A 112,999-nucleotide genomic window follows, 5' to 3' on the forward strand; every position below is an offset into this window, starting at 1 on the left:
GACACCGAGCTGCCGCCCCGCGCCAGGTCGGTGATGGCGCTCATGGCTCCGGCGCTGCTCGCCGGCTTCGTCATGGTCGACCTGGCGGGGCCCGGCTGGTCCGCGCTCGACCTCACGATGGCCGGCGGCGTCGCCGCCGGCATCGCCTTGCGGCTGTGCAAGGCCCCGCTCCCGGTGGTGATGGTGGGCGCGACGGTGGTGACGGCGCTGCTGCGCTGGGCGCACTGAGCGGACCCAGGCGGCGCCCAGCCGAGCTGGGCGAGTCCGTAACGCAGGCCCTGCGCGCGGACCGTGTCCCATCGCGCCTGCTGCTGCCTGTGGTAGATCCAGCCGCCGCCGGCCAGTACCGCGAGCACGCCGACGACGGCGAGGATCCACCAGTGGACGAGCAGCCAGTTGACGACGGTCACCACCAGGGCGACGGCGAAGACGGCGGCCACGCCGATCAGCCGTCGTCGGCGCGCTGCCGCCGCCGGCCTGGCCTGCGGGAGCGCCGCCGGGCCGGTGGGTGCCTGGTAGTCACCGCCCGGCCTTTGCGTGTATGGGGGCTCACCGGCTGGCCTGCGTGACGCTGCTCGCGAGCTCCTCGAGGACGTTGAGGATGCCCAGCGCCAGGGCGATGACGACGGTCATCTTCTCGTCGTTCTGTTGTAGGTGTCGACGGTGTTGTCCGGGGTGATCTCGGCGGCGACCGCGCCGGCCAGGTCCTCGGCCTCGGCCAGGCGCCGGGCGGCGTCGACGCCGTGCCGCTCTGCCCACCGCTCGATGAGCGTCTGCCGCTCGCTGGGCGTGGCCGGAATCGGCGGGACCGGTGTGCCGTCCGGCCCGGCGACGTCGGCGGTGGCCGTCTCCGTCACGGTGCTCACCATGCCTCCTCCTCGCTTCCGGGGTGGCCGAAGCTCCAGCCGACCTCGAAGCCGGTGCCCGGAGCGTGCTGGGAGGACCACATCTGCTGTTCGCGTATGTCGAAGACGCCGTCCGGGACGAGGTCGTCGCCGTTCCAGTACCAACGGGCCAGGCGGTCGGCGGCCCCGGCGAACCTGGTGCTCACCCCGCTCACGCTGAAGCTCAGGCTGTGAACGCCCGGCAGGGCGCCGACCTCCGCCTGCAGGGCCTCCAACTGGGCCCGCGCCGACCGCACCCGCTCCTGCAGGTCGGCCACCACCTCCGTCGGCTCAGCGGCCCACGGCGGCGGCATCCACCCCGGGATACCGACGATGACACCGACGACGAGGTCACGGGTGACGGGCAGTTCCGGGGTCTCCCCATCTTCGAAGCACAGCCGCCACTCCCGCTCGTGCAGCCAGTCCGAGGAGCCCGGGTCGTAGCGCACCCGCCGGTTGCGGATGCGCCTCGGCAAATGCCGCGTCTCAGTCATCTCCTCACTGGAGAGGTAGAGGACGGGCCGGGTGCCGACCCGTATGAGCTTCTGCCGGTCGAGCACCACGCCCCAGGGCGCGTACGGTCCGCGGCCGCCCACTCCGTCGCGGAGCATGGCGCGGCGGGCGGCCTCGGTGACCTCGCTGAAGCAGAGCACCGGGGCGTCGGCCCAGAAGTCCGGCGCCCCGCGCAGCACGCCGCTGTGCAGGATGCTTACCAAGCGCTCCTCGGCGGTGCCGCGGGCGAAGTCCGGCGGTACGTCGTGCTGCCCACGAGGCCGGCCCGTGAAGTGGACCAGCGTGTCGGGCAGATCGGGGTGTGCGCTCACGACTGGGTTCCCTCCCCTTCCGGCGCCCGGACTGGCCGGCCGCCATGTCCGTTTTGTCGCATCGGATAAGGAAAGATTATCCGACGCGACACCCCTCGTCCGCAGATCGCGGACACCCGCCAACGCACCTTTCGTAGGTCCACAAATTTGTTTCGTGATTTGGCGGGGGATGACTTCGCCGTTTTTTCACTAGGGGGTGCACTACAACCCATCCAGTACGAGACGGAGCACTGCTTGTGTCCACCGAAGCCGACATGGCATCCCTCACGCCCGCGATAGCCCCGCCGCCGGACCGGGCCGACGAACAGCGGGCGGCCGACCGAGAACTGTTCGCGCGCATCAAGGCCGGCTCTTTCGAGGAGGGACCGCACCTCGGCATGCTCCGGGACCGAGTCTGGACGTACGGGTGGAAGGTGCTTCGAGCGTGGATGAAGGACGGCACGATCATCGCCCGGTGCCGTGAGCACCGGGTCTACTTCGCCGCGCCGTACACAGAAGTCGAGGAGATCATGCGCCGGGCGGACGTCCGCGAGGACATCGCAATCGACTGCCTGGCCAAGGCCATCCCCTTCTACCTCTCCACCTGCCTACCGCAGTGGGAGCCCCAGGGCGGCCGGAACCTGACCAGCTTCTTCATCCCCATCGCTCTGCGCTTCTTCAGGGACGCCTACCGCAAGTGGGCCACGGGGCACCGGCGGCGCATGCGCGAGGTCCTGGGCGAGTTGATCCCGGTGTACGACCCCGAATGGGAGATCTGGGATCTGGCTACGCCGCCCCCCTGCCCCGAGCAGCAGACCGTGCTGCGGGAGACGCTGGGCCTCATCCTGGCGAAGGCGTCGATGGAGGAGCGGGCGGTCTGCGAGGCGATGCTGGCCACCGGTGCAACCCAGGAGCAGATCGCGCAGCAACTGGGGACCACGCGGAAGACGGTCGAGCGGCGACTGGCCCGAGTCCGTCGGCGTGCCCGCAAACTCGCGGCGGCCGGCCTCATCGTGGTCCCCTCGGTCAGCTCGGCGGTGCCCCGGTGAACGGTCCGCTCGATCTGCGCATCCTCGTCCTTCTCCTCGCCGGGGCGTTCGTCGGATACATCGCTTACCGCCACCCCGCCATCGGCACTGCCCTGGTGGTCAGCGCGGGGGTGATGACGCTGCTCTACCTCCTGCTGGGGCCGGGCGGAGACGGCGGACCACCCTCTCGCTGACCAGAGAAACCCGTCTCCCCCTTCCTGCCGCCAAGTCCTCCGCCGCCTCAAGGGCCGAAGGGCAGCGCGCCCTTCGCGGGCACGCTGCCCGGAGGCCGAGGGGAGACGGTGATGGATTATCCGACGTGATCACCACGATTCACGGACACCGGCTGGACGGCCAAGTTCAACGAAAACCGGGACACGCAGTCGCCGCGGCCGGAAAGATGTGCACCGCACACAGGGAGGATCACCACGCCGAGAGGGAACAAGCCCGACACGGCGTGGCCCAGGGAGATGTCACGGCCGAGGCTCCCGGCCGGCCCGTGCACCGCTGTGCCCGCTCGAGCACGAGAGGAACCGGCGCGCGACGGAGCCCTCGGCGCGCCGTGCCCTTTTCCGTGTCCGACGCCGCCCTCGCCCTGCTGCGAGCGACCTTGCCCGAGTTCCTCGGCAGCCTCTCCGCCACCGTGGTCACCACCGCCGCTGTCGCTGTCTTCCGCACCGCTCGGGCAGCCCGCCGCCGGCGGCGCACCGCGCCTCCGCCCACCCAACTCCCGCCGTCGCAGGAGTAGGCACGAGACTCCCGGGTCGTCCGGCCGACGCACAGATTTCCGAACCAGCCCCCGGAATACTGGGATGACCGGCAGAATCTCTGACGTGGCCCAGGGGTGAGACCCCGAGAGCTCGCGGGGACGCAGCCGTTCGGACAAGGAGTTGGCGTGCGACGAGCTCCTCCGGCATGCCATCACACCTGTGTTCAACTCCTTCTTACACCTCCTGCGGGCTGTCCTGCCCGAGTTCGTCGGCAGCCTCATGGCCGCGATCGTGCTGGCGGCCGCCGGCCGGGCCACGAAGACGGACTACGAGCGACTGCGGGCGCGGCGCCTGCGGGACGACGTGGCGTCCATCGCTCAGCCGGACGAGGAGCCCGACCCCCGTCAGGCCGCCTGAGACCGGCATCCGTCCCTCACCGAGTCATCCGTGGGCCACACGGAGAGCGCCCCGGCCTTGGACCGACCGGCCGGGGCGCGTCTCGTACGGTGGCGGGGTGCCTGCCACCGACCCGCCCCCGCCTCCGGTGCGCGTGGTCCTGCCGGACGGCCAGGAGCTGCTGAGCCGTCTGTACGCGCGTCGGCAGTTCCCGCAGGGCGGATGGCTGTACTGGGTAGGGCTGCCGATGTGGGCCGACGTTCCGGAGATGGAGGCCGTGGAGCCGCGCGAGTACCGGGTCTGGCTGACCGCCGGCCAGGCCCGGGCCATCCGGGGCGTCCCATACGACCAGGTACCGACGCACCCGCTCCAGCCGGAGGTGCCCACGGCGGAGGGTGCCGACCGGTGGGCATGGAAGGTGCAACGGACGGCACCGGGCGGGACGGGCGTCCCCGCCGGTTCGTCGTCCACGTCGCGGACTGCCCGGAGGCTCCGGCCGACGCGAGCGAACTGGACGTGTTCGCAGCTCTGGAGGTGCTGCGGCTCCCGGGCGCCGTGGCGTGCTCGGAGTGCGGTGCCGATGTCGCCCTCGGGCCGCTCGCATAGGCCGCGACCGCTGCACCGCCCGCCCCCACGACCAGCTCCGAAATGCTCTCCGACTCCCTGTTCCCCACCGCCTCGGCACCCGAAGGGCTGGAGGGCGGGGCGCCCTTCGCGGGCGCGCTGCCCGTAGGTCGATGGGAGACGGCGATGGAGTGGATGGACGCGGTGCGGGCGCTGGCCAAGGACCCGCTGGTGCGCCTGGCGGTACGTGAGGGCGTCCGGGAGATCGCCCGGCGTGCGCGGCGCGGCCGCGGCTCGGCGGCCGTGCACAGTGAGGCGAGGCCGGCCACCGCGGTCCCGAGTGCTGGAGGAACGGAGAAGCTGGTGACGACGACGGTCGACGGCAGGACGGGCGAGCAGCTCGCCGAGGACCTGCTGCGGGGCGTGGGCAACGAGTACATGCTGGCGGCGACCCGGTTCCTCGGAGCCCACCGCGACGGATTCTGGCTGCAGCGCTTCGCTGAGGACCAGGAACTCGCGGCGGCCGCCGGCCGCCCGCTGATCGACCGCAGCGCGAAGCACCCCAGCGTCGACTGGGACCCGGTCGGCCATCTGTTGATGCTCACCGGGTCGCCGGTGACCCGCTCGTCATAGAGCGAGGTCTTGGTGCTGCGGTTCGCCGCCTCCCTAGTCGGTGAGTGCCCCATCCAGCTCCGCCCCTTCCTCCAGGTCTTCGACGACGCCGAGTTCACGGCAGCCCTGCAGGCGCTGCGCGCGGCACGTGGCGACGAGGGCTGACACCGCCTGGATACCAGGTGGCAACGGGTGTGAGCTGGGCTTTATCCACCCCGTGGCCGGGCGGCCTGCTGGGCTGTCCGACGGGCCACGGTCGGGTCGATGGCGGTGAACGGCCGCACCTGTCCGCCGGTGCCCGGGTCGAGGCCGCCCGGCGGCAGGAGTTCCAGCTCCTGGGCGACACCGTCGACCCACCGGCCGCCCGGGTCGGGGCCGCCCTGCAGTTGGCGCACGAAGGCTCGGTGGCGAGATAGGCCACCGGGCGCCGGACCTGCTTGTACGCGCACAGGATCGCGCGCAGCGTGGCCGCTGGCTTGGCCGTCAGCTCGACCTCGACGGCGGCGAGCCGACGCCAGGCAGCACCACGACGAGGTCGGGCCAGTGCACCGCGCGGGCCCCGACGGGCACGGCGAGCGTCTCCCCGCGCCGGGCACCGGCCGGGACTGGCACGCCGAGGTCCGCCGGGGACTCCGCCGCGCGGCCGGGCGCGGCTTCGGCGGCGTGCGCCTCCCGCTTGGAGAGCACTGTGTGCCCTCGTGCTCCAGCCGGATGCCGGCGTCGGCGACGGCCAGGCGGTGCAGCAGCCGCTCGCCGAGGGGACAGCTGGCAGCGCACCGAAGAGGACGAGCAGCTGCCCCGACCTCGCCCGCGCCGCGTGTCCGCCGCCGGCGTTCCGCCCGCTCCCGGCTAGACCCACGTCGCCCTCGCGGTAAACGCTGGAGCAGATGGTTCGTCACGTTATCCGGCGGCAGACGGCACTGTGCGGCAGCCCGGTCCAGTGCGCACACAGCGAGGCAACTTCATGGATTGCGCCCCGGTCGGGCCCGGGCGCACCGTACGGTCACTTCTACGGATGGCGACCAGGCGGTGACGCCGGGTCATGTTTGGAAGGGGAAGCCGAGGATGGTCAACGCCCGTACGTACCCGCTGTGGCGGGAGCTCGCGATGAGCGAGGACCTCCCCAAGGAAGCCCTCAAGACGGTGATCGAAGCCCTATGCACTCCGGCGACGACACCGGACGGCTTCGACGCCCAGGCCGACCGGTGGCGGGAGGAAGCCCTCAAGGCCGCGCTGCCCGCCCTGCTGGCCCGGACCCCTGCTAAACGGCTGCGCAGCCGGCTCCTGGTGCACGCCGACGACAAGACGCTGGCCGCCCTGGCGGCCGACGGCACCGTGACCGCCGCCGACGTGCCCGCCATCCTGCGGCACCGCCGGGCCTGGGCCGGGCTGATCTCCGCGCTGGCACGGCACCCCGGCCAGGTCGATGCGGCCATCGCGCTCCTGCCCCGCCTCCCCCAGCACGAGGTAGAGCAGGTCGTCCGGGACTGGGATCCCGACCGGTACACCCGCGCCAAGGACGCAGCGCCAGCCCCACCCGTGCCGCCACAGCTGTTCGACGCCGTCCTGGAAGCCTGCCTCTCCCCGCTCGCCGCGTACCTGCTCCACCCGGAGCCCGAAGAGGGCTGGGAACAGGTGTCCGCGTTCTCGAAGGACTGGTCGCTGGAGCTGGGCGACCGCGCCGGCTGGGCGATGCTGGCCCGCTGCCCCGAACGGTGGGCGCAGCTCACCGCGCACCCCGTGTTCGGGGCGGCTGTCCAGCACCTGCTGCTGGACCAGGCCGAGACACAGGCCCTCGAGGACGCCCGGCTCCGCGCCACCGACCCCGACGGTGAGGAACTGCCCGCCGATCCGGCGCCCGCACTCAGCGAGGAACTGCTGCTCGCCTGCCTTCCGGCCCTGTGCCTGCCCGAACTGGCCGACCTGCCCAACCCGCAGGTGACCGCCCGCCGGACCCTCCACCACATCGCAAACCGCCTCCGCAGCAATCCGCGCCTGGCAGACCTTGCCGCCGACCAGCTGCAAGCGGCCGCCGACGCTCTCGTCACCCGCGGCCAACTGCTCACCTGGTCCGACAAGCAGGAGAGCGACCACGAGTTCGACGGCCGCGTCCTGCGCCTCGCCAAGGACCTGGCCCTCCTCAGCGCCAACCCCGACCACCTTGCCGGGGTCTGCGCCCAGCTCGCCCGACTGGATCAGCCGGCCGTCGTCTCCCCCACGCCGAGCCGAACCCTGATCCGCGTCCTCGACAACGTCGACCCGGACCGCGACCGCCCGGCCCGACTCCTGGAACGCCACTACGAGCACCGCCGGGTCAAGGCCCTGACCGTCCTCATCGACAACCCGAACACCCCGCGCACCGCCGTCGCGGACGTCCTGAACGGGCTGCACCCCGCCGAGCTGGCCTGGATCGCCGAGAAAGCCGGCGGCCCCGACTGGTTCCTGGCCGCGGCGGCCGCCCTCCCGGTGCCCGAAGACGAGGACGACGGTGTGGTGCGGCTGGTGGACGACGACGAACTCGGCAAGTATCCCGACCCGGCGGCCGTCCTGCAGTCCTGGCTCGACTCCCCCGCCACCAGTGCGATCCTCTCCCGCTCCGAGATCTACCGCGCCGTGGTGAAGTCCCGCTACCGCACCCTGGAGCACCTGCGCCAGATCCCCGCCGACGAGGTCCTCGCCAACCACGAACCCGACGTCGCCCTGAAGATCCTTCTGGAGCACTGCAGCCGCAGCACCGACCGGTGGGAGGCACTCGCCGCCGCCATGACCTTCGACTACGACGACGAGAAGATCACCTTCGGCCAGCTCCTCGACTCCCTGGACGGCACGCCCGCCCCGGCACGCGCGTCCTGACCGGCCTGCTTCGCCAGCCACGCGCTCTGAAACAGGCCCGGGTTCACCTGCCTTGGCCCGTGTGCCGCATACGGTGGCTTCGCCGCCCGCAGACACGCCCGGCGCAGCGGGAAGAGGCGGCATGCATCGCAGACACGGCACGGGAGGAAGACCGGGATGACGCAGGCCGCGGTGAACGAGCGGGTGCCGGGGCGCCGTTAGACAGTGCGTCTGGACGCAGCCGGCCGGGGCAGTACGGCCGTGCGCATCTCGTGCAGCCGTCCCGCCTGCGCCGAGCAGTGCCTGGCGTCCGCGGCCGCCGGCCGTGCGGCCGCCATCGCCCACCTCAAGGCCCACCTGCGCGCCGCCCCCGCCCCCGGCCCGGAGCGTACTGCGCATGCAAGCTGCAGGGCTGCCACACCCACCTCCCAGACACCGGCCGGCATACGCGTGCCGAACCTTGGCGATGCGGCGGTCCGGTCGTCCTGGCCGTGGTCACAGACCGGGAAGGGCGCTGGTGGCAGGCCATGGAGTGTTGCTCGAGGTGCGCGGCCGCCACCCCTGGCGCCAAGATCGCAGCCGCTTCCCAGCCGTCCAGCCCTCAGACCACCGTCTGCCCGGCCCGCGCAGCCACGGGCACGGGCGGGCCGCGGTTCTCCGGCCATCAGGCCGCCGCCGGGACGGCAGTTCCGGCTCCCCGGCCGGTACCCGCACGGTGCCCCCGCCGCAGGCGAAGATCGCCCAGCGGGTCATCCCCCACGACCTGCGGCCCGCGGGACGAACTCATCAAGCTCGGAGATCTCGAGCAACCCCCGCACGAGCGGGGATTGCTCGAACCTTGAGCAAATCGAGCTGACGATCTCCTGGCCGTCCCCGCGCCCGCGGGGGTTGCTCGGCCGAGGACGGGCCTGAGTTGGGGGCAGGTCGGCCGTGGACTGGCACTCCGAACGTCACCCGGCGGGCCGAGCTGCGGCTACTGGCAGCTTCGCCGGTGTTCAGGGGGTTCGCTGCGGTAGCCGGCCCGCTGCGGCACGGATGCGCAGTACGCGGAGCTGGCCAAGCCGTTGCTGCAGGAGGTACTGGGCGGTGCGGTGTCGGGCCTGTTCGGCGGCTTCCTCCGCAGCGCGGTGAGCGGTGGGGTGGCGGCGCAGGACCATCTCGTACACCGTCTCCGCCTCCGCGTCGGCTTCCTCGCTGCGCAGCAGCCGCTTGAGGGCGCTGGTGCGGCATTCGGCCAGGATGCGGTCGGCCACTTCCCGTTCGGTGAGGGACTGAAGCTCCGGCTGGCTGTCGTGGTGCCGGCTGGCCTTGGCGAGCAGGGCCTGGGTGTCGGCCTGACACCGGTCGGTGAGCCGGGCAACGCCGTCGGGGTCCACGATCCGCCTGCCTGCGGGGACCAGGACTCGTTCACCGGTCTGCGGATTGCGTGCGCGGCGCGCGGAGGTGTGGACCGCCTGGAGCCTGCCGAACCCGGTCACGGAGACGGCGTCGCCATCCAGGACGCGCCGGACCAGAGTGTCCAGCACCACTTCCAGGGCTTCGGCGGCAGCCGACCCCGTACCTGGCAAAGCCGTTGATCACCTCTTCGGCCGGACCGTAGGTTCCGTCGCATGACGAATCTCCGGATAGGTGTGATGTACGACCGCGACTGGGTGCCCGAGGAGTTGCCCGCCTTCGCGCGGCGGGCCGAGGCGCTCGGCGCGGACGACCTGTGGGTGGTGGAGGACCTGCGCTGGAACGGCGGGGTGTCGGCGGCGGCCGTGGCGCTGGGCGCGACCGAGCGGCTGCGGGTGGGCATCGGGATTGCCCCGGCGCCGTTGCGCAGCCCGGCCCTGCTGGCGATGGAACTGGCCACGCTGGCACGGGTGTTCCCCGGTCGCCTGGTGGCCGGGATCGGTCATGGCGTACGAGAGTGGATGGAGCAGGTCGGGGTGGCGCCGCGCTCTCCGCTGGCCCTGCTGGAGGAGACGATCACCGCGGTGCGGGCGCTGCTGCACGGGGAGCGGGTCACGGTGGACGGGCGGGAGGTGCGGATCGACGGCATCGAGCTGGTACATCCGCCCGCCGAGCCGCCGCCGCTGGTGGCGGGGGTGGTACGGCCGCGCTCGCTGGAGCTGTCCGGGCGGGTCGCGGACGGCACGCTGATCGCCGAGGGCCACGGACCGCGGGACTTGGAGCACATCCGGGCGCTGCTGGCCAAGGGCGGCGCGGGTGACGACCACACGCTGAACGTGTTCGCGTTCGCCTGCGTCGGCGACGACCCCGAGGAGGTCGCGCGGACCCTGCACCCGCACACCGAGGGGCACGGCGCCTGGCTGGGCCGCCCGCAGGAGGAGGTCTTCACCGTCTCCGGCGACGCCGCCGGGGCCGCGGCACGGATCGACGCGCTGCGGGAGTCGGGCGCCGACACCGTCGTCCTCCGGTTCGTCGGCGCCGAGCCGCTGCGGCAGCTGGAAGCGGTCCTGGAGGCCGCCCGGCGCTGACCCGCCCTGCGTCGACACGCAGGTCAGCGGGCTCTCCTCGCTCCGGACCGGCGGCGACCTGGCGGGAACGCCGCCGTGCCCGCCGGGCCGGCTGACCGTAGGCTGCGAAACGCCTGGCCCCCCCCGGCAGCCCCAATGCCGGGGGGCCAGATGCTTGGTACGGGGAGCCGGGCTACAGGTCGAATTCGAGGTGTTCGATGTCCGTGAAGCGCACCTCCTCCAGGGAGCCGGCGCGGCGTCCGCCGTCCTGGGAGTACACCTCCTTGAGTGCTTCGGCCGCAATCTCCTGGAGGCGGGCGTCGGTGGCACCGGCCTCCTGGGCGTCGAAGAGGCGGGCGGCGTACTGCGGGGGCAGGGCGACGGTCAGGTGCCGGATGCGGTCCTGGTCCGTCGACCCGATCGGCGCGGTGTAGCCCATGCGGGCGCGGGTGTCGATGACGATGCCGCCGGTGGTGGCCGCCTTCTGCCGGGCCTTGGCCCGGATTTGTGGCTGCCAGCGCTTCCTCACCTCGCGCTCCAGGCGCGCGGCGAGGTCGGGGTGGGGCTTTTTGATCTGGTCCTTCACGTACCGCTCGACGGTGCGCTGGGAGATCCTCAGCAGCTGGGCGACCGCCTTGGTGCCCTTGAGCTGCCTGACCAGGTAGCGCATCTGCGCGCCGGCCGACTTCGGTGCCGGGCGGGTGGATGCCTTCTGCACCGCGGCCTCCAGGCCGTCCCCGAACAGGCTCATCGCCTACTCCTACTTTCCGTTGTCGACGTCGGTGACGGTGCCGTCCTTGATGTACCGGGCGAGGTTGAGCTCCGGGGCGTTGAACCGCTCCCGGACCTCCTCGCCCCACAGGACGGTCTGGGTGCCCTCCCACTTCACGAGGCCGGGGTTGATGCCGAGCTTGAAGCCGCCGGGCAGCGGCTTGCCGTCCCGGTGGGGCAGGAAGTCCAGCGGGCTGGTGCCGTTGGCGGCGTAGACGACGCAGTCGGACAGGATCGCGACCGGGTACTGCCCGGTGAACGCCGCGTGTTTGACGATCTTGCGGTGGAGGTTGATGCGGGTGCGGGAGATGACCGCCGCACGGATGTCCGGCCGCCACGTCGGCCGTGCGAGAGCGCGCCACGGCTCTCCCGGCCGCCAGCCCTCGCCCCGTGGCCGCTCGCGGAGCTTGCCCAGGCCGCCCTTGACCGTGGCCTTGATCGCCGAGACGACGATCGCCAGCTCCGGGTCACGGTCCTTGTAGCCGTCCATCGCGGCGAGGAAGTCCTCGGGCGACAGGTCCGCGTCGACGCCGAGGTCGGCCATCGTGGCCAGGAAGGCGTCGCGCAGCCGCTGGTACCAGCCGTCCAGGTACCGGCCGTTCTCGTAGCGCACCCATGCCTCGATCGGGCACACCTCGTAGCCCAGTTCCACCGCGTACGCCACGGTCGGCGTCGCGTACCAGGCCGGCCCCTCAGGATGCTCGCCCTTCGGCGTGAAGGGGACGGCAGCAGACTCGCGTCCAGCTCCGCCCACTTGTACTTGCCGACCTTCACACGGGACAGGTCGACGTGAGAGAGGTCGACCAGCCACGAGCCGGGCAGCTTCAGGTCGAACACCGGAGCCTTGACATGCGTCGCCTCACCGAGGCCGACGGTCAAGCCGTTGGCGCCGGCGGCGAAGGCCATGTTGACGTCGATGCCGACCAGGTACCGCAGCGTGCACTCCGCGTCGGTCATCGGACGGGCCCAGTCGTACGCCCCCTCGAACAGCTTCTCGCCGGGGCCGCGCACGTGGAACCGGGGCACGTCCTTCAGGACCGGGTGACCGTCGGGAACCTCGCACGGCGGCCAGTGCATCGGGGCGATGGCGTCCTTGCCCAGAGAGCCGGAGTTGTGCTCGGAATGCCGCTTGCCGTCGGCGTCCGGCTCCGGAGGCGCGCGTCGGCGGATGCAGCGCGGTCATCAGCTCCAGGCCGGTCACAGCCGTGGAACCGCGCGGCGTCATCACCCGCGAGGCGTACACGCCCAGCACACGGGCGAGTTCCGCCGGCGGAAGCTGCCCGGCCTCACCCCAGTGCCGGGTGTCCAGCGCCCCCCACGACGGGATGCACAGCTGCACGCAGGCCCGCTCCGAACCGGTCGCAAGGCGGTAGATCCGCGCCCACGGCCCGAACCCCCGCTTCGTCAGCTGCCAGTCGGCGCGGGTCAGCCGCTTGATGACCTTGTGGTTCTCCGGGATGCGCCCGGCGAGCCGCTCCTCCTCGGTGAGGACGATGGGCAGGCCGTAGCGCTCCAGCGCGGCTTCGGCGAGGACGAGCAGCGGGTCGGCGTCCTTGCCGGGCCCGGACAGCTTCGGCTGCCCGAGCTTGGCCTCGCGCAGCGTCCAGTCGACCAGGGCCGGGATGCTCTTGGCGGGCACGTCCAGGACCAGGCCGCCGGTGCAGAATGCCAGCACCTGACCGTCCTCGACATCGACGACCGCGAGCGGTCCGTTCCCGAACCGCGGGTCGGTGCCGCCCGCCGGGGTGCCGGCCGGGGCAGCCTTCCTCGCACGGGCGGCGCGACATCGAGGTCGTCCTGGTGGTGCGCGCCGGACGGGGGCGCGGTCGCCGGAGCGGCGGCGACAGGGGCAGGGGTCTGGGTGTTCTCGGTTGCAGTCATGTCCGCAGCCTCCGCCGTGTCCTGAACCAGCGCGCCAGCGGCGTCGGCGGGGTAGAGCTCCGCGAGCTTGTCCAGCAGCCGCGCGTAGGCGTCGCGCTCGGGCGGGCGGGGCTCGGTCTTGCCGGCCTCCCAGCCGGACACCGTCGCCCGGCGCACCCGCAGCGCGGCGGCGAGCAGCCCGTCCAGCCAGTGCCGCCCCTCCCCGATGTGATCACTGGAAGTGACACGACCTCACATATGTCCCTCTGAAGTGACCGTTTGGGGCGACGTCCAGGCGGCCACGTTCACGGAGCGGGAGTGCCCGGCCCGTCCGCCCGCCGCAGATCCGACAGGTTGACGCGCTTCAGCACCGGACGCAGCACGGCACGCTCCTGATGGTGGACCTGCCAGCGCCCCTCAAGTGAACTCCACCGCGATGCGCACTCCGCCGGTGTCACCAACCTCCTGCACAGCGTGACCCCTGGCATCGTCGCCTTTGCCCTCCACCACCTTCGCCCCCTGTTGCCCGACCTCACTGATGGGCAGTGGGCACGCATCGATGCGGCAGCGGTCGCTCTGGATCTCCGGGTGTGCGAGGACCTGACCGGCGCCAACGGCACCGATCCCGTCGACAAACAGGTCCCGCCAGCCTGCTGCGACCCGGCCCTCCCCGCAGGCCAGATCGGCCTGTGGGGAGGGGTATGCGAACACCCGGGGGCCGACAGCTCCGGTGCGTGATTACAACGGGCTCCGTCCCCCACGGCACCGGCACCGTCGACGGCAACCTCGCCGGCCTTCCTGTCGGCTCACCCCTCAACCACGACGGCGGCGCCGACCCACTACCGGATCTCCTCAGTACGTGTTTCTGATCCCCGGTTCTGAGTAGCCTTGGGTTCTACGCTGGCGCGGTGTCCAAGGGCGCCAGGCGGGCCGCGGTGAGGACCAGGCGTGGACCAAGGACCGGGGGACCGGGCCGGGACCCCACTGATCAACAGCCTAAGGCACGTCTTTAAACGGATCTTGTCCAGCGCAGGAACGACGCCAGGCTGATCAGGCCCGTTCCCCGCAACAGCTAGACTTGTCGCTTCGAAGAATTGACCATCGGGGGTGTGTACGTGGCGGACGACGAAAGCGAAAACAGCCATGAACCCAGCGAACATCTGGATTCGATCTGGGGCTTCCTAGGATTGGCCGCCGGGCTGGCGACATGTCTGAAGCTCGTGTACGCCTTCGGATTGGACGGCCATGATGAAGTGCCGTCCGGTGCCCTCATCCCGGTAGCGGTCCTGGCATTAGCCCTGACCTTGGGCCCTATGATCATTGCCCGTTCTATCTCCGAGCGGCTACGTGGCGAGGTAAAGCGGGGGAGGATTTCTTATGCGACGTACTGGACAACCTTAATCGGCATCGCCGGAGCTGTATTTTCACTCCTGGGTATCGTGAATATCGATGAGTATATTGAAGTGTGGAAGAATTTTCAGTAGCCAACAGGGGGGCAGCCGTCGGCCGGTGCCGGTTTCCTCGGCCAGCTGGGGGTGGCGCCTTTCCGGGCCAGGCGCCTGGTCATGAGGGTAATGGCAGCCCAGGTGATCAGGGTCTCGGAGTGCTGGATGAGCCGCTCGTAGTCCCTCGCGTGTCGGCGCGCGTGCATCATCCACGCCAGCGACCTCTCGACGCCCCAGCGGCGGGGCAGCACGACGAAGCCGGACGCGTCCTTCGGCCGGCTGACGCGTAGGGCTCCGTCAGCTCGTGCGCGCGCCGGACGGCGTCGTCGAGCAGGCGCTCGGCGGCGGCGTGCGGATCGCCGGTCAGGTAGCCGGCCAGGTCGTGGCCGGCGTCCTCGTGGGGCTCGTAGGCGCCGCCGGAAGCGAGCAGCAGCCAGCCCGCGTGCCCGGCGGCCGCGCGGGCCAGGCGGTGGGCGGCGGTACGGGTTCAGGAGCGGACGGCCGCGGTGTCACCCACGCCGTCGAGCAGGGCGTAGGCGCGGGTGCCGTCCGGCGCTGTGCACACGGCGGTCGCGTCGCACTGGAAGGCCCGGTCACCGGGCCGCTGGGCGGTGGCGTACGACGTCACGGCCGGGTCCTCGTCCATGTCCTCGCGCATGCGGCAAGCCTTCCAGAACGCGGGGTCCGGGCGGAGTGCTTCGCGAGGGCGCCCGCGCCCGGAGGGGTGAAGCTGACCGGCGGGGCCGGGGGGTGTGACGCCCCGTCCCCGGCACCGCCGGGGTCTATGCGGGAGACGTTCCGCCGGTCACCGGGACGTCTCTGACTCGCGGGTGCGGCGACGCGTGATGGCGTCCATGGCTTTCACGCTGGCCTCGCTGTCCTGGATGCGACGGCGGTACTCCTGCCAGTCCTCGGGAGTCCATTGGTCCAGGGCCGCGGGGAACGTCCCGTCGCCGCCGTTCACCGGTCCGCCCCCACGGCCGGGACACCGTACATGGCCGCGCAGCATTCGCAGGCACGCAGGCCGCCCACGGGGTACCGGGGCGATGCCGTCCCCGCGCACCACACGCACGACGTGCCCGCACGCTGCCGGTCCGTCAGAGCGTCCAGGTTGATCGTCGGGGCGTCCACCAGTTGCGGCAGTGGCCAGTCGTGCTGCGCGTCGTCATGAGCAGTCGCCTCGCGCTCGCGGTCGGTTCGGTGTGGTCGTCCCCGACGGGGGGCGGGGACGACCACCGGGCCGCAACCCGCCCCGGGGGCGAGGCGGTTGGGCTGGCACCAGTCAACGATCACTGTCCGCTGTGGGACCATCACCCATGCGGCATGTGCATACGGGTACGCGCTCAGCGGGTACGAGCAGGTACCGAAAGCCGCAGGGACTCGTAGCGTGGGGGGCGTCGTGGACTTCCAGGCAGAGCCGATCCGGGACGCCTCACGAGCTGGGGACTACGGACGCGTGATCGAGCTGGCCCGCAAGGGGCGGCAGATGACGCAGGCGGCGCTGGGACAGGCCCTGGACATGTCCCAGTCGGCCGTCTCCCGTCTGGAGAAACGCGGCCAAGCCTCCTACAGCACCGACGTCCTGGCCGCGGCGGCTGCCCATCTTCAGATCCCGCCGGCGCTGGTGGGTCTGGCGGACGGGCGCACGGCGCAGGTTCAGGTGAGAGACGACGATCCCATGCACCGACGCACCGTCCTTGGCGGCGCCCTCGCCGCGATGACAGCGCCCATCCTGGCCGCCGTGCCGGACACGCACGACACGATCGGCGGGCAGGCCGCCGCCCTCCGGTTGACGACGAGCGCCTACCGCAGACTCGATGGCACCACCCCCTCCCGTGACCTCGCCGACGCGGTGGAAGGCCATATCCGGCTCATCCAGACCATCACCCGCACCGCGACCGGCGATGCGGAGCGGGCGCGGCTGGCGGCCATGGGCAGCGAGGCGGCCTCCTTCGCGGGCTGGCTCGCGTGGGACAAGGGAGACCACGGGTCGGCCCGCTCCTGGTACGGCGGAGCCGTCAAAGCCGCACGCACGGCCCACAACCCGCTCCTGACCGCGTACCAGATAGGCACGCTTGCCCAGTTCGAGGCGCATGCCGGCAACGGTGTGGAAGCGCTGAATCTCGCCCGGCGTGCCCGGCGGGTACTCGGGGAGCAGGGCCCGGCCGTCGCCGACGCCTGGCTGCTGACCGTGGAGGCCCTCGGGTACGCGGTAGCCGGCGACCGGCGCGGGGCGGACCGGGCCCTGGCCGGGTCCCGTACCGCCGCCGAGGCGCTGACCGCCGGGCAGGAACCGCCCCCGTGGCCGTGGGTGTTCTCCTTCACTCCCGACAAGGTGGCCGCCTGCCGCGTCACTTGCGGCGCCCGCCTGGGGCTGCCCGAGTGGGTTCTCGCCGAGGACGTGGAAGCCCTGGCCACCGGGCACGCGAAGCAACGCGCGCTGCTCGTGCTCGACATCGCCGGCGGGCGGGTGGAGGCCGCGTTCGCCTTCGCCTCCCGCGCCCTCGAGGCCGGCCTGCAGTACCGGTCCGGGCGGATCGTGGAACGCGCTCGTGCCCTGCGCCGTAGCCTCACCACCGCCTCACCGCCCAGGGTGGTACGGGACTTCGACGAGCGCCTGCACGGCGTCTACCCGTAGGAAGGGGAACACCGCATGAGGGTGGGAATCAGCGGGCACCGCGGACTGAGCACACAGGTCGAGGAACAGGTGCGGGCCCTCCTGGCCGACCAGGTCAGCCAGTACGTCCCGGCCGGACTCGTCGGTGTCTCGTGCATCGCCGACGGCCCCGACTCCTGGTTCGCCGAAACCGTCCTGGAGCACGGCGGCCGCCTCGAGGTCGTCATCCCGGCCACCGAGTACCGGCAAGGGCTGCCCGACTGGCATCACCCCGTCTACGACCGGCTCCTCTCCCGCGCAGCCGACGTCCACCACACCGGCATCACCGAATCGACCTCCGAAGCCCACCAGGCCGGATCCGAAATCCTCGTCGGCCTGGTGGATGAGCTGATCACCGTATGGGACGGGAAACCGGCACGGGGATACGGAGGCACCGCGGACGTGGTCGCCTACGCCGAACGCACCGGCGTCCCGGTGCGGGTGCTATGGCCCGAGGGCGCCAGCCGGTGAAGCCGTTGAACGCAGTGCCGCCCACGCAGCAACGCCCTGTCCGACGAAGTCGCCACTTTGCGCCAAGGCGGTGGTACTGCACTTCGCCCAGGCCGCCCAGGACCCCGTACAGCGCGATAGCGCTACGTCCTGCCCGCTGCACCCCAGCCCCGTACGAAGGCGGCCAGGGCGCGGCGCTGCTCTTCCTCCCGGTGGCATGGCTGCGGCCCTCAGGCGGCAGCGTGGAATGGACCACCGACCCCGAGGCCCTGGCCAACCCCGCCCCGAGCACCCCGGACACCCGCCCCCGGGCGCGGAAACGATGAGCGGCGACGGCTACGGCGCCCGCCCACGTCTTCTCCGGACGTCCGCGCCATGACCGGCCATCACCGCAGACCTCGGCGTAGCGGCCCGCCCTGGTGGGCCTGGTGGCAGACCTGGTGCTTGTGCGACGCACTCGTGGCCCTGGTCCTCATCACCCTGCGGCCCCTGTAGACACGGGCTGGCCGGGGACGTGTCCCCCGGCTGAAGGTTGATCGCCGGATCAGCGGTCCAAGGTGGCCGGCGGCGGCGCGCTCGGCGGGCGGGAGAGGCGCTCGCGTTGGCCAGAGCGTGTGGGGGCCGAGGACGGCGTCGGGAGATCAGTCCTCTTCCTTGAGTGGGTGTGCCCCATCGGCCGCTCAGGCAACCAGCTGCGTTTGCGGTCTCTGCGGGCGTCGGCGGTGCGCTGACCCGCCGTGGTCGGGGCTGGACGCGGCACGGCGGGAGACGTGGTCGGGCTGGTGGTCGGGGCGACCACGCTGCCGGCCACGCCGGGGCTCCCGGGTTTCGTCGGACGCCCGGACGGGTGACTTTTTGCCTCGCGTACGCGAGCGGATATCTAAACGCATACGCGTAACATGCCTGTTCTTCCTGGCATTTGACACTTATTCATGCGCGATGCCACGTTCCGTTACGGTTGGTCGCCGCTAGGCCGAAGGAGGCAATTCGTGAACGAGGTGTTGACCGCGTCGGCGGGCCAGGAGGACGACGTCGACCCGGACCGGGCGGCCCGGGGCAAGCCGCTGGGGTTCGTGCAGGGAGTGCCGGTGTACGCAAGCGGCGGGGCGCCGGCGTACCTGCGGACGAAGGCCCAGCTGGGCGCGGTGCGGCGCAAGCCCGCTGCGGGACAGCAGCCGGCGGCATATGTCTACGCCCGCTGGTACGGGACCCGGATCGCTCTGTGGGATCCGGAGGAGTCGGTGAAGATGCGGCCCCTGTCGGCTCTGCAGCGCCGTCAGATGCAGCAGAGCCGTACTTGCACAGACTGCGGCGGGGTGTTCCCCGTTCCGGTGTGGGGGATGTGCGGCGTGTGCGAGGACCGGGCGGTCCGGCGCCGGGCCGATCTGCGCCGTCGGACGTGCCAGGACTGCGGCACCGTCTTCCAGACGCCCACGCTGGCCAGGAGCTGGGGCGACGGGATGTGTCTGGCGTGCGACGAACGCCTTGAGCGGGGACGGCGGCTGACGCGGTCTCTGGCGGAGCGCTCGCGCCGGCGGTGTCTGGTGCAGCTGTACCCGCTCACGGTGTGGGCGGCGATGAGCGAGCGCGAGCAGGCGATGGCCGACTGGCACTGCCCCGCATGCGACCGGGAGATCGAGCAGGGGCGCGCGCAGGCGCGGCGGCGGGCGGACCGTGCCCGGTGGGACGACCTCGGGCCGACCATCGCGTGGGCGCAGATGATCCTCGCCGATCCGGAGGCGTACGCGGTCCTGGACACCGAGACGACCGGCCTGACCGGGACCTCACGGATCGTGGAGATCGCCGTCACCACGGTGTCGGGGACGGTGCTGCTCGACACGCCGTCAACCCCGGTGGCGAGCCGATCCCGGCGCAGGCCACGGCGATTCACGGCATCACCGACGCCATGGTCCGGGACGCGCCCGCCTTCTCCGAGATCCTCCCCCGCCTCACCGAGGCCCTCGCCGGGCGCCGGATCGTGATCTACAACCGGGAGTACGACACCGGCCGGCTGCTGTGGGAGCTTCACCTTCACCACCAGGCCCTGGGCACGGTCGACTTCACCAAGCAGCCTCGCTACGGCACCGGGCGGCACGCGGCCGCGCAGGCCTGGCTGGACGCGCAGGAGTGGGAGGAGTGCGCGATGGAGCAGTACGCCGCCTTCCACGGCGACTGGCACGACTACTTCGGCAGCTACACCTGGCAGAAGCTGCGCGGCGGCCACCGGGCCCTGGGCGATACCCGTGCCGTCATCCGCCGACTCGAAGAAATGGCCGCCTACCCCAGCCCCTTCGACCCGGTGGCGGAGCCCGCTGCCGCGTGACGCCGTCAGGGCCGCGCTCGCCCTGGCGGCCCTGGCTCTGACCTCGTCTGTGCCCGTGCCGGTGCCCCGCCCGCACGCCACATCGCTCCCGGCCTCCGCGCCGGACACCGCATCCGAGGCGGACCCGCCGGCCCAGTCCAGCCATCCGTCGGACCGGATCGGCGGGTACACCGACCGCTACGGCACCCGCCCGCGCCTTCCCCGGTCACCCGTGCCATGACCGGCCAGCAACCCAGCGCCTGCGCGGCCGCCGTCCCGCGGCCGCGCCGCACACGCCGGACGATCCCCCGGACGCCCGCGCCCACCGCCAGGCGCACCAGCGGGTCCTCCGCCAGCGACCGCATGGTGTCCATCCACTCCATCGCCGTCTCCCTCGGCCTGCGGGCAGCGCGCCCGTGAAGAGTGCCCTGCCCTCCAGCCCTTGAGGGCGGAAGTCCGACATGGAACAGGAGACGACGGGGAGAATTTCCCGGGACCACATTCCGGCTCGGTGACACGGCATCCCCCGCGAGACTGCTGTCCGGCCCTACCGCTGCTTCCGGCGCGCAGCCGCACGGATCGCGAGGGGGGCCCGTGAGGAAACGTCCGAAACTCGCTGGAACGCCTCCTGGCAGGCGTCAAATGCCTTCATGCCGAGCCGACGCAGTCAGCCATTCCGACGGGCAAGCGAGCGCGTTCTACGGAGACGCCCTTCCCCCACCACGCCCCGAACCGCGTCAGCCGTGCCGCGGCAGCGGAGGACATCAGCGACAGCCCGCCCGACCGGGGGCAGGCAGAGACCAGTCCGCGCGAGCAACGGTTCGCGGCCGGACACGGCACGGCGCTCACGGCTGGACTGGGCACGCCGCATCGAGCTGGTCTCGGTGCTGATCGCCGCTCTCGTCAGCGTGGCTGGCTTGTGGTACTCCAACAACCAGGTCCGCGACCAGCTGAAGGTCAGCCGCCAGGAACTGGGAGTCACGCGGGAAGTGCAGATCACCGACCGGTACACCAAGGCCGTGGAGAACCTCGGCAATGGCGCCATGGACGTCCGTATCGGTGGCGTCTACGCCTTGGAGCGCATCATGCAGGATTCCTCCCGCGACCACCCCACCATCGGCAACGTCCTGGCCGCCTACATTCGCACCCACACCAGCAAACCCCCTCGGAAAGGGGAAGCCGTACCTGCCGACGTGCTGGCCGCGCTCACGGTCCTCGCCTATCGCAGTGCCGATCGCGACAGCTACTTCATCATCGATCTCAGCGGAGCCCATCTGCCAGGCATCACGCTCTCGTACAGAGGGCGGCTCCATGACGGGTTCGTGCCCGGCTCGCTGACCGCGGACCTGTCCGGCGCGAACCTGACCGGCGCATCGCTGTACGGCGCGGATCTGACCCACGTTAACGCGGGCGGCGCGAACCTGGCCGGCGCACATCTGGATGGCGCGAAGGGCGTGGAGGACCTGACTCTAACTGGCGCAAAGGGCGTAGAGGACCCGGGATAAGCCCGTCCCAGCTGACGACCGTTCCAGGGTAATGCCTCCGACACCTGCCGGACCAGCACCGATACCCCGGGCACCAGGACCCGGTGACGGCGGACGAGTTGAGACTCACCCCGGCGATGGGCGCACGCCCCCCGGTGCTTGGGGCGGCCTTCGCGCTCACCGCAGCGACACCCTGGGGCGCAGGAACTACTCCCGCGTCGGCGGGAGCTGGGTGGCCGGTGACTCGGTGCGCCGCCGGCGGCGGTTTGCCCGTGTGCGATCGAGGTCCGTGACATCGGGTGGGCGGGCTGATCACGGAGCGAGCCACAACAGGACGTCGCGGGCCGCCCTGGCGTCAGCGGCGCCGGAGAATCAGGCCCGCCAACGTGCTCAACGCGACAGCCGGGTGGGCTGGGCGGGTGGATGACGGACCCGTAGCGCACCGGGCTTGCCGGGCAGCCGGTTGTAGGTTCAGCGGACCAGTCGGCCCGTGTACGGGGCCACGTCTGCGAGGCACATCATGGGACGTCACAAGCAGCACAAGCCGCGCCGCGCCCACGGGGCGAGAGCGACCAGCCGACCCCGGAGTGGTTCGGCACCGTGTAACACTGCGAGGGAATGCAGCACCTGGACGTTCGCCAGTCCGGCAACGGCATCCTGATCACCTCCTCCCCTGCCGAGATCGACGGGGCCCCGGCCTCGTGGGCGCTGCGTCTGCGCAACGACGACAACGGCCAGGGGCTGAACGAGCTGGGCGCGGCCCTCGCTGCCGGGCGAGGTCACGTCCAGGTCATGTCCGAAGGGCCTGGACACAGGACTGTCCTGGCGTGCCTCCCCGACCGCCCCGAAGAAAGCGTCGGCACGCTGGCCCGGGTCCGCACCAGCGAAGGCCCAAACGGCGACGTCGTCTCCGAGCGGTCCGCGGAACGGCCGATGGGACTGTGGGCCAAGGCCGGGGAGGGCCTCCTGCGGATCGTGCCGCTGCTCGGTCCGGACGCGCCGCCGGCGGACGACCTCGAGGACTGCCGCCTGTGCCCCGGCTGCTACCGGCCCGTCTACGAGAGCTCTTCCTCGCACACCCTGATCGGCGCCGGTCCGATGCCGGTGATCGGGCTGTGCAGGCTGTGCGCCGAAGGCGCCACACTTCGCTCGCTGCGCCAGGCCGACGTACCCATCGACCCTCAACAGCGCGCAGTCCTCGAGACCGTAGCCGCCGCCATGGCGTAGCCGGGCCCCGGGCAAGCCCCTCCCACAAAGGGCTTGCCCAGTGTCGCACGCGGCGTCAGCGGCCGACGGGCTCGGGGTGGCGCCGACGGCGCCGGCCCGGGGTGTCGACGCCGATCGCGTACCAGGACTCGCCCCGCTGGAGCCGGGGCAGGTTGTTCACCCACACCGCGATGGCGATGCCCTTCACGTCGTCGGCGAGCGCCTTCAGGCGGTTGTCGAGCAGGTGCTCCTCCTTGCCCGCCAAGACGACGTGCAGCCGCGGGAAGGTCTGGGAGCGGTCTTCGGTGCCTGTTCCGCCCGCCGGACCGGGTCGATGGACCGCCTGTCAGATCGTGCTTCTGCGGATATCCAGGTATCCAGGGGTGTCTGAGAGAAGTAGTCGGCGTGATTTCCACCCCTTGACTAGCGCCCTGACGTGCAGGTTTCCCCGTATCCGGGACACGCTGGGGGCAAGTTGTAGAGCAACCTCCGTTGCCACCCCTGATTGCCACCCGCGGTGGGCAAGCCTCCCATGCGGGAGGCTTGCCTGGGTCACCTTCGGAAGCGGGAGAACCAGCGGCCCTCGGCCTTCTGCTCGGGCAGAGCCTGCTCCTGCTCCTGGGACCTGCCCGTCCAGCCCAGCTCGATCTGGGACTGCTCGATTCCTTCCCTCTCCTGCTGGTCGCAGTCCCCGCACAGCGTCGGGCGAGCCTCCATGGGAACGGGACCCCAGCCGGTGCGGTTCACCGCCTTGCACTCGGTGCAGCGTGGACGACGGGGGTAACGCAGGAAGTCCGTCTGCTTCGCCCAGTCGGGAAGCGGCTCCGGGCGGTCGGCCTCCTGGGTGGCGGCGACAGCCTGGTGCTTGCACCCGTCGCACAGCTGCGGGTGGGGGTCGACGGGGACTCCCCAGTTCGTCTTCTCGGCGGCCTCCCAGCGTTCGTCGGTGCACCGCGTCCCGCAGCTGGCGCAGGCAGGCCGGCGGGCCTCGCGCTGGGCGGCTTCCCGTGCGGCTTCGGCTGCCTGCTTCGCCGCCTGCTCCTGAGCCGCCCGCCGCACCTGCGCCTGGTATTCCTCCTGCCGTGCCCTGGCCGCTTCGCGGGCGCGGGCCTGGGCCGCCTCACGGCGGGGGTTGCCGATCGCGTCCCGCAGGGGCTGCAGGTGGGTACGGCCCAAGCGCAGGAACGCCGGCCCGGTCGGGCCGTGCTCGCGCAGCTTCTTCAGGCTGGTGGCGATGATGGGGATCTTGCCGTCGTAGTCGTGGAAGCCCTCCGCCCGCTCCCCTTGCCACAGGTGGCGGGTCAGCTCGTGCAGGCGCGCGATGGTGCGGGCGGGGTTGCGCTCGCCGATGGGGTTGAACACCAGCAGGACGGGCGGGTGCGCCCTGTCGCCGGAGAAGGTGGCCGGCGCGCTCCAGCGGGTGCGCCACATCGGGCGTTCGGTGCCGTCGGTGTCCTTCACCGTCCGCCGGAAGAACCGGGCGTACTTCCCCAGCTTGCCGGCGAGCTCCTCACCATAAGGTCGGCAGCGGCTGCCAAGGTGAGCCCTCCACAGATCACCGCGAGCACGGTCAGCGGGTGACGGTTCGGGCTGTCGCCGGGCCCCTGGTGCGCGGCCCACACGGCGAACCCTGCCGTAGCGGCGGCGAACAGGGGCAGGAAGACGGCGGACAACGCCATCCGCAAGCCCAGCGGGCTGCGCGCGCTCGTCGGCTCACTGCCGGTGCGCACCCGCACTCAGCGGCGGCCGGTCGCTCCGGAGCGGACGGGAGGTTCCGACGAGCCCCCCGGAATGACCACTCCTGAATCAAGACGGTGGATCCGGGCTCAGTCTGCCCCGACTCCGGTAGGCCATCGGCACTCAACACCCAGCGCTAACCGATAAGTTGACGTAGCCTCAGGAATGATCGAGCGTGCCTTGAGAAGTCAACTAGTGACCAGCGATCGGTTGTTCCCGATCCGTTGGATATGAGAAACGGGAGGAACTCTTTGTTCCGCCGATTAATCGCCGTAGTGGTGATGATGGCCGGGCTGGCAACGGCACTCGTCGTTCCAGCCTCCGCCACCGATTTCCCTGCGGCCACCACGCCCTTGGTCTCCTGGAACATGCAGGGGGCCAACAACGGCGCACCGACGGGCAGCAAGTGGACCAACACGGTCGGGCAGTTCGCGTTGCAGGTGCCGATCGTGATGGTTCAGGAGGCCGGCCCGGAGCCTCCTCCGGGCAGCACCGCACAGCCCAGCGAGACCTTCACCACGGTCGACAGCCAGGGCAACACGCATCAGCACACCGTGCTGCACCACACCTGGGTCGTCGACTCCAGTTGGCGCAATCCCATCCCGACCCGTGAGGTCTACTTCCTGCAGACCGACGACGACGCGACCAACCCGCGCCGGATCGGCGGCCGGGTCAACATCGCGCTCGTCCTGAGAGAGGCGCCCGACGAGCTGTTAGTCGTCGGCAACCCGGTCGACGCCGGCCGGAACGCGCTCGGGGCGCGGTTCGGCAACGAGTGGTACTTCACCTTCCATGGCCTGTCCGGCGGTGGCGGTGACTCCGTGCCGATGCTGAGAGCCATCAACGACCGGATCGCGGCCCTCGGGACCCAGAATGGCGTCACCTACCACGTGACGATCGGTGGCGACTTCAACGTCGAGCCGGAGGACCTCTCCGCGCGGGCCAACTTCCCGCAGGGCATGCAGATCCGCAGCTCGGGTAGGGCGACCCACCAGGAAGGGCATGAGCTGGATTACTTCGTCACCACCCACCTGAATCTCGATACCGCGGTCGATGTCCGCTCCGAGGGCGACTCCGACCACCGGCCGGTCCAGTTCGGCCGGCTCAACGCGGCCGGGCCCACTCCGTCTCCCGCCGCCAGCCCGGAGATCGACGAGCTCCGGGTGATGCCGGTCGGTGACGGGATCACGGTCGGTGCGAACAGCGCCGACGAGACCGGCTACCGGGACGGACTGAGCACCCAGGCGCAGGGCATGACCATCGCTGCGTTGTTCGGTGGCGCGCTCAGTCTCATCTTCAAGCGCACGGATTTCGTCGGTGAGCAGAAGAACGGCAAGCGCGGCGACCCCGACCACATGGGGTTCGCGGGCAAGGGAATCGACGACATCAAGGCCCAGACGATCCCCGCGCTGACAACACTGCGGCCGAACATGATGACCCTGATCGCGGGCACGGCCGACCTGACCGGCGGTGCCGACGGCGCCGCGACGGCCGGGAAGATGCGGGGCTTCCTGGACGAGATCTACCGAACCTCGCCGACGACGACCGTCCTGCTCGGCACCCTGCCGCCGTCGACGAACCCGACGTACCAGGCCCGGATCGACGCCTACAACAGCGCGCTCCGCACGATGGCCTACGCCAAGATCCAGGGCGGCGCACGGCTGGTGCTGGTCGACATGGGCGCGGTGACCACGGAGGACATCACCAACGAGATCTACCCGACCGACGTCGGCTACAAGAAGATCGCGGACGCCTTCGCCGCAGGCACTCGGATCGCGCTCCTGCAGCACATGATCAGCGGCCGCTCGTACGTCTGGAAGCCGATTGGCAAGATCCGGGACGCCGCCGCGACCGGCTCGAAGATCGCCTTCCCCGACCTGAACGGCGACGGCAAGGCCGACTTCGCGGTGGTCGGTACGGACGGCAAGGTCACCGGCTGGCGCAACGACGACCCGACCAAGGAAGCGGTCTCACTGGGCGACATCAGCCCGGCTGACCGCGGGAACGACCCGGATGAGGTCTACTTCGCCGACCTGGACGGTGACGGCAAGGACGACTACATCCGGATTCTGCCGCCGGCCGACTCGCCGACCGGCATCGTCGCGATGCGGATGTCGCGCAACACCAGCAGCGGCAACAGCATCAGTTGGGGCACCGCGACGATCGTCGCGAACAACCTCGGCTACCCGCCGCAGATGTACTTCACCGACCTCGACGGTGACCACCGCGACGACCTGATCACGGTGGACCGGATGAGCTTCCCGACCGCCTGGCAGAACAAGGGCAAGGAAATGCCGACTCCGGGCGGCTGGAGCAAGATCTCGGGCTTCGGCACTCCGGGTGAGTCGCCCGCCGCGCAGGTCGCCTTCGCCGACATCACCGGTGACGGCAAGGCCGACACGGTCCGGGTCGAGTTCACCACCGGTGACGTCCGGGCCTGGGAGAACACCGGCTCGCCGTGGAGCGTCACCTCCGGCTGGAAGTCGCTGGGCGTGATCCGCGCCGGCGACCCGTTCCAGGGCACCACCGGGACCTTCGCCGACCTGAACGGCGACGGGATCCAGGACTTCACCCTGACCCGCTCCGGGGCTACGACTACGGCTACGACGGCGAAGACCACCCTCAAGGCGGCCAAGGCGGCCCAGGAGGCCGCAGCGAGTGGTGCCGGTGACATCGAGGGCTGGCTGGTGCCGAGCTACGGCGACGGCAGCCGCACCGACGGCGGTGCCGGTGATCTCGGTGTCAACGGCGGTGTCGGCGACCCTATGGAGTCGCACCCCGGTGGCGACGACGGCGGTACGCGGCCGGCCGCGACCGGCGACTGCCGACCGGACGGTCTGGCGACCACTCCGGGTGTGGCGACGCCGTACTGCAAGATCTATCAGAGCGACAGCCGCGAATGGCTCGGCGAGGGCCGCAGCCGCCGGGTCGTGGGCTACTTCAACGGTGGCCGTACGGGCGCCGACGGCACGCCGCACTACCTCGTGAAGAACATCCCATGGTCGAAGGTGACCCACCTCAACTACGCGTTCGCGTCGGTGGAGAACAACAAGATCAAGGTCGACTCGAACGCCACCCAGAAGGAGTGGCCCGGCGAGGCCGGCGCCGAGATGGATCCCTCGCTGCCCTACAAGGGGCACTTCAACCTGCTGACGAAGTACAAGCGCCTGCACCCGCGGGTGAAGACGCTGATCTCGGTCGGTGGCTGGGCCGGTTCCGGTGGCTTCTACACGATGACCACCAACGCCGACGGCTCGGTCAACCAGGGCGGGATCGACACGTTCTCGAGCTCGGTCGTGGACTTCCTGCGGACCTACGGGTTCGACGGTGTCGACATCGACTTCGAGTACCCCACGGTCCTCGAGGACACCGGCAATCCGGCCGACTGGGCGGTGTCGAACCCGCGCCGCAAGGGCCTGCCCACGACATACTCCGCGCTGATGAAGGCGCTGCGGGACTCGCTGAACCGGGCTTCGGCCGCGGACGGCAAGTACTACCTGCTCACCTCGGCGTCGTCGGCCTCCGGCTACCTGGCCCGCGGAATGGCGAACCAGACCGCGCTGAAGTACCAGGACTTCACCAACCTGATGGCGTACGACTACCACGGCACCTGGAACGACGTCGTGGGCCCGAACGCGGCACTGTTCGACGACGGCAAGGATCCCGAACTGGCCGACCAGTACGCCACCCCGGAGAACGGGAAGATCGGGTACTTCAACACCGACTGGGCGATGAAGTACATGCGCGGCGCGATGCAGGCCGGGCGCGTCAACATCGGTGTGCCCTACTACACGCGCGGCTGGCAGAACGTCACCGGCGGCACCAACGGCCTGTGGGGTACGTCGTCCAAGCCGAACGGCTGCCAGCCGGGTACGGGCATCAAACGGCCGTGCGGTGACGGTGCCTTCGGCATCGACAACATCTGGCACGACGAGACCAGCAACGGCAGCGAGCTCGGCTCCGGGACGAACCCGCTGTGGCACGCCAAGAACCTGGAGAAGAACATCACCCCGGTCTACGCCCCCAGCGTCGGGCTGAAGCCGCACACCGACATCACCGACCGGCGCACGGGCCAGTACACCCGGTACTGGGACGACACCACCAAGACGTCGTGGCTGTGGAACACCGAGAAGAAGGTGTTCCTTTCGACCGAGGACGAGCAGGGCGTCGACGCGGTCACCGATCTGGTCAAGTCGACCGGTGCGGGCGGCGTAATGATGTGGGAACTCGGCGGCGACTACGCCTGCCCGGCCGACGTCCAGCCGGACACCCCGTGCGGGATGGGGTACACGCTGACCACCCGGCTGAACCAGAAGCTGGGCAATGCCACTGCCTACGACAACAATCTGCGCACCGGCAGCAGCGGTGCCGCGCCGACAGTGACGGCCAACGTGAGCGTCGAGTTGGTCAACTACCCGACTTCGACGGCGAACCTGTGGCCTTTGCAGCCGACCGTCCGGATCACCAACAACACCGGGCGCACGCTCGGCGGTGGCAAGGACACGAAGCTGTCGTTCGACATCCCGGCCTCGACGTCATGGCTGGTCAAGGACGGCAACTGGCAAACCGATGCCCAAGGCGGCCAGTGGAAGCTGACACCCGGTACGACGCTCCACCGGATCAGTACGACGCTGGACTACTGCCAGATCATCCCGGCCGGGAAGTCGCTCGACCTGCCGATCATCTACTACCTCCCGATCACCGGTCCGGTGAACACGAGTCTGTCGATCGGCGGTACAGCATACGCGCCGGTGACCGACAACCTCAAGGGACTCGGTTCGGCGACCCCGCCGGCCGGTGGATGCAGCGCGGGGAACTGGGACGCGACCAAGGTCTACTCCCCGGCGAGCCAGCCGATCGAGCAGACCACGGTCAAGTACAACGGCAAGGTCTGGAAGGCCAAGTGGTGGACGCAGGGCAATGCCCCGGGCACCGGGGCCGACGCCGACCACGAGCCCTGGAAGCTGATCGGCGACGCCGGGTAACCGTTACCCCTCGCCGCCTCGTCCCGGCGAGACCGGGACGAGGCGGGCCTGGGCGAGCAAGCCCGCCCCCGATCAGACGCCCTCCTGCCCACCGGCAGTCCCGGCGGCACCCCCGAGAACGCCCTTGACAGTCAACCCCCGAAGGATTTACGACGCAGACCACTTACTGATCATTTCAGAATCAGACGCTTGGCCAGAGAGTTGGGCGCTGCGATGATGCGGACTCGGCCCTGTTCTCGTACAGCTGCAGCGAAGAACATGTAGCGCTGCGTGATTGCCCTGGTGCTCGTTACGGCCAGGGCGGTGCCCGGCCCGCGCGGGCCGCCGGGCGATGCGGCATCGGCCAGAAGGGGACGCCGCGGTTCTCGGTGTGGGCAGTCGGAGCGTTTCGCTCCACGCGCGCGCCGTTGGTGTGCGGCGGTGGAGGGGCGCAGGGTGTGGCCGTGTCGTCAGGCGGTGGAGCCGGCCGTGAGCTGGTTCATGATGTCGGCCAGGTTGTAGTGGGCCCGCTTCTCGATGATCTTCCCGTCCTTGAATGTGAACAGGTTGAACATGGAGAAACGTACATGCGCTCCGCGTGGGCGGATGCCGTAGTAGTCGCCGCCCTGGTCTCCTTCCACCACGACGTAGGCGCCGACCTTGTCGGCTTCGGCGACGGTGTCGAGGACCGTCAGACGGATGTCGGAAAAGGCATCGACGTGCTTCTTCTCCGCGTCGATGAACCCTGCGGTACCGGGCCGGGGGCTGTCGATCTGGGGGTAGAAGACGAAGTCCGGGTGGAACATGCCGGTGAGCGTGTCGTAGTCGCCCTGCTGAAGGGCCTTGTAGAAGCGGTGCACGAGGCCGGCGTTGGTTCCGGTGGACATGTGATCGGGTCCGTCTCTGTCGTTCTGGCACGGCGCAGAGGACGCCGCGAGGGGTTGCTCCCAGGGTCGGGGCTCGGCGTGTGGGGAGCCCCGACCCTGGTGCGAGGTCTCAGTTCCTGAGTGGCGGTCCGGGCTCAGGCGCGCTGCGTCCAGTCCTGGTCCAGGCGGTCGGTCAGGCCCGCGGCGGCGAAGGCTGCCTCCAGCTCGTCGCGGCCCTCGGTGAAGTGGGCCCAGCTGTCGTGGTGGACCGGGACGACACGGCGGGCGTCAAGAATCCGGGTGGCCTCGGCCGCCTGGGCGCTGTCCAGGACGATCAGGTTGCCATCGAAGACCATGGGGAAACGGGGGGCGCCGGCGAACAGGAGGGCGGTGTCGATCGGGGCGAAGCGCTCGGCGATCTCCGTGACCGCGTCGAGCGAGGCGTTGTCGCCGCTGACGTAGACCGTCGGCAGTCCCTCTCCCGTCAGGACGAAGCCGACGACCTGGCCGGCGAAGGGCTCGACCTCCTCACGCGCGCCGGGGCCGTGGATGGCAGGGACCCCGGTCACGCTGATGGTGCCGCCCCCCGGGCGCTCCAGCTTGATCGACTCCCAGTCGGCCAGGCCCTTGGCCTTTGCTCCGAGGCGCTCGCCGCCGCCGGGGGTGGTGAGGGTGAGGGGGACGTCGGCGAGCAGGGCGCGGCCGGAGGTGTCGAGGTTGTCGGCGTGCTCGTCGTGGGAGAGCAGGACCACGTCGATGGGGCCGAGCTCGGCAGGGGTAGTGGCGGAGGGGGCGGTCTTGGTCAGGGTCGGGCCACCGGGCGAGGCGTAGTCGCCGGGGCCGTCGAAGGTCGGGTCGGTCAGGAAGCGCAGACCGCCGTACTCGAACAGGGCGGTCGGACCGCCGAACGTGCGGACCGGGAACTGGCTGGTGTCGAGCTGGGACATCACGTCTCCGTTTCTCACGAAAAAAACCTGCGGTTAACGTGACTTCAGGCTAGGCAGGCATCACGGAAAAATGCAAGCGCTACCATGAGAGGCATGGACGACACCCTGGCCACCGACGTGACACCGACCGCTCTGCCCCCGGCACCGGGTGCCGACCGGTACCGCTCCCTGGACTTCGCCGACACCGCCGCCACCCTGCCCGCCAGCCAGAGCTACGACCTGCTCGCCGCCCCGGAATCCGCCATGCGCTGGCTCGCCGCCCACGACCTGACCACCCCGGACGTGCAGCTGTACGAGGTGTGCGCACAGCGGATGCGCACGCTGCGCGCCCACATCCGCGCCCTGTTCGCCGCCCGCGTCGACACCACCGCCCCGCCCGAGGGATCCCTGCGCGCGGTGAACGAGGCCCTCACGGCCGTGCCCACCGCCCCCCTCCTCGCCTGGGACGGGGCCCGGGGGCTGCGCCGCATCCAGGCGCACCCCACCGACCAGGCCGTCAACCACGCACTGGCGATCCTCGCCGCCGACGCCGCCGACCTGCTCACCGGTCCCGACGCCGAAATCCTCGCCGCCTGCGGATCAGCCCCCTGCGACCGGTTCCTCCTACGCACCCATGGCCGGCGCCACTGGTGCTCCACACGCTGCGGCGACCGTGCCCGCGCCGCCCGCGCCCGGCGCGGCGGTGCCTCGGACTGACGCACCACCCCCCAGATCCTCCTGCGGACCGCCCGGCAGCCACACGAAACACCTCCAGCGGGCTCGGTTGCCGACCGACAGCCGGGCACTCGATCACTGAAGATCACTACTTCGACTCCGCCGCCGCACTGGCGGCGAGTACGTCGAGCAGATTCAGCCCGACCTGTATCCCGGAGCCCCTCTTCAAGGACTGCATCATGCGTATCAACGGGGCCGAGACTCGTCTCCGCTACTGGCGCGATCGACCGCCCGCTGGAGCAGACGCAGACATATGAGGCTGCAGCCCAGGTCGAGCTGGCCTTGGTGGAGATCGGCGCGTCGTTCGTAGCGGGTACGGAGCCGTTTGAACTGGTGGAGCCAGGCGAAAGCGCGCTCGACCACCCAGCGCACCTTACCCAGTCCGGAGCCGTGGGAGACGCCGCGCCGGGCGATCAGGGGCTTGATGCCGCGCTTCCACAGCAGGCGGCGGTACTTGTCGAAGTCGTATCCCCGGTCGGCGTACAGATGCCGGGGTTTGCGGCGGGGGCGTCCCCGCAGGCCCCGGATCGGCGGGACGGCCTCCAGCAGAGGCAGGAGCTGGGTGACGTCGTGCCGGTTGCCACCGGTGAGAGTGACGGCAAGCGGGGTTCCGTGGCGGTCGACGATCAGGTGATGCTTGGAGCCGGGACGGGCCCGGTCGACGGGCGAGGGGCCGACGTGATCCCCCCTTTGAGGGCCCGGACATGCGAGCCGTCCACGGAGCAGTCGTCCAGGCCCAGCAGGCCGGCGCGACGAAGCTCGGTCAACAGGGCGGCATGCAGGCGAGGCCGGACGCCGACCTCGGTCCAGTCCCGCAGCCGACGCCAGGCCGTCACCCCGGAGCAGCCCACCGTCTCGGCCGGGACATCGCGCCACGCGACACCGGTCCGCAGTACGAACAGGATTCCGGCGAGCGCCACACGGTCGGGAACACGCAGCCGTCCGGACCTGGACGGATGCATGATGCGACCGCCGCACGGAACAAAGGCATGCCGTCTGCTTCCAGCAGTTCCCTGACGTTCAGGTTCTCCTGGACGACGGCTACCTCGGGCTTCGCCGCGATCACCCCGCACAGGCGGTGACCCCGCCGAGGAAAGGCAACAAGATCAGCCCGCCCGAGGCCCTTGCAGCCCTACGCCGAGCCCGCCACCGGCACTCCTCCCAACGCATCACCGTTGAACACGCCCTCGCCGACCACAAACGCTGCCGGCTGCTGGGGACTGACCGTCAACCGGCATGAGATCCGGCTCTCCCTCAAACCTGACCCGAGCTGCCGCGACTGCCGAGGTGCGGGCGGTCGGTGGACCAGCGGACCGTTCCCGGAGATGGAGGCGTGCGGCTGCTGGGCCGACCGTCGCACGCTGCGCATCCCGCTCCTGCCCGAGCGCTCCACCGGCGACCCCTGGCCAGACGAACCCCCCTTCTGACCCCGCCCCGGCCGCTGCCGAGCCGGGTGGTGAAGGGGAGCCGGACAGCACGCCCGGCGATCCCAACCACACGAGAGGATCCGCGATGACCTTCGACATCACCCAGTTCGGACACAGCCGCTGGTTCAAGACCCACCCTCAGCGCGTCTACACCCACGGCTCGCTCGAGCCCGTCCTGAGCATCCTCGACGTACGCGGCTTCGAGCTGCGCGACCTTGTCCTGATGGGCTTGAACGACAGCTGCGGAATGCTCCTGCTGCAGACCGAGTCCCGGGCGGAGAATGCCGCCGCGGCCCTGGAGCCCGCTTACGCGACCACGGTCGAGCGCCCCCGCCCCTACTCCGAGGCCGAGGCATGGGCCGTCACCTACACGCGGCGCGCGCTGGACGGCGCCGTGTTGTCCGCGTTCATCGCCAACCTCACCCTGGAGGACGGCCGGCAGGTCATCAAGGACGGCCACTGGGTCCGCTGAAGCCCCTGGCCTGGACACCAGACGGTGCGGTCCTTGCCGGGCTAGCCGGCGTCGCCGACGAGGATCTCCCGCTGCCCGCCCAGCTGGTCGGTGGCGCCGCTGCCTCCCACTGAAGACCTTGGGGTCCTGCTGGAGTGCTACGACGGCACGCCCGTCGACCCTCCCGGCCCCGGCCGTTCACCGGCTGGCCGCGTGAGCCAGCCCCGTCCCGACCGTCCAGGCCGGGACGGGGCCCGCACACCAGGCGGCCGCAGCACCGGCAAAGGCCGGCCGCCCGCCCGCCCCTCACCCCTTCGAGCTCAGGAGACATCCAGCATGCAGCATCGTCCCGCCATCTTCGCCGCCCTTCTCGGACTCACCCGCGCCGGGAGCGCGATCGGAGACTTCTGGGTCCAGTCGGACTTCTGCGCCCGGGTGAAGGGCGTCTCCGACGGCCGCAAGGCGTGCCTGCACCACTGCCTCACCTACACGGCTACGCAGGCGATCGTCGCCGGGCTCGGGGCCCGTGCGCTGGGCGTCCGGGTCCGCCCCGGCGCGGCTGCGGCCGCGCTCGCGCTGTCCTTCGGCACGCACTACATCGCGGACCGCCGAGTGCCGGGCCACGGGGTTCTGGAGAAGCTCGCCAGCAAGACCGGCAAGACCAACTTCTACAAGCTGGCCTCGCACGGGATGAACGGCGCCTTCCACCTCGACAACTCCTGGCACCACGACTGGGAGACCGTCGCCGCGCTCATCGCCACGGCCAAGGCCACCACCCGGTGACCGGCCGGCCCCGGACGCGGCTGGAACGCGTACGCGCCTCGGTCGGGATCGCCTCGCTGGCCTCCAGCAGATCGAGGACGACCTTCGCACCGACGACGTCGACCAGGAGGAGCTCGCCGCGATCCTGCGCGAGCTCATCGAGGACACCGACCCGCCCGGCAGGTTCATGGCGGCCGTGGCGCATCTGCTCACCGCCGCCGCGCGCCGTGCCGAGCAGGCCGAGCCCCACCGCGACGGCGACGCCTCCTGCACGCGGCCACCGCCCTGATCACCGACAACGCCGGGATGTGCCTGATCTGGGCTGCCCGCGCCCTTCATCCGCAGCAGGGAGACTTCTGGTGGCGAGCGCGAAGGCCACGCATGCCCCGGGGGCAGTGCCGGCAGTGTTGGTTCCACGCGTACGCCAGCCGCGAGGCGCACGCCGGGCTTGGTCCGCGTGAGGACTGCCCGGAGTGCGTGGACCACATGGTCAATGGCCACCCCGACCACGTGATCGTCCGCTGACCCCGCTGCGCCACCCCCGCCCACCGACACCGCGGGCACCGCTCCCGGGCTGCCCGCGCCCCTCATCGAGGAGAGATTCGCATGACCGAGCTGATCTGCCCGCCGATGCCGGAGCACAGCCTGGTGGTCCTCATTGGCCCCTCCGGCGCCGGGAAGTCCACGCTCGCCGCCACCTGGCCCGCCCCCGCAGGGCCTGTCCCTGGACTCGGTGCGCGAGACGGTCAGTGACGACTTCTCTGTCAAGTTGCGTGTGTTGAAGATGGCCGTAGGCGGAACCGTGTTGAGGGACTCAGTAGTACGGAGTTGAATCCTCGGCTTGTCAGAGGGGCCCAGTACCGTTCAGGCATGGTCAACGTGGGTGGCGTGTACGGGCTCTGGAAAGTGACTGGGCACGTGCGCGGTGCGCGGTACTGAGCGCGAGGAGTATGCCTCCTCATTGCTCCACGGCAAGCCCATCTCGTGCGGCTGCCTGCGTCGATCGGGCCTCCCCAAGGTTGGTGATGTGATCGGAGAGTGGACGGCTCTGGAGTGGGCCGGGCCCCCGGTGCGTAGTGCCGCATGCAGCGAGCGGCGCGACGGCCTGGTAGAGGCGGCCGCGGTAGCGTTCGAGTCGGTGCCGCCGGTGCGCTCGTTCCCGGTGTATCGGGGTCAGCGCAACAACACCGGGTTGGTGGTCGGCTACGACCGGCGGGCATGTGGGTTTCGAGTCTTGGCTGCTGGAACGCGATCACCTGCGGCCGCTCTGGCCAACCCGGATCTGCCGGCCCGCCTCCAGTCGAATGCCCCGCTGAACGCGGCTGACCCGGCCACCTTCTACGGCGGCGACCACACCGGATACACCGACTACCCCACCCTCGACGCGGCACAGAAGTGACATGGCACCGGCGCGCGACCCGTCGCGCGCCGGTGAGGTGCCACCTGAGGGTGAAGGGACAGGGTAAGTCGATCAAAGTGGTTGGGCTAGGCGTGCCAGGCCGGGGTCGCAGAGGTGTGCATCTCCTGGTGAGTGGCGTTGTCTGCCAGTCCGCGACGAGTAGGCTGATCGTTCGTTATCGGACAGGGAGGCCGGCGTGGACTATGGCGACAAGCTCTTCTGGCTCTCGGTCGTTATTCAACGCAAGTACGCGCAGATCTGCGCCGAGTTCGACCTGACCCCCTCGCAGGCCACGCTGCTCTGCGCAGTCAGGAACGAGCCGCGGCAGATGGCTGACCTCGCCGCGTCGTTGGGTATGACCAAGAACGCATTGAGCCAGTTGGTCGATCGCACCGCGCGGCGCGATTTGGTCGGCCGGGCAAGCTTGGCACAGGACCGGCGGATCGTCATGCTCAGTGCGACGCCCACGGGGAAGGTGCTCGCCGAGGCCGTTTACGCCGAGATCACCAAGCGCCTGCCAGAGATCGCGAGGAACCTCGACGCCGACGACCAGCGCGACTTCGAGCGCGTGGCCACCGCCATCGTGGACACCTCGGACCTCTCTTCGCCCACCTCGAACCAACCCATCACACCGTGAGGTCCCGCTACACCCACCCCTTGCCACAGTTCATGCCGTGAACTAGTTTCGTTCACGGCGTGAACTAATGAAGGGTGGCAGTGATGAGCACACAGAGGACCGGCACGATCGCAGTCTTCGGCGCGACGGGGCAACAGGGCGGGGCGGTGGTCGACGCGCTGCTGGACCACAAGGCGCGGGTGCGGGCTCTGGTCCGCAACCCGCAGTCCGACCGGGCTCAGGCGCTGGCCGCCCGCGGCGTCGAGCTGGCGGCCATCCGGGCCGACGACCCGGCGTCACTGGCCGCCGCGCTGGCGACGGTCGAGGGGTTCTACTTCATGACCCCGGAGGCGAACAGCCTCGAAGAGGTCGAGGCGGAAATCCGCGTCGGTACCGCGCTCGTCGACGCGGCGGCCGAGACGGGCGTCCCACACGTCGTGTTCAACTCGGTCTTCGGAGCAGACTGGGAGTCGGGTGTGCCGCACCACGACTCGAAGCACTGGATCGAGGAGCACCTGAGGAAGTCCGGCCTGAGGGCCACGATGGTTCGCGCGACCGCCTTCATGGAGAACTTCGCGAGCGTTATGGCACCAAGCCTGGAGCATGGGGAGATCGTGCTGAGGCTGCCGCTGCCGGAAGACGTCGCCCTGAAGATGGTCTCGGTCAGGGACATCGGCCGGGTCGCCGCCGCGCTCCTGCTCGACGTCGCGAAGGCGCCCGGCGGAGTCGTCGAGCTCGTCGGCGACGAGCTGACGGGCCCCCAGATCGCCGCGGCGTTCGGCGCGCGCGCCGGGCTTCCGGCACGGTACGAGACCCTCCCGTTGAGCGTGCTTCCCAACGACCTTGACAAGGCGATGTTCCGCCAGTTCGCGAAGGCGGAGGAAAACCCTTCGGACCTCGCGGTGGTGCGCTCGATCGAGCCGGCCACCCTGGACCTGGTCGAGTGGATCCGAGCTACCGGCTGGACCGCGCCCGCAAACGTGGCTGGTTCCTGAGCCTCCGGCCGCAATGAACGCCCCGCGATCGTGCCCACGGTCTCGGCGCTCTGGGCACGGCAACGCATCCGCCAACGGTTGAAGTAGTCACGAAGTTCCCGGGGCGTGCTCGAGGCCGACACCGGCACAATGGTTGTCGAGAGGCCGCCGGTCGACGGCGAGGTAAAGATCCACGTCCAGGAGGCCCCGGGCCGCCAACCAAAAGACCTCACCGACTACGCCCGCGAGGTCGCCGCGCCGGCGTCTGGACCCGTATAGCGGATGGCCGGAACAGGCTTAACCGTGCCGGCCCTCCGCAACGGTGCTGGGCGCGTCTCTGACCGCTGAGGCCTTGTTTCCGTCTGACCAGAGGCGGATCAACTTCATTGACATATGGTCGGCTACCTCAAGACCAGGCGTCCGCTCAGTCGCGGTCGGGTGGCGTCCTGTCCGGCCGCACTGGTCTCGGCGTCGGCAGGCGGTGAACCCCGGCATCTGGGTGGGCAAGTTGTGCACGTAGCAATCGACTTTCCTCCTGGGGCGCCTGGAGCGCTCCGACGAGAGCTTCGACATCGGTTTTGAGCTGGCGGAGTTCGGCAGCATCAGCGGCACGGAGCTCCTTCAGCTTTGTGATCTGCTTGCGAAGCCGCTCGCTGTCGGGGACTCCGCCGCGCTCACGGACTTTGTCGTAGAAGTCGTTCTTCAGGTCGGTGTGCCGCTGGGTAAGCGCGTTGCGGGGAACCTGGGCCTCGGCCGCGAGCGCGACGATTGTCAGCGCACCGTTCGAGTGCTCGGGTGTACCGCTCAGGATGCGGTGTATCGCGGCGCGGATGCGGTCGCGCTCATCGGAGGCGGGGCTCATGGAGTCGGCTCCTCGTGGTCGGTGCGGTCGTATTCGTGGCCTTCGGCCATCTCACGCAACTGCCCGGCACGTCGAGCCAGCCTCTCGGCGAGCGGCCCTGGCAGCGCCTCGGAGACGGACTGCTTCTCCAGGGCTTCCGCTTTGGCCACGAGTCCGGCGGCGTGGCGGTCGGTGCGCGCGCATGACGGCTGGCAGCGGTCCAGCCGTGGCGCGTCGAGCCCGAGCCGTGGCCCGAGACCGGCGAGACCGGGCAGCCGGAGGGCGGGCGGACACCGCACGGCCACCGGCTACGGCCCTGACGGCGCGGGGAACGCAACGACCGAGGAGCACAGAGTGGCCCTGGCTACCTGATACACCCCCGAGGGTGCCCGCCGCGTCAACCCGGCCACCCCCCTCGAACAAGGAATCGACATGTTTCAGAAACTCGGCGCACTCACCAACGGTTTCGCACCTCAGACCGTCGAGTTCCCCAGCGGAGACGGGACCGTCGTGGCCCACCTCTACCTGCCGAAAGACCTCGACGCGTCCAAGCGTTACCCCGCTGTCGCTGTCGGTGGGTCGTTCTCCTCCGTGAAGGAACAGGTGAGTGGGATCTACGCCGGTGAGATGGCCCGCAGAGACGTGATCGGCCTCGCCATCGACTACCGCAACTACGGTGAGAGCAGCGGCGCCATCCGCCAATACGAGGACCTGAAGTCCAAGGCCGCTGACATGTCGGCCGCGCTGCGCTTCCTGGAAGCCCGGTCCGACGTCTCGGGGGCGGGACTCCTGGGCGTGTGCACCTCGGGCACCACCGTCATTGAGGCCGCGGACAACGATCAGAGTATGCGTTCCGTAGCAGCCGTCGCCGGCATGTACATGGAGCCGGGGCTGATCTCGCACGGGGACCGCCGCCGCAACGAAGCCGGTGATCATGGCCTCTACCACGGGCGGCATGCCTGGCGGCGAGGTTCGGAGGGAGATCACTGAGCGCCTGCGGGCGCCGATAAGATCCTCGGCTACAACTTCAGCCCCCCCCCCCCCGCTTCCGCGACCTGGACGACCAGCGGCTCTGGCGGGCCACCATGCCCGGCGTCGAGACCGGCACCTACGGCCCGGTGGAGGACCTGGCCCGCCACCGGGTCAACCTGAACAAGAGGAGGTGGTCAGATCGGCGAATGCCTGGGACGCTCCCGCGGCGGATTCACCACCAAAATCCACCTCGTCGCCGACGGCCGATGCCGGCCACTCGCCTTCGTCCTGACACCAGGACACTACGGTGACGGCCCCCCAGGCCAAGCATGTGCTGGAGCAGATCTCCGTGCCCCGGACCGGAGTCGGACGGCCCCGCACCCGGCCCGACCGTGTGCTGGCCGACAAGGCCCACACGTCCCGCAGCAACCGCCGCTACCTGCGGCGACACGGAATCCGGCACACCATCCCCGAACGACTCGACCAGCAAAGACACCGGCAGAACCGAGGATCCCGAGGCGGCCGGCCCACCGGATTCGACCGCGAGCACTACAGGAAGCGCAACACCGTCGAACGCGCTATCAACCGCCTCAAGGGCTTCCGCGCCGTCGCCACACGCTACGAGAAACGAACGCGCCTACATCTACCTCGGAACCGTCGCCCTCGCAGCCCTCATGATCTGGCTCCGCACATGATCCCGGAAACAACGCCTAGTAGGAGCCGATCACTGTGGGGTAGTCCGTGTATCCCTCCGCGCCACCCGCGAAGTGCGTGTCGCGGTTGTCGGCGGCGAGAGGGTGGCCGTGGGTGAATCGATCGACGAGGTCTGGATTGGCGATGAAGGGGGCGCCGAAGGAAACCGCGTCGGCCAGTTGCCGTTCGAGCAGCGCGTTGGCGCGCGCTTGCGTGAAGCCGAGGTTGGCGATGACGGCGCCGTGGTAGTGGGCGCGGTAGCGGGTGAATGCGGTGAAGGTGTCGGTTCCTGTGTCGGGTTCCGGGCCGAGGAGGTGGAGGTAGGCCAGGTTGCTGTCGTTGAGGCGCTTGAGGAGCTGGTCGTACTCGTCCAGCGTCTCGGCGTCCGCGGTGAAGGCAGGTCCGTGATTCCAGTAGGGCGAGAGTTTGATTCCGATGCGGTCGCTGTCCCACACGCTGGCGACGGCGTCCACGATGTCGAGGAGGAACTGGGCCCGCTTTTCACTGGTGCCGCCGTAGGCGTCGGTGCGCTGGTTGAGCCGTGGGTTGAGGAACTGGGCCACGAGGTGGGACACCTGTGCGTGGATCTCCAGGCCGTCGAATCCGGCGCGCAGGGCGTTGGCGGCTGCCTGCCGGTAGGTGCCGATCGTGGTGGCGATCTCTGCGGCGCTCATGGCGCGTGGGGTGAGGGAGTCCTTCGGGCCGTCGGGGGTGAAGGACATCTCGTGGGGATTGACCGCTGAAGGGCCGGCGGGGAGCCTGCCGCCGTGGTGATCCGGGTGGGAGGCGGCGCCGGCGTGGCCGAGTTGCGAGACGATCCTGCCTCCCGCGGAGTGCACAGCCTCGGTGACCTTGGCCCAGCCGGCGGTCTGGGCGTCGGTGTAGATGCCCGGGACGTTGATGAAGCCGATCGCGTCCGTGCTGACCCAGGTCCCTTCGCTGATGATCAGGCCGGCGCCGGCGCGCTGCGTGTAGTAGGTGGCGTGCAGGGCGGTGGGGGCCAGTTCCTCGTTGTCGGCTCGGGAGCGCGTCATGGGAGCCATGACGACGCGGTTGGGCAGCTTGAGCGCGCCCAGTTGAACAGGCTGCAGGAGGGGCTGGGTGCCGGGTACTGAGGTCAGGTCGGACATGAACATCTCTTTCGTGAGGGGAGGCGCTCCGCGCGGACACGAGGAGCACGAGCGGGTTGGTGGGATCAGTCCTGCTTGAGGGCGTGAAGGGCGGACAGGGGACCGCCGAGCTGGATGAGGCGTCCTCCCTCGCGCAGCGTTCCGAGGTCGACGGGGGCGAAGCCGAACTCGAAGGTCAGGTCTCTCACGGTGTTCTTGGCATCGGCGTCGTCGCCGGCGAGGAACAGCACCTGACGCCCCGCCTCGTGGCGGGGATCGGCTGCGATGAACTGCCCGTAGAGGGCGTTGAATGCCTTGACCACGCGTGCGCCGGGAAGCAGGGAGGCCACGTATTCGCTGCCGGTGAGGTCGCCCAGGTCGGCGATCTCCGGTTTTGGGGAAAGGGAGGCGAACTGGTTGGTGGCGTCGATGACGATGGTGTTGTCCAGGCTGGGGAGCCCGGCGACGGCGTCAGGGATCCGCGGCCAGGGGACGGCGAGCACGACGAGGTCCGCGGCGGCGGCCTCCGCAGGAGGCGCGGCTGCTGCGAGCGCGCCGAGGTCTTTGACCAGCGGGGCCAGGGAGGCAGGTCCTCGGCTGTTGCTGAGCACGACCTCGTGGCCGTGACGGATCGCGTGCCGGGCGATGGCCTGGGCGACTGCGCCGGCTCCAAGCATTCCGATCTTCATCAGGCGGCCCCGTGTCCGGAGTCGGCCGTCCGCGGTGTGGTGAGCAGGACGGTGCCACTCTTGGCCGGGCGGCGGGCGTGCTCGATGGCCGCCTTGAAGTCGGCGAGGTCGTAGCTGGCCGCGACGTCAAGCAGGTCCGGCGTGTTCTGCGCCAGGTCCTTGGCGAAGGCGACATCCTCAGCCCGGTCCTTGGGGGCGCGGCTCATCCAGCGCAGTATCGACACTCCCCGCACCGTCAGCTCCCGCGCCACGAGAGGCAGCGCCTCCAACGATGTCGTGCCGGAACTCAGATGTCCGTAGGAGATCAGAGTGCCCCCGTCGGCGAGCAGTTCGGCGAGGTCCTGGGTCATGGAACCGCCGACACAGTCGAGGACCACCTGGACGCCCCGCTCGCCGGCATGGCGGCGGACTTGTTCCTGCCAGTCGTCGTCGCATGTCGCGATCGTGGGCTGGGAGGGGTACAACGTCCGCATCTTCTCTGCACCGGAGGTGCTGCGCACGAGGTTGATCAACTGCAGGTCGTGCCGGACCGCGGCTGCGCTGACCAACCTGCCGATGGACGAGCCGGCGGCGGTCTGCAGAACCGGACCCGTGTGCCCGCGCAGGGCCTTCTCCATCGCGCGGTAGAGCATGCACAGCGTCAGCGGGTTGACCAGCATCAGGGCTGCAGTCTCGTCACTGACCCCGTCCGGCACCGGCACTGCCAGATCGGCTGGGACCACGACGAAGTCGCTCCACGTTCCCGGGGCCGGGAAAACCGCCACCCGCTGACCTGGGCGCAGTGTGCGGACGTCCGCTCCGACGCTCTCGACGACGCCCATCCCCTCCACTCCGGGAGTCCGGGTCCCCGACTGCTGCTCGGGCTGCCCCGGCAGACCCTCCACACCGATCAGGTCCCCCGGATGGATGGGCCGGACCAGCATGCGGACCAGAACCTCTCCGCTGCCGGGAGTCGGCCGGCGGGCCTCCTTCCTCAGCGTCAGTACCTGGGTGGCTTCCCCTTGCCGCGTGTACTCCACGGTGCGCATAGGCGCCTCCACTCACTTTTTAATGTTGATCATCATTAAAAAGAATGATGAGGGGTAACATCGAAAACGTCAAGCACTGCCGAGACAGGAGGGCGGCCATGCCGCGGATCACCAGGGAAGACAAGGCCAGGAACCGGCAGAACATCGTCGAGGCGGCCGGGCGCATGTTCCGCTCGAAGGGCGTCGATGCCGTAGGCATCGCCGAGCTGATGAAGGAAGCGGGCCTGACCCACGGCGGCTTCTACAACCACTTCGCGTCCAAGGACGATCTGGCCGCCGAGGCGTGCGGCGCCTCGTTCAAAGCCTCTCTGGGCTCCCTGGAGCAGCTCCTTGAGGAAGGCGCCGGTCTCACCGGCCCACCGCTGAAGCGAGTGGTGGACAACTATCTTTCGGCCGCCCACCGCGATGCCCCGGACGGCGGCTGTCCCTCCGCCTCCCTGGTCATCGACGCCGGACGGCACAGCGACACGATCCAGAGCGTCTACGCGGCCGGCGTGGAGGGGTACCTCACCGGCTTCGCCGAGGAGTTCGCCCGCGAGCACGAAGGGGAGATCACCTCACAGGAGGCGCGGGAGCGCGCGGTGCTGCTGCTCAGCCGACTCGTAGGGGCGATGGCCCTCGCCCGCGCCGTGAGCCACGTCCAGCCCGAACTGTCCGACGAGATTCTGCGGACCTGCCGCGCCCACCCTCTCGACTGACCGGCTTCGCACCCGCCGGCCCTGCGTCGTCCCGTCCGGCGGCGAGCCGCACGGTCACGGCAGCTTGCCAAGACTTCGTTCTCCTGGCACCACCCGAGCTGACGGCGGGCGGATGGATCAAGCTGCGCCGCCCTGTCGTCAAACGATGGCGGACAGGTATCGCGGGTGAAGGCGCCGCGGTCTTTGGCATTGCGCGGCAGTGTGGAAATTCCGGCTTCGGGTCAGGCCGGCGGGTTGGGGGCGTATCTGGCGAGCATGGTCTGGACAGCCTCTTCGACGGCGTTGTGGATGTCGGAGGCTGCGGGGTTCCAGCCGGTCAGAAGCATGCGGGGCCACAGGACGTAGTTAGCGATCATGCCGAGGAACTGGTTCGCGGCGCTCTCAGTGTCGGGCACATCGGCGTTGCCCGCCTCATGCTCGGATTCCAAGTAGTGCTGGACGGAGGCGAAGTAGGGCAGTTTGCCGAGCTGGAACTGCATCCGTCCCAGCTCGGGGAAACGAGGCAGTTCGGCGATGACGATCCGGAACAGGCCTGTCATGCGGGGCTGGCCGATCAGGTCGGCGTAGCGGTGGCCGATGACTGTCAGCCCGGAGCGCAGATCTCCCGCCTGCGGCCGCGCGGCGGTATCGCCGGCGTCGCGCTGCCAGGACTCGGTGACGATGGCCTCGAAGAGGGCCGCCTTGGTGGGGAACTGCTTGAACAGGGTGGACTTCGAGACCCCGGCCGCTTCGGCGATCCGGGCGAGGGAGGTGCCGTCGTAGCCACGGTCCAAGAACAGTTCTGTGGCCGCGGAGGTGATCGCCTCGCGCTTCTGCTGGGCGAGCCTGCGGTGATGTGCGGTGAGTTCTGCTGCCATGCGGAGAGTATGCCGCAGCCCCGAGGCGAGTCACTTGACTCGCCTCGGGGGCACGCTTACGGTGCAGCAGTAAGGCGAGTCGAGTGACTCGCATCTGAGCTGTGGCACCTGGGCACATCCTGGTTGTCGCACGGTGGAGGAAGTTCATGACAGTTGACAAGATCGCTTTGGTGACCGGTGCGAATCGCGGCCTCGGGCGCAGCGCGGCCATCGCCCTGGCCACACGCGGGGTGCGGGTCGTGGTCACCCACCGCGGTGATGCGGCCGGGGCTGAGAAGACGGTGGAACAGGTGCGGGCCGTGGGTGGGACGGCCGCTGCTCTCCGGCTCGACATCAGCGACGTCTCCTCCTTCGCGTCCTTCACCTCCGAACTGGGCGCGCAGCTGGAGCGCTGGGGGACTTCGCGGCTCGACATCCTGGTCAACAACGCGGGAGTGGGAGTCTTCGGGCCGCTGGAGACTGTCACGATCGACGACTTCGACACGGTGATGGGCACCAACGTCCGGGGCACGTTCTTCCTCATCCAGTCGCTCGTGCCGCTGCTGGCCCAGGGCGGCCAGGTCATTAACGTCTCGACGTCACTGACCCGCCACACCAGCCCCGCCACCTCGGTCTACTCCGCCTCGAAGGCCGCCGTCGAAGCTCTGAGCCGCACCCTCGCCGCGGAACTCGGACCTCGCGGCATCCGGGTCAACTCCATCGCCCCGGGGCCGACCGCCACCGACTTCAACGGCGGAGCGATGCGGGACGACGCCGGAATGCGCCAGGTTCTGGCCGGGCAGACCGCGCTCGGCCGCGTCGGCGAACCTGAGGAGATCGGCGACGCCATTGCCACGCTGGCCTCCGAGGGACTGCGCTGGGTCACCGCCCAGCGCATCGAGGTCTCCGGCGGCGCCCTCCTGTGACGCCGGGCGACGGCCGGTAGGGAAGCAGGCAGTGACGGCCCCAACTCACTCCGAGCCGACCGACTCGTCCTCACCCTCGTCCAGCTCGGGCGCGTTCGGGTCGCGCAGTGGGCGCAGGGCGCCTGCGGCTGGGGTGCTGGCGGTGAAGCTGTATCGGCGAAGCGGGTTCAGGTTGCGTTGCTTGAGCGGGGAGAGCCGGGCGATGTCCTCCTCGCGGAGTCCGTGGCCCTCAGCCTGGAGCTGGGTGACGACGGCGTCGATGTAGCGCGTCGTCCAGAGCACGATGGCGTTGAGGACCAGGCCGAGGGCGCCGAGCTGGTCCTCCATGCCGTCGCGGTATGCCTGGTGGATGGTGCCGCGCTTGCCGTGGCACACGTCGCGGGCGAGCTTGTGGCGGGACTCCTGGACGGTGAGCTGGCGGTTCATCTGGCGTCGGTAGGTGTCGTCCACCGGGTCGACCACGCGTAGCAGGTGCTCGGTCTTGGCGATCCGCCCGTACTCTCGGCGAACGCCGACCCGAGCGGGGTGGGGCGGCCGTCGCGTCCGAGCATGCGCAGCAGGTCGTAGGCGCGGACCTGGTCGGTGACCAGTGAGCCGGCGACCTTCAGCATGTCGGGCCAGTGCGTGATCACCTTGTTCAGGTTGATCCGGTTGCGGGCCAGGTCCTCCACCGGGCCGTAGGTGCCGGTCTCGACGCCGGGCATGGTGGCCCGCCAGAACCGCTGGTCGTCCAGGTCGCGGAAGCGGGGGCTGAAGTTGTAGCCGAGGATCTTGAACAGGCCGAACACCATGTCGGAGTACGAGGCGTTGTCGGTCGCCACCATCTCCGGCTTCACCCCGCCGTCGAGGTTCAACAGGGCGTCCAGGATGTGCAGGGAGTCGCGCGGCGTGCCGGGCACGACCATCTGCCCGATACCCGCGACCTGGTCGTTTACGGCGTTGAGCCAGGTGATGCCCCGCTTGAACCCGAAGTACCTCGGCGACGGGGCGGCGTTGATCGTGCGGACGGGGACGACGAAGCGCAGCCCGTCCGCGGAGGCGAGCAGCCCCTCTCCCCAGAACTGCACGATCGGGATGTCGGCCTGGGCAGCGATGAGAGCGGCGTTCGCCGCGGCGATGGTGTCGGCGCGCAGGTAGTACTGGTCGACGTGCACGAGGCGGGCCCGGGTCAGCGCCTCGTAGCCGGGGTTGACCACCGGGGCCAGGCCGATGTTGCACGCCTCGGAGACCAGCAGCGCGACCATGGAGGTCGGCAGGTCCTTCATCCGGGTCGTGCCGTCGCCGAGGTGCACGAAGGCGTCGAGGAACCCGGTGGAAGTGCTCGGCCGTCCGCGCGGAATCATCGCGATAACCGCGCGCCACGCCGCCATCCCCCTATCCACAGCTCTCCAGTGACCGCTTCGTGGCCGCGGTGGGAAACCGGCCAGACTCATGCGGAGCCCACCCCCCGTAGGGCTGGTGCTCGTTTCCGGTGTGGATCAACCACACCAGTTGTGAAGGAGATCTATGCCCACCGGCAGTCCCGGCGGCACCCCCGAGAACGCCCTTGACACCGCCTGCCGGACCACCTCGCCACCTGACCACGAACACCGACGCCCAGCCTCGAAGTCAACCCCCGAAGGATTTACGACGCAGACCACTTACGGCGCCCAGGTACGCGCCGAACAGCCCGCCCAGAGCCGTGTCACCACCCGTCAGCCAAGCGGCCAACACCGGCAAGAACACGACACCCTCCGCCGCTCCCTGGACGGATGGACCGGGTGCTCCCCAACAGGTGCCGACCACCGACGTTGCCGCGGTCCCGCAGGGCCTCGCGCCCAGCGGCGAGGAGTGGCTGGAGCGGACCCCAGGTATCGGTGGCAAGCGGCCATCCGCCCTCTCAACGTCCACAGCACCCGCGGCGCCCGCTGGCCATGCGGCACACGCCCGCGGGGCGGCGCGGGATCGAGGGCGCCGTCCGGCAGCCCGGCAGCACGTCTTGCAGGTGCCGCAGGCGTGCGGAGGAGGGACCTGCCGGGCGGGGGTCTCCCCCTCTACTGGACATCCTGCATCCCCCTGGCCCACACGCCCGACCCGCGCACTTCATGCCGGCGGCCACGACGGCCAAGCGCACCGGGGCGAGCATGCCGGGCCCGGTCGCCCGGCGGGTGAACGATCCGCCGCTCCCCCGGTGGGGGTGGGGATTGCCCCAAGCTGTAACGTGGCGATCTTCGGGCGGCGTAGGCCCCCGGAGTCCCAAAGGTGAATTTCCATGACGATCGACGAGCTGCCCATCGCGTGGAGGCTGTCCCCCGAGGACGTCCAGGCGGGGTGGCGTGCGCTGTGGTGGACCGTGGGACCGGACGGCGAACTCGCCGTGATGCTGGTCCAGCGCAGGTACCTGAGCCGCGACAAGTATCCCCGCGGGTGGGTCGGATGGCATGTCGAGACGCCCTTCGACGGGGAACTGGTCATCACCTCAGGGCAGGAGCAGCGGCGCATCCCGGTCGAAGGGATCGACATGCGGCCCAGACATCTGGCCCTGCTCCCCGGATCCCGGTTCCTGCTGGCGTCGGGCCGTACCCGCCGGGACGCGGAGGGAGACTGGCGGGCGAACGCCGTCGTGTACTCCCCCGAGGGTCGACAAGAGGGCTCCTTCTGCCTCGGTGACGACATTCCGGCCCTGGTCACCGACCGCAGCGGGGGGATCTGGACCGCCTACGGCGACGAGGGTGTCTACGGCGGCCACCCGGAGTCCGCGGCCGGCCTGGCGGGCTGGAACACCCGGGGTGTCGCCACGTGGGCGCCGAAGGGGAGACTTCCCGACTGGCCGCTGGAGGGCTGCACGGCCGCCACGGAAGGCGAGTCAGTGTGGCTGGTCTGGTACAGCCCCAAAGGAACCTTTCTCACCAGGATCACACCCTCCACCGGCGAAGTCGCGAGCTACCGCAGCCCGGTGAAAACCCCGGACGGATTCGCCGTGCGCGGCACACGGGTGGTCCTGACCAGCCGCGACCACTACAAGCGCAGGACCACCGTGACCCGCGCGGAGTTGGTTGGCGACGTGTGTGTCACCACCGGCCAGGAGCGGGTGCGGGTGCCCGGGCGGGTGGTGATGCATTGCGGCCAGGGCCGCGACGGCACCCTGTTTCTCCGCGCCGGCCGCACCTGGGTGCGTATCGAAGCCTGAGACCCGCGGCTGCCAGACCCGCGGCAGGGAGCCCGTGAAGGTTCGCCGGTAGGCCGCCGGGGAGGCGCCGATCGCCGCCGAGAGGTGCCGGCGCAGGGAGACGGCCGCGCCGAAGCCCGCGTGGGCCGCGACGTCCTCGACGGATTCCTCGCGGGAACCGGCCTCTCCCTAGACCTTCCGCCATCATCACCCTGACGCCGACGTCAGTAGCCCGTTTGACCAACCGCAACGCTCAACAGCACAGACCGACGGACCTACGGTGCCGACAGTGCCGTGCGCTCGGCTTTCTCCAGCCAGTCGGTGTACCAGCGGGCGAACGTCACCGGTGTACCGTCGTCGTCGAGTAGCGGGGCGAGGTCGACGTCGTCCACCCGGCAGTCGGACCAAATTGTGCCACGGTGGCTGCCGCTGATGATCAGCCACTCTCTCTGGGCGCAGCCCAGGTGGGAGATCACGATGGCACCGGCAGTGCGCTGCGGGGCGAACATGGTGACCTCCCACCGCTCGTCCCACGCCTCAATGGCGTCGTCGAAGTCCTCGATGTCGTCGAAATCCTCTTCCTCGGGGCGTTGGGCAAGAAGGTCGTCGACCAGCTTCGGGTCCGGGCCTTGGTCGGGAAACGGCTCGGCAAGCCTCGACAGGTCGGCCAGGTCCGCGCCGTCACCTTCCCAACGCCAGCGGCCTTGCACGCGCCGAACCGGGAACAGGCCGTACGCGGGGCCAGCGCCACCTGCGCCAACGTGCAGCAAGAAGGTCCGGTACTCCTCTGGCAGCCGCACGCCCGTCTGAGCCTCGAGTTCGGAAAGCTCGCCCTCGCTAAGCGGGTCCTCCACGATCCACCTGTGCCCCGATGCACCGAACACCTTGCTGCCAAAAGGCCCTGCACCCGCCGCCTCGACCCGCTGACGCACGCCCGCCCACCACTGATCAGTCATGCACAGACCGTACGTGCAGCCACCGACACCTGGGGCGCGGGGACTGCCGGCCCGGCGGCCGACCACCCGGCCGCCGGGCCTGATCAAGCACAGTCGGACCTGCCGGACCCAACAGCGCTGACCGGTCTGACCGTGGCGGGCGGCGTGCAGTTCCTCCAACAGCGCCAAGGCCTCGTCGCGGGCGGCGGCCGCCGCGGTGTCGGCGGAGTCCCAGAGGCCGGGCAGGGGCCCGGCGGGCATCTCCAGGACCAGGCCATGGGCGGTGAGGGGGTCGGCGAGCACGGTGAGCTCGGTGGCGTCGCGGCTTAGCCGCTCATCACCGTCAAGGTCGAGGCCCGTCGCCCCGGGCAACTGCGGCAGCGGCTCGACGAGGAGACCGAGGGCCTGGCCGACGACATCGACCAGTGGAACATCGAGTTCATGGACCAGCCCGCCTCCATCGGCGCCCTGCCGCGGACCGCCTCTGATCAGTGGAAACTCCAGCCACACACCCGGGACGCCCCGGAGAAACGTCGGCGATATCGACTGCTCGGGCGAGGACATCGAGCACGACTGGCTCGCGCGCACGGGCTGTTGGAGCCACACCGGGCGGGTGCTGCTGACCTACGAGCAGGTACGCGGCTAGGAGCTGCCCGCGACCGAGGGCAAGCACGGCGATCCGAGGTGGCCGGCCTTCGCCCGCTGCTACGGCTTCGCCCCCCGTTGCGACCGGTTACACGACGGCGCGCCGGACGCGGCGGTCCGGGACGCGCTGGAGCGAACAGGGCCCGGCAAACGACAGCGGACGACGGCAAGGCGACAGGCCACAGGCGACAGGCGACCAGCACGGCACGCGCGGCACGGGAAGGGCCAAGGCGCCCGCCGGGCAGCGCCACAGGCGCGACAGCGGCGGGCCTGGTGACCGACCGGCGGTCTCGCGAACCGGCCCGGCGGCGGACACGCGGCCCGGCCCCAGCCAGGGCCGGCGCGTTCCGGCCGCGTGCGGCGGCGTGGCGTGCGCGGTGTCGAGGATGACGCGGGAGACGTCCAGGAACCCGGCGTCGGCCAGGCGGTGCAGCACGACTTCGTGCAGCCTTCCCCAGACGCCCGCCCCGGACCAGATCAGGAACCGGCGGTGGGCGGTCGACTTCGATATCCCGGAGCAGGGCGGCAGCGACCGCCAGGCGCACCCGCTGACCAGCACATAGACGATGACCGCGAACACCGTCTCATCAGGCGCGTTCTACGTTCCCCCGCCCTGTGGCCGTGTCCGTTGCCCCGGAATCAACGGCGATCTCCCACAAGCCGTCGGCACGATCCAGCTCCACGTTCCCGCGCCATACCGGGCCAACGTCCGCCTCACCACGCAGGACACACTCTCAACCACCGCTACGAACGCCATCCCCCCGACTCCCTGTCGTTCTCGGCCTCGCTGCCGCTCTCTGCTGCTACAAGCGACTCGTCCGACTCACCACATAGGACACGGTCGTACTTCATGGCCGCTTCGCGCGAGCAGGGTCGATTAACCGATCCCGCGGCGGGAGGGTGGCTGTGAATACCGGGAGGAGTTCGCCGCCGGCGGAGACGTTGATGACCGCGTTCGTTGAGATGCGTGTCAAGCAGCCGGTGACCAGGTCGCCCAGCAGCATAGGATCGGTGCCCTCGATGAGTCGGTGAAATGAGAGCCGGCCGTTGATGAGGAGAGGATATTCGGCTGTCGGGGCGCGAACGCGCTCTTGCAGCACGTGGGGGGTCAGGAGAGCTCTCCCGAGGGCCGCGTCCCAGGAACTGGGCGAGGTTTCCCAGCCGCAAAGCACACCATAGCCGGCGCCGGCGTTGTCGGGCTTGAGGACCAAGCGGTTACGGTGCTCATGGGCGAACTGCAAGAGATCGACGTCCTCGGCCTGATACAGGACGCGGCCAGGGCGGACGGAGCGAGACCACGGCACGTGACGGAGCACCGCGGCCGCTTCATCGTCGGGAAGCCAGCTCTGCACCCGCTCATCGCTCAGGAGCCCGAACACCGCCTTGCGCTGGGAGAGTCCCGCCGCCAGTGGGTTGACGACCGCGCAAGCGCCTGTTGCCACCGCCTTCACCAGCGGATGGCTCAACACATCGGGGCCGAGCCTGCGATACAGCTCGAAGACGGGCACGCGCCGGTAGACGAGCGTGACGGGGCACCGCCTTCCTTCCGAGATGCGGGCCGTCAGTTTGCCGCGCGAGAAGGACAGATCGTCAGGCGTGCATACCAGCGCCGGCACGCCTCTGTCCCGGAAAGCGGAGCAGACCAGGTCGAACTCACCCGCCCACGCGCCCTCCGGCCAGTCCACCACCGCCACAGACGGGTTGGCCCCCGGCTCACCTGCAGCATGCCAGGCACTGAGCAACAGGTCGACGACGCGCTCCAGCATGGGAACGGGCTGGAGGCTGACGCTTTCACTCAGACCCCGCAGCGCGGCCGTGGAGGTGTAGATGCCCGCGAGTTGTTCCTGGACGATCACACATGCGCAGCTGTCGGCGTTGTACTCCACGAAGCGCACCTCCTGCCCGCTGCCGAATCCATCCAGTCGCCCGATCAGGCCGGCTTCCTCCCCCGGGCCCGGCACGCGGGCCAGAGCCCTCTCAATCGGATCGAGCACGACACTGTCGCGCACGGCGGCGGGCAGTCCGCCGCCGGGAGACAGAAGATGCGAGGCCAGCCTGCGTGCTGCACGTGCGACTAGACGACCCCGTTCAGCAACAGACTGATGTTCGGCAGCCGGCATCAGCCGAGGACGCAGCACACGCGTCATAGGCCGATCCCCGTACATCAACCCCAGAGATCGCTGACCGGTTACCAGTTGCTTATGCGTCAGCTCCGCAATCCTGGGTGCGCTGAGAAACTCATGGTAGCGATTCACCAGAGCCTGGTGCGCATAATTCCCGTCCGCCGTATCGGGCATTACGATCACGCAACCTCCTGAGCTTTTCCTGGATGCGCCGGTATCTCCTCGGATAGTTACGCCGAGCATTCCTCATCCGGCCGGATCCAGCACATCGTCCAGCCCCGCGCGCGACATGAACCGATCGGACACGGTGAAAGCGCTTCTCGACGCTCGTGAACCGTTTTCATCCTGAATATGTGCAGGTCAGCAGAGTGCGGACGGCTTGGACGGCTGTGCCGATGCCGCGGGTGGAACAGCGGGCTCGCCGCAGGAACCGCCAGTTGAGTGGGGCGAAGGGGTGTTCGCCGGGGGGCTCGGACGTACATCCGCCGCCTAGTACACCAATCAGGTCGGCCGGTCGGTGCCGGCGGGCCGGACGAGCTGCATCAGGCCCTCGTTGATCCGGACGGACTGCACGCCGTCGGCGCAGTCGAGGAACGCGCTCCAGGTTGCGAGGGCGGTCTCGGTGTTGCCGCGCTTGAGCTGGACGTGGCCGAGGTCGGCGAGCACGATCACCCGCGTTCTCTTGCGGTCCAGGCCGACCGCTCCAACGTCGACGCCGTGCACACCGGTGACTGCTGGGCCGCAGCCCGCAGCGGCGGGTGTCTCTCGCCCGCCAACGCTCCCCATTGGTCGCCGGCGAACTGACACAGTGAAAACCCGCCCGGCGTCAGCTGTATCCGCGAGGTTCGAGGTCTGAGGTGGGTCGGTGGGCCGCGCGGAAACAGGGTGGCCGTGGTCGCCGGCACCAGCCCGCCTTGAGGAGTTTGTGCTGCAGGGGACGGTGCGTTCAGCATCTGCCTCGCGAGCCCCGGCCTGCGCTCGCGGTCTCCGTGGGCGCGGAGAGCAGCAGGTGACGCTGCGGGTGCAGCCCGGGTACGGGGGACCATCCCCGCGGGCGCGGGGAGCAGGGGCCATCAGGCGACGGCCGGGCGAGGCGGGCGAGGTGCGCCTCGCGCAGCTCCTCCCAGGGGGTGCACTGCTCGGGGTCGGGCAGGCCGTTGGTGGCGATGACCGTTGGCGGATCTGTCGTTTCGCACTGGCAGGTCTCGTTAGCGCTGATCCACGTCGTGTGCAGCCCGGCCCGCGCGGGAGCGATCCGGCGATGGCGTGATCCCTATGACGGCTGAAGACGAGGCGCTGGTCGGCGGCATGGCGAACGCGGGGGCAGTCTTCCGCCGAGGGGAGTTGGTGGAGCGGCCGGCACCGCGCAACGCGCGCGCCCTCCATGCCTATCTCCTTGAGCTGAAGGAGCACGGCTTCGACGCGGCGCCGACCCCTGTCGGTCTCACCGCGGATGGCCATGAGCAGCTGGCTTTCATCCCTGGCGACGTGGCTCTGCCGCCGTTCCCTGACCGGGCGATGACACGTTCTGCCCTCGACTCGGTGGAGAGGCTGCTGCGGCGTCTGCATGAGACCAGCGCGGCCGTCGCGGTCGACACCCGCGCCGAGTGGCCCCGGACCTCGCCGACCCGGAGGGGGAACGATGGTGTGCCACAACGACGTGTGCCCGGACAACGTCGTCTTCCGCGACGGTCGCGCCGCGGCCCTGATCGATTTCGACTTGGCGGCCCCGGGCCGTGCTCTGTGGGACATCGCCATGACCGCCCGCTATTGGGTGCCCATGCTTGATGGCGAGTTCCCGGCCGCTCTCTATCCTCCCGGGCTGGATGCGGCCGCACGGCTGCGGATTCTTGCCGACAGCTCCGGCCTCTCGGCTAGGGACCACGCCGAGTTGCCCGGCGTCATCGAGCAGGCCACGGAGGTCTGCCGGGCCTTCACCGCCCGTCGCGTGGCCGGCGGAGACCCCGGCTATCTCCAGGCGTCGGCCGAGCGCGGTGGGTGGGAACGCCGGGACCGCATGTCGACCTGGCTGGTGAACCACCGTCAGACGTTCACAGCTGCCCTGCTGAACTGACCGGCCTGGACGTTCGAGGACAGAACCACAAAAGCAGGCTGTCCGTGCCTCGGAGGGACGGATTCGCACCCTTGCTGACCATGGTTGTCCGCTCCGAAGGGCACGCTATGGGCACGGCGTCGCGAGATGGCGGGGTGTCGTGTCCACGATGCCTTCTCTTCGCCCGGGAGCCGTCGATACGTAGCCCGACTGTGGCTACTCGTTGTGACTGCACACGAATGCCGATCCCTTGCGCCTGGTTCGGAAATGTGCCGCGTGGCGTGGGCTTCTCCATGTGGTGAGAGGCTCAGGTCCGCCCACTGCGCGTACTGTCGCGGGCCGTGCCCTGCCGGTCGCGGTACCCCCGGACGGAGTACGTGCGGTCGTGCGGACGTACAGGCGAGGCGAGGGTGGTTACGGCGGCGACCGCCCATGTCGCCGCGGCCCTCCCACCTAGCCTGCGAGGGAATCGACATGACGCAGAGCACCGATGCCAAGCCCGCGGAGCGCCAGGTCGCGGAGGCCAACACGGCTGTGCGGGAGCGGTTCGCCTTCGACGACGAGCGGGATCTCGAGGACGCGCGGCGCGGTTTCATGGGCACAGCGGCGGAGAGCGTGATCCAGGGCCGGGACGAGCGCGCGGTGTGGGACCTGTGCGCGTACGGGTTCCTCGACCAGGACTGCCCCGAGACGGCCAATCCCAGCCTGTGGCGGCAGAGCAGGCTGTGTTCCGACCACGGGCTGTTCGAGGTGACCGAGGGCATCTACCAGGTGCGCGGTTTCGACCTGTCGAACATGACGATCGTGGAGGGGGAGCGAGGGATCCTGGTCATCGATCCACTGCTGTGCGCCGAGACCGCGGCGGCGGGGCTGGCCCTCTACCGTTCCCACCGGGGTGAGCGCCCGGTGAGCGCCGTGCTGTACACCCATAGCCACGCCGACCACTTCGGTGGCGTCCGGGGCGTCGTCACGGAGGAGGATGTCGCCGGCGGTGTGCCGGTGTTCGCCCCGCACGGTTTCCTGGAGCACGCGGTCAGCGAGAACGTCTACGCCGGTACGGCGATGGGCCGGCGCGCCGCCTACATGTACGGTGCCGCACTGCCGAAGGGCGGGCGGGGGCAGATCGGCGCGGGCCTCGGGCAGACCACGTCCACCGGCGCGGTCGGCCTGATCCCGCCGACGGCGGACATCACCCGCACCGGGCAGACGGAGACCGTCGACGGGATCCGGATGGTCTTCCAGCTCACCCCGGGCACAGAGGCGCCCGCGGAGCTGAACATCCACTTCCCGGACCACGCGGCGCTGTGCATGGCGGAGAACGCCACCCACAACCTGCACAACCTGCTGACCCTGCGGGGTGCGGAGGTCCGCGACCCGCGCGTGTGGGCCCGCTACCTCACCGAGGCCATCACCCTGTTCGCGGGATCCAGCGACGTGGCGTTCGCCTCCCACCACTGGCCGACCTGGGGCCGCGACCGGGTGCTGACGTTCCTGAGCGAGCAGCGCGACCTGTACGCCTACCTCCACGACCAGACCGTACGCATGCTCAACCAGGGCCTGACCGGTCTGGAGATCGCCGAGGAGATGACACTGCCTCCCGCTCTGGAACGGGCCTGGCACACCCACGGCTACTACGGCTCGGTCAGCCACAACACCAAGGCCATCTACCAGCGGTACATGGGCTGGTTCGACGGCAACCCGGCGCATCTGTGGGAGTACCCGCCGGCGAAGTCCGCGCAACGGTACGTGGAGTTCATGGGCGGCGCCGACGAAGTCCTGCGCCGGGCCCAGCAGTCGTTCGCCGCCGGTGACTTCCGCTGGGTGGCCCAGGTCGTCAACCACGTCGTCTTCGCCGACCCGGACAACGCCGAAGCCCGCGCGCTCCAGGCCGACGCGCTGGAACAACTCGGGTACGGCAGCGAGAACGGCACCTGGCGGAACTTCTACCTCATGGGCGCGCTGGAGCTGCGTCACGGCTCGGTCGGCACCCCCACGGTCACCGCCTCGCCCGACGTGTTGGCGGCCCTGTCCCTGGAGCAGCTCTTCGACGCCCTCGCCATCCGGGTGGACGGCCCGCGCAGCTGGGACGCGGACATCACCGTGCGCTGGAACCCGGCTGGCGGCGAGCCGGTCACCCAGCGGCTGCGCAACGGCGTCCTCACCCAGGTCAGGGCCGCGAGCCCGGACGGGGCCGAACCGGACACCGAGATCACCCTCACAGAGAGCGACCTGCGGGCCGTCCTGCTCGGCACCCTCACCCCGGACGAGCTGGCGGCCCGGGACACCGTCACGGTCACCGGAGACATCGGCCGGCTGACCGACCTGTTCGCCCACCTCGCCGCTCCCGACCCGGACTTCGCCATCGTCACGCCGTGAGCCGCAGACAGGCCGCCGAGGTGAAGAGCCGGGCGATCGAGGTGAAGAGCCGGGTGATCACGCGACGACTGCTGCCGGCTCCGGGGAAGCCGAAGCCCGCGGACGTGGGTGCGGGACTGGTGACGGGGCTGTTCTCGATCCCCCGCACGTCTCAACCCGCCCTCTGCGCACTGGCCGCCGCCACCCTCCCCCTGACCCTGCACACTTCCCCACCCCCTGGACGACGAGCCCACCCCCCGCCCCCGGTGCCACAGCGAGCCCCACGTCGGACGAGAACGCGTCGCCGCCCCCCCCACGCGCACCGCACCGGCACCCCAGTCCGGTGTGCCGTCTCCCGGCACCACCCCACACCACTCCACCAGCCCCACGCCCACGACCTCCGGCCCCGCGGCAATCCCTACACCCACCGCCCGGGTGCTCCGGGGCACCCCGCGAGCAACCACGACACCCCCGCCCAGGCGCTCCGCCGCACCGCTCGACCGGCCACCGGCGCGGTCGGCGCGCACCCCCTGGACGCTGCATGCCGACCGGCTCGTCCTGCGCGCCGTCATCTTCCACGGCACGGTCACCGTGCCCACCGCGGCCGGAGCCCGGCGGGCACTGAAGTTCACCGTCCGGTCGCTGGAGGCCCTCGGTCTCGGCCTCACGGCGGGGAACGGAGACGCGGCGATCCGGCTGCGAACCGGGCCCACGACCACATCGACGCTCAAGGGGGACGGCGGCAAGGGCGTGGTGACCCTCTACATCAGCGCGTTGTCCGGCACGGTCACGGCCCTCGGCGGCACGCCGCTCCCGGGGAACCGGCCCGTCACCATCACTCCGGACGCCGTTCCCGCCTGGCTGGCCCCCGCCGGCCCCGCACGCACGATCGCCTTCACCGACACCACCGTCTCCCCCCTCGCGCAGTACGGCGGCAACCTGTCCCTCACAGGGCTGCGCCTGGATTCGTAGATCCCCCCCAACGGCTCCCTGCCGGCACGAGCACTCCTCACCCGAACGGCCCAGCCTTCGTGGCCGGAAGCCGCTGGGGAGCGGAAGGTCGAAGCATGTGAGGCGGGCCGCCTGATCGTCGCCCGCCACGGGAGAACGGAGCGCGACCATGTCCGCACAACCTCACCCGGGAGCGCCGTCCGGCGGTTACGGCCCGCCCCCCACCGGACACAGCGCCTTGGCCACCGGCGGCGCCACCTTCGCCGGCGTCCTGCTGCTCGTCAACGGCATTCTGGCGATCTTCCAGGGCATCTCCGCGATCGCCAAGGACGACGTCTACGCCCGCATCGGCGACTATGTCTACAAGATCAACCTCACCGGCTGGGGCTGGATCCTGCTGATCCTCGGCGTCATCGCCGCCATCACGGGCTGGGGCATCCTCTCCCGCGCCTCCTGGGCCCGCCCCGTCGGCATCGCGCTGGCGTCGCTGAGCCTGATCGCGCAGTTCCTGTTCCTGCCGTACCAGCCGCTGTGGTCGATCATCGTCATGGCCATCGACGTCTTCGTGATCTGGGCCCTCGCCTCCTACCAGCTGGAGCCCACCCGGCGATGACACGCCGACGGCGATGTCTCCAACCGGATCACCGGGGCACAGTGCCGTGACGGGCGTCGAGTCGCGGCGTGGAGCCCACCCAACGGGGTTGTAGTGGATCCTGGCGTGCTCGCAGTTCGCGCTGTAGCGGACGCATCCGGATGAGGGGGTGTGGCGGCGGTCCCAGTCGTGCTGTGCGGCCGGACACGCCTTGGGCGTGAACCTCGCCTTCGCCATCCCGCTGTTCCTGCTGGAGGCCGCCTGGCTCGCGCTGGACTCGGTATACGGCTACGGGCTCGAAGTGAATGCCGGCGCGCATGAGTACCCGTACTCGACCGCGGGCGCCGCGCCCTGCGCGGATCAGGGCAATCACGTGTCGCCACGCTCAACGGACAGGACCAGGGGCCAGCAGCTGTCCCGTCGCGACTTCAGCGCAGCCGCCTTTCCTGCCGACTGGAGGACGCAGGGCCACTTCACCCTCGGATCGGACTAGATAACAAACGAACCCCAGGTCTCTGACCTGCGCCTTCTTTGGAGAGCGGGTGACGAGAGTCGAACTCGCACTCTCCTTGCGCTGCTGACCGCCACGGTGTCCTGGATCCTCGGCATCTATCCTGCTCCGGCCCGGCGGCGGGCGCCGGCACTGCGCATCTCGCAACTGCGCCGCTCCCATCGGGCGGCCGGGCTGACCGACTCGGACGCGAGCGTGGCGTTCCTCGGCCGGCTCGCCGCCGACATCGCCCGTACCTGCGTGGACTTCCTCCAGTACCCGGACTCCAACTACTTCTATGACGGCGCGGGTGACACCTCGTTCGCCCTCACCCTCGGTTACGCCGCCCACCTCGCCCAGGAAGCGACGCGTAGGGGGCACCCCGGCGCCCGGTGTGCCGCGGCCGTGCTCGCCACTTCCTTGGACGACCTCGCCACCGTGCTCGACGAGCGGTTCCTGCACATCGGCGGTACGCGGCAGCAGATTTTCGCCGCTTACGCCCGTGACCACGGCAGCCGCTGACCGGGCGGGCCGGTGGTGATGGGCATGACCCGGCCGGGGCCGTCCACGGGCGCGACTTGTCCCTCCGGTCTCCGGGTCACAGCTCCTTGGCCGGCCAGTCCAGCAGCCGGGCGCCGATGACCGCGGTCTGCAGCATGTAGCGGTGGGCCGGGTCGGCCGGGTTGGCGCCGGTGAGTTTGTGGATGCGTTCCAGGCGGTAGGTCATGGCCCGGACGCTGAGGGACAGGCGGCGGGCGGCCTCGGCGGCGACGCAGCCGGAGTCGAAGTAGGCGGTGAGCGTGTCGAGGAGCGGGTCGGCGCCGCCGCGTGCCGTGGTGAGCGAGCCGAGGGTGCCGAGTCCGCCCGCCCGGTGTGGCGGCCCTTTGACGGCGTGTGCCGACAGCCTCCGCGACGGCATGGGGGCAGGCTCTGGCGCCGAGGATCACGGTCGCGGTGGCCGTCGACCGGTCACCGGCGTCGCACGTGCCCCGGCCGCAGCCCGCGCCGGGCTCACCAGCCTTCCGCGGGCCAGCGCTCAGTGAGCGCCGTGAGCGAAAAGTTCCACAGGGCTCCCGCGTGCGCAAGACATCCGCCGAGGAGACCGCCGACCTCGTGGGGCGCCGTGGTGGGGGATCGGGCACGGGCCGTGACCGCTTGTGTGAGCGGGTGGAGCTGCCGCTCATCAGGACGTGCGGATGGATCCAGTCCGGTGGGTTCCGGTGAGCAGGGCTTCGGCATGCCTGCGGAAAGCGGTGACCAGACGGCTGCGGTCCCCGGTGCGGGTGGCGAGCACGACCTGGCTCGGTTCGACCCCGTGCAACGGGACGGTGGTGAGGCTGGGGTGCAGGCCGGTCGCATGGTCGAGGGGCGGCCCGATGGCCACGGCCTGCCCGGCGGCGATGAGTTCGTGTTTGTCCTCAAGGGCCTCGGCCAGTGGCCCGTCGGGCGCGGGCCGCCCGTCGGGCCGAGGATCGAGCCGCCAGTAGGCGTTCAGCAGAGGGTCGGACTGGCGTACATGAGGGATAGGCTCGTCGGCGATGTCGTCGAGGGTGACCGACTCCTTGCCGGCCAGACGGTGGTCGCGGGGTACGACCAGCACGCGCGGTTCGTCGTAGAGGACGGTGACGCGCAGCCGGTCGGTGGGGAACGGCAGCCGCGTCACCACCGCGTCGACGCGGTGCTCCAGCAGCGCGCTGCGGGAGTCGTTCCAGGCGAGCAGACGGGTGTGGACCTCGGCATCGGGATCGCCCTCCCTCAGGGCCCGCACCGCCGCGGTGATGACCAGCCCCTTGCTGTAGCCGATGGTGATGCTGCTGGGCCGGGCCGCGGCCCGGGCGCGGGCCATCGCCTCGACCGCGGAGCGCAGCAGCTCCTTGGCTTGGGGCAGGAACACCTCGCCGGCCTCGCTGAGCCGGGTGCCGCGCGTGGTGCGGTCGAGCAGGCGGACGCCCACCTGCTGTTCGAGGCGGCGGATCTGCCGGCTCAGCGACGGCTGGGTGGTGTGCAGCGCCTCGGCGGCACGGGCGAAGTGCTGGTGCTCGGCGACCACCGTGAAGCACTGCACGAGCCGGAGGTCCAGGTCCACGGGTACGGGGAAACGTTCGGGCATTGCTCCAACCTAGCTGGTGTTATACGCGGAACGTATTACATGTACAGGAACAATCATTGGACCGCGCGCTCATCGCGGCCTCACCGTGGTGACCATGACATCGGACCGCGTGACACCGTTTCGTATCGACATTCCGGACAGCGCCCTGGAGGATCTGAAGGACCGGCTCCGTCGGGTACGCCTTGCCGGCCGGGAGACGGCGCCGGACAGTAGCCAGGGGATGCGGCGGGAGTGCCTCGAGGAGTTGCTGGAGTACTGGGCCACCGGGTACGACTGGCGCGTTCTGGAGCGGCGGCTCAACGAACTGGGCCAGTTCCGTACCACCATCGACGGTCTCGGCCTCCACTTCATGCACGTACGCTCGCCGCGCCCCGACGCCACCCCGCTGTTGCTGCTGCATGGATGGCCGGGCTCGTTCCTGGAGTTCCTCAAGACCGTCGGCCCGCTCACCGGGCACGGCTTCCACCTCGTCGTCCCCTCGATGCCCGGCTACGGCTTCTCCGACCAGCCCACCTCGACAGGCTGGGACCCGGACCGGATCGCCCGCGCGTACGGCGTGCTCATGCGGCGTCTCGGCTACGACTCCTACCTGGCGCAAGGGGGCGACTGGGGCGGCGTCGTCGCGACCCGCATGGGGGCACAGCGCCCGGCGGGCCTGCGTGCGATCCACGTCAACTTCCCTGAGTTCCTGGCCGCACCGCCGGTCGGCGATGATCCGACCCCTGAGGAGAAGGCCGCACTCCAGCAGGGCAGCCTCTTCTCCGCGGCCCATTCCGGATACCACGTAGTGCAGCGCACCCGGCCGCAGACCATCGGCTACGCCCTGACCGATTCCCCGGCCGGGCAGGCCGCCTGGATCTACGAGAAGTTCCACGACTGGGCCCGGCCCGGCGCCCTCACCCCCGATGAGATCCTCGACCACATCTCCCTGTACTGGTTCACCGGCACCGCTGCTTCCTCGGCCCGCCTGTACTGGGAGTACGCCCGGCAGCCACTCGCTCTGACCGAGGTTGACCTTCCTGTCGGGGTCAGCGTCTTCCCGGACGAACTGACGCGTACCCCGCGCATCTGGGCCGAACGCGCCTATCACGACCTGCGCTACTTCAACGACGACATTCCCGCGGGCGGCCACTTCGCCGCCCTGGAGCAACCCGAGCTGTTCGTCGAGGAGATCGTCAAGTTCGCTCGGACGGTGGCCGCGTGAAGACGGTCGTGATCACCGGGGGCACGGACGGCACCGGGCGCGCCGCCGATCCGGTCGTGCCCGACTTCGGCGGTGCCGGGCGTTCCGCGCCTCCACGGCGGGGCGGCCTTCAGCAGCGGACGCGGAATCACGGCCTCACCGCGATGATCCAGACCGGAAGCGAGGAGATCCTGCCGTTCCCGGATTCCGGCACCCCGGGCCCCCGTGGCCGTGAGCGAGGGGGTCGCCGTCCCGCTGGACCCTCAGGCGTCCTCCCCGGCCGGCGTACGGCGGCTCCACGACTACACCCGAGAGGTGCCCGCCCGATGAGATGGGTCAGCTACCGATCCGCCGACGGCTCCACGCGCTGCGGTGTGGTGCACGACAACAAGATCCACGCCATGGGCGGGGACCTGTTGGAGCTGCTGCGCGCCGAAGGCGGGCTGGAGGCCGCCGCGACCAGGGAACCGACTGAGACCGTCGAGCTGGCTACGGCCGACCTGCTGGCGCCGATACCGGTGCCCCCGGCGGTCCGCGACTTCGCCGCATTCGAACGTCACATCAGCAACGCGGGCAAGGCAGCCGTCGGCGACGGCACGGTCAGTCCAGTCTGGTACGAATATCCGCTCTTCTACTTCTCCAACCCGGCGGCGATCAAGGGACCGTACGACGAGGTCCCCATCGCCCCGGGAGCCCGGTTGTGGGACTACGAGGTCGAGGTCGCCGCGGTGATCGCCGGGAACTGCTCGAACCTCGACGCCGCCGCGGCGGAGAACCACATCGCCGGCTACCTGGTCTACTGCGACTGGAGCGCACGCGATATCTCGGCGAGCGAGATGGGGTTCGTGTACGGCCCGTCCAAGAGCAAGGACGCCTCGACCAGCCTCGGCCCGTTCCTCGTCACCGCCGACGAACTGGAGCCCTACCGCTCGGGCAAGGGCTATGCGTTGCGGATGGACGGATACGTCAACGACGAGCATTACGGCGGCGGCAGCTGGGACGAGATCCACTGGTCGTTCGGCGAGATGCTGGCGCACGCGTCGCGCGGTACCACACTGCGAGCCGGTGACATCATCGCCAGCGGCCCCGTGGGCACCGGCTGCATCCAGGAGCTGTCCGGCCACCGCCCCTACCTGACACCGGGAGACACGGTCCGGATCGAAGTGCGGGAACTCGGCGCGATCTCCGCACGGATCACGGCTCCGGAGCCGTCCTGACGTACCCGATACACCACAGCCGATTTCGATCCTTCCACTTGCCAGGAGACCACGACGATGCATCTCGCCGGCACCTTCGCTCGCGCCGACATGGACCTCGACGCCGTCCGCGAGGTCAGCCTCGCCATCAACGCGACCCACCTGTTCGTCTACTTCGTCCCCGAGGCACCGGAAGAGGCCGCCAGGCTGGGCGTAACCGAGTACGCACCGGCGTACTGCGCGTTCCGGTCAGCCCCGATGGGTGCCGTACCGTGGCAGGTCACCCTCGCGGTCTTCTACAACTTCAGCCCGCGGTCGGTGCGGGCGATGACAGGCGTATGGGACACCGCGACGCCGAAGGAGTGGCAGGCCGCTCGCTTCGCGGCCGTCGGCCGTGCGTTGCGGCGCGTCGACGTGAACCTCACCGCCGATCAGGTCGCGGAGGCGCGATCGCTGATCGACCCGGTCGTCGCGAGCGCCGACTACGCCGGGAAGCCGATGGCTGCCGCCAACGCCTCGGTCCCCCTTCCCGCCGCTCCGCTCGTCGCGCTGTGGCAGCAGATCACGGTGCTGCGCGAGTGGCGCGGCGACGCGCATATCACCGTGCTCGCCGCCAACGGCCTCGGGCCGTGTGACTGCAACGTTCTGCAAACCGCGACAGGTCACTTCCCGGAAGCGATCGCGCGTGCCACCCGGCTGTGGGACGACGAGGAGGTGGCTGCGGCGACCACACGTCTCGCCGCCCGCGGCTGGCTCGACGCCGACGGCACCGCTACCGATGCCGGCATCACGGCGCGCGAGCGGATCGAGGTCGAGACCGACGAGCTCTGCGCCGCGTTGTGGACGCCGATCGGCGACACGGGGGTCCGCCGCCTCACTTCGCTCGTCCTGCCGATCCACGACGCGTTCACCGCGGCCGGGACATACCCCTTCCGCGTGGAGATGGGAGACTAGCGGTCCACCGCCGCAGAGGCCGTCAGGCAGGCCCCGTCCGCGTGCGGCCGCGACGCGCGGGCAGGCAGCGCGGGGTGACACTGGGGGGCTGGACCGGGTGCGAGGGCCGATGGCCCAGCGATCGCGGCCCTCCGGGCTCTCCCAGGGCCCGTCGGGCTCCGTCGCCGATTGCGGCGGGATTTCCGGTCCGCGCCGATGTACGGCAGTCCGAGGACGGTCCGCGCCGATGTACGGCAGTCCGGCGGCGGTCCGCGCCGGCTCAGGGCGCTAGCTCACGGTGGCGGTTCCGCGCAGGCCCACACTGCTCAGTCCCCGCCCGTGGCAGGAGCTGACGTTGGTGGTGGGCGCTGCCCGGCCAGCGATGTGCTGACCGGCCATCGGTCCCGAGGTGATGCGGCCGCTGAGGAACGAGTCGAGCGGTGTGTAGCCGCCCACGCCGGCCGCTGCGGGCGTCACGGACGAGCGTCCCACGACCCGTCCGGTTCGTCCCGGCCCGGAGTACCAGGTGATGGTGGCCGAGCCACGGACGCCGGTGACGCGCGTACAGGTGGCCCGGCCGCTGCCGCGTACGGTCAGGGTGCCGGAGCGGATGTTCTTCCGGCGGCCGTTCGGGGAGGTGCACTCGTTCAGGTTGACGGTGCCGCGTGCCGTCACGGTGCGTGGGCCGGCGGAGACCGCCGGGGAGAAAGTGACCGGCGCGGTGGTACGCATCGAGCAGCGGAGGGTGGCCGTCGCGCGGTTCGCGGGTGCCGTGTCCGGGGCGGCGGTGGCCGCCGGACCGGTGAGGCTGACGGCCAGCATCGTGGCCACCGCTGCCATCAGGGCGCGGGCCGGGTGGCGTTCGGTTCGGATTCCACGGGTCATCGGTGTGCTCCTTCGAGGCGTCGTACGAGGCGGTGAAGACGATCAGGTCCGCTTGTTTCCGCTCTGCCTAAAACTAGTGACTTTGTTGCGTTGTCAGCGTGTTGAGCAGGTTTTCGTCACTTGTTCGGCCCATGAGTCGTTGGGCGTCGGCAGAGCCGTGTGAATCCGTCGGCGCCGTCCCCGCCCCGAGAAGAGGCCGCATGCCCCAGCGAACCCAGCCGTCAGCCGGCGTCCCGTCCGCCCGTGCCCGGACGCCGTGGTCCGAGGTCTGCGTCCGGCGGGCCGTTGCCCGGCCCTGGCCGGTGATGTGCGCGGCGGCGTTGATCGGGCTGCTGTGCGTGCTGGCCGCCGTCGGTGGCACCTCCTCCTTCTCCAGCGGCGGCTACATCGCCCCGGGAACCGAAGCCGCTCGCGCCGAGTCGGAGCTGGCGCGCCGCTTCGACGCGCCTGTGCCGGACGTCGTCCTGCGGGTGCGCTTCCCGGGACGGGCCACCGATGCGAGGGCCGCCGCACTCGGGCGGGATCTGACGCGTGAGGCGGCGAGCCGCCCCGGCGTGCGCGAGGTGCTGTCGTACTGGACGACGGGACAGGGACGGCTGCTGTCCGGTGACCGCCGCTCCGCTTTGATCACCCTCGACCTGCGAGGTGACGAGAACGAGGCCGCGCGCACCGCCGCGACGCTCGTCCCGCACCTCACCCGGCACCGGCCGGGAGTCCAGGTCAGCGCCACCGGAACGGCTTGGGTCATGGCGCAGGCCACCCGGCTCAGCCGGACGGAGCTGATCCGTGCCGAGCTGGTCGGGGTTCCCCTGACGGGTCTGGTGCTGCTGGTCGCGTTCGGTTCGGTGACCGCCGCGCTGCTGCCCGTGCTGGTCGGTGCGCTCGCGGTGGCCGGGACCTTCGCCGTGCTGCGCTTCGCGATGCTGTTCATGCCGGTGTCGGTGTTCGCCGCGAACGTGACCACGGCGCTCGGTTTCGGACTGGCCGTGGACTACGCCCTGTTCGTGGTCACCCGGTACCGCGAGGAGCGCAGGGTGCGTGCGGATGCGGCCGAGTGCGTCGTCGTGGCACTGCGCACTGTGGGGCGCTGCGTGCGCTACTCGGCGGCGACCGTGGTGCTGTGCCTGAGCACGCTGCTGTTGTTCCCCGTCGGGTTCCTGCGTTCCCTCAGCGTGGCCGGGATGAGTGTGGTGGTGTGCGCCGCGCTGGCGACCGTCCTGGTGCTGCCGGCCCTGCTCGTGCTGCTGGGAGACCGCCTCGTGTCCGGCGACCTGTTCGCCCGGCTGCGGCGCGGCCCGAAAGACGGTGCCGTGCTCTGGACGCGGATCGCCCGGACCGCGACCGGGCGGCCCCTGCCGGCGGTTCTCGGCGCGGTGGTCCTTCTGTCGGCCTTGGGACTGCCGTTCGCGCACGTGCGGTTCGGCGCCACCGACGAGCGGGTGCTGCCCCCGTCCGTGGAGTCGCACGCCACCGCCCGGCGTATCGAGGCGGAGTTCGACATGCCCTGGAACCGCACGCTCGCCGTCGTCCTGCCCCGTGTCGACGCGCTGGAGCAGGCGGACCGGCTCGACGCGTACGCGGCGCGGGTGTCCGCGCTCGGTGGCGTGCGGGAGGTGGCCACCGGTACGGGCACCTACCGCAAGGGGCGTCAGGTCGAACAAGCCGGGCCCGACTCGCTGCCGTTCGTCGCCGAGGGCGCCAGCTGGCTGGCCGTGCTGCCCGCGCGGGGGCCGGATCACGACCGCGGACTCGTCGAGCGATTGCGGGCCCTGCCGGCGCCGGGCGGCGGAGCGCGCGTCACCGGTCGGCCCGCCCGTGTCCTCGACACCCAGGACGCCGTGCTCGGCACACTGCCTCTCGCGGGCTCCCTGATCGTGGCCAGTGTGCTGTTGCTGCTTTTCCTGTTCACCGGCTCCGTCCTCGTCCCGCTCAAGGCCGTACTGACCGGCGTGGTGAGCCTCGGAGCCTCCTTCGGGGCCATGGTGTTCGTGTTCCAGGACGGCCATCTACGCGGCCTGCTGGGCGATTTCACCGTCACCGGAGAGCTGGAGACATCGGTGCCGGTGCTCATGTTCGCGGTGGCCTTCGCGCTGTCGGTCGACTACGAACTCTTCCTGGTGTCCCGGATCGAGGAGGGCTACCGCCGGCACGGCGACCACCGCGCCGCCGTGCTCGGCGCGGTCGCCTCCACCGGCCGGGTGGTCACCGCCGCGGCGGCCGTGGTCGCGGTCGCCCTGGTGCCGCTGGCCGGTTCCGGCATCACCCTGCTCAAGCTCCTGGGCTGCGGCCTGGCCTTGGCGGTCCTGGTCGACGCGACCGTGGTGCGCGGCGTCCTGGTACCGGCCCTGATGGTCCTGACCGGAGCGGCCAACTGGTGGGCCCCACGCGGATTGGCGCGTCTGCGAGGGCGGCTGGGCCTGGACGCATGGCACCGGACCGCGGCCCCTGACGCGTCGCTGCCGCCGCAGCCGTCCCCACCCGCGTCCGCACCCGAGCGGGCCGGCACCACCGGGCAGGGGCCTTACGCTCCGCCGACCAGGTGATTCGCGCCCTCACTAGCCCCCACCGCGCGTGATCGGCGACGGGAATCGTCGTTGAAGGCAGCGGTACCGAACGGCCTTGTCGCCCGGGCCGACCCGTCCCCGCACTCGACGCCGCGAAGCGAGGTACACCCGGTCATGACCGATACCGACCGCCGTATGGCGAACGATCCCCTGGCCGTCATCGGCCTGGGCTGCATGTTCCCCGGCTCGGACGATCTGCGGGGCTTCTGGCGCTCGGTGGTGGCCGGCCGGGACTGCATCGGCGAAGTGCCCGATGCCTGGTGGGACGCCGAGGAGAACTACGACCCGGACATCTTCGCCCCGGACAAGGTCTACGCGCGGCGCGGCGGCTTCCTCGCCCCGCAGCGGTTCGACCCCCTCGCCTCCGGAATGCCACCGCGCAGCGTGGACTCCGTGGGCCTGGTGCAACTGCTGGGACTGCGGGTCGCCCAGGAGGCACTGCGCGACGCCGCCCGCGGACGCGACCGGTGGCACGACCCCGCCCGCACCGGTGTCGTCCTCGGCGTGTGCGGCGTCAACTCCACCCTCATCCCGCTCGCCGCCCGGCTCTGGGTCCCCCATGTACGGGAGGTGGCGCTGCGCTGCGGTCTGACCCCGGGTGATGTCGACACTCTCACCACCGCGTTCCTCGAGAGCCTGCCGCAGTGGACCGAGGACTCCTTTCCCGGCACCCTCGGCAACATCGTCTCCGGCCGTATCGCCAACCGTTTCGACCTGGGCGCGGTCAACCACACCGTGGACGCCGCGTGCGCCAGTTCCCTGGCCGCCGTGCGCGCCGCCGCCGACGAACTCCTCGCACGCCGCGCCGATGTGATGATCACCGGCGGCGCCGACGCCGACAACAGCCTGCTGACCTTCATGTGCTTCAGCAAGACTCCGGCGCTGTCCCCGAGCGGCCGGGTGCGCCCGTTCGACGCCGACGGTGACGGCACCCTGCTGGGTGAGGGCCTGGGCATGCTGGTCCTCAAGCGGCTCGCCGACGCCGAACGCGACGGCGACCGGATCTACGCCGTACTGCGGGGCCTGGGCAGTTCCAGCGACGGACGCGCCAAGAGCATCTACGCGCCCTGCGGCCAGGGCCAGTTGCGGGCCCTGCACGCCGCCTACGAGGACGCCGGCTGCCCGCCGCACAGCGTCGGCCTCATCGAGGCCCACGGGACCGGAACCCCGGTCGGGGACGCCGTCGAGATCGAGGCGCTCGACACCCTCATGTCCTCCGGCGCCCGCCCCGCCAGCGTCGCCCTCGGCAGCGTCAAGTCCCAGATGGGACACACCAAGGCGGCGGCCGGCGCGGCCGGCCTCATCAAGGCGGCGCTCGCCCTGCACCACAAGGTGCTGCCCCCCACCATCGGGGTCACCACCCCCACGGCCGCCCTGACCCGCGCGGACACCCCGCTGTACCTCAGCACCCGTGCCCGGCCCTGGATCCGTGACCCCGGCCGGCCCGCCCGACGTGCCGGTGTCTCCGCGTTCGGCTTCGGCGGCATCAACTACCACGCCGTGCTGGAGGAGCACCTCCCCGACGGAGCCCCGCGGCCTGCCCCGGCCGCCCACGAACTGCCCGTCGCCCACCTGTGGCACGCACCCACCCCCGGGCAGCTGCTCGCCGACCTGATGTCCGGCCGACCGGCGAGCCAGGAACCCGCACCCGCCGGGCACGCCCGTGCCGGCTTCGTCTGCCCCACCGAGGACCGCTACGGCGACCTGCTCGACGCCACGGTACGACACCTGCGCGCCGTGCCCGAGCAGGACGAGTGGGAGCACCCGGAGGGCATCTGGTACCGGCGCCGCGCGCTGCCCGACACCACGCGCGTCGCCGCCCTGTTCGCCGGGCAGGGCAGCCAGTACGTCGGCATGGGCGCCGCCGCCGCCCTCGCCGTTCCCCCGGTGCGCCGCGCCTTCGACGACGCCAACGCCGTGTGCGCCGCCGACGACACCCTGGCGGACGCCGTCTTCCCACCGCCCACCGCCGAACGCGAACGCGCCGCCGGGAACCGCCTGTGCCGCCCCGACCACGCACAACTGGCCGTGGGTGCCCTGTCGCTGGGCCAGTGGGACTACCTGAACGAGCTGGGCTTCACCCCGCACGCCGTCCTCGGTCACAGCTTCGGCGAGGTCACCGCCCTGCATACCGCGGGTGTCCTGGACCGCGCCGGATTCCTTGCCGTCGCCCATGCGCGCGGCACCGCCCTGGCCGCGATCGCGGGCAAAGACACCGACGCCGGTGCCATGGCCGCCGTCCACGCTTGCCCGCAGCGCGTACGGGACCTGCTCGACGGCCACCCGGACGTGCGGATCGCCAACGCCAACGCACCCGACGAGCAGGTGGTGGCCGGTCCCACTCCCGCCGTCGAGGCGTTCCTGGACTCCTGCCGGACCGCCGGCGTCGGGGCGCTGCGCCTGCCGGTGGCCGCCGCCTTTCACACCCCGCTCGTCGCCCGGGCCCGGGCGCCCTTCGCCGACGCCTGCGCCGCGGTTCCGTTCGCCGCTCCCACCGTCACCGTCCGCGCCGGGGCGGACGGGGCGCGGTACGGCGAGAACGGCGACGCCGATCGCGCGACCCTGGTGGACCAGCTCACCGCGCCCGTCGACTTCGCGGCCCGCCTGCGCGAGCTGCATGACGACGGTGTCACGGTGTTCGTGGAGTTCGGGCCCCGGCGCATCCTCGCCGGACTGGTCCGGCGCACCCTGGCCGGGCAGCCCGTCCGGATCGTCTCCTGCGACGCGGCCGACCGCACCGGCGACTCGGCGGCCGCCCTGAAGTCCGCGGCCCTGAGCCTGGCCGTGTTCGGTCTGCCCCTGGCCGGGATCAACCGCTACGACGCGCCGCCGCCCCCGGCCCCCGACGCCGAGTCCACGGTCGCCCGTACCCTGCACGGCCCCAACTTCGCCTTCCAGGCCACCCGCCAGGCCGGCCTCGAGGGCCTGCCGGGCCGGGCAGCCGCGGCCCCCTCACCGGTCGCGCCGCCGGCCCCGCCCGCGCTTCCAGCCGCGCCCGCCGATCCGCCGTCGCCATCCCTCACGCCGGCGCCGGGCACGCATGCCGCGCTCGCCGAGGCGGCGGCCTCACACCTCAACGCCCATGTGCGCTTCCTCGACGGCCAGTTGCACACCGCGCGGGAACTCACCCGGCTGCTGGACACCGCGGTCCGCGGCGGCGGCGAGACGGCACCCCTCGTCGAAGCCGTCCAGGCCCTCTCCCGGCACGGCCTGGCCGTCGGGGAGGCGCACACCCGGGCGGGTGAGGTGGTCACCGCCCTGCTCACCCCGGCCGCCGGCGCCCCGCCCACCGCGCTGCCGCCGACCGCCGCCGGCCCCGGCGTCCCGGCTGCCGCACCAGGCACCACCGCACCGGAGGAGCCCCAGGTCTGCCCCACACCCGGTGAACCCACGGCCTCCGCCGCCCCCATCCCGGCGGGCCGCAAACCCGCCGACGGCGGCTCCGGCGACCGCTGGGCGGCCGTACGCTCCCCGCGCGACGGCACCGGACCGATGGGCCCGGCCGCCACCGGCGCCCCCTCGGACCTGGACGAACTCAGCCCGGCCGAGGTCGAGCGGACCTTTTTGGACATCATCGCCGAACACACCGGCTACGACGCACACCAACTCGAACCGGACCTCTACATCCAGGAGGACCTGGGCATCGGCTCGCTCAAGCAGGTCGAGATCGCCTCCGCCGTCTGGCAGCGGTACCCCGTCATCAGCCGGGAGCAGCTGTTCGAGTTCAGCTCGGCGCGCACGGTCGGCGAGATGAGTGACAAGTTCCGGTCGGTCCTGGCCGCCAGGGGAGCCAGCGACCTCACCTGGGGCCTCATGCCGGAAAGCGGCGGTCCGCCCCCGGCCGCGCGCACCTATGTCACCCTGCGCCCCCTGCCCGCACCCGACACGTGCGACACCCTGTTCCCCGACGCCCCCCGCGCCCTGCTCGTCGACGACGGCAGCGCCCTCGCCACGACGCTCGGCAACGCGCTGCACCTCCGCGGATGGCGGGTACACCGCCTGGGCCTGCCCGGCACCACCGCCTCGGGCGGCGGGCGCACCCTGGCCGACTGGGGCGAGACGGCCCTGACCGCCGGACTGCGTGCCGTCAGCCACCCGGACGGCCCGCCGCACCTGGTACTGCAACCTGTCGGCCGGGACACGGACACCACCGCGGAAATCGTCATCGCGCGGCTCCAGCACAGCGTCCTGCTCGCCAAACACGTCTGCCCGGCGCTGAACGACACCGTCCGCACCGGCAGCCGGGCCGCGTTCCTCACCGTCACCCGGCTCGACGGCGCCCTGGGACACCGCGGCTCGGGCGGAGACGCCATCGCCGCCCTCGCCGGGGGCCTGGCGGGGCTGGTCAAGACCGTGGCGCTGGAAGCGCCCGCGCTGTTCTGCCGCGCCGTCGACCTCGACCCCGCGCTCACCGACGAGGAGGCGACCGCCTCCTTCCTCGCGGAACTCACCGACACCGCCACCGACGTACGCGAGAGCGGCCACGACCGGGTCGGACGCCGCACCACGGCACTCTCCGCCGAACCGGACGCGAGCATCCTGCCCCAGGACCCCGCCACCCCCGGCCTGACCGAAAACGACGTCCTGCTGGTGTCCGGCGGCGCCTCCGGGATCACCGCCTGGTGCGTACGGGCCCTCGCCCGGGCCCACCGCTGCGGCTTCGTCCTCCTGGGCCGTACGGACCCGCCGCCCCCGGCGGACGCCCCCGACGGCGCCGGCACTCCGGGCGACCGCGGCCCGCGTACGCAACAGATCGCGGAACTCCTCACGGAGCTGCGCGCCGACGGAATCAGCGTCGACTACGTCGGCGCCGACCTCCTCGACGCCGATGCCGTCGGCCGGGCCCTGGCCCCGCACCTGCCCCGCATCACCGGACTCGTCCACGGAGCGGGTGTCCTGGGCGACAAACCGCTGAGTGACAAGACCCCGGAGGCCGTGACCCGTGTCGTGGGCACCAAAGTCACCGGCCTGCACCACCTCATGGGAGTGCTCGACCAGAACCGGCTACGCCATCTGATGGTCTTCTCCTCGATCGCCGGCTACTGGGGCAACGTCCGCCAGTCCGACTACGCGCTGGCCAATGAGTCCCTGGTCCGCTACGCCTGCGCCGTCAAGGCCGCCCGGTCCGCCACCCGGGTCACCACCCTGGTCTGGGGCCCCTGGGAGGGCGGGATGGCCGCCCCCATGGCCGACCTGTTCCGCGGCCAAGGGCTACCCGTCCTCACCCGCGAGGAGGGATGCGGCCATCTCCTCGACCTCACCCGGCAGGCTTCCGGCGTGGACACCGTGGCCGTGATCGGCCCCACCACCGCCCCCGTCCGGCGCACCGACCGCCTGCCCGGCACCGTCCGTGCCACCCGGTCCCTGCGCGGCCTGCACCACGAACCCGTCCTGCGCGACCACAGCTTCGGCGGCTTCCCGCTGCTGCCGCTGACGGCCGCCGTCGGCTGGGGCCTCAACGTCCTGGAACGCTCCCTGGGCGGGCAGACCCGGGTCCGCGCCTGCCACGACTTCCGCGTGCGCCGAGGCCTCTACTTCGACGGCAGCCAGCCCGGCCTCGCCACCGCCGTCGCCGTCCGGCGGGAGGACGGCACCGGCGCCCGCCTCACCATCGAAGCAGCCCACGGCTCGCCGTACCCCTGCTATGAGGCCGATTACCTCTGGGGCCCCGAGCCCCCGGCACCACCGGGCCGCCTCGCAATGCCCAGGGGCCGCCTCGACGGGCCCCTCCACTCCGCCTACGAGGAAGGCTTCTTCTTCCACGGCCCCGCCCTCACCGGCCTGCGCGACGTGCTGGCCGACACTCCCGAGCGACTCGTCCTCGGCGCCCGCATGCCCGACCCCGTACTGGCCGCCGGCGCCTTCGCCACCCCGTTGTTCAGTCCGGGACTGAGCGACCTGCTCCTGCAAGCCGCGGCACTGCTGGTGCGCTCCCATCACCACCGGGCCTGCCCCCCGATCAGTGTCCGCGCGGTCGAACTGTTCGCCCCGCTGCCCGACAACGCTCCCTTCCTCGTCGTCGCCGAACTGGAGAGCACCACCCCCGTGGGCGCCCACTGCACCGTGACAGCGTGCACACCCCACGGCGACGTCCTTCAGCGCTGGAGCGGAGTGGCTCTCGTCAACCTCACCCCCGACGAGCTGCTGTCCCGCCTGGGAGAAACCGCGGCACCACCGGCTCCGGCCGACAGCGGCGCGATGCCCCGGTCCTCACGGACCCTCTCCACGGGCTCTTCGGCATCCGGGCCGGCCGACGGCCAAGCCCCCGCGACAGGGCCCTCGGCCGCCGACCCGTCCGGGCCTCGGGTTTCGGCGCCCACGGCCCCAACACCTACGGTCCCCGATGGAGCTCGCACCCCGGAAGGCGCCCGCTGTGTCTGAGCTGGATTTCGACGGCACGCCACTGCACACCCTGATCGCCTGCGCTCCCGCACCGGCGACCGCTGTGGGCGCCCCACCCACTGCGCGCGCAGCGCCATATCACGCCGCCGCACAGCCCCCGACGCCGGCGCCGCACACACACGCCCTCCTGCTCGCCGAGCGGATCCAGCAGGCGCACGCCGCCGTGCTGGCCGCCCATGACGCCATCGCCCGCCACCAGCTACTGCTGGCGGAAGAATCCGCCGGCACCAGACTCGACCGGTGACCGCGCCACAGAGCCCAGCCGAGGTACGGGCCGTCCTGGAGGCCCTGCACCGGCCTTGCTACGTCACCGGCCCCCTGGACGACATCCGGCTGACCCACGAGGGGCCCACCGCGGCACGACCCCTGCTCGCCTGCGCGCCGCCGCTGCCCGCCGAACGCCTCGGCGCCCCCGGCTTCCGCGCCCACCACGGCGTCACCGCCGCCTACCTGGCCGGGGCCATGGCCGTGGGCATCGCGTCCGTCGACCTCGTGTGCGCCCTGTCCCGCGCCGGCTACCTCGCCTCCTTCGGCGCCGCGGGCCTGACCTCCGACCGGCTCGACGACGCCCTGGCCGCACTGCGGCGGTACCTGGGCGACGGGCCGTACGCCTGCAACCTCATCCACAGCCCCACCGCGCCCCGGCTGGAGCGGCACTGCGTCGACCTCTGCCTGCGCCACGGCGTGCGCTGCGTGGAGGCATCCGCCTTCGTCCAGCTCACACCGGACCTTCTGCGCTACCGGCTCAGCGGCCTGCGCCAGGACCGGGAAGGGGCGGTGCTCTCCGCTCACCGCCTGATCGCCAAGGTGTCCCGCCCGGAGACCGCCCGGCTCTTCCTGCGCCCCGCGCCCGCCGCGATGGTGGCCGAGCTGCTCCGGGCCGGGCACATCGACGCCGAACAGGCCGCTCTGGCGGACCGGGTGCCCGTCGCCGACGACATCACCGTGGAAGCCGACTCCGGCGGTCATACCGACCGCAGACCGCTCACGGTGATCCTGCCCCTGATCGCGGCGCTGCGGGACGACCTCGCGATGCCGGGCCGCCCGCCGGTACGGATCGGAGCCGCCGGCGGCCTCGGCACCCCGTACGCGGTCGCCGCGGCCTTCGCGGCGGGCGCGGACTACGTGGTGACCGGCTCGGTCAACCAAGCCTGCGTGGAAGCAGGCACCTCCGCCGAGGTCAAGCTGCTGCTGGCCGAAGCCGGACCCACCGACGTGGCCATGGCCCCGGCCGCGGACCTGTTCGAGCAAGGCGGCACGGTCCAGGTCCTCACCCGCGGCACCCGCTTCGCCCAGCACGCCGGGTACCTCCACCGCCTCTACCGCGACCACGACGGCCTCGACGCCCTGCCCGCCCACCACGTGCGCCGCCTCGAAAGAAGCGTCCTGGGCCGACCGGTCAACGAGGTGTGGGAGGAGACCGCCGCGTATCTGCGCGCCCGGGCCCCGCAAGAACTCGGCCGCGCGGAGGGGGACACCAAACACCGGATGGCGCTCGTGTTCCGCTGGTACCTGGCCACGGCCTCGCGCCGGGCCGTACGGGGCGAGACGGAACACACCGCACACTGGCAGATCTGGTGCGGCCCCGCCATGGGCGCCTTCAACGCCTGGACCGCCGGCACCCCACTGAGCCGCCCGGAGCACCGCCACGCCGCCACGGTCGCGACCAGCCTGCTGCACGGCGCGGCCTTCCTCACCCGCGTCCACACCCTGCGCGTGAACGGCGTCACCCTGCCCGCCGAGGCGACCCGCTGCCGCCCCCTGTACGTGCCGCCCCCGCACACCCGGCTTCCGGCACCAGCCGTTCCTGCCGCCTCGCGATCCCCCCGGACATGACCGACCCCGCGACGACCGGGCCAGCCCGCGCCCCCGCACCGCCGACCTGATCCCGAACACGCCCCGACCCGAGGGAGTCGACAACTGGGTACCACTCCACCGTGATCCACGGCTTGACGACCTCTGAAGATGGAGCCCGGCTCGCCGTCGGCACGAGGCCCGCCGGGAGGGGCAGGGGCTCTGGTACCACGCGGGTCCGATCGCCGGGCCGCGGCCTGCGGAACGGTCAGGCCAGTACTGCAACGGTGCTTGTGCCGCCCGCCTGTTCACCCGACCTCAACCCGGTCGAGTGGGGGCGGGCACAACGTGGCAGCGCTACGCGAGGGTGAACTCATCAGGAGCGCGGATCGCGTGTACTCGGTCCACGCGATCCGCTCCCACCTACTGGGAACGCCATATCCGCGGTCATTCCTCAGCCGATGGGCCCCGGCGAGAGCAGTCGGCCGGCTCGCAGGGCCGGGCTGGACTTCGCCATGCCGTTGAGCATCACGCCGGGAGGTCGGAGAGCGGCCTGCTGTACAGGGCCCTGCCCATGGGGGAGCCTTCGCCGGTGACGTGGGCGCGGATGGACGCGATGTAGTCGTCGCGGCCGATGCGGCCGTCACCGTTGGTGTCCAGGGCGGTGAACGCTGTTTCGGCGTTGGCGGCCGGATTGTTCAGCGCTGTGCGCAGGGCTGTGAACTCGGAGAGGTCGAGGGCGCCGTCGTGGTCGGTGTCGGCGAGGTCGAAGAGCGCGCCGAGGACGGGTGCGCAGACGGTGTCGAACGCTTCGGCGCCGGCCCATGCCGCGTACTGGTCGAAGGTCAGCTTTCCGTCGCCGTCGGCGTCCATCGACGCCCAGGCGCTCTCGCCGAGGGTGCGTGCGGCGACGACGAGCTGGTCGTCTTCCTTCAGTCCCATGGCCCGCGCCACGTTCCTGGTGCGCGCCATGTATTCGTCCCTGGAAACGATTCCGTCTCCGTCCGCGTCCAGCATGGCGAAGACGAGCTTTTGCGCGGCTTCCTGGTTCATCGTGGTTCCTTCCGTCGTGGTGTCGAGTGTGAGCGCACTGCATCACGAATTGGTTGTCCTATCCCTTCGCCTGACGAGCAAGGCGCCCATTCGGGGGGCGTGGAGGCGTTCTCGCACGCGTACTGCGCGTCGTGCGCGGGTGGTGTGCCTCAGGAAGCCGGTGACGGCAGTGACGGGCGGGGGTAGAAGCAATTCTTGTGGAAGATCGCGATCCGTGGAGGGTGGATGTTCGAAAGACACGGCACAGCAGTGGCAGTGAGTTCCCTGGGCCTGGTGGGCTTGTCGGTGGTGTGGGCTCCGGCTGGTCAGGCCCATGAGCCCGTGCACAGAGAGAGTGTCGGGTGCACGGGTTCCAGCACCAGTACCTACGACCCGCCGCTGGGCTTGTTGCCCCAGCAGACTCACGTCCGGACACAGGCCAGTTACACCTGCGTGGTCGCTGGCCGGACGGTGCCGGCCACCGGCTCCATGGAAGGGACATCGCCCGGGGCATCCTGCGTCACGGTGAACAGCCCGCGTCTGACGGAAGTCGTCCACTACGCCGACGGGAAACGGTCATCGATCGCGTACGACAGCAGCACCAGTATCCGTGTCGCCGGCGTCCTCGTGGTCAGGCTGTCGGGCCGGGTCGTCGAGGGCCGCGGTGCAGGGCAGTCGGCGCATCGGACCGTTGCCGCGCTTCCCGGCGAGCTGCCCACCGCCTGCCTGTTGTCCGGTCTGCGGGGCAGCGCAGGTGAGGCACAGCTGGAGATCATGCCATGAGCGGGGCTACGGTGGGCCTTCCCACCGAACCGATCGGCAGCATCCCTCGGCCCGCCGAGCTGCTCGCCGCCATGGCGGACCACGCCGCGGGCCGGATCGGCGACGACGGCCTCGCCGCCGCCCAGGACCGCGCGGTCGGCGACACCGTCCGCCGCCTGGAGAACATCGGCTCCCCGGTCGTCACCGACGGCGAGCAGGCCAAGCCCAGCTTCGCCACCTACCCCCTGACCGGCCTGAAGCATCTGGCACCCGATGGCGTGGTCATCCCGTTCGCCGATGGACACCAGCGGCAGCTGCCCCGACTGACGGCCGGACCCCTGCGCTACGGCGTGTACGCCGACCACTACCTCAAGGCGGCGCTCCGGCACGCGGCCTCACCGGTGAAGCAGGCCGTCATCGCGCCCTCCGCACTCAGCCTCCTCTACCCGCCCGACGGCATCGACGGCTACCCCCGCGAAGCCTTCCTGGACGACCTCACCAGCGAGGCCGAAGCGGACGTACGCCGGTGCCTGGACGCTGGAGCCCACCGCGTCCAGATCGACTTCACCGAGGCCCGTCTCGCGCTGAAACTCGACCCGAGCGGAAGCCTGCTCGAACAGTTCATCGACCTCAACAACCAAGTCCTGGAACGCTTCTCCACCACCGAACAGACCAGGATCGGCATCCACACCTGCCCCGGCGGCGATCAGGACTCCACCCACAGCCTGGACGTCGACTCCACGACGCTGCTGCCGGCACTCATGAAGCTCAAGGCCGGCGCCTTCTACGTCCAGCTGGCCAGCGAGCCGGACCCGGACAAGGTCCTCGCCGTCCTCGCCGAACATCTCCCTGACAGCGCACACGTGTTCATCGGCGTGATCGACCCGATCGACCCACGGATCGAAACGCCCGAGGAGGTACGCGACCGCGTCCTGGCCGCCGCCCGCTACCTGCCACTGGACCGTCTGGGCACCTGCGACGACTGCGGATTCTCCCCCTTCGCCGACGACACCTCCACATCCCGCGACACCGCCTTCGCCAAGATCAGAGCCCGCATCGAAGGCACCGCCCTGGCGAGCCACGCACTCGGCGGCTGAGAGAAGGCCCCCCGGCAACACCGAAGCCTGCCGGTGACCTGGAGCCGTCGTCGCATCGAGAAGCCGGAGCGAGAGGTGCTCCTGCCGTCTGCTCGGACACCGCCCGGCCCTGCTGTCCTGCGGCACCGCCCAGTGCCGTGAGTGGCGGATGACCGCGCTTACCCACGTCGGTTCTTCACCATGGCGTTGGGCTGTCGGAGGTTCGGGCCGGTGCCGGCTATATCGCTGTTGAGGGCATCTGACCGTTGCAGCAGGTTTGATTCGGTCGCGGACGGGCGTCTCCAGGCAGTCGAGGGTGACGACGGCAAGACTGGCCAGGCTGCGTTTGACGTGTGCCCGTACTTAGACCGTCTCCTGTGGTGAGGCGGATCAGTCGCTTGTAGCAGCACAGGGCGGCGGCAAGTCAGGCCAGGGTAGTTGCGGGGATCGCGTTCGTAGCGGGGGCTGAGTCTGCGATAGCCGGAGGGCACCGAGCTCGTCCAAGATCAGGCGGTGGAGCTTCCATGACAGCCAGGCCCTCATCCCGCTCGTCCGTGGCATCCCGCCCATCCGCTCGCGCCCTGGTCCTCGCCGCCGACGGCCCGGCAAGCCGCATGGAGACAAGGGCTACGACTACCAGCACCTGCGGCGCTGGCTGGCCTTCCGCGGCATCCGGCACCGTCTCGCCCGCAAGGGCATCGAGTCCTCACAACGCCTGGGCAGAAGCGGATCCAGGGCGTGTCGGGCGGGTCGCGCAAAATATCCGCGGTGATGTCCACGAGGGTCTTGCCGGTGCGAAGGGTTTCCGCCCGCATGGCGGCCAAGGCGTCCTCGTGGCTCAATCGCTGGCGCGCGGCCGGCGCCACGACCGCACGTGCGGTGCCGAACCAGTGGGCGCGCACACCGGCTCCGGGTCCCGGGCGGGCGGCCGGGACCCGGTGATGATCGCTTCCCGCACGGGCAGGAGCGCGGCTGCCACGGCATCGGCCACGACGGACGCCCGCCCCAGCCCCTCCTCGTCCAAGGCGCGGGGCCGTGGCCCCGGCAGGTCGATCGATCCCCGTACGTAGTCGCCGCAGAAGGGGGGAAGCGCGTACACCGATCCGACCCGCGGCAGGTTCTCGCGCATGGCCGCCCCCAACATGCGGGAGCCGAAAGCTCGTTACCGGGTAGCGTGTGCACTTGACCGGCTCGGCACGGCTGAGTCCGGCGGGACAGGGGAGGTCTCACGGGATGGCAGGCGACTCTTCGGTTCACGGCGGTGGGCTGTCGCGACGCGAACTGCTCGCGTCGTCGGCCGCCGCGGGTGGCGCGGTGTGGCTGTTGCGCGGTCTGGTCCGCCCGGACGGCGCGCACGCCGCCGACGCGGCCTCGGCGCCGCCGGGTTTCCCGGCCGGACCCGACGTCTACCGGCGCGTCTACGAGAACTGGGCCGGCGAGATTCACACAGACCAGTTGTGGACGTGCGCCCCGCGCCACCCCCAGGACGTGCTCGATGTCGTCAACTGGGCGCACGGCGCGGGCTGGACGGTGCGCGCGCAAGGCAAACGGCACGGCTGGGCCCCGCTCACGGTGGCCGACGGCACACCCGCCGCGACCCAGGTCATCCTGCTGGACACCACCGCACACCTCACCGCCATGTCGCTGGAGCGGCGGTCCGCCGACGGCTCGGCCGAGGTCCGGGTCCAGACCGGGGCCACCCTGGAGGATCTGCTGGCGTTCGCCGGCGCCGCCGGTCACGGCGTCACCGCGGCGCCGGCGCCCGGACAGCTGTCGGTCGGCGGCGCGCTCGCCATCGGTGCGCACGGTACGGCCGTCCCCGCCGCCGGCGAGAGCCCACCGCCCGGCCACGGCTACGGCTCGCTGAGCAACCTGGTCACCGAACTGACCGCGGTCGTCTGGGACGAGGGCGCCGGCCGCTACGTCCTGCGGACCGTCGGCCGGGCGGAACCCGACTGCGACGCGCTCCTCACCCACCTGGGCCGTTCACTCGTCACCGAGGCCGTCCTGCGCGTGGCCGCCGATCAGAACCTGCGCTGCCAGTCCTTCCTGGACATCCCGGCCACCGAACTGTTCGCGGCCCCGGGCACCGCGGACGGGAAGCGGACCCTGGCCGACTTCGTGGACCGGACCGGCCGGGTGGAGGCGATCTGGTTCGCTTTCACCGACAAGCCCTGGCTGAAGGTCTGGAGCGTCGCTCCGCGACGCCCGCTGGGCTCGCGCGCGGTCGACGAGCCGTACAACTATCCGTTCTCCGACTCCCTCCCCGAGCCGGTGGCCCGGCTGGCCGGTTCCCTGGTCTCGGGGGCCTGGGCGAGCGCGCCACTCTTCGGCCGGGTGCAGTACCTGCTGGCCAAAGTGGCGCTGACCGGCGACATCACCGACGTCCTGCTCTCCGACGACCTCGTGCGGGAGGTGCTGACCGGTGACGTCCTGACCCATCTGCTGGCGGGGGGGCTGCGGTCGGACCTGTGGGGTGCCTCCCGCAACCTGTTGGAGTACGTTCGGCCCACCACGCTGCGGGAGACGGCCAACGGCTATGCCGTCCTTGTCCGTCGCGCCGATCTGCAATGGGTGGTCAGCCGGTTCGCCGACTTCTACCGCACGCTGCTCGCCGAGTACGCGGCGCGCGGCGAGTACCCGGTCAACGGCCAGGTGGAGATCCGCGTGACCGGCCTGGAGGACCCGTCCGTCTGCGGCGTACCCGGCGCGCGGCCCCCCCTGCTGTCCGCGCTGCGACCGCGCCCCGACCGGCCGGACGCCGACACCGCAGTGTGGATCGACATCCTCTCCCTGCCGACCACACCCGCCCTGCACCGCTTCTACCGGGAAGTCGAGCAGTTCCTGTTCGCCCTGGACGGGGACAGGGCGACGGTCCGGGCGGAGTGGTCCAAGGGCTGGGCCTACACCGACACCGCCGCGTGGTCCGATCCGGACGTCCTCTCCCGCACCGTCCCCGCCGGCCTGCGCGCCGGGGGCGGCCCGGGCTGGGACGAGGCCGTCACGGTCCTGGACCGGCTCGACCCCCACCATGTGATGTCGAGCCCGTTCCTCGACACCCTGCTGCGCTGATCCGCGAGCGTGCCGGGCCCGGGCCGACGAATGCGGCCTCACCGGCGAGCGGGTGCGCTCCGCTGGGCGCGGCCGCGTCCGATCCCCCGGCGGGCCGGGCCGGGCCGGGCCTTCGGGCCGACTCCCCGTCCTTCAGGCGGCCGGGGTGGTTTCCCCCACCGTCCTACCTCGGCGACGACGACGCGGGCTGGAGGGCGTTCCGCAGGCCAGGCCCCACAGCTCGTCCCCCGTCTCGGCGAAGCCGCCGTTCTCGGCCCGGTTGTGCTTGCGCGTATCGGAGCATGCGCCGAGGTGCCCGGTCTTCTGCTCGGACGGGTCTTCTTGCCCGGTGCGCCGAAAGCTCAGGCGCGTAGTGCCGATCCGCTGGATCCGATCAGCCATGACCACCTTCGACACCGCGAGCACGCGCAGCCGTGACCGCGGCAGCGGTTCGTCGACCCCGCCGGGGCGGTCTTCCGCTCCCCCACCGTCGCCTCGGGCCGTTGCCGCGGTGGCGAGCAGGTCGCCCAGGCCGCCGAAGAAGGCCATCGCCGGGACGATCACCGCGCCTGCCTGCCGGGCCCGGCATTCCGAACCTGCGGAAACATCGTGTTCACGTCAAGTGGAATCGCCGGTAACACCCGCTTTCTAGTGTGACCGGCCGTGGGATCAGAGTCGTATACAGGGCCGCCGGAACGACTCACGACGGCCCGCACGGCTCCCCCGTTTCGCCGATGACGCCGCTCGGGGCTCTCCACCGCTTCACCTCACCCGCACCCGCACCCAGCCCCACCGGGAGACGTGGCATGAGTACAACCGAGTCACGACAGACGACGCCGGAACCGACGAAGAGCGCCGCCGGCAAGGCGGCCAACGAGACACTGGAGGACTACACCCTCCGTTTCGCGCCCCGCAGTTACCGCCGCTGGACCCCGATGGTCGTCGCCACGACGGCGCTGGGCGGCATCGCCTACATGGCCGACTTCTCCATCGGCGCCGGTATCGGCCTGGCGCACGGCACCGGCAACGCGCTCGTGGCGATCGCGGTCGCCGCCGTCGTCATCTTCGTGACCGGCTTCCCACTGGCGTACTACGGCGCGCGCTACAACATCGACCTGGACCTGATCACCCGCGGCTCCGGCTTCGGCTACTACGGCTCGGTCCTCACCAGCGTCATCTTCGCCAGCTTCACCTTCATCTTCTTCGCCCTCGAAGGCTCGATCATGGCGCAGGGTCTGAAGCTCGGCCTCGGACTCCCGCTCTGGCTGGGCTACCTGGTCTCCACCCTGATGGTCATCCCCCTGGTGGTCTACGGCATGAAGGCGCTCAGCAAGCTCCAGGTGTGGACGACCCCGATCTGGCTGCTGCTGATGGTCGGCCCGCTGGTCTACCTGATCGCCACCGACCCGGGCACGGTCGACCGCTTCCTCGCCTACGCCGGCACCAACGGCGACGGCGGCGTCAATACCGCCTCCGTGCTCCTCGGCGCGGGCGTGTGCCTGTCCCTCATCGCACAGATCGGCGAGCAGATCGACTATCTGCGCTTCATGCCTCCCAAGACCGAGGCGAACAAGCGCACCTGGTGGACCGCGGTCGTCATGGCCGGTCCCGGCTGGGTGGTGCTCGGCGCGTTCAAACAGGCCATCGGCGTCTTCCTCGCCGTGTACATCCTCGCCGAGGTCGGGCCGGACGTCGCTCCCGAGCCGATCCAGCAGTTCAAGGCCGCCTTCGACGCGATGATGCCGTCCTGGCTGGTGCTCCCGCTGGCCGTGGTCCTGGTCGTGATCAGCCAGATCAAGATCAACGTGACCAACGCCTACTCGGGTTCCCTCGCCTGGACAAACTCCTTCACCCGCATCACCAAGCACTACCCCGGCCGCATGGTCTTCGTCCTGGTCAACCTCGGTTTCGCGCTCGCCCTGATGGAGGCCGACATGTTCAGCTTCCTCAACAGCATCCTGGGCTTCTACTCCAACTGTGCCATCGCCTGGGTCGTCACCGTGGCCACCGACATCGGCATCAACAAGTACCTGCTCAAACTCTCCCCGCACGCCCCCGAGTTCCGCCGCGGCATGCTCTATGCCGTCAACCCGGTCGGTGTCGTGGCCTTCGTCGCCGCGTCCGGCCTGTCCATCGCCATGTACTTCCACGCCCTCGGCGACACCCTCCAGCCCTACTCCCCCGTCGCCGCCGCCGTCATCGCCTTCGTCCTCACCCCGTTCATCGCGATCGTCACCAAGGGCAAGTACTACCTACGCCGCACGGACGACGGCATCGACGAGCCCATGCTCGACCCGGACGGCAACCCCAGCGTCCTCACCCTCGACTGCCACGTCTGCCACCAGCCCTACGAGCGCCCCGACCTGGCCGCCTGCGCCACCCACGACGCCGTGATCTGCTCGCTGTGCCTCAGCACGGACAAGGTCGGCGACCACGTACTGCCCGCCACCGCGTAGACCCGCTTCCGCATCCGTACGGGAGGCGCCTTGCGACTGGCGGCCGACTGCTCCTCGCGGTCGTCCTCGCCCTGGTGTGGGTGCTGGGGGAAACGGAGCCGCTGCACGTCCGGACGCCGGCCGATCGCAGGGTCGCGCCGGTCCCGAACCCTACTGGAACAACAAGATCAGTTCGGTGCGGCCTGGCGCCTGCCGACGGCTTCCGCCGAGTGACCGCGGCTGTGGTCCGCCGGCCCGGCGGGCCGCAGCCGCGTACACCTGTGCTCCCAGAGCATGCGTGCCGACGGCTTTCCCCCGAGCCTGCCGCGCCCAAGGCGCGGGAGCCCCGCGGGGGTGATACCGGGACGGCGCAGGCGCTCGCCGACGCGACGATCAACTGGGCGGGGCCCTCCGGCGTCCGGGAGGCCAGCGGCCGCACCGGCCGACACGGGGAGGCGCGCCATCGGCTCGGCCCTGTTCCCGCTGCACTCCCGCGTCGTCCCCCCGCCGCCCCGGCCTTCCGGGCGGCCGACGGGGAGACGACGTACGCACACGACAGCCGCACGGTCGTCCGCTTCGGCAGCGCCACGCCCCCAGATCCCGCAACGCGGGACGACGACGTCGGTGTCCGGGACGTACACGGTGCCCGACGGCGCGGCGACGAGCAGCTGGTCGATGCGCTCCCACTCCGCCAGCGCCGCCCGGCCGCGGGCGTCGTCGACCAGGTCTTCGTGCCGCGAGTTCTGCCGCACGTCGAACCGGGCGTCCTCGAGGGCCGCCGCGACGGCGCCGGCGTCCATGCCCTTCGCCCGACGCCGTACGACACGGCGGCCGATCCGGGCCGGGTCGACCGGCTCGCGGGGCGTGGCGACGCGCGGGGCGAGCGGACGGCGCGCGGGGCGCCGGGGCGGCCGGGGCGTGGTCATCGTAGGCCTCAATTCGTGGTGCTGATTCGGGAGCGGGCCGCCGTCAGAGCGCTGTGCGGCGGCCCGCCGGATTGAGCCGAAGCTCAGGAGTCGTCACCAGCGGCACCAGCTGAGCTGGCGAATGGGGACGGTCGAGGCAGCCTGGTTGTCACACACGAGCCATCCGACTTGTCACAGACGCTCATTCAGCACTACGAAGTCCTCAAGCCACTGCTCGAAGACCACGTCGAGCGCCTGGCCAAGGCGATCGACCACTGTCAGTGACGGCATGCACAATGCGTTCATGAGCCACGACTACAGGCCCGGCGACGTGCTGTTGCTGGAGTGCCAGTTCACTGAGACCGCCGTCACCGGGGTCACCCGCTACCACGTGTCCGTGCGGTGGCCGTGGCTGGAAGTGGACCCACAGGCCGAGAACATCAGGTGGAACGGCCAGAGGGCGCTTCCAACGCCCGCGGCCCGCGAGTGGGAGATCTTCCGAACGCAACCGGCGGAGACCGCACTGAAGCCGGGCGATACCTGCCTGGTGGGAGTCCCAGCGACCATGGTGCACGTCCAGGCAGTCCACCGCTTCGATCCGCCCCTGGTCACCGGCATGCTGCCCCGGCCCGCATCCTACCTCGAGGTCCTGCCGCAGGGTGAAACCCACGACCCTTCCCTCGAGGACCAGGGCTACACGATTGATCCGGCCGGCGGCGAACCCATACGCATCGAGCTGTTCTTCCGTCCGTACGCCTTCCTCGAACTGGGTGATGAGGTTGCCGACCGGAACGGGCGCGCCTGGCGGTTCGATGCGGCCTGGCATTGGCACCCCTTCGACGGCGAACAGTCGGGCACTCCGACCTGGCCGCTGAAGTTGATCAGCCGCCATGGTGAGCCGACACCGAAGGAAGCCGGAGAGGTCGCCCGGGCAACAGCAGTCGACAGCCACTCGGACGAACTGGAGCGGTGGAGCGCACTCACTCACGCGCGACCAGCCGCCCATCAGCAGTAGCCCCCGCCGGTGACAAGAAGCCTGCCTAAGACCGTGTCCTACATGGTCTTAATCTCCTCTCCTTGGAGAACGCCGCTCTCTCCGGCCGCGAGGCAGACGCCCGCGTCATCCCCATGCACCGGACATAGAACGCACCGTCCGTCTGTCAGTGCCCCGGGGCACACTGTTGGGCGCAGTGCGCTCACGGTCGTACTGGTGACAGGGGAGGTCACATCGGATGCAGTCGGCAGCGGAAAAGGCTCGGGTGGGCGCGGCGGCTGAAGCGGCAGTCGAGGCAGCTCTCGCTGCCGCAGGCTGGGAAGTGATTAACCTCAACGGGTTGGCGAAGAACTTCCGATTTGCCGACCTGCTCGCGAAGCAGGACTCCGCACGGCTCTTTGTCCAGGTCAAGGGGACAACGACTAGCGAGGGGAAGTTCGGGGCCCTGCCTGAACGCGCGCAGGGCTTGGACAGTCTTGCTGAGCATCTCGACGCTATCGCGCTCTATGCACTCGTCCATCTGACACCGGAGGGGCCAGTCATCCGTTTCGGCCATGCCCAGCAAGTCGCCTCACTCGCGGTCGAGCGGATCGCCGCCTACCACGGCAAACTCCGCTACCACCTTTTCATCACGGACTTCATCTTTGAGGCTGTGGACCTTGCTGAGCTCGTCAAGTGACCGATAGCCAGGGCAGCAGCACAAAATCGGACTTGTTGCCTTGGAGAGTCACCGCGACGGGCGCCTGGCCTGCCGGTCTCCAGCCTGATGCAGGAGGTTAAGCAACAGGCAAAATGCGAGGTAACCGCCGAGCTCGACCCCGTGCTTCGCGGGTTCGATGGGGGCTTCGACAGCTGACGGGCGCCTGCGGCCTTCAAAGCCCCACCAGGATCGTGCTGCGCCCTGACCGGTTGCCGACTGGTTCCGCCCGACCACGCGCCAGCTGCTGCCGTGCCGTCGCCGACGTCTGGCGGGTCACGCGCCCTTCGCCCACGCCCAGGCCGTGAGCCGCCACTCTCTGTCCACTTTGCGAAGCGCCACCGTGAACACCGAGCCGGTTTGCGTGACCTGCTTGTCCTGCAGGTCGAATGTCATGGTCGCGGGAACGACGACGTAGGCATGATCGCCGGACACATCGACATGCCGTGGCTCATCGAGGGAGATGCGATACGCCGAAGCCCCTACGTGCTCACCCTCGGTAAGCACGTCCCTCCACCAGTCGTCGCTGGCGGTCGGCCCCTGCCATACATGCGGTGCCATCCCGTCGAGAATCTGCATGGAGTCAGCGCATGCTGCTCCCATCGCCTTCGCATCACCGCGGTTGAAGGCATCGACGTACTGGACCACCGCCGCCATGGGATCGTTCGACACCGCAGGTCTCCTCTTCTCGCATTACTCGGACCCTCCAGGGAGGCCCTTCTTCATCGTCGCTGGGAGTCGGGACCTCCGCCCACTACGCGTGGGCGTCTTTGGAGAGGCCGGAGCCGGCCAGGAAGGCGCGGGATCCGGCATTTCCGACGAAGGGGTAGTCGACCGAGTAGATCATGCGGTCGGTACCGAGGAGGTCGGTGCAGAAGCGCGGGTGGGGGCGGTGAACATGCCACTGGGCGTGTAGTAGGTGTTCTGGCGGACGTACTCGCCGGCACCCCGGCGGGCGGTACCGACCCGCGGTTCGGGAACGGGCCGCTCGCGGTCGTCGATGTCGAGGACGGCAAGGTGCTGGCGTACTGCGTCGGCGGCCTGGTCCTGGACGTGCCCGCCAAGAGCATCCCGGCCATGGTCGACTGGACGCTGCGCGAGGCCAAGCTCGGTCAGCCGAAGCTGTCCGGTCCGGGCAAGGACGCCGACCCGCTCATCGTGCTCACCGAGGCCGCGCTGGAGCGCTACGGCCTGCCATGAACTGGCCGCCGTGCGAGGTTCCCGACGGTCACCCGGTCCTCAAGGACCTGCCCCGTTTCCACATGCGGGGCCCCGGCGAGAAGCTGTTCGAGGAGGCGTTCGACTGAGCGCGGCCGATGACGGATGCCGAGTGCACCCTGCGGCACCTGGTCGGCATCGACGTGAACATGGCCTTCGCGGCCGGCGCGAACGGTCTGACCGTCGGCCTGGGCGAGGCGACGCACGTCAAGGCCCCCGCGTTCGACCCGAAGCTGCCCGGCTCCTGGCTGGTCGACCTTTCCCACGTCGACCTGTCCCGCGTGAAGGCCGGCAAGGAGTGGAAGGGCCAGACCGCCAGGCACGGTCGCAGAACCCGACTCGGTTCGAGAGCCAGCGCGAGGCCGAGATTGCCGTGCACCTGGCTGCCACCCTTGTGCAGTGGTTCGCCGCCGGCCTGGTCCAGCGGACGCCTTAAGTAACGATCAGCCACCCTCCGCCGGTGGCTCACCGAATAAGCTGGCCGGCCTCCGCCTCTGCGGCCGGCAGCGTATCCCACAGCCCCTCCCGCTCCGGCGGGCGCGTCCAGCCGTCCGGTGCCACGCTGAATGTGGGTTCCGGCCTGTGAAATGCGGAGGAGCGGACATGGAGATCAAGCCGCAGGCGGTCGCCATCCCCAAGGAGACGGACCATCTGGAACAGGGGAAGTATGGCCCCGTCTTTCCGAGGACTCCGGCCTGTTACGGGTTCACGATCATCGCCGACGTCAAGCCGGGCAGGGCCGAGGCGATACGGGAGCACGGCCGCACCCTGGCCAAGGCGCTGGAACAGGACCCCCACCTTCTCGCCCCGTTGAAGCTGCACTACCTGCGCTGGGTCCTCTTCGATAACGACACCCGGTTCATGTACCAGGGAATCTTCGACACCGACTTCGACAAGTACACCGAGGACGCCGTCGCCCTGTTCAGCAAGGCGGGCGTGAGCACCACCTTCGAGAACCTCGAAGGATTTCCCGAGGACTGGCGCACGAACCCCGAGGCGTTCGTGCGCTTTGTACGGGAGCACCACTGTCCGAGCTTCATAGAGTACGGAGAGTATCCGTACGTGACGGCGGACGAGATCAAGAAGGCTCTGCGGATCAAGAGCGCCCTGTCGGAGATGCTCGACCAGATGCAGTGAGGCTGGACGACATGAGCGAGGTCAAGACCGCACGCACGTACAACCAGCGGCACATCCCGCGCAAGTACACCCCTGGCGGGCGGCGGGTGAGCATCTACGTGTCCTGGAGCTATCCGGCGGAGGCCGGTCGCAACGCGGCCGAGCTGGACAACCGTTTTTCCACGATGACCGAGGTCAGGCGGGTGGCCTGGCCCGCGTACGAGGACCCGAAGTGGTCGGACCCGTACCGGTTCCAGCAGGGTATCGCCGGGTCACTGGAGCTGTTCTTCTGGGCCTGGGTACCGTTCCAGGAGTACGTCGAGGAGGTCACGGGACATCCCGTCCCGGTGTACCAGCGCATCGACCAGGCGGGCTTTTTCACCCCGCTCGACGAGCGGGTGCTCGGCGACACGGACGTGATGTTCGTGTTCGGGCTGGACCACGCGGTCACCGAGCAGGAGGCCCAGCCCGGGGAGATCGATGCCCTGCGGGAGTTCCTCGGCCGGGAGGACGCCTGCCTCGTCCTGGGCCCGCACCACGATGTCGGTTCCTCGGACGACCTGAAGGTCCGGGAGATGGAGTACCGCCACCACGGCGATCCCCTGGTGCCCCGGCAGCAGCGGTTCGCCACCTATGTGAGGGACTTGATGAAGGGCCTCGACGTGCCGGTCATCAACCGGTACGGGCTGCGTCCGGCGACGCGCGAGGGCGACCGGATCGCCCCGCTGTCCACGGTCCGGGACCTGGATTCGAAGGGCTGGCTGGAGGGGGTGACGAACTTCAACTTCCACATGCATCTGCCGCACTACGACGTGACGACCGACGATCCGGACGCCATCCGGGTGCTGGCCAGGCAGCCGATCGACATGTCTCGGCCGCATCCGTTCACCGAGGCCGGAAACGCGGAGTTCAACATGCTCCTGTGGATGCCGCCGAGCGGTGACCGCGTGGCCGATCTGCTGCTGGCGGACTCGACCATCTTCAGCTCCTTGTTCGGCGGGGACGACAGCCTGCGGAACTTCTGGCGGAACGTCGTCTCCAAGTAGAAACGGCGCGGAGGTGAGCGGTGAGCACGCACACGGACGTCTCGTTGGAGCTCGACGACATCCAGCGCGGGGTTCTCAGCCCCCGGCCGACGCCCTACGCGGCGACCTATGTCGCCTTCCGCATCGATGACCGTGGAGACGGCCGGGAGTTGATGCGGCGGGCGAGCACGGCGGTGACCTCCGCGGCGGACTCGGTCAGCCCCCTGGGCGAGACCTGGGTGAGTGTGGCCGTCACCTGCCGCGGTCTTGAGACGCTGGGAGTGCCGCGCGCCTCGCTTGAGACGTTCGCCTGGGAGTTCCAGCAGGGGATGGCGGCGCGTGCCAGGGCGCTGGGCGATGTGGGCGAGAGCAGCCCGGAACACTGGGAGGCACCGCTGGGCAGTCCCGGTGTTCATGTGGTCCTCACAGCGGTCGCACCCGACGCCGCACAGCTGGAGGCGGCCGTCGACCGGGCCCGCCCCGCGTACGACCGGCTCTCCGGCGTGACGGCGGTATGGCGGCAGGACTGCTACGCGCTGCCCACCGAGACCGAGCACTTCGGCTATCGGGACGGGGTCAGCCATCCGGCTGTCGAAGGCAGCAACATACCAGGATCCAACCAGCTGGAAGTACCGCTGAAAGCCGGTGACTTCCTCCTCGGCTACCGGGACGAGCTCGGCGGGATCCAGTCCCCGCAGCCGACCGTGCTGGGGCGCAACGGCAGCTACGCCGTCTTCCGCAAGCTTCACCAGGACGTCGCCGCGTTCCGCCGCTGTCTGAAGGACAATTCCACCGGACCCCAGGACGAGGAACTGATCGCCGCGAAGATCATGGGGCGTTGGCGCAGCGGCGCTCCCCTGGCGCTGGCACCGGACCACGACGATCCCTCGCTCGGCGCCGACCCGTACCGCCGTAACACCTTCCTGTACGAGAGCGACGACCCGGCGGGGTTCACGACACCCGGCGGCTGCCACATCCGCCGCGCCAACCCCCGCGACGCCGCGGTGGCGGGAGAGGTGCGGCTGCACCGCATGATCCGGCGCGGCGCCGTCTACGGCCCGCCTCTGCCCGAGGGAGTACTGGAGGACGACGGAGCCAACCGCGGTCTGATGTTCGCGTTCATCGGCGCGCATCTGGGGCGGCAGTTCGAGTTCGTCCAGTCCCAGTGGATGAACGACGGTGTCTTCTTCGGCGCGAACAACGCCCAGGACCCCGTGACCGGATCCCGCGACGGCTCGACCGACTTCACCATTCCCCGCAGGCCACTGCGCCGACGCCTCGCCGCACTGCCGCGGTTCGTCGTCACCCGAGGAGGCGAGTACTGCTTCCTGCCCAGCCTGACCGCCCTGCGTTGGCTCGGCGACCTGCGCGACTGACAGCGTGGCGACGAGCCACCGGTCGAGTTCCCGCCGCCACGCTTGCGTGTTCTCGCCGGTCAGGGCCACGCGTTCCGGCAGGCCAGCGGCAGGCAGCCGCCGTACTCCGGGAGATTTTCGCCTCGGTCGCGCCGCGCCTTCTCGCAGAGAGCTTTCGCAGGGTCGTGGACGCAAGTCATGTAGGTGCCGGGATAGACGCCGGCAGCGTGGCGCTTCACGATCCGCAACAGTCGGTTCTTGGAGGGCGCGAGCTGTCCTTGGAACCGGGCGCGTGCCCCGAAGCCCTGGAGCCGTGCTGCGGCTTCCTCAGCTGCAGGGCCCTGGAAGTCCATGTGCTCGTGGGCCTCGATCTTCTCGGTATAGAACTCGCCGCGGCTGAGCGCCCTGCTCGCTTCCCACCTCTGCTCGGAAGCCGGAATCACCGGTGCCGGCATAGCCCAGATGGAAGACCATCTTGTTTGACTGTCGGGACGAAGTCCGATCGCCCCCTGCTGGAGCATCGGCAGCGGCACCGTCACGGGCATATCCCGCCAGGTCACCGAACAGCCCATCAAGGGCCCCGCCCGGAACGCGCCCCGGCGAAGTCGGGGGCCGAGGCGGTGGCGGCATGGGCGGCGGCGGGAACGAGCAGGGCCGCGAGGGCGGAGGTGCGGACGAAGCGCACGACGGATGCCGGGCTCTGGCCGGTCACGGGCGTCGGCTTCGGCCACCTCACGGCGGGATTGCCAATCGCTTTCCGTAGGGCTGCATGCGGACACGGCCGAAGCGGAGGAACACCGGTCCGGCCGGGCCGGGCTCACCGGTCCGGCCGGGCCGGGCTCACCGGTCCGGCCGGGCCGGGCTCGCGTAGCTGTTTCAGGCCAGTGGCGATGCTGCCGTCGGGCAGGCATGAACGGAATCCGGAGCTGGCGTTCGTCCTGCTGCGGCCGGCGAGGACGTAGTCTGGCCCGCCGCTGCCGTGGACGGGGGGCATGCGTGGGCTTCTCCGCGCTGGACGAGGTGGGGGACGTGCTGCTGTCCGCGCCGCGGGACTGGGCGCAGGACTCCCCGACCACGGCGGCGACGGGAATCGCCCGCAGCATGATCCGGTTCACGGCCAACGTCATCCCGGATCAGCGGGCCGGCCGGGGACGGCGCCGGGCAAGGGGCAGTCAGGCAGGCGGACGGCCGGTGACAGTCGGCACAGTCGTTGTCCTGATCCGGCGGTAGGTCCTGAAGCCGTACGCGGTCAGTCCTGCCCAGATGACGGTACTGACCAGAGGCCACCACAGATCCCGTCCTGGTCCGACCGGCCAAACGTTGCTCCAGGGCTTCGGCGACACCTTGCAGACGGCCGAGGCGGGCCGCGCGGATCACCCGGTTCGGGACTCGGCTACGGCCGGCCGCCCTGGCCCCCCAGGGCGTTCAGCGCTTCGTCCGTGAGCCGGTACACCGCCCACTCGTCCTGGGGGCGGGCGCCCAGTGCTTCGTAGAAGTCGATCGCGGAGCGGTTCCAGTTCAGGACCGACCATTCCAGGCGCTCGTAGCCGCGTGCGACACAGATGCGAGCGAGTTCCGTCAACAAGGCCTTGCCGTGGCCGCCGCCGCGGGCCTCGGGACGGACGTACAGGTCCTCCAGGTAGATGCCGTGCACGCCTCGCCAGGTGGAGAAGTTGAGGAACCACAGCGCGAAGCCCACGACCTCGCCGTCGGCGTCCTCGGCCACGTGCGCGTAGGCGGCCGGGCGCTCGCCGAACAGGGCCTCGGTGAGTTGTTCCTTCGTCGCCCTGACCTCGTCGAGTGCCTTTTCGTACTCGGCGAGCTCGCGAATCAGGGTGTGGAGGACGGGAATGTCGGCGGGGGCCGCGGTACGGATCATGCCCTGAGTCTCACACGCGGTGCCCACCGGGTGCCGGGACGGGGGGGCGGGTGCCCGACCGGCACATCGGCTCGGTCCTGCCACCGACGGGTATCGTCATCCCCGGCCTGGCCTGCGGCACCGACACCGCGACGCTCCACACCCCGGCCGCACTCGTGCCGCTGCGGTCGTACGAGCGCCTGCTGCGGTCGAGGTGTCCCGTACCCAATGCCGGACAGCATGCGGCAGGTGACGTGCGGAGATCCTGGACGCCGCGGTGTGCTCCGTGCCGGTCACGCGCGGGAGGCGAGGTGCTGCCATTCGTTCCACGAGTCGAGCCGCTTCCGGTAGGCCGCCTCGACGACCGGATAGGGGTAGGTGCCGAGGAAGAGCCGCAGGGGTGGTTCGTCGGTGGCGACGAGTTCGCAGGCGACGGCCGGGGGTCCGTCCGAAGCGGCCCTGGCACGTCTTCCGTGACGCACCGGGTATGTGCCGTCGGCCAAGGCGTCCCGCCTCCGGCCGCCGCTCGGGGGCACGCCGTGTGACACGGTGAGCGTGCCGGCCCACGAGATCATCGGCGCCGTCGCATCCTCCCTCGGCATACGGAACGCAACCGCCTCGGTCGGTCCAGGGTGCTGCCGGGAACAGCCGGCCTCCGCCGACACCGCCCGGCAGCAGTTGGACCCCGCGGCCGCCGACGCCGTACGCGCGTACGCCGCGCCCGGATCGCCTTCTCGCCGCCGGGGCAGGTGGGGAACGAGCCGTGCAGCCGTACGGTGCCGTCAGGAGGGTGTCCGTGGATCACTCCGTGCGGTGCGGCGGGTGGCGGGCGACCTTCAGGCGGACCTCGGTGGGCATGTCGGGCAGGCCGGTGGACCGGTGAGCGGTCCGCAGCGGGCCCTCGCACAGGGCGCCGAGGGTGGCGCCGGGGGCGCCGTGCGGGGTGAGGGTGATCCCGACACGGACGTGCGGGTGGGCGGGCCGGCCGGTGATGCGTACGGCCGCGTGCCGGACCTCCGGCAGGGCTCCGGCCTCGGCCGCGATCGCGTCGCTGAGCGCGCGGTCGCGCAGTTCGACGCCCTCCCGCGGGGGCGTGCCGCCGACGGGCAGCGCGCCGGGGCGGCGCCGGCTCAGCTGGGTGAGCAGCCACCACAGGGCGAGCAGGGCGACGACCGCGAGCGCGGCGATGACCGCGGGCCACCACCACCAGCCCTGGCCGCTCCAGCGTTCCCGGTCGGCGGAGCCGAGCAGGACGTCGTCGGGGCCGGTCAGGGGCCAGCCGACGGGCGGGCCCAGACCGTGTCGCCGGTAGAGGTCGAACCCGGCGAAGAGGATCAGCAGTCCACCGCCGAGCAGGAGCAGTCCGACGAGGGCCAGCAGAGTGCGGTTGAGTGCGGATCGCGGGGTCATGGCGCGGGCTCCGGGTTCTGCGTCAGCCGGTGCGTTGCCGCACCCGTACGACGATGCGGGGAGGGGCCGCGAGGGCGAGCCGGTCGCGTTCCTCGTCGAGGACGGCGGTGAGGTCGTCCTCCACCTGGCGGGGGTCGCGGAACCGGACGTCCGCGCGGGCTTTGACGCGGTGGCGGCGCACCCGGACGCGCGCCGCGCCGACGCCGGGGACCCGCAGGGCGGCGTCGCGCAGCAGGCCGGCGGCGCCGTCGCGGTCCAGCGAGGCCCGCAGCCGGGGGCAGCCGGCGGTGGAGCGCAGGGGCAGCCACTGCCGTAGCCCGGGGGTGAGGGCCAGGGCGATCAGCCAGAGGCCGACGGCTGCGGCCACGGCGGCTCCCGTGAGCATCCACACGTCGTCCAAGGGTCGGGTGGCCAGCGCGTCGGTCAGGTGCCGCCGCCAGGCCGCCGAGGAGCCTCCGGCCCGTACGGCGACGACGTCGGCCAGCGCCGCGACCGCCGCCACCAGGATCACCGCGGCGACCAGTGCCGCCGGCAGGCGGCGCGCGGACCACGGGCGGTGTGTCCGGCGCCCTCCGCCGCGCTCTTGGGCCGTGGCATCCGGCTCGGTTCCGGCGCGCCCGGGCGGGCCGGGCTCCTTCGTCAGCGGCACGGTGGGACGCCCGGACGGCGTGGGGCCACGGCCGGGCGGGCCGGGGTCGGGTGCCGTCTCGCGGCCGGGCGGGACCGGGTCGGGTGTCATCGCGGGCTCCCTTCCCGTGCGGAGGGCCGGGCGGTCCGGGTCGCGTGGCCGTTCACCGGACCCGCCCCCGGCCCGGGTCGGCGGCGGTCACCAGCCGCCGGACGGTAAGGGTGACCTCTCCCACCCGCAGGCCGGTCAGGTGGGCCACCCGTTCGGCCACGTCCCGCTGGATGCGCTCGCAGACGTAGGCGAGGTCGGCCGGGTAGGGCAGGTCCATGGCCAGGTGCAGGCGCACCGATCCGGTGCGCACCGCGGCGGTGGCGCTCGGCGCCGCCGCCGTACCCGGGCCGGGCGGCACGGCCGCGCGCCGCGCCTGCGCCGTGCGGGCGGCCCGGGCGGCGATGCGCGCGACCACCCGGTCCGGGATGACGGTGGCGCCCCGCTCGGCTGGGGGCGGCAGGCCGGTGGCCTGGGCCGGGCCCGGCCCCTCGCCCGCGGAGCCTGACCGGCTCCTCACCGCTGCCTCCGTGACCCGAGGCCGAGGTCGCCCTGCACGGCGAGGCCGGCGATCAGCCCCGCCGCACCGAGGACCAGGACCAGCAGGAAGGCCCAGAAGCCGCCGAAGTAACCGGCGAAGCCCAGGGCCATGCCGGCCATGAGGCCCGTCGTCGCTGTGTTCATGTCGCACTCACCCGTCTCGCCCGCGCCCGCCCGGGACGCGGGGGTGGATCACCGCACGCGGCTCTCGTCCGGTTCGGCTTCTTCTTCCTCGTCGGGCAGGTGGACGTCGTCGACGGCGATGTTCACCTCGACGACCTCCAGGCCCGTCATCCGCTCCACGGCGCCGATCACGTTGGTACGCACGTCACCGGCGACGTCGACGATGGAGACGCCGTACTCGACGACGACGTCCAGGTCCACGGCGGCCTGCCGCTCGCCGACCTCGACCTTCACCCCCCGGGTGACCCCCGCGCCGCCGCCTGTGCCGGGCACGCGGTCCCGCACGGCGCCGAAGGCGCGGGCCATGCCCGCCCCGAGGTTGTGGATGCCCGGTACCTCGCGGGCGGCCATGCCCGCGATCTTGGCCACCACGCCGTCCGCGATGGTGGTCTTCCCCCGCGTCTCGGCCGGGGCCCCGGCCCCGGTACGGCCTTTCAGCGCGCTCACGCCCGCGTCGGACCGGCTGCCCCCGCCGACGCTGGTGATGTTCTCCGTCATGGCGGTCGCCTCGATCGGTAGGTCGGACACCGGTGTGGCGCCCTCGAAAGGTTCGATACGGCAGGCCGGGCATTTCTCACACGCATCCGATGTGATGTGCATCACAGAACAGTGCCCGGGTACCCGGACGGTCCGAGCGCTGCGCGGGAGCGCCATGACCGAACGCACTGCTTACCCACCGCCGGGATACGGCCTGCCGGACGGATTCCTGGCCGTGCGGGCTGCCGAGGGCGACGAGGACGCCTTCGCCGTTCTCGTCCAGCGGCACGGCCGGCCCCTCCTCGCCCTCGCCCGCGGCCTGCTCGGCAACCCGCAGGACGCCGAGGAGGCCGTTCAGGACGCCTTCGTCAGCGCCTGGCGGCGGTTGCCGGAGTTCCGCCACACCGCGGAGTTCCGCACCTGGATGTACCGGATCACCGTCAACCGCTGCCTGGCCGTGCGGCGCCGGCGCCGGCCGCCGCCCCTCCCGCTGGACACGGCCGCCGAACCCGCGGCGCGGGACGCCCGGAGCCAGCCCGCCCGCTGCGCCGAGCAGGACGCGGCCGTCGCCGCCCTGTCCCACGCGCTCGGCGGTCTCCAGACCGGGCAGCGGCTGTGCTGGATCCTGCGCGAGGTGCAGGGCCTGTCCTACAAGGAGATCGCCCAGATGACGCGGACCAGCGAACAGACCGTGCGCGGCAGACTCTTCCGGGCACGCCGATCCCTCCAGGAGGCGATGGGCCCATGGCGCTAGACGACGCGCGGGCGCGCCCCGCAGCATCCGCCCGACCTGCCGGGCCTTCCGGGGCCGCCGGCCCCCTCACCGGCGCGCCGCCGTTCGCGGGTGACGAGGTGCTGCCCTGCGGCCGGCTGCTCAGCCGGGTCTGGGAGCAGGCGCGGGACGCGGCGTCGGCCGCCGACCCGCACACCGTCTCCTGCCCGCACTGCCGCGAGGCCGTCGAGGGGCTGGCCACGGTGGACGCGGCCACCCGGGCGCTGCGCGCCGAGGACGCCGCCGCCCACCACGCGCTCGCCGGCCGCGTCATGGACACCGTCAGGGCGGAGGTACGGCTGGGACGGCTGCTGCCCCTGACGGACCCGGACCGGGACCTGCGGATCACCGAGCACGCCGCCGCCCGGGTGCTGCGCCAGGCGGCGGACGCGGTTCCCGGTGCGCGGACCGCGTCCTGCCGGCTCGCGCCCGAGGGCGAAGCCGGCGTGCGAGTGACCATGACCCTGGCCGTCGCCGCGGACCGCCCGCTGCCCGACCGGGCCGGTGAGGTGCGCCGGTCGGTCCTCCACTCGGCCGGACAGGACCTGGGACTCGCGCTGACGGCCGTCGACATCACCGTCGTCGACCTCCTGGCGCCCGAGCCGCCCCCACCCCCGCGCCCGGGACCGGTGAGCAGCGGCGGTGTGCGATGACCACCGTCCGGCCGGCCGCGTTCCTCGGTGTCGCGGCGGAGGCGGCCCTCGCGGTTCCCGGCGTGGCGGCCCTGCACCCCCGCTTCTCCCACCGCCTGGCGGTGGCCGCCGCGCCCGCCCGGACGGGCGCCGTGCCGCACCGGGCGGCGCCCGAGGCCGGCATCCGCGCCGACCGCGCCCCGGACGGTTCGGGGTGGCGCATCGAGGTGCGATGCGTCCTGGCCGAGAGCCGGCGGGCGCTGGACACCGCCCGAGAGGTCCACGACCGGGTCGGCGCCGCCGTCCTTTCCCACCTCGCGGCCCACGACGCGGTGGAGCGGGTCACCGTCGAGGTCACCGTGACCCGTACCGTCCCCCGGCCGGACGCGGTGGCGGGCGGGTGAGGGATGCGGCCGTTCGGTGCCGGGTAGCGGGACAGGCCGCGGTCGGTGTGGTGGGCCGGGCTCGTGCCCCTGCGGCCCGATCCCGTACGCCGGCCCGCCGCCCGGTGCGTCGTGCTGCCGCTCGTCGCCGCGGCGGGCTGGATCGGGCTGCGGCCGTGCGGGGAGCTGCGCGCGGCCGTCGCCCCGGTGCTGCTCGCCCTGCTCGGCACCGCGCCGCTCGGGCCGCTGTACCGGCGGCTGGGACGGGCGGTGCGCAGCCCTCCGTCGCGGCCGGGCTCACCTGTGTGGCGTGGCCGTCGTCGGCGGTGCCGTGTACACCGTCGTCGCCGTGCTCGTCGACACCGGCAGACAACTCCTCTCCTGCGGGACGCCGCCGGGGCCGTCTCGCGGCGCTTCGGAGCCGCCGCCGGGCGGGACGGCCTCGCCAGGAACGCCCGCGAACCACTCGGGAAGTTCGGCGGGATGGCCGCGTCCAACGTCGTCCACGGGGTCAGCGTGGTCACCGAGTGCATCGCCACGGCCGTACTCGCGCTGCTGCTCGTCTTCTTCCTGCGCGACTCCCGGCGGGCCGTCGCGGCCCGCGCTTCCCAGCGCTCTCGGCTAGGCGGCAGCGCACGGCGTCCGCCGCCGCTGCCCGGCCGTGGTGGCGGCCGCACGGGACCACTCTCGGCTCTCGCCGACCACCCGCTGCTCACTTTCGTGGCCCTTTCGCGGCGGTCACCGGCTCGGACTCCATCAGGTCACGGGTACCACCTCCGTGTTCTCTCGCACGGCCTCCGGCAACGCAGCAGCGGTCACGGTGGCCCGCCAGACGGGTTCCCTGGCCGGAAGTCAAAGTCCGGAACAGCGCGGGCAGTTGCTTGGGACCTCGCCGCGCAGCGCCCTGCCGCGCGCACCGCGGGGACGTACCAGGGCCGTCGCCGAACCGCCCGGGCACCCGCCCCGGCAGGCCGTCGCCGCCGGCCACTCCCCACACCGCACCGGCACGGTCATCATGGGAGCGCTCCCGCACGACCGCACGCGCAGATCTCCCGACCCAGGAAGGACCGCTCATGCGCACCGCTCCCTCTCTGTCCCGGCGGGCACTGCTCACGGCCGCCGCCGCGAGCGTCACCGCGGGCCTCACCGCCGCCGCTCCCTCCCAGGCGTCCGCCGCCCACCGCCCCTCGCCGTCCGCCGCCTTCGCCGGGTTCCGGACGGCGGGCCGGGTCAAGAAGGCAGCCGATGGCTCGGTGCAGTACACCTGGCCCGGCATCGCCTTCGAAGGCCGGTTCCACGGCACCGGCGTCGGGATCGTGCTCGACGACTCCGCCAATGACTACGACGTCCAGATCGACGGAACGACCGTCAGTACCCTGGTCACTCCCGGGCGCACCACGTCCTGGGTCAGGGGCCTCGCCGACACCGAGCACACCGTGCGGCTCGTCAAGCGGACGGAGAGCCCGTGGGCCGCCGGCCGATTCGGCGGGTTCGCCGCCGCCCGGGGAGGAAGGATACTCGCCGCCCCCGCCGCCCGGAGCAGGCAGATCGAGTTCATCGGCGATTCCTTCACCGCCGGGTACGGCAACGCCTCGGGCATGCGCGACTGCTCGGCCAACGGAGGAGTCGACCGGAACAGCAACGCGGACCTCGCCTTCGGGGCCCTCACCGCCCGGAAGTTGGGCGCCGACTACCAGCAGAACGCCTTCTCCGGCCGCGGCATGGTCCGCAACTACAACGGCGGCGACCCCGGCACCGACTACCGCACCTACTACGACCGGGCCCTGCTGAACGTCGTCGGCGACGTCTGGCACAAGCCGCGCGACTGGCAGCCGCAGGTCGTCGTCATCGGCCTCGGCATCAACGACTTCTCGACCCCGCTCCATTCCGGCGAGCCGTGGGCCACCCAGAGCGAGCTGATCGCCGCCTACACGAGCGCCTACCACGGCTTCCTCGACAAACTGCGGGTCCGCTACGGAAGCAGGACGTTCCTGGTGGTCAGCGCCACCCCGGTGGCCGGCACCGCCTTCGCCGACACCGCACGGGCCATCGTCGGCGACCGCAACGCGCGAGGGGACGACCGGGTCGGTTACTGGTACTACGACGATCCCGGCCTGGACCGGCTCGGCTGCGACTGGCACCCCTCGCTCCACGACCACCAGATCATCTCCGGTCTGCTCGACCAGCACCTCGCCACCCTGCCGCTGGACTGGTGACCGGGGCGGCGGTCCGGGCCGGACCGTCCGCCGCGGCACGACACGACGACTGTCCGCCCGCGTGGTCGGCGGGGTTCGAACAGCGGCTGACCCGGGCGGGTTCGCCGGTACGGACGCGTGCCCCAAGGGCCTCTCGCTCTTCGGACCACGGCCGTGAAACGGGAGAGGGGAGGAGGCCCGCGCTGTCGTTCTCCAGCCCTTACACCGCCGGGCCGCGCCGTGCTCGCCGGCCCCGGCCGCTCCGCCGGGCTCCCGCGCCGCTTCGCGGCCGCGCTCCGCACGCGCGCGGCGCCCCTCCCGCCCCCTCGGGGCCGCCCACGCGCCGCCGGCCCGCCGTGACTCGCCCGCACCGCCGGAGGCCGCCGTGCCGCGCCGCCCGCCCCGCGTGTCCGTTGCCGGGGCGGTGCCGGTGGAGGTCACGCGTGGGCGGCGGGCACAGCCTCCGGTCGGCCTGCGCCGGCGACGGCACCCGCCGAAGGCCCGCCGTAAAGCCGGGGGGGGGAAGGTCGCCCAGGTTCACCTGGGCGCTGTCGGTACGCAGGATGATCCAGGCGCCGCAGGCCAGGAGGTTGGCGCGGATCGCCTGCTCTCCGCCCAGCTGGTCCAGGTTCACGGTCTGGTTGATCAGGACCCAGGGCATGCCCATGGAGCGCGGGTCAGGGAGGCACCGTCCTTGACGATCTTCACCGCTTCCTTGCGGTTCGGCGGTGCGCCCGGGGCCAGTCTGGGCGGCCTCGGCCGGTGGCGGCCGCCGGTCATGTGCCCGGCGGGGCGGGACGCAGGGCGAGGAGGGCGATGTCGTCGGTGCTGCCGGCGCCGAGGCCGAGGATCAGTTCGTCGCAGAAGACGTCGAGGGGTGCCCGGGCGAGGGCGGCGGTGTGCCGGCGCAGGCGGGTCATGGCGTCGCTGAGGGATTCCCCCGGGCGTTCGATCAGGCCGTCGGTGAACAGGAGCAGGGTGGAGTGGGCTGGCAGCGGGTCGCGGGCGGTGGGTCTGGGAAGGCTGCTGTCCACGCCGATGAGGAGGCCGGAGGCGGTGTCCAGGTAGCGGGTGTCGCCATTGGGGCAGGTCAGCAGCAGGGGGAGGTGTCCGGCGGAGGAATGATGCACTTCCCATGGGCCGTTGCGGGGGCCTTTGACGACGGCGTAGGCGCAGGTCGCGGTGGAGTGCGGGTAAAGGGTGAGGGTCGCGAGGTCGAGGCGGCGCAGTACCTCCGAGGGGCGGTCCTGGCAGTCGACGGCGATGCCGCGGAGCATGTTACGTAGTTGGCTCATCGTGACGGCGGCGTTCAGGTCATGCCCGGACACGTCTCCGATGACCAGTGCCGTGTCGGTGTCGGACAGGGGGAATGCGTCGAACCAGTCGCCGCCGACCTGGGCGGTGGTACTGGACGGGGCGTAGCGGGCGGTGATCTCCATGGACGGGATGTTCGGGAGGCGGGGCAGCAGGGAACGCTGAAGGCGCTCGGCCGCGGTACGGGTGTGCTGGTGCAGACGGGCGTTGTCGACACTGAGCGAGATGCCTTTCACGAGGTCGGCGACGAGGAGCGCGTCGTTTTCGGTGAAAGGGTTGTCATGGCCGGTGCGTACGACGATCAGTGCGCCCAGCACCTCGCGGTGGGCCCGCAGTGGGGCCATGATCGTGCTGCTGGCGCCCAGTTGCTCGAACAGCTCCAGCTGCCGGGCGTCCAGGGCGCTTTCCGCCTGGCCCGGTGACGGGATATCGGTGATCAGCAGGGGGCCCGCGCCGTGCAGTACCCGGGCCAGCGGTCCTCGCGCGTTGTCGGACACCGGGGGCAGCCTGCCGAGGTCCACCCCGACGCTCAGTGCCCGAGGCTCACGGTGGACGACGCAGACCCGTTCGGCATCCCCGTGCTCGTCGAGCAGGTCGACCACGCACCAGTCGGCCATCTGCTGGGTGAGGACGTGGCACACTCGGCGCAGTCCCTCGCGCAAGTCGAGTGTGCTCGACAGCGCACTGGTGGTGTCGGCCAGCAGACTCAACCGCTCCCACGCCGGTGTCGCCTCCGCGCCGCCGGCCCACGATGCCGCTGCCGCACCGGTATGCAGCCGCACCGAAGGACCGGCGTCGGGACGCGATACCGGCCGCTCCTCCCCGGGAGCCGTCGCTCTGGGCATGAACTGGCCCACCCGCACCGTACGGCCGTCCACCGCCTCCTGACTCTGAACGCGCAGACGCACAGGCACCAGGCTCCCGTCGTGGTGCAGCGCCGGCAGCGGGATGGACCGGCCCATGATGCGCGACCGGCCGGTCAGCCGGAGCGCGGTGAACCCAGCCCGATGACGCTCCCGCAGATGCTCGGGAATCAGCACCGTCAAAGGCCGGCCGATCAGCTCGTCGGTCTGCCATCCCAGCAGGTCGGCCAGAGCGCCATTAGCCGCGATGATCCGGCCGTCGTCGTCGGCCGCGACAGTCGGGACACTGCTGTCCTCCACCTCGCCGGCGTCCCACGGCGTGACTTCGACGAAGGTCGCGTCCGGCACGCCGGGCAGCAGCGTCCACGCGGTGGGCGGACCTCCGGAGAGCTGAGTGACCAGTTGGTCGAGCACCCACTGGTAGGTGCTCCGCACGTGCGGCGGAGCCGGGAGGGTGAGCAGAGCGCCCAGCTGCGCCGCAGCGTCGCCGTGTTCGAATACGTGCCGCAAGATGTCCACGGCCGGCGCGGCGTCCAAGGGAAACGCGATGTCCAGGGTCACCGTGGCGCCGCCGATGACCGTCTCCTCCAGCGCGGACGCCATGCACGCATTAATCACGTTGGCCACATCGCCGGCGACCAGCAGCTCGGGGTCCGACACCCCGGCGCGTTCCTCGACGCAGGTGGTCAGAGTCAGCTCGCGCAGCATCTCGTCACCGTGCTGCTGTGCCGCGCGGAACACGATGTAGGGCAGGTCAATCAGTGTCACGGTCGCGGTTCGCCCGTACACCGGCACGGAGTCCCATCCGGACGTCGGCGGCGCCGGGGTCTGGGGCCACAGCTCGAACCATGCCGTCTTGCGGCCCTCCCCGACATGGGCTCCATGACTGGAAGCCAGCGCCTCGACCACGGCAAGGCCCCGTCCGGCACCGGAGTACGGCCTGGGCTCCCGCGGCACGAGCGGGCGGTCCGGCCGGCTGTCGCCGACTCGCACCCGCACTTGGCTCTCGTGCGACCAGACCCGCACCTCTACCTCGGTACGCGCGTGCAGCACCGCGTTGGTCACCAGCTCACTGGCCAGCAGTTCGGCGGTGTCCACCACCTCCGGCGCGACACCACGCAACGCCGAGCGCACGAACCGCCGAGCCAGCGGCACGCTGCGCGCCTCCGGAGGAAAACGCCGGAAAAGAACTCCGGGAGGACTAGAGCTATCCATAGCACGATAAATGCCTCTGAAGAGTGAAAACCTAACAGGACGTTCTTTTCGCTGGGCCGCGGCGGCGAGAACCGACCCGGCCTTCCTCCGCGGTGCCTACCGCGCCGGCGTCTTTCCCGGCGTACCGGCCGTCGACGCTCTGGCAGCCGCCTTGCCCGGCGCGGCCTTCGCCTGCCCCTGGTCGGCCGGCTCCTTGCCGTCGCGGCCGGAGCGGGCGGCCTCGAGGCCGCCTTCGAGGACCTTCATCAGGCCGCAGGAGTCGGCGGGCTTCTACCGCGGTGTCTTCGACGGCGGCAACCCCGCCCACGAGTGGTGCGTACTGGGCCGTCGCAGCCTGGCCCGACCGGACGAGATCGCCTACTACCTCGCCTACTCCCCCAACGGCAACGTCGCCGACCTGGTGCGGATCGCCGGCTCGCGCCGGCGATCAAGGAAGCCCTCCAGGCTGCCAAGAACGAAAGCGGCCTGGACCAATACGAGGTCCGCCGATATCCGGGTTGTACCGGCACATCACCTTGGCCGTTTTCGCGGCCGAGTCTCAGCCTGACATACGGTTGCCGCTGAGCTGTTGGAGTCGGCTGCCCCACGGCGCACTCTCCGCTGGCACACGAGACAGAGGCACACTCCGGCGCCTACTGGCCTGCGACGGTGCGTGACCATGTGATCCACGAGTCGCGCCTGGAATTGGAGTCACTGTTCGCCGATTTCGACGGTGCCGTGCGGTCCGTCTCGGCTCAGCCCTTCCTGCTGCAAGCCGGAGTGAAGCGAAAGCTCCGGACACACATCCCGGACTTCCGCTGATCGCAGGCCAGAGGCCCGCGGTCGTGGACGCCAAGCCGCTGCACCGGTTGTCCAGGCCCGAGGTGGTCTTCACCTTCGAGCGGACTCGACGGGTGGCGGAGTCGCGGTGATGGCCCGGGCGTGCGGAAGCGAGAGGCGCACCCTTCTGGGGCTTGCCGCACCGCACGGCGGTTCCGGTCAGTCGGTGGCCTTCAGCGCCTCGCGTGCGGCGGTGAGGATCTCCTCGGAGAGCGGGGAGCCTTTGGTGGCCCGGGAAAGAACGAGTGCGCCGAGCATGGTGCACAGCCGGGTGATGCCGTCCTGGTCCTTGGTGCCGAGCAAGTCGGCGAAGTCGCCCACTCCCTGGATGTAGACGCGGCGGGCCTCGCTTTCCCCGCCGTCGCGGGCCATGTCGGTGGCGAGTGCGGCGACGGGGCACCCGTCTGCCGCGCTGTCGCGGTGCTCGGCGGAGAGGTAGGTGTCGATCAGCGCCCGCTGGGCGGCGTCGCGCTGCCCGGCGTACTGATCGAGCCCGTCCTTGTGGTGCCGGGCGAGTTCGCCGAACGCATGGGCGGTGGCTTCGTCGATGAGTGCCTCCTTGGAGGCGAACTGCTTGTAGAAGCCGCCGTGGGTCATACCGGCCGCCTTCATGAGGTCGGCAACGCTGACGTGGGTCCCCTGTTCCCGGAACAGGCGGGACGCGGTTTCAACGACTCGCCGGCGGTTCTCCTGCGCCTGCGCCTGCGATACACGGCCCATCCGCCACCTCCCGATTGGATGTCGACTGGCATCTATCTTAGACCAGTGCTTAGATTGAGGTCGTAATCTAATTGACGCGGGCCGCTTGCCGGCGGCCGTGACGCTGGGAGCGGGCATGGAACTGAAGGACGCGGTAGCAGTGGTCACCGGGGCCAACCGGGGGCTGGGGCGGCATCTGGCCGCCCAGCTCGTGGAACGCGGGGCGAAGGTGTACGCGGCGGCCCGTCGCCCCGAAGAGGTGGACCTTCCGGGTGTCATCCCGCTGCGGCTCGACGTGACGGACGAGGAGTCGATCCGGGCGGCGGCTCGCACGGCCTCCGAGGTGACGCTGCTGGTCAACAACGCGGGCATCTCCACCGGTACGCCCCTGGTGGCGGGCAGCCCGGACGCGGTGCGCCTGGAGATGGAGGTGAACTTCTTCGGCCCGCTCGCCGTGACGCGGGCTTTCGCCCCGGTCATCGAGTCCAACGGCGGCGGCGCCGTTCTCAACGTGCTGTCGGTCCTGTCCTGGCTGCACCCCGCCGGCCTCGGCGCCTACGCCGCGGCGAAGGCCGCGGCATGGGCGCTGACCGACGCGACCCGGGAGGAACTGGCGCCCCGCGGCATCACCGTCACGGCGCTGCACGTCGGATACATGGACACCGACATGGCCGCCGGCGTTCCCGCCGACCAGAAGACCGATCCCGCCGAGGTCGCCGCCCAGGCCCTGTCCGGCATCGAGCGGCAACTGCCCGAAATCCTCGCCGACGAGACCACCCGGCACGTGAAGCGGAACCTGGCCGCATCGCCGAACGCGGCGTGAGGCGCGCCCGCCGCATCGGTGTGGGGCGTCATGAACCAGAAGTAGTCACCAGTAAGCAGCTCGTACCGGGGCGGCCCTAAGCGAGCGGAGATCCCGTCCCTGTGCGGACGAGACGGAAAGACGGCGATGAAGACCTACTTGATCGAGAAGTACGGTGACCAGTCCGCGGTGCGCGCCGCCGAGATGCCCGATCCGGAGCCGGGCGCCGACGACGTGCTGGTCAAGATCCATGCGGCGAGCGTCAACCCGCTGGACTTCAAGATCCGCGACGGCGACTTCAAGGTGATCCTCCCGTACCGCCTGCCTCTCGTGCTGGGCAACGACCTCGCCGGAGTGGTGGTCCAGGTCGGCTCGGCCGTCACCCGGTTCGCAGTGGGCGACGAGGTCTACGCCCGGCCCGACAAGGACCGCATCGGCACCTTCGCCGAACTCATCGCCGTCCACCAGAACGACCTGGCCCACAAGCCGGCCACCCTCACCATGGCGGAGGCCGCCTCCCTCCCCCTGGTCGCCCTCACCTCATGGCAGGCGCTGGTCGAGAGGGCACAGATCCAGCCGGGCCAGAAAGTCCTGATCCACGCAGGATCCGGTGGAGTGGGCACCACCGCCCTCCAACTGGCCAGGCACCTGGGCGCACAGGTGGCCACCACCGCGAGCGCGGCCAACGCCGCCCTGGTCAAGGAACTCGGCGCGGACGTCGTCATCGACTACCGCACCCAGGACTTCGAGGAGCTCCTGGACGGCTACGACGTCGTCCTGGACTCCCTCGGCGGCAAGACCCTGGAGAAGTCCCTGCGGGTCCTCAAGCCAGGCGGGAAGGTCATCAGCATCGCCGGGCCGCCCGACGCGGACTTCGCCCGCGAGCTCGGCGCGAACCCGTTCCTGCGGCAGGTGACGAACGCGCTGAGCTTCAAGACCCGACGCCACGCCAAGCGCCGGGGCGTGACCTACTCCTTCCTGTTCATGAAGGCCGACGGCGACCAGCTGCGCGAACTCACCCGGCTCGTCGACGCCGGAGCAATCCGCCCCGTCGTCGACCGTGTCTTCCCCTTCGAGCAGACCCGCGAGGCCATGGAGTACGCCGAGAAGGGCCGCGCCAAGGCCGGCAAGGTCGTCATCGCGATGGCGTGAGGACCGGCACGCGCCACACCACCGACAGGCCCCGTCAGCGAGAGGAACCCGCTACCCCCCACCCCTGTCTCCCACCTCCAGGAACCGATCACGAGCCCACCGAGCAGCGCTCACCGGGTCGTCGTACAAGGACGTGCCGACCGAGCAGGTCGACCCGCTCGACCTGTCGATGGGCGGCTTCACCGCCCTGCAACGGCTGAAGGGGCGCACGGACCGTCGAGCGACCGGATGGTGCCGAGTGAGAACACCCTCGACCTCGCCGCACGCCTGCCCCGGGGCCAACTCGTCGGCGCATCACGGCGCCGCTGAGGTGCTGGACTTGAGGGACCCGGACGGCAGTCGTTTGCGCCGGTCGTCTTCCGCGGGCGTCCGGGCTCCCCGGCTCTCGGTGAGCCCGGCTCGGTGGCCTCGCGCGAACAGGCGGTCCGGGTCGTACGTCTCCTCCAGCCGTCGGAGGGTGTTGCCGAGCCTCCGGTCGCCGCCGGCCACGCCCGCGTGGGAGTCGGACGCGTCGGAGTAGTTGGAGTAAGCCCGCACGCTGTCGTGCCCGGACCGCAGCCGTTCGGTCCAGGTGCGCCCCCAGCGGACGTGTGTGTCGTCCTCCGCCCGGTCCGGCCACCTCGCCGACAGCAGGACGCCCATCCGTGACTCCCGCAGGGGGTAGGCGGATCCCTCGGCGTGGGCCCGCAGGGTGTCGGTGTTGAAGTACTCGACGAGTACCGAGCACCTGGCGGTGGGCGCGGCGCGGAGCGCACCGGTCATCAGGTCAGGGTCGAAGGCCAGACGGGTGGAGTGGCTGGATTTCCAGTACCCGCGCATGGGCGGCAGGAAGGACGAGTCGAAGTGTGCTTGCCATCGCGGGTATTCCCGCTCCCCGACATCCGACCAGTCACCCCCGATCCTCTCTCTGAGCCGGGCGGTCTCCATGGCCGTATCCCGGGCGTCGCCGTGGCAGCACAGGTCGACGGAGAGCTCGGGCACGCCGTCGCGGTGTACGAGGGCCGGGGCAAGTGTCAGTGAGGTGGGTGTGCGTTCCTCCAGCAGTCCGTGGATTCGGTGGAGCACGTCGGCTGCCCGGTCCAGTGGGAAGCGTACGGAGCCGGCGGTGATGCGGGGCAGCGGGAGGGTCCGGAAGCGCAGTTCCAGGATGATGCCGAAGGCGCCGGCCCCGCCGCCGCGCAGCGCGTGGAAGAGATCGGGATGATGGTCGCGCGACACTTCCAGGATCCGGCCGTCGGCGAGCAGCACGCGAGCTCCGCTCAGGTGATCGCAGGTCAGTCCGTGACCGGCCACCAGCCATCCGATCCCGCCGCCCAGGGTGAGGCCGGTGATTCCGGTGTCGCTGACCGTGCCCGAGGGAACGCAGCGGCCGTAGGCGGCGAGCCGTGCGTCGAGGTCTCCGAGGCGCGCTCCGGGCCGTACCCGGGCCGTCCGGGTGTCCGGGTCGTAGGCAACGTCCCGGAACACCGAGAAGTCGATCACCAGGCCGCCGTCGACGGTCGAGAACCCGCCGATGTGATGGCCGCCGCCGCGCACCGCGAGGGGGACTCCGAGCGTGGCCGCGCCGGTGAGGGCCTTGCGCAGCACGGTTTCGTCCAGGGTGCGCAGGATCGCGGCGGGCCGGTGGTCGTGCATCCGGTTGTACACCTGCCGGGCCGCGTCGTACCGCGGTGACGACGGCAGGACCAGGCAGCCGTCCGGCACGACGGTTTTCAGCTGTTCGACCAGGGCCCGGGCCGCCTCGCCGCTCACGGCGTCTCCTCGTCGAGGACGGCGAGCAGGTTGTCGACCGCCGCGTTCTCCATACGGCTCCAGGACGTCGCGGAGGACGCGGCGATGTGGCTGGTGACGAAGAGCGAGGTGCCGTGCAGATGCAGCAGTCCGTGGGGGTCGTCAGCCGGGTCCGGGACGGGTTCCCGGTAGTAGCCGTCCAGCGCGGCGCCGGTCAGGGCGCCCGTCTCCAGGGCGCGGCGCAGGGCGCCGGGGTCGATCACCCGGGGATCGGCAGTGCTGACGAGGTAGCGTGGTGCGGGCCCCATGCCGAGGAGCCGCTCGTCCACCAGACTCGTCGTCTCGTCGTTCAGAGAGCAGCAGACGAACACCGTGGTGCTGCGCGTGAACAGTTCCGTCAGGCCGACGCGGGTCAGTGCGAGCGCCTTCTCCTCCCGCTCCTTACGGGTACGGGAGTGGTAGAGGACCTGGCAGGAGAACCCGCGGGCCAGCATCCCGGCCAGCGCCCCGCCGGTCGCGCCGAGGCCCAGGATGCCGACCGTCGCCCCGGCGAGTTCGGTGGAGGTCCGGGACGGCTGCTCGCGGTCGTGCAGGTCGGGAAGGGCCCGGCGCATCATGCCGACGGCCAGTCCGAGGGCGAACTCCGCGACCGCGACGCCGTTCACCCCTGGTGTGGTGAGGACTCGTACTCCTGTGTCGCGCGCCGCGTCGAGGTCGACGAACGAGCCGGCGCCGGTGCCCGTGAAGGAGATGCAGCCAAGGGAGCGCGCGGACTCCAGGACGGCTCTCGACAGCCGCTCGTCACCACCGAGGAGGTAGTGGTCGGCGTCCCGGACGCGCCGGCACAGTTCCTGTTCCGTGGGCGGCGCGTCCACGTGGTCGACGACGATGCCCCGTCGGCGGCAGTACTCGGCCAGTCGTTCGGGTACGGACCGGCCGGACACCACGATCTTCACCGGCGTACCGCCTTGTCGAAGTACTCGGCCATGAGGGCGAGCCCGCGCTCGAACTCGCTGTCCGGTTTCATGAGGCTGACCCGCACGTTGCGAGTGCTGTCCGGGGCGTGCGGGCTGTCCCAGAAGAACCCGCGTCCGGGCAGCACGCCCACGCCGTGGCCGCGCAGCTCCCGTACGACGGTCCGGTCGTCGAGGCCGGTGCCCGCCGTGGACAGCCACTCCACGCTGATGCGGCTCGACCGGGCCGCCCGCTCGACGAGGTCCTCGCCCAGCATTTGCCTCAGTCGGGTGCGTCGCCGTGCGACGAGGGAGTGGAGGGACCGGTGGAGGCCGGTGACACGTGCCTCCTCGAAGAAGTCTCCGAGGACCCGCAGGGTGAACTTGGAGACGCAGAGGTAGATCTCGTTGTAGATCTCCCGCAGCGGGGCGCGGTGGTCGGCCGAGCAGGACAGGAGGCTGGCCTTCATGTCCTGGGTCGGGAAGATCTTGCCGGTGTCCTCGAAGACGATGTACGAGGCGCCGAGGTCCTGGAGCACGCGGTAGGCGTCCCAGGTCTGCGGGTAGAACAGCCTGAAACTCGCGTCGATGACGAGCGTGACGCCGTGCTCGACGCACGCGCGCACGAGCGCGGTGAAGGCATCCTCGGACAGGTTGGTGCCGGTGGGGTTGTTCGGGTTCACCAGGAACAGGACGTCCGTGCCGGGGAGTCGGCGGGCGAGTGACTCGCCGTCGGAGATCTCCCGTTCGGAGACGGGAGAAGGGCGCGCGCCGCGCCGGCGCAGGATCAGGGCGAGATTGTCGAAAGTGGGACAGGTCAGCAGGACGCGCTTGCCGGCGAGGGTCAGATACGCGGCGACGAGGTCGATCGAGTTCGATGCGGTCGGCAGGATCAGGTGCTCCGGGGCCGCCTGGAGTCCGGCCGACCCGATCAGTTGCGCGTACCGGTCGATGTAGCGGTGCTCCGATTCGGGGATCGACTCCGCCTCGGACTTCCGCCAGGCGTTGCCGAGCCGGTCGACGATCACCTCCTGGCTGGCGGTGAGCCCCTGGTAGGCGTGGCCGTCGGCGAGGTTCGCCTCGGTGAGGAAACCTATCTGCTCGTAGTCCGTGAGTGTCTTCACGCGTTGGTCCCCCATCAGTTCGCCGCCGGGAAGAGTTCCGTCATGCCGCGCACATCGCCCGGCCTGTCCCGGCCGGTCAGCTCGCGGAACGCGGCGGCACACGTTTCGCGGTCCCGGCCGGAGAGTGCGTGCACCACCAGTGCGCCCAGCTCCTCCGCATCCGCGACGGTGTAGCCGCAGGAGGAGAGCCAGGCCGTGCCCAGCCGCAGTCCCCCGGCGTCCCTGAACCGGTCGGAGGGGTCGTGCGGCAGCGACTGGCGGTTGGTGAGGACGCCCAGGTCTTCCAGCAGCGCCTCCGCGCCGCGCCCGTCGTGCCCGAAGACCTGTCGGGTGTCCAGGAGCAGGTAGTGCTTGTCGGTGCCGCCGCCGACGACGGCCCGTGTGTCGTGCGCCAGCAGCCGACGGCCGAGCGCCCGGGCCAGCGCGACGCTCCGGTCCGCGTACTCGGCGAAGGCGGCCGTCCGGCTCTCCAGGAGCGCCGTCGCCGCGTCGGTGAGCCGGCGGATGGGGAAGCTCGACTGGGTTCCGGGATGGACTGCGGCGTCCATGCGGTCGGCCAGCTCGGCACGGCACAGCAGGGCGGCTCCGTGCGGTCCTCTGAGTGTCTTGTCGAGCGACATCGTCACCACGTCGGCGGCCCGCAGGTCGCACGCGAAGGCGCCGCCCGCGATCAGACCCGCCTCGTGCGACAGGTCGAGGTGCAGATAGGCGCCGACCTCGTCGCAGAGGGAACGCAGTTCGCCGAGGTCGTAGCTCCACGGGTACGACGACGAACCGCAGATGACCAGCCGCGGGCGGAACTCCTTCGCGATGCGGCGTGCTTCCTCGTAGTCGATACGTCCGTCCGGTCCGACCCCGTAGAACTCGAACTCGTAGTCGCGGCCGGAGAAGTTCGCCCGCATACCGTGCGTGAGGTGCCCGCCCGCGCGGAACCGCAGGGCGAGCACGCGGTCCCCGGGCCTCAGCAGGCCCTGGTAGACGGCCTGGTTCGCCTGGCTGCACGAATGGGACTGGAGGATCGCGTGATCCACGCCGAGGACCTCGCACGCGATCTCCGCTGCGACGCGCTCCAGTTCGTTGTGCAGGGCCGCGCCGGCGAAGGGCCGCTTGCCGACGATTCCCTCCTGGATCATGTCGCCCGCGTAGGGGAGCGAGCGGGCCCGCCATCCCGGCACGGCGTTGTCACTGGCGATCAGGTTGATGACGGAGCGTTCGTACGCCTCTTGTCGGGCGCCGAGCTCGAAGAGTTCGGTCCGGAACCTCGCCCACTTGTCCGGCGCCCCTGCCGTGTGGAGGGCATTCCTGTCCGTGTCAGTCACGCGCCCAGGCCCCTTCGACGTAGATGAGGCGTCGTTTCCCGGAGACGAACGTGTCGAAGGTGCCGGCATGGACGACGTCGACCCGCATCTTCTCGTGGAGGAACAGCGACGAGAGTTCGCGGACGAACTCGGTGAGGAGCAGGTTGTCCTCGATGTCCTTCCGTGGGTCCGACAACCGGAGGCGTACCTCGATGCGGTCCGGTGCCACCTGGACGATCTGGTATTGCAGTACGTTCGACTCCTCGACGACCAGGGTCCGGTCGCACAGGCCGAGAACGGCGTCGGCCGGCACCGTTCGGCTCCGTCCGTCGCGCAGTTTCTCGTCCTCACGGCCCCGGAACGCGTCGATCATCCGGAAGCGGGAGCCGCACGCGCAGGTGGCGTCGGGGTTCGCGAGGCGGACGATGTCCCCTTGGTCGTACCGGATGAACGGCATGAACGCGTTGCCGAGCGAGGTGCCGACCATGTGCCCGAATCCGGTCTCGTCGGCCAGGGCGACCTCCATGTACGCGCTGTCCTCGACGAGGTGGTAGTGGCGCTCCCGGCACTCGTAGGCGATGAGCGAGAACTCCTCCGACGAGTACTCGTCGAGCACCGGGACCCGGAAGATCCGGGAGTACTTCTCCCGCTCTTCCCGGCTGCTGCGCTCCGAGTTGGTGATGATCGTCTCCACGCCGAGCGCGTCGAGTGCGACGTTCTCCTCCGCGAGCCGCTGTAGATAGCTCGGGAAGCAGAGCATGACC

102 protein-coding genes and 15 pseudogenes (2 of these 117 only partly in view) are annotated in these 112,999 nt (G+C 70.8%); 64 read left to right on the top strand and 53 right to left on the bottom strand.

Annotated elements, in window-relative coordinates; genetic code table 11:
* Positions 1 to 228, top strand: the 3' portion of a protein-coding gene (locus SCK26_RS00270) for an AzlD domain-containing protein (RefSeq protein ID WP_318199172.1). Its footprint begins 87 nt before the window's first position; the window shows 228 of its 315 coding nt (coding positions 88-315); its start codon lies off the left edge, out of view; its stop codon occupies positions 226 to 228.
* A gap of 401 nt (positions 229 to 629) precedes the next feature.
* On the opposite strand, the gene SCK26_RS00275 is transcribed toward SCK26_RS00270, so the two are convergent.
* Together SCK26_RS00275 and SCK26_RS00280 are read right to left on the bottom strand one after the other, a co-directional pair.
* Positions 630 to 869, bottom strand: coding sequence for a hypothetical protein (locus tag SCK26_RS00275; RefSeq protein WP_318199173.1), 240 nt, complete (start codon positions 867 to 869; stop codon positions 630 to 632).
* Positions 863 to 1,708, bottom strand: a complete 846-nt coding sequence (locus tag SCK26_RS00280; RefSeq protein ID WP_318199174.1) for a hypothetical protein — start codon at positions 1,706 to 1,708, stop codon at positions 863 to 865. The genes SCK26_RS00275 and SCK26_RS00280 overlap by 7 nt, the downstream gene beginning before the upstream one ends.
* 236 nt (positions 1,709 to 1,944) lie before the next feature.
* On the opposite strand from SCK26_RS00280, the gene SCK26_RS00285 reads away from it, so the two are divergent.
* The 7 genes from SCK26_RS00285 (at position 1,945) to SCK26_RS00315 (ending at position 5,162) form a co-directional block, all read left to right on the top strand.
* Entirely contained in the window at positions 1,945 to 2,736 is a 792-nt protein-coding gene (locus tag SCK26_RS00285; protein WP_318199175.1) for a hypothetical protein, read from the top strand.
* Positions 2,733 to 2,909, top strand: coding sequence for a hypothetical protein (locus SCK26_RS00290; protein ID WP_318199176.1), 177 nt, complete (start codon positions 2,733 to 2,735; stop codon positions 2,907 to 2,909). Before SCK26_RS00285 ends, SCK26_RS00290 begins: the two co-directional genes overlap by 4 nt.
* Positions 2,910 to 3,277: 368 nt before the next feature.
* Positions 3,278 to 3,463 (top strand): hypothetical protein, encoded by a 186-nt coding sequence (locus SCK26_RS00295; protein WP_318199177.1) that lies wholly within the window; start codon positions 3,278 to 3,280, stop codon positions 3,461 to 3,463.
* Between the two features lie 241 nt (positions 3,464 to 3,704).
* Positions 3,705 to 3,842: a hypothetical protein gene (locus tag SCK26_RS00300; RefSeq protein ID WP_318199178.1), complete on the top strand. Its 138-nt coding sequence runs from the start codon at positions 3,705 to 3,707 to the stop codon at positions 3,840 to 3,842.
* Positions 3,843 to 4,232: 390 nt separating this feature from the next.
* The gene (locus SCK26_RS00305) at positions 4,233 to 4,427 is read left to right on the top strand and encodes a DUF6233 domain-containing protein (RefSeq protein WP_318199179.1); all 195 of its coding nucleotides are present in this window, start codon (positions 4,233 to 4,235) and stop codon (positions 4,425 to 4,427) included.
* Between the two features lie 42 nt (positions 4,428 to 4,469).
* Positions 4,470 to 5,018 (top strand): hypothetical protein, encoded by a 549-nt coding sequence (locus SCK26_RS00310; RefSeq protein ID WP_318199180.1) that lies wholly within the window; start codon positions 4,470 to 4,472, stop codon positions 5,016 to 5,018.
* Positions 5,019 to 5,027: 9 nt separating this feature from the next.
* Entirely contained in the window at positions 5,028 to 5,162 is a 135-nt protein-coding gene (locus tag SCK26_RS00315; RefSeq protein WP_318199181.1) for a hypothetical protein, read from the top strand.
* 41 nt (positions 5,163 to 5,203) lie between these two features.
* On the opposite strand, the gene SCK26_RS00320 is transcribed toward SCK26_RS00315, so the two are convergent.
* A complete protein-coding gene (locus SCK26_RS00320; RefSeq protein WP_318199182.1) occupies positions 5,204 to 5,392 on the bottom strand; it encodes a hypothetical protein in 189 nt (62 codons plus the stop codon).
* Positions 5,393 to 5,480: 88 nt separating this feature from the next.
* Complete coding sequence (locus tag SCK26_RS00325) at positions 5,481 to 5,684, bottom strand: hypothetical protein (protein ID WP_318199183.1); 204 nt, start codon at positions 5,682 to 5,684, stop codon at positions 5,481 to 5,483.
* Positions 5,685 to 6,104: 420 nt separating this feature from the next.
* Between SCK26_RS00325 and SCK26_RS00330 the strand changes: the two genes are divergently transcribed.
* Complete coding sequence (locus SCK26_RS00330; protein ID WP_318199184.1) at positions 6,105 to 7,850, top strand: hypothetical protein; 1,746 nt, start codon at positions 6,105 to 6,107, stop codon at positions 7,848 to 7,850.
* A 974-nt stretch (positions 7,851 to 8,824) separates the two neighbouring features.
* On the opposite strand, the gene SCK26_RS00335 is transcribed toward SCK26_RS00330, so the two are convergent.
* A complete protein-coding gene (locus SCK26_RS00335; RefSeq protein WP_318199185.1) occupies positions 8,825 to 9,397 on the bottom strand; it encodes an HU family DNA-binding protein in 573 nt (190 codons plus the stop codon).
* Positions 9,398 to 9,439: 42 nt separating this feature from the next.
* Between SCK26_RS00335 and SCK26_RS00340 the strand changes: the two genes are divergently transcribed.
* Positions 9,440 to 10,312, top strand: coding sequence for an LLM class flavin-dependent oxidoreductase (locus SCK26_RS00340; protein WP_318199186.1), 873 nt, complete (start codon positions 9,440 to 9,442; stop codon positions 10,310 to 10,312).
* 172 nt (positions 10,313 to 10,484) lie between these two features.
* On the opposite strand, the gene tpg is transcribed toward SCK26_RS00340, so the two are convergent.
* On the bottom strand, positions 10,485 to 11,042 hold the full coding sequence (gene tpg, locus SCK26_RS00345; RefSeq protein ID WP_318199187.1) for a telomere-protecting terminal protein Tpg: 558 nt from the start codon (positions 11,040 to 11,042) through the stop codon (positions 10,485 to 10,487).
* A gap of 9 nt (positions 11,043 to 11,051) precedes the next feature.
* A pseudogene (gene tap, locus SCK26_RS00350) lies at positions 11,052 to 13,117 on the bottom strand (telomere-associated protein Tap); the annotation flags it as partial.
* Positions 13,118 to 13,396: 279 nt separating this feature from the next.
* On the opposite strand from tap, the gene SCK26_RS00355 reads away from it, so the two are divergent.
* Positions 13,397 to 13,660, top strand: a complete 264-nt coding sequence (locus SCK26_RS00355; protein ID WP_318199188.1) for a hypothetical protein — start codon at positions 13,397 to 13,399, stop codon at positions 13,658 to 13,660.
* Positions 13,661 to 14,037: 377 nt separating this feature from the next.
* A complete protein-coding gene (locus SCK26_RS00360) occupies positions 14,038 to 14,406 on the top strand; it encodes a hypothetical protein (protein ID WP_318199189.1) in 369 nt (122 codons plus the stop codon).
* A 2-nt stretch (positions 14,407 to 14,408) separates the two neighbouring features.
* On the opposite strand, the pseudogene SCK26_RS00365 reads toward SCK26_RS00360, so the two are convergent.
* Positions 14,409 to 14,651: pseudogene (locus tag SCK26_RS00365) on the bottom strand (IS5/IS1182 family transposase); the annotation flags it as partial.
* Positions 14,652 to 14,854: 203 nt separating this feature from the next.
* The gene (locus SCK26_RS00370) at positions 14,855 to 15,025 is read right to left on the bottom strand and encodes a hypothetical protein (RefSeq protein ID WP_318199190.1); all 171 of its coding nucleotides are present in this window, start codon (positions 15,023 to 15,025) and stop codon (positions 14,855 to 14,857) included.
* A 741-nt stretch (positions 15,026 to 15,766) separates the two neighbouring features.
* Here SCK26_RS00370 and SCK26_RS00375 point away from each other — a divergent pair.
* The 6 genes from SCK26_RS00375 to SCK26_RS00400 all read left to right on the top strand — a co-directional run bounded on the left by SCK26_RS00375 (position 15,767) and on the right by SCK26_RS00400 (position 22,486).
* The gene (locus SCK26_RS00375; RefSeq protein ID WP_318199191.1) at positions 15,767 to 17,005 is read left to right on the top strand and encodes a helix-turn-helix transcriptional regulator; all 1,239 of its coding nucleotides are present in this window, start codon (positions 15,767 to 15,769) and stop codon (positions 17,003 to 17,005) included.
* Positions 17,006 to 17,020: 15 nt separating this feature from the next.
* The gene (locus SCK26_RS00380) at positions 17,021 to 17,494 is read left to right on the top strand and encodes a hypothetical protein (RefSeq protein WP_318199192.1); all 474 of its coding nucleotides are present in this window, start codon (positions 17,021 to 17,023) and stop codon (positions 17,492 to 17,494) included.
* Between the two features lie 968 nt (positions 17,495 to 18,462).
* Positions 18,463 to 19,455 carry a hypothetical protein gene (locus SCK26_RS00385; RefSeq protein WP_318199193.1) on the top strand — a complete coding sequence of 331 codons (993 nt, stop codon included), beginning with the start codon at positions 18,463 to 18,465 and terminating at the stop codon, positions 19,453 to 19,455.
* Positions 19,380 to 19,796, top strand: a complete 417-nt coding sequence (locus tag SCK26_RS00390) for a hypothetical protein (protein WP_318199194.1) — start codon at positions 19,380 to 19,382, stop codon at positions 19,794 to 19,796. Before SCK26_RS00385 ends, SCK26_RS00390 begins: the two co-directional genes overlap by 76 nt.
* Positions 19,797 to 20,659: 863 nt before the next feature.
* Positions 20,660 to 21,280, top strand: a complete 621-nt coding sequence (locus tag SCK26_RS00395) for a pentapeptide repeat-containing protein (protein ID WP_318199195.1) — start codon at positions 20,660 to 20,662, stop codon at positions 21,278 to 21,280.
* Positions 21,281 to 21,877: 597 nt separating this feature from the next.
* Entirely contained in the window at positions 21,878 to 22,486 is a 609-nt protein-coding gene (locus tag SCK26_RS00400) for a hypothetical protein (protein ID WP_318199196.1), read from the top strand.
* A 55-nt stretch (positions 22,487 to 22,541) separates the two neighbouring features.
* Here the strand turns inward: SCK26_RS00400 and SCK26_RS00405 are convergent, their stop codons facing one another.
* The 3 genes from SCK26_RS00405 to SCK26_RS00415 form a co-directional block, all read right to left on the bottom strand.
* Positions 22,542 to 22,730: a hypothetical protein gene (locus SCK26_RS00405; RefSeq protein WP_318199197.1), complete on the bottom strand. Its 189-nt coding sequence runs from the start codon at positions 22,728 to 22,730 to the stop codon at positions 22,542 to 22,544.
* 287 nt (positions 22,731 to 23,017) lie between these two features.
* The gene (locus tag SCK26_RS00410; RefSeq protein WP_318199198.1) at positions 23,018 to 23,926 is read right to left on the bottom strand and encodes a hypothetical protein; all 909 of its coding nucleotides are present in this window, start codon (positions 23,924 to 23,926) and stop codon (positions 23,018 to 23,020) included.
* Positions 23,923 to 24,144: a hypothetical protein gene (locus SCK26_RS00415; RefSeq protein ID WP_318205879.1), complete on the bottom strand. Its 222-nt coding sequence runs from the start codon at positions 24,142 to 24,144 to the stop codon at positions 23,923 to 23,925. Before SCK26_RS00415 ends, SCK26_RS00410 begins: the two co-directional genes overlap by 4 nt.
* A 426-nt stretch (positions 24,145 to 24,570) precedes the next feature.
* On the opposite strand from SCK26_RS00415, the gene SCK26_RS00420 reads away from it, so the two are divergent.
* Entirely contained in the window at positions 24,571 to 29,187 is a 4,617-nt protein-coding gene (locus tag SCK26_RS00420; RefSeq protein ID WP_318199199.1) for a glycosyl hydrolase family 18 protein, read from the top strand.
* A gap of 449 nt (positions 29,188 to 29,636) precedes the next feature.
* Here SCK26_RS00420 and SCK26_RS00425 read toward each other — a convergent pair whose 3' ends face one another.
* The gene (locus SCK26_RS00425) at positions 29,637 to 30,053 is read right to left on the bottom strand and encodes an ester cyclase (RefSeq protein ID WP_318199200.1); all 417 of its coding nucleotides are present in this window, start codon (positions 30,051 to 30,053) and stop codon (positions 29,637 to 29,639) included.
* A gap of 134 nt (positions 30,054 to 30,187) precedes the next feature.
* Positions 30,188 to 30,979: an MBL fold metallo-hydrolase gene (locus SCK26_RS00430; RefSeq protein WP_318199201.1), complete on the bottom strand. Its 792-nt coding sequence runs from the start codon at positions 30,977 to 30,979 to the stop codon at positions 30,188 to 30,190.
* 93 nt (positions 30,980 to 31,072) lie between these two features.
* Between SCK26_RS00430 and SCK26_RS00435 the strand changes: the two genes are divergently transcribed.
* On the top strand, positions 31,073 to 31,675 hold the full coding sequence (locus SCK26_RS00435; RefSeq protein WP_318199202.1) for an ABATE domain-containing protein: 603 nt from the start codon (positions 31,073 to 31,075) through the stop codon (positions 31,673 to 31,675).
* Positions 31,676 to 31,879: 204 nt separating this feature from the next.
* Here the strand turns inward: SCK26_RS00435 and SCK26_RS00440 are convergent.
* Positions 31,880 to 32,637: pseudogene (locus SCK26_RS00440) on the bottom strand (IS5 family transposase); the annotation flags it as partial.
* A 568-nt stretch (positions 32,638 to 33,205) separates the two neighbouring features.
* On the opposite strand from SCK26_RS00440, the gene SCK26_RS00450 reads away from it, so the two are divergent.
* A complete protein-coding gene (locus SCK26_RS00450) occupies positions 33,206 to 33,592 on the top strand; it encodes a hypothetical protein (RefSeq protein ID WP_318199203.1) in 387 nt (128 codons plus the stop codon).
* A gap of 315 nt (positions 33,593 to 33,907) precedes the next feature.
* Positions 33,908 to 34,354 carry a hypothetical protein gene (locus SCK26_RS00455; RefSeq protein ID WP_318199204.1) on the top strand — a complete coding sequence of 149 codons (447 nt, stop codon included), beginning with the start codon at positions 33,908 to 33,910 and terminating at the stop codon, positions 34,352 to 34,354.
* Here SCK26_RS00455 and SCK26_RS00460 read toward each other — a convergent pair.
* Complete coding sequence (locus SCK26_RS00460) at positions 34,323 to 34,583, bottom strand: hypothetical protein (RefSeq protein ID WP_318199205.1); 261 nt, start codon at positions 34,581 to 34,583, stop codon at positions 34,323 to 34,325. The two genes, SCK26_RS00455 and SCK26_RS00460, sit on opposite strands and share 32 nt — an antisense overlap.
* Before the next feature lie 131 nt (positions 34,584 to 34,714).
* Here SCK26_RS00460 and SCK26_RS00465 point away from each other — a divergent pair, with 131 nt between their 5' ends.
* From SCK26_RS00465 to SCK26_RS00485, 4 genes and pseudogenes are all read left to right on the top strand, one after another.
* Positions 34,715 to 34,858 carry a pRL2-8 gene (locus tag SCK26_RS00465; RefSeq protein WP_318199206.1) on the top strand — a complete coding sequence of 48 codons (144 nt, stop codon included), beginning with the start codon at positions 34,715 to 34,717 and terminating at the stop codon, positions 34,856 to 34,858.
* A 733-nt stretch (positions 34,859 to 35,591) separates the two neighbouring features.
* Positions 35,592 to 35,732, top strand: a pseudogene (locus tag SCK26_RS00475) (alkene reductase); the annotation flags it as partial.
* 196 nt (positions 35,733 to 35,928) lie between these two features.
* A complete protein-coding gene (locus SCK26_RS00480; protein WP_318199207.1) occupies positions 35,929 to 36,369 on the top strand; it encodes a MarR family winged helix-turn-helix transcriptional regulator in 441 nt (146 codons plus the stop codon).
* A gap of 83 nt (positions 36,370 to 36,452) precedes the next feature.
* Positions 36,453 to 37,343: an NmrA/HSCARG family protein gene (locus SCK26_RS00485; protein WP_318199208.1), complete on the top strand. Its 891-nt coding sequence runs from the start codon at positions 36,453 to 36,455 to the stop codon at positions 37,341 to 37,343.
* 403 nt (positions 37,344 to 37,746) lie between these two features.
* Here the strand turns inward: SCK26_RS00485 and SCK26_RS00490 are convergent, their stop codons facing one another.
* Both SCK26_RS00490 and SCK26_RS00495 read right to left on the bottom strand, forming a co-directional pair.
* On the bottom strand, positions 37,747 to 38,184 hold the full coding sequence (locus tag SCK26_RS00490) for a hypothetical protein (protein ID WP_318199209.1): 438 nt from the start codon (positions 38,182 to 38,184) through the stop codon (positions 37,747 to 37,749).
* Positions 38,181 to 38,462 carry a hypothetical protein gene (locus SCK26_RS00495; protein WP_318199210.1) on the bottom strand — a complete coding sequence of 94 codons (282 nt, stop codon included), beginning with the start codon at positions 38,460 to 38,462 and terminating at the stop codon, positions 38,181 to 38,183. The genes SCK26_RS00490 and SCK26_RS00495 overlap by 4 nt, the downstream gene beginning before the upstream one ends.
* A 133-nt stretch (positions 38,463 to 38,595) precedes the next feature.
* Between SCK26_RS00495 and SCK26_RS00500 the strand changes: the two genes are divergently transcribed.
* The gene (locus SCK26_RS00500; protein ID WP_318199211.1) at positions 38,596 to 39,153 is read left to right on the top strand and encodes an alpha/beta hydrolase; all 558 of its coding nucleotides are present in this window, start codon (positions 38,596 to 38,598) and stop codon (positions 39,151 to 39,153) included.
* 186 nt (positions 39,154 to 39,339) lie between these two features.
* A pseudogene (locus tag SCK26_RS00505) lies at positions 39,340 to 39,830 on the top strand (IS5 family transposase); the annotation flags it as partial.
* A gap of 15 nt (positions 39,831 to 39,845) precedes the next feature.
* Here the strand turns inward: SCK26_RS00505 and SCK26_RS00510 are convergent.
* From SCK26_RS00510 to SCK26_RS00520, 3 genes are all read right to left on the bottom strand, one after another.
* Positions 39,846 to 40,958 carry an alkene reductase gene (locus SCK26_RS00510; RefSeq protein ID WP_318199212.1) on the bottom strand — a complete coding sequence of 371 codons (1,113 nt, stop codon included), beginning with the start codon at positions 40,956 to 40,958 and terminating at the stop codon, positions 39,846 to 39,848.
* A 65-nt stretch (positions 40,959 to 41,023) separates the two neighbouring features.
* Positions 41,024 to 41,626, bottom strand: a complete 603-nt coding sequence (locus tag SCK26_RS00515; protein ID WP_318199213.1) for an NADPH-dependent F420 reductase — start codon at positions 41,624 to 41,626, stop codon at positions 41,024 to 41,026.
* Positions 41,626 to 42,654, bottom strand: a complete 1,029-nt coding sequence (locus tag SCK26_RS00520; RefSeq protein ID WP_318199214.1) for a zinc-binding dehydrogenase — start codon at positions 42,652 to 42,654, stop codon at positions 41,626 to 41,628. The genes SCK26_RS00515 and SCK26_RS00520 overlap by 1 nt, the downstream gene beginning before the upstream one ends.
* A gap of 98 nt (positions 42,655 to 42,752) precedes the next feature.
* Here SCK26_RS00520 and SCK26_RS00525 point away from each other — a divergent pair, with 98 nt between their 5' ends.
* Entirely contained in the window at positions 42,753 to 43,352 is a 600-nt protein-coding gene (locus tag SCK26_RS00525) for a TetR/AcrR family transcriptional regulator (RefSeq protein ID WP_318199215.1), read from the top strand.
* 221 nt (positions 43,353 to 43,573) lie between these two features.
* Here SCK26_RS00525 and SCK26_RS00530 read toward each other — a convergent pair whose 3' ends face one another.
* Positions 43,574 to 44,209: a TetR/AcrR family transcriptional regulator gene (locus SCK26_RS00530; protein ID WP_318199216.1), complete on the bottom strand. Its 636-nt coding sequence runs from the start codon at positions 44,207 to 44,209 to the stop codon at positions 43,574 to 43,576.
* 146 nt (positions 44,210 to 44,355) lie between these two features.
* On the opposite strand from SCK26_RS00530, the gene SCK26_RS00535 reads away from it, so the two are divergent.
* Complete coding sequence (locus tag SCK26_RS00535; protein ID WP_318199217.1) at positions 44,356 to 45,114, top strand: SDR family NAD(P)-dependent oxidoreductase; 759 nt, start codon at positions 44,356 to 44,358, stop codon at positions 45,112 to 45,114.
* A 45-nt stretch (positions 45,115 to 45,159) separates the two neighbouring features.
* Here SCK26_RS00535 and SCK26_RS00540 read toward each other — a convergent pair.
* Positions 45,160 to 46,472 (bottom strand): annotated as a pseudogene (locus SCK26_RS00540) (transposase); the annotation flags it as partial.
* Positions 46,473 to 47,365: 893 nt separating this feature from the next.
* Between SCK26_RS00540 and SCK26_RS00545 the strand changes: the two are divergent.
* On the top strand, positions 47,366 to 48,283 hold the full coding sequence (locus SCK26_RS00545) for a hypothetical protein (RefSeq protein ID WP_318199218.1): 918 nt from the start codon (positions 47,366 to 47,368) through the stop codon (positions 48,281 to 48,283).
* Between the two features lie 254 nt (positions 48,284 to 48,537).
* On the opposite strand, the gene SCK26_RS00555 is transcribed toward SCK26_RS00545, so the two are convergent.
* Together SCK26_RS00555 and SCK26_RS00560 are read right to left on the bottom strand one after the other, a co-directional pair.
* On the bottom strand, positions 48,538 to 49,218 hold the full coding sequence (locus SCK26_RS00555) for an SMI1/KNR4 family protein (RefSeq protein WP_318205880.1): 681 nt from the start codon (positions 49,216 to 49,218) through the stop codon (positions 48,538 to 48,540).
* Between the two features lie 994 nt (positions 49,219 to 50,212).
* Positions 50,213 to 50,548 (bottom strand): annotated as a pseudogene (locus tag SCK26_RS00560) (transposase); the annotation flags it as partial.
* A gap of 27 nt (positions 50,549 to 50,575) precedes the next feature.
* Between SCK26_RS00560 and SCK26_RS37880 the strand changes: the two are divergent.
* Positions 50,576 to 50,676, top strand: a pseudogene (locus SCK26_RS37880) (IS5/IS1182 family transposase); the annotation flags it as partial.
* A gap of 14 nt (positions 50,677 to 50,690) precedes the next feature.
* Here the strand turns inward: SCK26_RS37880 and SCK26_RS00565 are convergent.
* Positions 50,691 to 52,148, bottom strand: a complete 1,458-nt coding sequence (locus SCK26_RS00565) for a hypothetical protein (RefSeq protein WP_318199219.1) — start codon at positions 52,146 to 52,148, stop codon at positions 50,691 to 50,693.
* A gap of 360 nt (positions 52,149 to 52,508) precedes the next feature.
* Positions 52,509 to 52,661: pseudogene (locus SCK26_RS00575) on the bottom strand (tetratricopeptide repeat protein); the annotation flags it as partial.
* A gap of 946 nt (positions 52,662 to 53,607) precedes the next feature.
* Between SCK26_RS00575 and SCK26_RS37885 the strand changes: the two are divergent.
* Positions 53,608 to 54,039, top strand: a complete 432-nt coding sequence (locus tag SCK26_RS37885) for a phosphotransferase (RefSeq protein WP_412080688.1) — start codon at positions 53,608 to 53,610, stop codon at positions 54,037 to 54,039.
* 453 nt (positions 54,040 to 54,492) lie between these two features.
* Positions 54,493 to 56,394 (top strand): alkyl/aryl-sulfatase, encoded by a 1,902-nt coding sequence (locus tag SCK26_RS00585; protein ID WP_318199220.1) that lies wholly within the window; start codon positions 54,493 to 54,495, stop codon positions 56,392 to 56,394.
* On the opposite strand, the gene SCK26_RS00590 is transcribed toward SCK26_RS00585, so the two are convergent.
* The gene (locus tag SCK26_RS00590) at positions 56,384 to 56,542 is read right to left on the bottom strand and encodes a hypothetical protein (protein WP_318199221.1); all 159 of its coding nucleotides are present in this window, start codon (positions 56,540 to 56,542) and stop codon (positions 56,384 to 56,386) included. The genes SCK26_RS00585 and SCK26_RS00590 overlap by 11 nt on opposite strands.
* A 266-nt stretch (positions 56,543 to 56,808) precedes the next feature.
* Here SCK26_RS00590 and SCK26_RS00595 point away from each other — a divergent pair, with 266 nt between their 5' ends.
* From SCK26_RS00595 to SCK26_RS00610, 4 genes are all read left to right on the top strand, one after another.
* Positions 56,809 to 57,345 (top strand): hypothetical protein, encoded by a 537-nt coding sequence (locus SCK26_RS00595; protein ID WP_318199222.1) that lies wholly within the window; start codon positions 56,809 to 56,811, stop codon positions 57,343 to 57,345.
* 148 nt (positions 57,346 to 57,493) lie between these two features.
* Positions 57,494 to 57,937 (top strand): hypothetical protein, encoded by a 444-nt coding sequence (locus SCK26_RS00600; RefSeq protein WP_318199223.1) that lies wholly within the window; start codon positions 57,494 to 57,496, stop codon positions 57,935 to 57,937.
* 196 nt (positions 57,938 to 58,133) lie between these two features.
* On the top strand, positions 58,134 to 58,409 hold the full coding sequence (locus SCK26_RS00605) for a hypothetical protein (RefSeq protein ID WP_318199224.1): 276 nt from the start codon (positions 58,134 to 58,136) through the stop codon (positions 58,407 to 58,409).
* Positions 58,410 to 58,505: 96 nt separating this feature from the next.
* Positions 58,506 to 58,928 carry a hypothetical protein gene (locus SCK26_RS00610; protein WP_318199225.1) on the top strand — a complete coding sequence of 141 codons (423 nt, stop codon included), beginning with the start codon at positions 58,506 to 58,508 and terminating at the stop codon, positions 58,926 to 58,928.
* A gap of 76 nt (positions 58,929 to 59,004) precedes the next feature.
* Here the strand turns inward: SCK26_RS00610 and SCK26_RS00615 are convergent.
* Positions 59,005 to 59,265 (bottom strand): annotated as a pseudogene (locus tag SCK26_RS00615) (helix-turn-helix domain-containing protein); the annotation flags it as partial.
* Between the two features lie 324 nt (positions 59,266 to 59,589).
* A complete protein-coding gene (locus SCK26_RS00620) occupies positions 59,590 to 60,516 on the bottom strand; it encodes a LysR family transcriptional regulator (RefSeq protein WP_318199226.1) in 927 nt (308 codons plus the stop codon).
* A 94-nt stretch (positions 60,517 to 60,610) separates the two neighbouring features.
* On the opposite strand from SCK26_RS00620, the gene SCK26_RS00625 reads away from it, so the two are divergent.
* From SCK26_RS00625 to SCK26_RS00635, 3 genes are all read left to right on the top strand, one after another.
* The gene (locus SCK26_RS00625; protein ID WP_318199227.1) at positions 60,611 to 61,720 is read left to right on the top strand and encodes an epoxide hydrolase; all 1,110 of its coding nucleotides are present in this window, start codon (positions 60,611 to 60,613) and stop codon (positions 61,718 to 61,720) included.
* Between the two features lie 305 nt (positions 61,721 to 62,025).
* The gene (locus SCK26_RS00630; protein ID WP_318199228.1) at positions 62,026 to 62,916 is read left to right on the top strand and encodes a fumarylacetoacetate hydrolase family protein; all 891 of its coding nucleotides are present in this window, start codon (positions 62,026 to 62,028) and stop codon (positions 62,914 to 62,916) included.
* Positions 62,917 to 62,973: 57 nt separating this feature from the next.
* The gene (locus SCK26_RS00635) at positions 62,974 to 63,849 is read left to right on the top strand and encodes an SCO6745 family protein (protein WP_318199229.1); all 876 of its coding nucleotides are present in this window, start codon (positions 62,974 to 62,976) and stop codon (positions 63,847 to 63,849) included.
* Between the two features lie 267 nt (positions 63,850 to 64,116).
* On the opposite strand, the gene SCK26_RS00640 is transcribed toward SCK26_RS00635, so the two are convergent.
* The gene (locus tag SCK26_RS00640) at positions 64,117 to 64,713 is read right to left on the bottom strand and encodes a hypothetical protein (RefSeq protein ID WP_318199230.1); all 597 of its coding nucleotides are present in this window, start codon (positions 64,711 to 64,713) and stop codon (positions 64,117 to 64,119) included.
* A gap of 200 nt (positions 64,714 to 64,913) precedes the next feature.
* Here SCK26_RS00640 and SCK26_RS00645 point away from each other — a divergent pair, with 200 nt between their 5' ends.
* From SCK26_RS00645 to SCK26_RS00660, 4 genes are all read left to right on the top strand, one after another.
* Positions 64,914 to 67,256 (top strand): MMPL family transporter, encoded by a 2,343-nt coding sequence (locus tag SCK26_RS00645; RefSeq protein WP_318199231.1) that lies wholly within the window; start codon positions 64,914 to 64,916, stop codon positions 67,254 to 67,256.
* A 156-nt stretch (positions 67,257 to 67,412) separates the two neighbouring features.
* On the top strand, positions 67,413 to 73,658 hold the full coding sequence (locus SCK26_RS00650) for a polyketide synthase (protein ID WP_318199232.1): 6,246 nt from the start codon (positions 67,413 to 67,415) through the stop codon (positions 73,656 to 73,658).
* The gene (locus SCK26_RS00655) at positions 73,651 to 73,923 is read left to right on the top strand and encodes a hypothetical protein (protein ID WP_318199233.1); all 273 of its coding nucleotides are present in this window, start codon (positions 73,651 to 73,653) and stop codon (positions 73,921 to 73,923) included. Before SCK26_RS00650 ends, SCK26_RS00655 begins: the two co-directional genes overlap by 8 nt.
* Positions 73,920 to 75,515, top strand: coding sequence for a PfaD family polyunsaturated fatty acid/polyketide biosynthesis protein (locus SCK26_RS00660; protein ID WP_318199234.1), 1,596 nt, complete (start codon positions 73,920 to 73,922; stop codon positions 75,513 to 75,515). The genes SCK26_RS00655 and SCK26_RS00660 overlap by 4 nt, the downstream gene beginning before the upstream one ends.
* A 486-nt stretch (positions 75,516 to 76,001) precedes the next feature.
* Here SCK26_RS00660 and SCK26_RS00665 read toward each other — a convergent pair whose 3' ends face one another.
* Entirely contained in the window at positions 76,002 to 76,526 is a 525-nt protein-coding gene (locus SCK26_RS00665) for an EF-hand domain-containing protein (protein WP_318199235.1), read from the bottom strand.
* Between the two features lie 504 nt (positions 76,527 to 77,030).
* On the opposite strand from SCK26_RS00665, the gene SCK26_RS00670 reads away from it, so the two are divergent.
* Together SCK26_RS00670 and SCK26_RS00675 are read left to right on the top strand one after the other, a co-directional pair.
* Positions 77,031 to 77,288 (top strand): hypothetical protein, encoded by a 258-nt coding sequence (locus SCK26_RS00670; protein ID WP_318199236.1) that lies wholly within the window; start codon positions 77,031 to 77,033, stop codon positions 77,286 to 77,288.
* Positions 77,285 to 78,364 (top strand): cobalamin-independent methionine synthase II family protein, encoded by a 1,080-nt coding sequence (locus SCK26_RS00675; protein ID WP_412080689.1) that lies wholly within the window; start codon positions 77,285 to 77,287, stop codon positions 78,362 to 78,364. Before SCK26_RS00670 ends, SCK26_RS00675 begins: the two co-directional genes overlap by 4 nt.
* Before the next feature lie 355 nt (positions 78,365 to 78,719).
* Here SCK26_RS00675 and SCK26_RS00680 read toward each other — a convergent pair.
* Positions 78,720 to 78,843 (bottom strand): annotated as a pseudogene (locus tag SCK26_RS00680) (IS5/IS1182 family transposase); the annotation flags it as partial.
* 20 nt (positions 78,844 to 78,863) lie between these two features.
* Between SCK26_RS00680 and SCK26_RS00685 the strand changes: the two are divergent.
* A pseudogene (locus SCK26_RS00685) lies at positions 78,864 to 79,067 on the top strand (IS5/IS1182 family transposase); the annotation flags it as partial.
* Positions 79,068 to 79,181: 114 nt separating this feature from the next.
* Here the strand turns inward: SCK26_RS00685 and SCK26_RS00690 are convergent.
* The gene (locus SCK26_RS00690) at positions 79,182 to 79,472 is read right to left on the bottom strand and encodes a hypothetical protein (protein WP_318199237.1); all 291 of its coding nucleotides are present in this window, start codon (positions 79,470 to 79,472) and stop codon (positions 79,182 to 79,184) included.
* A 104-nt stretch (positions 79,473 to 79,576) separates the two neighbouring features.
* Between SCK26_RS00690 and SCK26_RS00695 the strand changes: the two genes are divergently transcribed.
* Positions 79,577 to 81,415, top strand: coding sequence for a cholesterol oxidase substrate-binding domain-containing protein (locus tag SCK26_RS00695; RefSeq protein WP_318199238.1), 1,839 nt, complete (start codon positions 79,577 to 79,579; stop codon positions 81,413 to 81,415).
* Positions 81,416 to 81,547: 132 nt separating this feature from the next.
* On the opposite strand, the gene SCK26_RS37890 is transcribed toward SCK26_RS00695, so the two are convergent.
* Positions 81,548 to 81,943 carry a hypothetical protein gene (locus SCK26_RS37890; RefSeq protein WP_412080690.1) on the bottom strand — a complete coding sequence of 132 codons (396 nt, stop codon included), beginning with the start codon at positions 81,941 to 81,943 and terminating at the stop codon, positions 81,548 to 81,550.
* 257 nt (positions 81,944 to 82,200) lie between these two features.
* Here SCK26_RS37890 and SCK26_RS00705 point away from each other — a divergent pair, with 257 nt between their 5' ends.
* Positions 82,201 to 83,850: an allantoin permease gene (locus tag SCK26_RS00705; protein ID WP_318199239.1), complete on the top strand. Its 1,650-nt coding sequence runs from the start codon at positions 82,201 to 82,203 to the stop codon at positions 83,848 to 83,850.
* 167 nt (positions 83,851 to 84,017) lie between these two features.
* Here SCK26_RS00705 and SCK26_RS00710 read toward each other — a convergent pair whose 3' ends face one another.
* Positions 84,018 to 84,755, bottom strand: coding sequence for a hypothetical protein (locus SCK26_RS00710; protein ID WP_318199240.1), 738 nt, complete (start codon positions 84,753 to 84,755; stop codon positions 84,018 to 84,020).
* A 283-nt stretch (positions 84,756 to 85,038) separates the two neighbouring features.
* Between SCK26_RS00710 and SCK26_RS00715 the strand changes: the two genes are divergently transcribed.
* Together SCK26_RS00715 and SCK26_RS00720 are read left to right on the top strand one after the other, a co-directional pair.
* Complete coding sequence (locus SCK26_RS00715) at positions 85,039 to 85,749, top strand: hypothetical protein (RefSeq protein WP_318199241.1); 711 nt, start codon at positions 85,039 to 85,041, stop codon at positions 85,747 to 85,749.
* Between the two features lie 217 nt (positions 85,750 to 85,966).
* On the top strand, positions 85,967 to 86,407 hold the full coding sequence (locus SCK26_RS00720) for a hypothetical protein (protein WP_318199242.1): 441 nt from the start codon (positions 85,967 to 85,969) through the stop codon (positions 86,405 to 86,407).
* 294 nt (positions 86,408 to 86,701) lie between these two features.
* On the opposite strand, the gene SCK26_RS00725 is transcribed toward SCK26_RS00720, so the two are convergent.
* Positions 86,702 to 87,097 carry a YybH family protein gene (locus SCK26_RS00725; RefSeq protein WP_318199243.1) on the bottom strand — a complete coding sequence of 132 codons (396 nt, stop codon included), beginning with the start codon at positions 87,095 to 87,097 and terminating at the stop codon, positions 86,702 to 86,704.
* Positions 87,098 to 87,325: 228 nt separating this feature from the next.
* On the opposite strand from SCK26_RS00725, the pseudogene SCK26_RS00730 reads away from it, so the two are divergent.
* The 4 genes and pseudogenes from SCK26_RS00730 to SCK26_RS00745 all read left to right on the top strand — a co-directional run.
* Positions 87,326 to 87,945 (top strand): annotated as a pseudogene (locus SCK26_RS00730) (hypothetical protein); the annotation flags it as partial.
* Positions 87,946 to 88,246: 301 nt separating this feature from the next.
* Positions 88,247 to 88,780, top strand: coding sequence for a hypothetical protein (locus SCK26_RS00735; protein WP_318199244.1), 534 nt, complete (start codon positions 88,247 to 88,249; stop codon positions 88,778 to 88,780).
* Positions 88,781 to 88,791: 11 nt separating this feature from the next.
* Positions 88,792 to 89,805 (top strand): hypothetical protein, encoded by a 1,014-nt coding sequence (locus SCK26_RS00740; RefSeq protein ID WP_318199245.1) that lies wholly within the window; start codon positions 88,792 to 88,794, stop codon positions 89,803 to 89,805.
* A gap of 20 nt (positions 89,806 to 89,825) precedes the next feature.
* A complete protein-coding gene (locus tag SCK26_RS00745; protein WP_318199246.1) occupies positions 89,826 to 91,160 on the top strand; it encodes a Dyp-type peroxidase in 1,335 nt (444 codons plus the stop codon).
* Positions 91,161 to 91,219: 59 nt separating this feature from the next.
* Here the strand turns inward: SCK26_RS00745 and SCK26_RS00750 are convergent, their stop codons facing one another.
* The 9 genes from SCK26_RS00750 to SCK26_RS00790 all read right to left on the bottom strand — a co-directional run bounded on the left by SCK26_RS00750 (position 91,220) and on the right by SCK26_RS00790 (position 96,304).
* Positions 91,220 to 91,678 carry a hypothetical protein gene (locus tag SCK26_RS00750; protein WP_318199247.1) on the bottom strand — a complete coding sequence of 153 codons (459 nt, stop codon included), beginning with the start codon at positions 91,676 to 91,678 and terminating at the stop codon, positions 91,220 to 91,222.
* A gap of 32 nt (positions 91,679 to 91,710) precedes the next feature.
* Positions 91,711 to 91,851, bottom strand: coding sequence for a hypothetical protein (locus SCK26_RS00755; RefSeq protein ID WP_318199248.1), 141 nt, complete (start codon positions 91,849 to 91,851; stop codon positions 91,711 to 91,713).
* Between the two features lie 681 nt (positions 91,852 to 92,532).
* A complete protein-coding gene (locus SCK26_RS00760; protein WP_318199249.1) occupies positions 92,533 to 93,018 on the bottom strand; it encodes a GNAT family N-acetyltransferase in 486 nt (161 codons plus the stop codon).
* 272 nt (positions 93,019 to 93,290) lie between these two features.
* Positions 93,291 to 93,479 (bottom strand): hypothetical protein, encoded by a 189-nt coding sequence (locus SCK26_RS00765; RefSeq protein WP_318199250.1) that lies wholly within the window; start codon positions 93,477 to 93,479, stop codon positions 93,291 to 93,293.
* Positions 93,480 to 93,798: 319 nt separating this feature from the next.
* Positions 93,799 to 94,407: an alkaline shock response membrane anchor protein AmaP gene (locus SCK26_RS00770; RefSeq protein ID WP_318199251.1), complete on the bottom strand. Its 609-nt coding sequence runs from the start codon at positions 94,405 to 94,407 to the stop codon at positions 93,799 to 93,801.
* A gap of 22 nt (positions 94,408 to 94,429) precedes the next feature.
* Positions 94,430 to 95,146, bottom strand: coding sequence for a DUF6286 domain-containing protein (locus SCK26_RS00775; protein WP_318199252.1), 717 nt, complete (start codon positions 95,144 to 95,146; stop codon positions 94,430 to 94,432).
* A gap of 52 nt (positions 95,147 to 95,198) precedes the next feature.
* A complete protein-coding gene (locus SCK26_RS00780) occupies positions 95,199 to 95,603 on the bottom strand; it encodes an Asp23/Gls24 family envelope stress response protein (RefSeq protein ID WP_318199253.1) in 405 nt (134 codons plus the stop codon).
* Positions 95,600 to 95,767: a hypothetical protein gene (locus SCK26_RS00785; RefSeq protein ID WP_318199254.1), complete on the bottom strand. Its 168-nt coding sequence runs from the start codon at positions 95,765 to 95,767 to the stop codon at positions 95,600 to 95,602. Before SCK26_RS00785 ends, SCK26_RS00780 begins: the two co-directional genes overlap by 4 nt.
* A gap of 48 nt (positions 95,768 to 95,815) precedes the next feature.
* The gene (locus SCK26_RS00790; RefSeq protein WP_318205882.1) at positions 95,816 to 96,304 is read right to left on the bottom strand and encodes an Asp23/Gls24 family envelope stress response protein; all 489 of its coding nucleotides are present in this window, start codon (positions 96,302 to 96,304) and stop codon (positions 95,816 to 95,818) included.
* Positions 96,305 to 96,458: 154 nt separating this feature from the next.
* On the opposite strand from SCK26_RS00790, the gene SCK26_RS00795 reads away from it, so the two are divergent.
* The 5 genes and pseudogenes from SCK26_RS00795 to SCK26_RS00815 all read left to right on the top strand — a co-directional run bounded on the left by SCK26_RS00795 (position 96,459) and on the right by SCK26_RS00815 (position 100,286).
* Complete coding sequence (locus SCK26_RS00795; RefSeq protein WP_318199255.1) at positions 96,459 to 97,037, top strand: RNA polymerase sigma factor; 579 nt, start codon at positions 96,459 to 96,461, stop codon at positions 97,035 to 97,037.
* A complete protein-coding gene (locus tag SCK26_RS00800; RefSeq protein WP_318199256.1) occupies positions 97,028 to 97,708 on the top strand; it encodes a hypothetical protein in 681 nt (226 codons plus the stop codon). The genes SCK26_RS00795 and SCK26_RS00800 overlap by 10 nt, the downstream gene beginning before the upstream one ends.
* Complete coding sequence (locus tag SCK26_RS00805; RefSeq protein ID WP_318199257.1) at positions 97,705 to 98,091, top strand: hypothetical protein; 387 nt, start codon at positions 97,705 to 97,707, stop codon at positions 98,089 to 98,091. Before SCK26_RS00800 ends, SCK26_RS00805 begins: the two co-directional genes overlap by 4 nt.
* Positions 98,092 to 98,154: 63 nt before the next feature.
* Positions 98,155 to 98,691 (top strand): annotated as a pseudogene (locus SCK26_RS00810) (AI-2E family transporter); the annotation flags it as partial.
* Positions 98,692 to 99,143: 452 nt separating this feature from the next.
* Positions 99,144 to 100,286 (top strand): SGNH/GDSL hydrolase family protein, encoded by a 1,143-nt coding sequence (locus tag SCK26_RS00815; RefSeq protein WP_318199258.1) that lies wholly within the window; start codon positions 99,144 to 99,146, stop codon positions 100,284 to 100,286.
* Positions 100,287 to 101,041: 755 nt separating this feature from the next.
* Here the strand turns inward: SCK26_RS00815 and SCK26_RS00820 are convergent.
* The gene (locus SCK26_RS00820) at positions 101,042 to 103,657 is read right to left on the bottom strand and encodes a SpoIIE family protein phosphatase (protein WP_318199259.1); all 2,616 of its coding nucleotides are present in this window, start codon (positions 103,655 to 103,657) and stop codon (positions 101,042 to 101,044) included.
* Positions 103,658 to 103,973: 316 nt separating this feature from the next.
* Here SCK26_RS00820 and SCK26_RS00825 point away from each other — a divergent pair.
* Positions 103,974 to 104,190, top strand: a pseudogene (locus tag SCK26_RS00825) (IS701 family transposase); the annotation flags it as partial.
* 445 nt (positions 104,191 to 104,635) lie between these two features.
* Here SCK26_RS00825 and SCK26_RS00830 read toward each other — a convergent pair.
* Entirely contained in the window at positions 104,636 to 105,196 is a 561-nt protein-coding gene (locus SCK26_RS00830; protein ID WP_318199260.1) for a TetR/AcrR family transcriptional regulator, read from the bottom strand.
* A 115-nt stretch (positions 105,197 to 105,311) separates the two neighbouring features.
* On the opposite strand from SCK26_RS00830, the gene SCK26_RS00835 reads away from it, so the two are divergent.
* Positions 105,312 to 105,998: an SDR family oxidoreductase gene (locus tag SCK26_RS00835; protein WP_318199261.1), complete on the top strand. Its 687-nt coding sequence runs from the start codon at positions 105,312 to 105,314 to the stop codon at positions 105,996 to 105,998.
* A 126-nt stretch (positions 105,999 to 106,124) separates the two neighbouring features.
* Entirely contained in the window at positions 106,125 to 107,129 is a 1,005-nt protein-coding gene (locus SCK26_RS00840; protein ID WP_318199262.1) for an NADP-dependent oxidoreductase, read from the top strand.
* Between the two features lie 294 nt (positions 107,130 to 107,423).
* Here SCK26_RS00840 and SCK26_RS00845 read toward each other — a convergent pair whose 3' ends face one another.
* The 5 genes in view from SCK26_RS00845 to SCK26_RS00865 are tightly spaced (at most 14 nt apart) and all read right to left on the bottom strand, a layout consistent with a single transcriptional unit that may run on beyond the window.
* Positions 107,424 to 108,881 carry an FAD-binding oxidoreductase gene (locus SCK26_RS00845; RefSeq protein WP_318199263.1) on the bottom strand — a complete coding sequence of 486 codons (1,458 nt, stop codon included), beginning with the start codon at positions 108,879 to 108,881 and terminating at the stop codon, positions 107,424 to 107,426.
* Entirely contained in the window at positions 108,878 to 109,816 is a 939-nt protein-coding gene (locus SCK26_RS00850) for a D-isomer specific 2-hydroxyacid dehydrogenase family protein (RefSeq protein ID WP_318199264.1), read from the bottom strand. Before SCK26_RS00850 ends, SCK26_RS00845 begins: the two co-directional genes overlap by 4 nt.
* The gene (locus SCK26_RS00855) at positions 109,813 to 110,937 is read right to left on the bottom strand and encodes a pyridoxal phosphate-dependent aminotransferase (protein WP_318199265.1); all 1,125 of its coding nucleotides are present in this window, start codon (positions 110,935 to 110,937) and stop codon (positions 109,813 to 109,815) included. Before SCK26_RS00855 ends, SCK26_RS00850 begins: the two co-directional genes overlap by 4 nt.
* Positions 110,938 to 110,951: 14 nt before the next feature.
* Entirely contained in the window at positions 110,952 to 112,256 is a 1,305-nt protein-coding gene (gene glyA / locus SCK26_RS00860) for a serine hydroxymethyltransferase (RefSeq protein ID WP_318199266.1), read from the bottom strand.
* Positions 112,249 to 112,999 carry the 3' portion of a hypothetical protein gene (locus tag SCK26_RS00865; RefSeq protein WP_318199267.1) on the bottom strand. Its footprint extends 575 nt past the window's final position, so only the last 751 of its 1,326 coding nucleotides appear in the window; its start codon lies beyond the right edge, outside the window; the stop codon is at positions 112,249 to 112,251. Before SCK26_RS00865 ends, glyA begins: the two co-directional genes overlap by 8 nt.

The sequence above is a fragment of the Streptomyces sp. SCL15-4 genome (assembly GCF_033366695.1).
GTDB lineage: Bacteria > Actinomycetota > Actinomycetes > Streptomycetales > Streptomycetaceae > Streptomyces.

Bases quoted from the DNA above. Each gene is read 5' to 3' on its own strand.
- SCK26_RS00840 (WP_318199262.1), top strand. From the start codon at position 106,125: ATGAAGACCTACTTGATCGAGAAGTACGGTGACCAGTCCGCGGTGCGC.
- SCK26_RS00620 (WP_318199226.1), bottom strand. From the start codon at position 60,516: ATGCCCGAACGTTTCCCCGTACCCGTGGACCTGGACCTCCGGCTCGTG.
- SCK26_RS00585 (WP_318199220.1), top strand. From the start codon at position 54,493: ATGACGCAGAGCACCGATGCCAAGCCCGCGGAGCGCCAGGTCGCGGAG.
- SCK26_RS00430 (WP_318199201.1), bottom strand. From the start codon at position 30,979: ATGTCCCAGCTCGACACCAGCCAGTTCCCGGTCCGCACGTTCGGCGGT.
- SCK26_RS00775 (WP_318199252.1), bottom strand. From the start codon at position 95,146: ATGACACCCGACCCGGTCCCGCCCGGCCGCGAGACGGCACCCGACCCC.
- SCK26_RS00400 (WP_318199196.1), top strand. From the start codon at position 21,878: ATGCAGCACCTGGACGTTCGCCAGTCCGGCAACGGCATCCTGATCACC.
- SCK26_RS00650 (WP_318199232.1), top strand. From the start codon at position 67,413: ATGGCGAACGATCCCCTGGCCGTCATCGGCCTGGGCTGCATGTTCCCC.
- SCK26_RS00800 (WP_318199256.1), top strand. From the start codon at position 97,028: ATGGCGCTAGACGACGCGCGGGCGCGCCCCGCAGCATCCGCCCGACCT.
- SCK26_RS00785 (WP_318199254.1), bottom strand. From the start codon at position 95,767: ATGAACACAGCGACGACGGGCCTCATGGCCGGCATGGCCCTGGGCTTC.
- tpg (WP_318199187.1), bottom strand. From the start codon at position 11,042: ATGAGCCTGTTCGGGGACGGCCTGGAGGCCGCGGTGCAGAAGGCATCC.
- SCK26_RS00695 (WP_318199238.1), top strand. From the start codon at position 79,577: ATGGCAGGCGACTCTTCGGTTCACGGCGGTGGGCTGTCGCGACGCGAA.
- SCK26_RS00715 (WP_318199241.1), top strand. From the start codon at position 85,039: ATGAGCCACGACTACAGGCCCGGCGACGTGCTGTTGCTGGAGTGCCAG.
- SCK26_RS00690 (WP_318199237.1), bottom strand. From the start codon at position 79,472: ATGCGCGAGAACCTGCCGCGGGTCGGATCGGTGTACGCGCTTCCCCCC.
- SCK26_RS00640 (WP_318199230.1), bottom strand. From the start codon at position 64,713: ATGACCCGTGGAATCCGAACCGAACGCCACCCGGCCCGCGCCCTGATG.
- SCK26_RS37890 (WP_412080690.1), bottom strand. From the start codon at position 81,943: ATGGCCTTCTTCGGCGGCCTGGGCGACCTGCTCGCCACCGCGGCAACG.
- SCK26_RS00710 (WP_318199240.1), bottom strand. From the start codon at position 84,755: ATGACCACGCCCCGGCCGCCCCGGCGCCCCGCGCGCCGTCCGCTCGCC.
- SCK26_RS00515 (WP_318199213.1), bottom strand. From the start codon at position 41,626: ATGAAGATCGGAATGCTTGGAGCCGGCGCAGTCGCCCAGGCCATCGCC.
- SCK26_RS00340 (WP_318199186.1), top strand. From the start codon at position 9,440: ATGACGAATCTCCGGATAGGTGTGATGTACGACCGCGACTGGGTGCCC.
- SCK26_RS00705 (WP_318199239.1), top strand. From the start codon at position 82,201: ATGAGTACAACCGAGTCACGACAGACGACGCCGGAACCGACGAAGAGC.
- SCK26_RS00310 (WP_318199180.1), top strand. From the start codon at position 4,470: ATGCTCTCCGACTCCCTGTTCCCCACCGCCTCGGCACCCGAAGGGCTG.
- SCK26_RS00665 (WP_318199235.1), bottom strand. From the start codon at position 76,526: ATGAACCAGGAAGCCGCGCAAAAGCTCGTCTTCGCCATGCTGGACGCG.
- SCK26_RS00805 (WP_318199257.1), top strand. From the start codon at position 97,705: ATGACCACCGTCCGGCCGGCCGCGTTCCTCGGTGTCGCGGCGGAGGCG.
- SCK26_RS00490 (WP_318199209.1), bottom strand. From the start codon at position 38,184: ATGAGCCCCGCCTCCGATGAGCGCGACCGCATCCGCGCCGCGATACAC.
- SCK26_RS00770 (WP_318199251.1), bottom strand. From the start codon at position 94,407: ATGACCCCGCGATCCGCACTCAACCGCACTCTGCTGGCCCTCGTCGGA.
- SCK26_RS00435 (WP_318199202.1), top strand. From the start codon at position 31,073: ATGGACGACACCCTGGCCACCGACGTGACACCGACCGCTCTGCCCCCG.
- SCK26_RS00485 (WP_318199208.1), top strand. From the start codon at position 36,453: ATGAGCACACAGAGGACCGGCACGATCGCAGTCTTCGGCGCGACGGGG.
- SCK26_RS00795 (WP_318199255.1), top strand. From the start codon at position 96,459: ATGACCGAACGCACTGCTTACCCACCGCCGGGATACGGCCTGCCGGAC.
- SCK26_RS00740 (WP_318199245.1), top strand. From the start codon at position 88,792: ATGAGCGAGGTCAAGACCGCACGCACGTACAACCAGCGGCACATCCCG.
- SCK26_RS00520 (WP_318199214.1), bottom strand. From the start codon at position 42,654: ATGCGCACCGTGGAGTACACGCGGCAAGGGGAAGCCACCCAGGTACTG.
- SCK26_RS00635 (WP_318199229.1), top strand. From the start codon at position 62,974: ATGCATCTCGCCGGCACCTTCGCTCGCGCCGACATGGACCTCGACGCC.
- SCK26_RS00555 (WP_318205880.1), bottom strand. From the start codon at position 49,218: ATGACTGATCAGTGGTGGGCGGGCGTGCGTCAGCGGGTCGAGGCGGCG.
- SCK26_RS00330 (WP_318199184.1), top strand. From the start codon at position 6,105: ATGAGCGAGGACCTCCCCAAGGAAGCCCTCAAGACGGTGATCGAAGCC.
- SCK26_RS00465 (WP_318199206.1), top strand. From the start codon at position 34,715: ATGCCCCGGGGGCAGTGCCGGCAGTGTTGGTTCCACGCGTACGCCAGC.
- SCK26_RS00425 (WP_318199200.1), bottom strand. From the start codon at position 30,053: ATGTCCACCGGAACCAACGCCGGCCTCGTGCACCGCTTCTACAAGGCC.
- SCK26_RS00760 (WP_318199249.1), bottom strand. From the start codon at position 93,018: ATGATCCGTACCGCGGCCCCCGCCGACATTCCCGTCCTCCACACCCTG.
- SCK26_RS00830 (WP_318199260.1), bottom strand. From the start codon at position 105,196: ATGGGCCGTGTATCGCAGGCGCAGGCGCAGGAGAACCGCCGGCGAGTC.
- SCK26_RS00535 (WP_318199217.1), top strand. From the start codon at position 44,356: ATGACAGTTGACAAGATCGCTTTGGTGACCGGTGCGAATCGCGGCCTC.
- SCK26_RS00525 (WP_318199215.1), top strand. From the start codon at position 42,753: ATGCCGCGGATCACCAGGGAAGACAAGGCCAGGAACCGGCAGAACATC.
- SCK26_RS00645 (WP_318199231.1), top strand. From the start codon at position 64,914: ATGCCCCAGCGAACCCAGCCGTCAGCCGGCGTCCCGTCCGCCCGTGCC.
- SCK26_RS00390 (WP_318199194.1), top strand. From the start codon at position 19,380: ATGGTCCGGGACGCGCCCGCCTTCTCCGAGATCCTCCCCCGCCTCACC.
- SCK26_RS00380 (WP_318199192.1), top strand. From the start codon at position 17,021: ATGAGGGTGGGAATCAGCGGGCACCGCGGACTGAGCACACAGGTCGAG.
- SCK26_RS00370 (WP_318199190.1), bottom strand. From the start codon at position 15,025: ATGCGCGAGGACATGGACGAGGACCCGGCCGTGACGTCGTACGCCACC.
- SCK26_RS37885 (WP_412080688.1), top strand. From the start codon at position 53,608: ATGGTGTGCCACAACGACGTGTGCCCGGACAACGTCGTCTTCCGCGAC.
- SCK26_RS00510 (WP_318199212.1), bottom strand. From the start codon at position 40,958: ATGTCCGACCTGACCTCAGTACCCGGCACCCAGCCCCTCCTGCAGCCT.
- SCK26_RS00305 (WP_318199179.1), top strand. From the start codon at position 4,233: ATGGAAGGTGCAACGGACGGCACCGGGCGGGACGGGCGTCCCCGCCGG.
- SCK26_RS00815 (WP_318199258.1), top strand. From the start codon at position 99,144: ATGCGCACCGCTCCCTCTCTGTCCCGGCGGGCACTGCTCACGGCCGCC.
- SCK26_RS00820 (WP_318199259.1), bottom strand. From the start codon at position 103,657: ATGGATAGCTCTAGTCCTCCCGGAGTTCTTTTCCGGCGTTTTCCTCCG.
- SCK26_RS00500 (WP_318199211.1), top strand. From the start codon at position 38,596: ATGTTTCAGAAACTCGGCGCACTCACCAACGGTTTCGCACCTCAGACC.
- SCK26_RS00835 (WP_318199261.1), top strand. From the start codon at position 105,312: ATGGAACTGAAGGACGCGGTAGCAGTGGTCACCGGGGCCAACCGGGGG.
- SCK26_RS00720 (WP_318199242.1), top strand. From the start codon at position 85,967: ATGCAGTCGGCAGCGGAAAAGGCTCGGGTGGGCGCGGCGGCTGAAGCG.
- SCK26_RS00545 (WP_318199218.1), top strand. From the start codon at position 47,366: ATGACGATCGACGAGCTGCCCATCGCGTGGAGGCTGTCCCCCGAGGAC.
- SCK26_RS00630 (WP_318199228.1), top strand. From the start codon at position 62,026: ATGAGATGGGTCAGCTACCGATCCGCCGACGGCTCCACGCGCTGCGGT.
- SCK26_RS00675 (WP_412080689.1), top strand. From the start codon at position 77,285: ATGAGCGGGGCTACGGTGGGCCTTCCCACCGAACCGATCGGCAGCATC.
- SCK26_RS00300 (WP_318199178.1), top strand. From the start codon at position 3,705: ATGGCCGCGATCGTGCTGGCGGCCGCCGGCCGGGCCACGAAGACGGAC.
- SCK26_RS00450 (WP_318199203.1), top strand. From the start codon at position 33,206: ATGACCTTCGACATCACCCAGTTCGGACACAGCCGCTGGTTCAAGACC.
- SCK26_RS00735 (WP_318199244.1), top strand. From the start codon at position 88,247: ATGGAGATCAAGCCGCAGGCGGTCGCCATCCCCAAGGAGACGGACCAT.
- SCK26_RS00790 (WP_318205882.1), bottom strand. From the start codon at position 96,304: ATGACGGAGAACATCACCAGCGTCGGCGGGGGCAGCCGGTCCGACGCG.
- SCK26_RS00600 (WP_318199223.1), top strand. From the start codon at position 57,494: ATGTCCGCACAACCTCACCCGGGAGCGCCGTCCGGCGGTTACGGCCCG.
- SCK26_RS00275 (WP_318199173.1), bottom strand. From the start codon at position 869: ATGGTGAGCACCGTGACGGAGACGGCCACCGCCGACGTCGCCGGGCCG.
- SCK26_RS00625 (WP_318199227.1), top strand. From the start codon at position 60,611: ATGACATCGGACCGCGTGACACCGTTTCGTATCGACATTCCGGACAGC.
- SCK26_RS00455 (WP_318199204.1), top strand. From the start codon at position 33,908: ATGCAGCATCGTCCCGCCATCTTCGCCGCCCTTCTCGGACTCACCCGC.
- SCK26_RS00420 (WP_318199199.1), top strand. From the start codon at position 24,571: ATGCAGGGGGCCAACAACGGCGCACCGACGGGCAGCAAGTGGACCAAC.
- SCK26_RS00415 (WP_318205879.1), bottom strand. From the start codon at position 24,144: ATGGCGTTGTCCGCCGTCTTCCTGCCCCTGTTCGCCGCCGCTACGGCA.
- SCK26_RS00530 (WP_318199216.1), bottom strand. From the start codon at position 44,209: ATGGCAGCAGAACTCACCGCACATCACCGCAGGCTCGCCCAGCAGAAG.